82 protein-coding genes, 1 tRNA gene and 1 pseudogene are annotated in these 89,138 nt (G+C 71.7%); 48 read left to right on the top strand and 36 right to left on the bottom strand.

All coding sequences use genetic code 11. The features are described from left to right. From Ade02nite_RS31740 to Ade02nite_RS50410, 3 genes are all read left to right on the top strand, one after another. On the top strand, positions 1-4,492 hold a 4,492-nt coding region (locus tag Ade02nite_RS31740), incomplete at its 5' end, for a golvesin C-terminal-like domain-containing protein (RefSeq protein ID WP_203771922.1). A gap of 14 nt (positions 4,493-4,506) precedes the next feature. Beyond that, complete coding sequence (locus Ade02nite_RS31735; protein ID WP_203771920.1) at positions 4,507-4,944, top strand: hypothetical protein; 438 nt, start codon at positions 4,507-4,509, stop codon at positions 4,942-4,944. Between the two features lie 700 nt (positions 4,945-5,644). Further along, a complete protein-coding gene (locus Ade02nite_RS50410) occupies positions 5,645-5,776 on the top strand; it encodes a hypothetical protein (RefSeq protein ID WP_275409958.1) in 132 nt (43 codons plus the stop codon). Positions 5,777-6,106: 330 nt separating this feature from the next. Here the strand turns inward: Ade02nite_RS50410 and Ade02nite_RS31730 are convergent, their stop codons facing one another. From Ade02nite_RS31730 to Ade02nite_RS31720, 3 genes are all read right to left on the bottom strand, one after another. Then, positions 6,107-6,673, bottom strand: a complete 567-nt coding sequence (locus tag Ade02nite_RS31730; RefSeq protein ID WP_203771918.1) for a dienelactone hydrolase family protein — start codon at positions 6,671-6,673, stop codon at positions 6,107-6,109. Between the two features lie 189 nt (positions 6,674-6,862). After that, complete coding sequence (locus Ade02nite_RS31725; RefSeq protein WP_203771917.1) at positions 6,863-7,417, bottom strand: DUF6000 family protein; 555 nt, start codon at positions 7,415-7,417, stop codon at positions 6,863-6,865. Positions 7,418-7,446: 29 nt separating this feature from the next. After that, complete coding sequence (locus Ade02nite_RS31720; RefSeq protein ID WP_203771915.1) at positions 7,447-8,016, bottom strand: hypothetical protein; 570 nt, start codon at positions 8,014-8,016, stop codon at positions 7,447-7,449. A 92-nt stretch (positions 8,017-8,108) separates the two neighbouring features. Here Ade02nite_RS31720 and Ade02nite_RS31715 point away from each other — a divergent pair, with 92 nt between their 5' ends. Beyond that, positions 8,109-8,420, top strand: a complete 312-nt coding sequence (locus Ade02nite_RS31715; RefSeq protein WP_203771913.1) for a hypothetical protein — start codon at positions 8,109-8,111, stop codon at positions 8,418-8,420. Here Ade02nite_RS31715 and Ade02nite_RS31710 read toward each other — a convergent pair. Then, positions 8,408-9,196 (bottom strand): isocitrate lyase/PEP mutase family protein, encoded by a 789-nt coding sequence (locus tag Ade02nite_RS31710; RefSeq protein ID WP_203771911.1) that lies wholly within the window; start codon positions 9,194-9,196, stop codon positions 8,408-8,410. The two genes, Ade02nite_RS31715 and Ade02nite_RS31710, sit on opposite strands and share 13 nt — an antisense overlap. Positions 9,197-9,267: 71 nt before the next feature. On the opposite strand from Ade02nite_RS31710, the gene Ade02nite_RS31705 reads away from it, so the two are divergent. Next, positions 9,268-10,221 (top strand): ArsR/SmtB family transcription factor, encoded by a 954-nt coding sequence (locus Ade02nite_RS31705; protein ID WP_203771909.1) that lies wholly within the window; start codon positions 9,268-9,270, stop codon positions 10,219-10,221. 91 nt (positions 10,222-10,312) lie between these two features. On the opposite strand, the gene Ade02nite_RS31700 is transcribed toward Ade02nite_RS31705, so the two are convergent. After that, positions 10,313-12,571, bottom strand: a complete 2,259-nt coding sequence (locus tag Ade02nite_RS31700; protein WP_239169207.1) for a serine/threonine-protein kinase — start codon at positions 12,569-12,571, stop codon at positions 10,313-10,315. A gap of 118 nt (positions 12,572-12,689) precedes the next feature. On the opposite strand from Ade02nite_RS31700, the gene Ade02nite_RS31695 reads away from it, so the two are divergent. After that, complete coding sequence (locus tag Ade02nite_RS31695) at positions 12,690-14,414, top strand: CocE/NonD family hydrolase (RefSeq protein ID WP_203771905.1); 1,725 nt, start codon at positions 12,690-12,692, stop codon at positions 14,412-14,414. On the opposite strand, the gene Ade02nite_RS31690 is transcribed toward Ade02nite_RS31695, so the two are convergent. After that, positions 14,380-14,739, bottom strand: a complete 360-nt coding sequence (locus Ade02nite_RS31690; protein ID WP_203771903.1) for a nuclear transport factor 2 family protein — start codon at positions 14,737-14,739, stop codon at positions 14,380-14,382. The two genes, Ade02nite_RS31695 and Ade02nite_RS31690, sit on opposite strands and share 35 nt — an antisense overlap. A 24-nt stretch (positions 14,740-14,763) precedes the next feature. Further along, positions 14,764-15,912, bottom strand: a complete 1,149-nt coding sequence (locus Ade02nite_RS31685; RefSeq protein WP_203771902.1) for a serine hydrolase domain-containing protein — start codon at positions 15,910-15,912, stop codon at positions 14,764-14,766. A gap of 49 nt (positions 15,913-15,961) precedes the next feature. Here Ade02nite_RS31685 and Ade02nite_RS31680 point away from each other — a divergent pair, with 49 nt between their 5' ends. Beyond that, positions 15,962-16,432: a hypothetical protein gene (locus Ade02nite_RS31680; protein ID WP_203771900.1), complete on the top strand. Its 471-nt coding sequence runs from the start codon at positions 15,962-15,964 to the stop codon at positions 16,430-16,432. Here Ade02nite_RS31680 and Ade02nite_RS31675 read toward each other — a convergent pair. Then, positions 16,422-16,781: a winged helix-turn-helix transcriptional regulator gene (locus tag Ade02nite_RS31675; RefSeq protein WP_239169206.1), complete on the bottom strand. Its 360-nt coding sequence runs from the start codon at positions 16,779-16,781 to the stop codon at positions 16,422-16,424. The genes Ade02nite_RS31680 and Ade02nite_RS31675 overlap by 11 nt on opposite strands. A gap of 22 nt (positions 16,782-16,803) precedes the next feature. Between Ade02nite_RS31675 and Ade02nite_RS31670 the strand changes: the two genes are divergently transcribed. Further along, the gene (locus Ade02nite_RS31670; protein WP_203771898.1) at positions 16,804-17,610 is read left to right on the top strand and encodes an alpha/beta hydrolase; all 807 of its coding nucleotides are present in this window, start codon (positions 16,804-16,806) and stop codon (positions 17,608-17,610) included. Between the two features lie 1,477 nt (positions 17,611-19,087). Here the strand turns inward: Ade02nite_RS31670 and Ade02nite_RS31665 are convergent. The 3 genes from Ade02nite_RS31665 to Ade02nite_RS31655 all read right to left on the bottom strand — a co-directional run bounded on the left by Ade02nite_RS31665 (position 19,088) and on the right by Ade02nite_RS31655 (position 20,699). Beyond that, a tRNA-Arg gene (locus Ade02nite_RS31665) sits at positions 19,088-19,159 on the bottom strand. Positions 19,160-19,233: 74 nt separating this feature from the next. Then, a complete protein-coding gene (locus Ade02nite_RS31660; protein WP_203771896.1) occupies positions 19,234-19,890 on the bottom strand; it encodes a DUF305 domain-containing protein in 657 nt (218 codons plus the stop codon). Next, the gene (locus Ade02nite_RS31655; protein ID WP_203771894.1) at positions 19,890-20,699 is read right to left on the bottom strand and encodes a thioredoxin-like domain-containing protein; all 810 of its coding nucleotides are present in this window, start codon (positions 20,697-20,699) and stop codon (positions 19,890-19,892) included. Before Ade02nite_RS31655 ends, Ade02nite_RS31660 begins: the two co-directional genes overlap by 1 nt. Positions 20,700-20,784: 85 nt before the next feature. On the opposite strand from Ade02nite_RS31655, the gene argS reads away from it, so the two are divergent. From argS to thrC, 5 genes are all read left to right on the top strand, one after another. After that, positions 20,785-22,449 carry an arginine--tRNA ligase gene (argS, locus tag Ade02nite_RS31650; RefSeq protein ID WP_203771892.1) on the top strand — a complete coding sequence of 555 codons (1,665 nt, stop codon included), beginning with the start codon at positions 20,785-20,787 and terminating at the stop codon, positions 22,447-22,449. 2 nt (positions 22,450-22,451) lie between these two features. Then, complete coding sequence (gene lysA, locus Ade02nite_RS31645) at positions 22,452-23,837, top strand: diaminopimelate decarboxylase (protein WP_203771890.1); 1,386 nt, start codon at positions 22,452-22,454, stop codon at positions 23,835-23,837. After that, positions 23,834-25,141 (top strand): homoserine dehydrogenase, encoded by a 1,308-nt coding sequence (locus Ade02nite_RS31640; RefSeq protein WP_203771888.1) that lies wholly within the window; start codon positions 23,834-23,836, stop codon positions 25,139-25,141. The genes lysA and Ade02nite_RS31640 overlap by 4 nt, the downstream gene beginning before the upstream one ends. Before the next feature lie 2 nt (positions 25,142-25,143). Further along, complete coding sequence (locus tag Ade02nite_RS31635; RefSeq protein WP_203771886.1) at positions 25,144-25,512, top strand: VOC family protein; 369 nt, start codon at positions 25,144-25,146, stop codon at positions 25,510-25,512. A 70-nt stretch (positions 25,513-25,582) separates the two neighbouring features. Beyond that, positions 25,583-26,632 (top strand): threonine synthase, encoded by a 1,050-nt coding sequence (gene thrC / locus Ade02nite_RS31630; RefSeq protein WP_203771884.1) that lies wholly within the window; start codon positions 25,583-25,585, stop codon positions 26,630-26,632. Here the strand turns inward: thrC and Ade02nite_RS31625 are convergent. Continuing rightward, complete coding sequence (locus tag Ade02nite_RS31625; protein WP_239169205.1) at positions 26,618-27,076, bottom strand: MarR family winged helix-turn-helix transcriptional regulator; 459 nt, start codon at positions 27,074-27,076, stop codon at positions 26,618-26,620. The two genes, thrC and Ade02nite_RS31625, sit on opposite strands and share 15 nt — an antisense overlap. Before the next feature lie 143 nt (positions 27,077-27,219). Between Ade02nite_RS31625 and Ade02nite_RS31620 the strand changes: the two genes are divergently transcribed. The 5 genes and pseudogenes from Ade02nite_RS31620 to Ade02nite_RS31600 all read left to right on the top strand — a co-directional run bounded on the left by Ade02nite_RS31620 (position 27,220) and on the right by Ade02nite_RS31600 (position 36,598). Further along, entirely contained in the window at positions 27,220-30,399 is a 3,180-nt protein-coding gene (locus Ade02nite_RS31620; RefSeq protein ID WP_203771880.1) for an efflux RND transporter permease subunit, read from the top strand. Between the two features lie 26 nt (positions 30,400-30,425). Continuing rightward, positions 30,426-31,619 (top strand): annotated as a pseudogene (locus tag Ade02nite_RS31615) (MFS transporter); the annotation flags it as partial. A 416-nt stretch (positions 31,620-32,035) separates the two neighbouring features. Next, on the top strand, positions 32,036-32,947 hold the full coding sequence (gene thrB, locus Ade02nite_RS31610) for a homoserine kinase (protein WP_203771876.1): 912 nt from the start codon (positions 32,036-32,038) through the stop codon (positions 32,945-32,947). 328 nt (positions 32,948-33,275) lie between these two features. Then, positions 33,276-35,297: a transcription termination factor Rho gene (gene rho / locus Ade02nite_RS31605; protein ID WP_203771874.1), complete on the top strand. Its 2,022-nt coding sequence runs from the start codon at positions 33,276-33,278 to the stop codon at positions 35,295-35,297. Positions 35,298-35,431: 134 nt separating this feature from the next. Further along, entirely contained in the window at positions 35,432-36,598 is a 1,167-nt protein-coding gene (locus tag Ade02nite_RS31600) for a nitric oxide synthase oxygenase (protein WP_203771872.1), read from the top strand. Positions 36,599-36,608: 10 nt separating this feature from the next. Here Ade02nite_RS31600 and Ade02nite_RS31595 read toward each other — a convergent pair whose 3' ends face one another. Beyond that, the gene (locus Ade02nite_RS31595; protein ID WP_203771870.1) at positions 36,609-37,427 is read right to left on the bottom strand and encodes a helix-turn-helix transcriptional regulator; all 819 of its coding nucleotides are present in this window, start codon (positions 37,425-37,427) and stop codon (positions 36,609-36,611) included. Between the two features lie 100 nt (positions 37,428-37,527). Between Ade02nite_RS31595 and Ade02nite_RS31590 the strand changes: the two genes are divergently transcribed. Continuing rightward, entirely contained in the window at positions 37,528-38,604 is a 1,077-nt protein-coding gene (locus Ade02nite_RS31590; RefSeq protein ID WP_203771868.1) for an NAD(P)/FAD-dependent oxidoreductase, read from the top strand. On the opposite strand, the gene Ade02nite_RS31585 is transcribed toward Ade02nite_RS31590, so the two are convergent. Further along, positions 38,601-39,224: an RNA ligase family protein gene (locus Ade02nite_RS31585; protein WP_203771866.1), complete on the bottom strand. Its 624-nt coding sequence runs from the start codon at positions 39,222-39,224 to the stop codon at positions 38,601-38,603. The two genes, Ade02nite_RS31590 and Ade02nite_RS31585, sit on opposite strands and share 4 nt — an antisense overlap. Further along, positions 39,221-40,117: a phosphatase domain-containing protein gene (locus Ade02nite_RS31580; protein ID WP_203771863.1), complete on the bottom strand. Its 897-nt coding sequence runs from the start codon at positions 40,115-40,117 to the stop codon at positions 39,221-39,223. Before Ade02nite_RS31580 ends, Ade02nite_RS31585 begins: the two co-directional genes overlap by 4 nt. Before the next feature lie 251 nt (positions 40,118-40,368). Between Ade02nite_RS31580 and rpmE the strand changes: the two genes are divergently transcribed. After that, positions 40,369-40,593, top strand: coding sequence for a 50S ribosomal protein L31 (rpmE, locus tag Ade02nite_RS31575; RefSeq protein ID WP_203771861.1), 225 nt, complete (start codon positions 40,369-40,371; stop codon positions 40,591-40,593). 83 nt (positions 40,594-40,676) lie between these two features. Continuing rightward, on the top strand, positions 40,677-41,768 hold the full coding sequence (prfA, locus tag Ade02nite_RS31570; protein ID WP_203771859.1) for a peptide chain release factor 1: 1,092 nt from the start codon (positions 40,677-40,679) through the stop codon (positions 41,766-41,768). Here the strand turns inward: prfA and Ade02nite_RS31565 are convergent. Further along, positions 41,752-43,038 (bottom strand): outer membrane protein assembly factor BamB family protein, encoded by a 1,287-nt coding sequence (locus tag Ade02nite_RS31565; RefSeq protein WP_203771857.1) that lies wholly within the window; start codon positions 43,036-43,038, stop codon positions 41,752-41,754. The two genes, prfA and Ade02nite_RS31565, sit on opposite strands and share 17 nt — an antisense overlap. Before the next feature lie 18 nt (positions 43,039-43,056). Continuing rightward, a complete protein-coding gene (locus Ade02nite_RS31560; RefSeq protein ID WP_203771855.1) occupies positions 43,057-44,562 on the bottom strand; it encodes a GGDEF domain-containing protein in 1,506 nt (501 codons plus the stop codon). Positions 44,563-44,644: 82 nt separating this feature from the next. On the opposite strand from Ade02nite_RS31560, the gene prmC reads away from it, so the two are divergent. Genes prmC through Ade02nite_RS31540 form a run of 4 tightly spaced genes read left to right on the top strand, consistent with a single transcriptional unit; the run spans position 44,645 to position 47,759 of the window. Next, entirely contained in the window at positions 44,645-45,520 is an 876-nt protein-coding gene (prmC, locus tag Ade02nite_RS31555) for a peptide chain release factor N(5)-glutamine methyltransferase (protein ID WP_203771853.1), read from the top strand. A gap of 37 nt (positions 45,521-45,557) precedes the next feature. Beyond that, positions 45,558-46,202 (top strand): L-threonylcarbamoyladenylate synthase, encoded by a 645-nt coding sequence (locus tag Ade02nite_RS31550; protein WP_203771930.1) that lies wholly within the window; start codon positions 45,558-45,560, stop codon positions 46,200-46,202. Between the two features lies 1 nt (position 46,203). Then, entirely contained in the window at positions 46,204-46,797 is a 594-nt protein-coding gene (locus Ade02nite_RS31545; protein WP_203771851.1) for an arsenate reductase/protein-tyrosine-phosphatase family protein, read from the top strand. Then, positions 46,794-47,759 (top strand): L-threonylcarbamoyladenylate synthase, encoded by a 966-nt coding sequence (locus Ade02nite_RS31540; RefSeq protein WP_203771849.1) that lies wholly within the window; start codon positions 46,794-46,796, stop codon positions 47,757-47,759. Before Ade02nite_RS31545 ends, Ade02nite_RS31540 begins: the two co-directional genes overlap by 4 nt. An 18-nt stretch (positions 47,760-47,777) precedes the next feature. On the opposite strand, the gene Ade02nite_RS31535 is transcribed toward Ade02nite_RS31540, so the two are convergent. Continuing rightward, positions 47,778-49,241: an SDR family oxidoreductase gene (locus Ade02nite_RS31535; RefSeq protein WP_203771847.1), complete on the bottom strand. Its 1,464-nt coding sequence runs from the start codon at positions 49,239-49,241 to the stop codon at positions 47,778-47,780. An 80-nt stretch (positions 49,242-49,321) separates the two neighbouring features. Here Ade02nite_RS31535 and glyA point away from each other — a divergent pair, with 80 nt between their 5' ends. The 13 genes from glyA to Ade02nite_RS31470 all read left to right on the top strand — a co-directional run bounded on the left by glyA (position 49,322) and on the right by Ade02nite_RS31470 (position 60,390). Next, positions 49,322-50,611: a serine hydroxymethyltransferase gene (gene glyA, locus Ade02nite_RS31530; protein WP_203771845.1), complete on the top strand. Its 1,290-nt coding sequence runs from the start codon at positions 49,322-49,324 to the stop codon at positions 50,609-50,611. Then, positions 50,608-51,114, top strand: coding sequence for a hypothetical protein (locus Ade02nite_RS31525; RefSeq protein ID WP_239169204.1), 507 nt, complete (start codon positions 50,608-50,610; stop codon positions 51,112-51,114). The genes glyA and Ade02nite_RS31525 overlap by 4 nt, the downstream gene beginning before the upstream one ends. Positions 51,115-51,323: 209 nt before the next feature. Continuing rightward, the gene (locus Ade02nite_RS31520; protein WP_143234411.1) at positions 51,324-51,557 is read left to right on the top strand and encodes an AtpZ/AtpI family protein; all 234 of its coding nucleotides are present in this window, start codon (positions 51,324-51,326) and stop codon (positions 51,555-51,557) included. 15 nt (positions 51,558-51,572) lie between these two features. Next, positions 51,573-52,367, top strand: coding sequence for a F0F1 ATP synthase subunit A (atpB, locus tag Ade02nite_RS31515; protein WP_203771843.1), 795 nt, complete (start codon positions 51,573-51,575; stop codon positions 52,365-52,367). 85 nt (positions 52,368-52,452) lie between these two features. Beyond that, positions 52,453-52,689, top strand: a complete 237-nt coding sequence (locus Ade02nite_RS31510) for an ATP synthase F0 subunit C (RefSeq protein ID WP_203771841.1) — start codon at positions 52,453-52,455, stop codon at positions 52,687-52,689. A gap of 29 nt (positions 52,690-52,718) precedes the next feature. After that, the gene (locus Ade02nite_RS31505) at positions 52,719-53,282 is read left to right on the top strand and encodes a F0F1 ATP synthase subunit B (protein WP_203771839.1); all 564 of its coding nucleotides are present in this window, start codon (positions 52,719-52,721) and stop codon (positions 53,280-53,282) included. Next, entirely contained in the window at positions 53,282-54,103 is an 822-nt protein-coding gene (locus Ade02nite_RS31500) for a F0F1 ATP synthase subunit delta (RefSeq protein WP_203771837.1), read from the top strand. Before Ade02nite_RS31505 ends, Ade02nite_RS31500 begins: the two co-directional genes overlap by 1 nt. A 126-nt stretch (positions 54,104-54,229) precedes the next feature. Beyond that, positions 54,230-55,879 carry a F0F1 ATP synthase subunit alpha gene (gene atpA, locus Ade02nite_RS31495; RefSeq protein ID WP_203771835.1) on the top strand — a complete coding sequence of 550 codons (1,650 nt, stop codon included), beginning with the start codon at positions 54,230-54,232 and terminating at the stop codon, positions 55,877-55,879. A 2-nt stretch (positions 55,880-55,881) separates the two neighbouring features. Further along, a complete protein-coding gene (locus tag Ade02nite_RS31490; RefSeq protein WP_203771833.1) occupies positions 55,882-56,811 on the top strand; it encodes a F0F1 ATP synthase subunit gamma in 930 nt (309 codons plus the stop codon). Further along, positions 56,808-58,268 carry a F0F1 ATP synthase subunit beta gene (atpD, locus tag Ade02nite_RS31485; protein WP_379036812.1) on the top strand — a complete coding sequence of 487 codons (1,461 nt, stop codon included), beginning with the start codon at positions 56,808-56,810 and terminating at the stop codon, positions 58,266-58,268. Before Ade02nite_RS31490 ends, atpD begins: the two co-directional genes overlap by 4 nt. A gap of 173 nt (positions 58,269-58,441) precedes the next feature. Beyond that, on the top strand, positions 58,442-59,560 hold the full coding sequence (locus tag Ade02nite_RS31480; protein ID WP_438871004.1) for an LCP family protein: 1,119 nt from the start codon (positions 58,442-58,444) through the stop codon (positions 59,558-59,560). A gap of 74 nt (positions 59,561-59,634) precedes the next feature. Further along, the gene (locus Ade02nite_RS31475) at positions 59,635-59,916 is read left to right on the top strand and encodes a F0F1 ATP synthase subunit epsilon (RefSeq protein WP_203771829.1); all 282 of its coding nucleotides are present in this window, start codon (positions 59,635-59,637) and stop codon (positions 59,914-59,916) included. Between the two features lie 9 nt (positions 59,917-59,925). Beyond that, positions 59,926-60,390 (top strand): DUF2550 domain-containing protein, encoded by a 465-nt coding sequence (locus Ade02nite_RS31470; protein ID WP_203771827.1) that lies wholly within the window; start codon positions 59,926-59,928, stop codon positions 60,388-60,390. A gap of 6 nt (positions 60,391-60,396) precedes the next feature. Here Ade02nite_RS31470 and Ade02nite_RS31465 read toward each other — a convergent pair whose 3' ends face one another. Next, entirely contained in the window at positions 60,397-61,389 is a 993-nt protein-coding gene (locus tag Ade02nite_RS31465; protein ID WP_203771825.1) for an aldo/keto reductase family protein, read from the bottom strand. 76 nt (positions 61,390-61,465) lie between these two features. On the opposite strand from Ade02nite_RS31465, the gene Ade02nite_RS31460 reads away from it, so the two are divergent. Further along, on the top strand, positions 61,466-62,266 hold the full coding sequence (locus Ade02nite_RS31460) for a PhzF family phenazine biosynthesis protein (protein ID WP_203771823.1): 801 nt from the start codon (positions 61,466-61,468) through the stop codon (positions 62,264-62,266). Here Ade02nite_RS31460 and srmL read toward each other — a convergent pair. The 3 genes from srmL to Ade02nite_RS31445 all read right to left on the bottom strand — a co-directional run bounded on the left by srmL (position 62,168) and on the right by Ade02nite_RS31445 (position 64,491). Then, positions 62,168-63,373 carry a PheS-related mystery ligase SrmL gene (gene srmL / locus Ade02nite_RS31455; protein ID WP_203771821.1) on the bottom strand — a complete coding sequence of 402 codons (1,206 nt, stop codon included), beginning with the start codon at positions 63,371-63,373 and terminating at the stop codon, positions 62,168-62,170. The genes Ade02nite_RS31460 and srmL overlap by 99 nt on opposite strands. A gap of 147 nt (positions 63,374-63,520) precedes the next feature. After that, the gene (locus tag Ade02nite_RS31450; RefSeq protein ID WP_203771819.1) at positions 63,521-63,910 is read right to left on the bottom strand and encodes a VOC family protein; all 390 of its coding nucleotides are present in this window, start codon (positions 63,908-63,910) and stop codon (positions 63,521-63,523) included. A 2-nt stretch (positions 63,911-63,912) separates the two neighbouring features. Then, entirely contained in the window at positions 63,913-64,491 is a 579-nt protein-coding gene (locus tag Ade02nite_RS31445; protein WP_203771817.1) for a cob(I)yrinic acid a,c-diamide adenosyltransferase, read from the bottom strand. 41 nt (positions 64,492-64,532) lie between these two features. Here Ade02nite_RS31445 and murA point away from each other — a divergent pair, with 41 nt between their 5' ends. Beyond that, on the top strand, positions 64,533-65,819 hold the full coding sequence (gene murA, locus Ade02nite_RS31440; protein ID WP_203771815.1) for a UDP-N-acetylglucosamine 1-carboxyvinyltransferase: 1,287 nt from the start codon (positions 64,533-64,535) through the stop codon (positions 65,817-65,819). 7 nt (positions 65,820-65,826) lie between these two features. Here murA and Ade02nite_RS31435 read toward each other — a convergent pair whose 3' ends face one another. Then, a complete protein-coding gene (locus Ade02nite_RS31435; protein WP_203771813.1) occupies positions 65,827-66,177 on the bottom strand; it encodes a hypothetical protein in 351 nt (116 codons plus the stop codon). A 124-nt stretch (positions 66,178-66,301) separates the two neighbouring features. Here Ade02nite_RS31435 and Ade02nite_RS31430 point away from each other — a divergent pair, with 124 nt between their 5' ends. Continuing rightward, positions 66,302-67,150 carry a 3-hydroxyacyl-CoA dehydrogenase family protein gene (locus tag Ade02nite_RS31430; protein ID WP_203771811.1) on the top strand — a complete coding sequence of 283 codons (849 nt, stop codon included), beginning with the start codon at positions 66,302-66,304 and terminating at the stop codon, positions 67,148-67,150. 45 nt (positions 67,151-67,195) lie between these two features. After that, complete coding sequence (locus Ade02nite_RS31425) at positions 67,196-67,549, top strand: hypothetical protein (RefSeq protein WP_239169203.1); 354 nt, start codon at positions 67,196-67,198, stop codon at positions 67,547-67,549. Here Ade02nite_RS31425 and Ade02nite_RS31420 read toward each other — a convergent pair. The 5 genes from Ade02nite_RS31420 to Ade02nite_RS31400 form a co-directional block, all read right to left on the bottom strand. Next, positions 67,497-68,786 (bottom strand): hemolysin family protein, encoded by a 1,290-nt coding sequence (locus tag Ade02nite_RS31420; protein ID WP_203771810.1) that lies wholly within the window; start codon positions 68,784-68,786, stop codon positions 67,497-67,499. The genes Ade02nite_RS31425 and Ade02nite_RS31420 overlap by 53 nt on opposite strands. A gap of 36 nt (positions 68,787-68,822) precedes the next feature. Further along, a complete protein-coding gene (locus Ade02nite_RS31415) occupies positions 68,823-69,560 on the bottom strand; it encodes a hypothetical protein (RefSeq protein ID WP_203771808.1) in 738 nt (245 codons plus the stop codon). Continuing rightward, the gene (locus Ade02nite_RS31410) at positions 69,547-72,147 is read right to left on the bottom strand and encodes an FtsK/SpoIIIE domain-containing protein (protein ID WP_203771806.1); all 2,601 of its coding nucleotides are present in this window, start codon (positions 72,145-72,147) and stop codon (positions 69,547-69,549) included. Before Ade02nite_RS31410 ends, Ade02nite_RS31415 begins: the two co-directional genes overlap by 14 nt. 223 nt (positions 72,148-72,370) lie before the next feature. Then, complete coding sequence (locus Ade02nite_RS31405) at positions 72,371-73,720, bottom strand: hypothetical protein (RefSeq protein ID WP_203771804.1); 1,350 nt, start codon at positions 73,718-73,720, stop codon at positions 72,371-72,373. Positions 73,721-73,729: 9 nt separating this feature from the next. Continuing rightward, a complete protein-coding gene (locus Ade02nite_RS31400; RefSeq protein ID WP_203771802.1) occupies positions 73,730-74,353 on the bottom strand; it encodes a DUF4126 domain-containing protein in 624 nt (207 codons plus the stop codon). A gap of 52 nt (positions 74,354-74,405) precedes the next feature. Between Ade02nite_RS31400 and nucS the strand changes: the two genes are divergently transcribed. Then, complete coding sequence (nucS, locus tag Ade02nite_RS31395; protein ID WP_203771800.1) at positions 74,406-75,065, top strand: endonuclease NucS; 660 nt, start codon at positions 74,406-74,408, stop codon at positions 75,063-75,065. Positions 75,066-75,144: 79 nt separating this feature from the next. Here the strand turns inward: nucS and Ade02nite_RS31390 are convergent, their stop codons facing one another. The 3 genes from Ade02nite_RS31390 to Ade02nite_RS31380 are packed head-to-tail and all read right to left on the bottom strand — an operon-like array spanning position 75,145 to position 78,773. Continuing rightward, positions 75,145-76,632 carry a DUF6297 family protein gene (locus Ade02nite_RS31390; RefSeq protein WP_203771798.1) on the bottom strand — a complete coding sequence of 496 codons (1,488 nt, stop codon included), beginning with the start codon at positions 76,630-76,632 and terminating at the stop codon, positions 75,145-75,147. Then, positions 76,629-77,267 (bottom strand): ABC transporter ATP-binding protein, encoded by a 639-nt coding sequence (locus Ade02nite_RS31385; RefSeq protein WP_203771796.1) that lies wholly within the window; start codon positions 77,265-77,267, stop codon positions 76,629-76,631. The genes Ade02nite_RS31390 and Ade02nite_RS31385 overlap by 4 nt, the downstream gene beginning before the upstream one ends. Before the next feature lie 15 nt (positions 77,268-77,282). Beyond that, entirely contained in the window at positions 77,283-78,773 is a 1,491-nt protein-coding gene (locus Ade02nite_RS31380) for an aldehyde dehydrogenase family protein (RefSeq protein WP_203771794.1), read from the bottom strand. Between the two features lie 60 nt (positions 78,774-78,833). On the opposite strand from Ade02nite_RS31380, the gene Ade02nite_RS31375 reads away from it, so the two are divergent. After that, positions 78,834-79,172, top strand: coding sequence for an Rv1322 family protein (locus tag Ade02nite_RS31375; RefSeq protein ID WP_498370405.1), 339 nt, complete (start codon positions 78,834-78,836; stop codon positions 79,170-79,172). Between the two features lie 14 nt (positions 79,173-79,186). After that, the gene (locus Ade02nite_RS31370; RefSeq protein ID WP_203771792.1) at positions 79,187-79,981 is read left to right on the top strand and encodes an alpha/beta hydrolase; all 795 of its coding nucleotides are present in this window, start codon (positions 79,187-79,189) and stop codon (positions 79,979-79,981) included. Here the strand turns inward: Ade02nite_RS31370 and Ade02nite_RS31365 are convergent. The 5 genes from Ade02nite_RS31365 to mce form a co-directional block, all read right to left on the bottom strand. Next, positions 79,978-81,183 (bottom strand): helix-turn-helix domain-containing protein, encoded by a 1,206-nt coding sequence (locus Ade02nite_RS31365; protein WP_203771790.1) that lies wholly within the window; start codon positions 81,181-81,183, stop codon positions 79,978-79,980. The two genes, Ade02nite_RS31370 and Ade02nite_RS31365, sit on opposite strands and share 4 nt — an antisense overlap. A gap of 56 nt (positions 81,184-81,239) precedes the next feature. Further along, positions 81,240-82,358 (bottom strand): AI-2E family transporter, encoded by a 1,119-nt coding sequence (locus Ade02nite_RS31360; protein ID WP_379036820.1) that lies wholly within the window; start codon positions 82,356-82,358, stop codon positions 81,240-81,242. A 149-nt stretch (positions 82,359-82,507) separates the two neighbouring features. Continuing rightward, positions 82,508-83,926: a coiled-coil domain-containing protein gene (locus Ade02nite_RS31355; RefSeq protein WP_203771786.1), complete on the bottom strand. Its 1,419-nt coding sequence runs from the start codon at positions 83,924-83,926 to the stop codon at positions 82,508-82,510. 251 nt (positions 83,927-84,177) lie between these two features. Next, positions 84,178-85,503, bottom strand: a complete 1,326-nt coding sequence (locus tag Ade02nite_RS31350) for a DivIVA domain-containing protein (protein WP_203771784.1) — start codon at positions 85,501-85,503, stop codon at positions 84,178-84,180. 168 nt (positions 85,504-85,671) lie between these two features. Next, positions 85,672-86,151 (bottom strand): methylmalonyl-CoA epimerase, encoded by a 480-nt coding sequence (mce, locus tag Ade02nite_RS31345; protein ID WP_203771782.1) that lies wholly within the window; start codon positions 86,149-86,151, stop codon positions 85,672-85,674. A 71-nt stretch (positions 86,152-86,222) separates the two neighbouring features. Between mce and Ade02nite_RS31340 the strand changes: the two genes are divergently transcribed. The 3 genes from Ade02nite_RS31340 to Ade02nite_RS31330 all read left to right on the top strand — a co-directional run bounded on the left by Ade02nite_RS31340 (position 86,223) and on the right by Ade02nite_RS31330 (position 89,050). After that, entirely contained in the window at positions 86,223-87,407 is a 1,185-nt protein-coding gene (locus Ade02nite_RS31340; protein WP_203771780.1) for an acetyl-CoA C-acetyltransferase, read from the top strand. Beyond that, positions 87,404-88,357, top strand: a complete 954-nt coding sequence (meaB, locus tag Ade02nite_RS31335; RefSeq protein ID WP_203771778.1) for a methylmalonyl Co-A mutase-associated GTPase MeaB — start codon at positions 87,404-87,406, stop codon at positions 88,355-88,357. The genes Ade02nite_RS31340 and meaB overlap by 4 nt, the downstream gene beginning before the upstream one ends. 264 nt (positions 88,358-88,621) lie before the next feature. Next, a complete protein-coding gene (locus tag Ade02nite_RS31330) occupies positions 88,622-89,050 on the top strand; it encodes a hypothetical protein (RefSeq protein ID WP_203771776.1) in 429 nt (142 codons plus the stop codon). Positions 89,051-89,138: the final 88 nt, after the last annotated feature.

Raw genomic sequence — 89,138 nt, 5'->3', positions numbered from 1 at the left:
CGTCTACAACTACCCGTCGACCGGCGACGACCCGCAGTGGCACTGGCGCACGAAGTCGTACACCGACCGCCTCGGCGGTCAGACCCAGTTCGCCTACACCGACCCCGACGGCGCCCAGGGCACCACCGTCGACACCGTCGTCACGGACGCGGAGAACCACGCCACCACGTACAAACACGACGGTTACGGGCGGCCCTACCAGACCACCAACGCCAAGAACGAGACGACCAAGCTGACCTGGGACGACCAGCACAACGTGGTACGCCTCGACGAGGCGAACGGCGCCGCGGCGACCTGGTCGTACGACGTCCGGACCGGATACCCCACCGAGGTGCGGGACGCGCTCGCCGTCAAGAACAACTACCCGGGCACGGTGCTGACGTACCAGACGCAGCTGGGCGGCTACGTCGCCGACATCGCCACCAAGACCAGCCCCGAGGGCCGCAAGTGGTCCTTCTCGTACACCACCGCGGGTGACCTGGCGACGGTGACCGACCCGACCGGGGCGGTCTCGACCAACACCTACGACACCTGGGGCCGGCTGCGGACGTCGAAGGACGCCAACGGCAACGAGACGAAGTACGACGGGCACCACGCCAGCGGCTACCCCACGATCATCACCGACGCCCTGCAGAACGCCACCAAATACGCCTACGACGACCGGGGCAACGTCACGACCGTCACCGACCCGCTGCTGAAGAACACCACCCAGACGTACGACACCTTCAAACGCCCGCTCGTCAGCAAGGTGCCCAAGGACCAGAACGCCGGGCTGTTCATCACCACCCCGGCCCCGGTCTACGACGCCAACGACAACGTCACCAAGACGACGGCGCCGAACGGCGCGGTGTCGACGGCCGTCTACGACAAGGCCGACCAGCTGGTCTCCGCCACGTCGCCCGCCGACACCGCCGGCGATCCGCAGCGGACCACCAGCTACACCTACGACCGGGTCGGCAACCTGCTGACCACCACCGAGCCCCAGGGCAACCTGACCACCTCGGACGCCACCGACTACGTCACCACCAACACGTACGACGCGATCTACCAGCTCACGGCGGCGACCAACGCCAAGGGCCAGAAGATCCAGTACGAGTACGACAACGTCGGCAACCTGGTCACGGTGATCGATCCGCGCAAGAGCGCCACGGCCGACACCGCCGACTACACCAGCAAGATGGTCTACGACCTGGCGCACCGGGTGATCAAGACGATAAACGCCGCGGGCGGGTCGACCAGCGGCACCTACGACAAGGACGGCCTGGTCACCTCCGCCACCGACGAGCTCGGCAGCACGACGCTGCTCAGCTACGACGCCCGCGGATCGGTCATCGAGCAGAAGGTGCCCCGCTCCGGCAGCGGCACGTCGGTGACCTACGCGGTCACCCGCTTCGAATACGACAAGGTGGGCAACCAGACCAAGGCGATCAGCCCGCGCGGCGTCGCCACCACCGACGACCCGGACGACTTCGCGACGGTCACCGTCTACGACCAGCTCAACCGGGTCAAGGAGGAGTACACCGCCTACGACAAGGACGACAGCCGCTACACGACGCCGGACAAGACGATCTACACGTACGACAAGGTGGGCCGCCCGGAGACCCTGTCGGCGCCGCCGTCCGCCGGTCAGTCGGTGCGCAACGAGACCAAGTACACGTACTTCGACAACGGCTGGACGAAGACGTCCTCGGACCCGTGGGACATCCTCTCCACGTACGACTACAACCAGATGGGCGCGCAGACCGCCCGGACCCTGACCTCCGCGGGTGGCTCGTCCAACCGGACCATGACCTGGTCGTACTACCCGGACGGCAAGCTCAGGTCGCGGTCCGACGACGGCGTGCCCGTCGGCAAGCAGGTGGTGCTGGTCGACAACTCCGACTTCAACAACACCACCGCCACCGGCACGTGGCCGGCCGCGAACACCGCGACCGGCAAGTACGGCACCGACTACGCCACCCACGCGGCCGGCACCGGAACCAGCGCCTTCACCTGGCAGCTGAACGTGCCGCAGGCCGGCAGCTACGAGGTGTTCGCCCGGTTCCCGCAGGTCACCGGGGCGGCCACGGACGCCCGCTACACCATCGCCTACAACGGCGGCACCGTGACCAAGACCGTCAACCAGAGCACCGGCGCGGGCAGCTGGGTCAGCCTCGGCTCGTACGCCTTCGCCGAGGGCAACACCCACAAGGTCACCCTGACCGACCAGGCCGGCGGCACGGTCGTCGCCGACGCGGTCAAGCTGGTCCGGGACAACACCGCCGACGTCGACAACGAGAAGAAGGACTACACCTACAGGTATGACGCCAACGGCAACCTGAGCACCATCACGGACACCTCACCGGGCGCCCGCGTGGACAGCTACGTCGTGTCCTACACGGAGCTCAACCAGGTGGCCAAGGTCGTCGAGTCGAAGTCCGGCACGACGGTCAACACCACGTCGTTCACCTACAACGAGAACGGCGCGCCGCTGACCACCAGCCACGACAAGCAATACGCCAAGTACGAGTACGACGTGCGCGACCTCGTCGCGAAGGTGACCAACGGCAAGTCGGCCACCGACACCGACGCGAAGGCGACCACGTACACCTACACCGGCCGCGGCGAGAAGCTGCGCGAGGTGAAGGGCAACGGCAACACCGTCGACTACACGTACTACCTCGACGGCATGCTGAAGTCGCAGACGGAGAAGAAGCCGAACGGCACGCTCGTCGCCGAGTCGGCGCTCGACTACGACCTCAACGGCAACCGTACCCACGAGGTCAGCAAGAAGATGAACGCCGACAACCACGCGGCGTACCTCACCACCACCAGCGATCTCACGTACGACCCGCGGGACCGGCTGGCGAAGCTGACCAAGACGGGTGACGGGGCCGGCACCGAGACCTACATCCACGACGCCAACAACAACGTCGTCGACCAGACGGTGAAGAACGTCCGCACGACGTACAACTACGACCGCAACCGGCTCCTCACGGCAGCGACCGGCGGGGTCACGTCGACGTACAACTACGACCCGTTCGGGCGCCTCGACACGGTCACCGCGGCCGGGGTGGTGGTCGAGCGCAACGTCTACGACGGCTTCGACCACGTCGTGGAGAACCGCAAGAACAACGGCACCGGCACGGCGGTCACGAAGTACTCCTTCGACGCGCTCGACCGGACGACCACCAAGACGACCGACGCAGGCACGAGCAAGGCGAAGACCACCTCGTTCAACTACCTCGGGCTCTCCACCGAGGTGCTCGACGAGGAGGTCGCCGGCAAGCTGACGAAGTCCTACCAGTACTCGCCGTGGGGCCAGCGGCTGTCCCAGGTGACCCACAAGGACGATGGCAGCGAGGAGGACGCCTACTACGGGCACAACCCGCACACTGACGTCGAGCAGGTCACCGACGAGAGTGGCGACACCAAGGCGACGTACGGCTACACCGCGTACGGCAGCAACGACGAGTCGCAGTTCACCGGCATCGACAAGCCGGACACGGCGGACCCGACGAAGGAGGCGTACAACGTCTACCGGTTCAACGCCAAGCGGTGGGACCAGAGCTCCCAGTCGTACGACATGGGCTTCCGCGACTACAGCCCCGGCCTGAACCGGTTCCTCACCCGGGACAGCTACAACGGCGCCATGGCCGACATGAACCTCGGCCTGGACCCCTGGACGGGCAACCGGTACGCGTTCGGCGCCGGCAACCCGATCACCGCGGTGGAGAACGACGGCCACACCCCGTGCGTGGAACCGGGCGACTGCCCCGGCGGCGTCAAGCCAGCGCCGGCCACGTGGGAATGCTCCGGCCCCGCCGACTGCGAACGCGACGCCGGCAGCGGCGGCCTGATCCCGCCGTGGGACCCGCCGGCGCTGGGCGGCGGCGACTTCGAGCAGCACATCCCGTACATCCTGGAAATGGCCGCGAAGACCGGCGTCGACCCGCAGCTGCTGCTGGCGAACTACATGATGGAGGCGCACCGCTGCACCGAGATCGCGGGCAACAGCGCGTGCCGGACGATGCAGAACTTCCAGAAGAACATGACGCATCCCGGCTGGTTCCTGGTCTCACCGCTGATCCCGCTCGCCGGCTGGCTCGGCGGTCAGGGTGACGAGGCCTCCATCGGCACGGCCAACTTCGAGAAGGACATCTTCGAGAGAACAAGAGACAACACGGCAGGCGGCGCCCGCCCGGAACTGGCCGGCCGCTCCTGGGACGAACTGCTCGACGACCCGCAGCTGAACATCGCGGCGATGGCCTATCACTTGAAGGACCTGCAGGACGCCCTGCCGGCCGAGCTCAAGACGTCGTACTCGAAGAGCGAGCTGGTGCGGATGGGCTACCGGGCCGGCGAGGAGAACATGCTGCTGGTCGCGACCGGCACACCCATGGGACAGGAAAGCGTGGACAACAACAAGATCTTCATGAGCCAGTACGCTCGTGCCGGTCGATGGATCAACTACTACTACCAGAGCCAGTGCCAGACGACATGTACAGCATGAGAAACGCACGACGGATGCTCCGCGGCGGCCTCACCGCCGCCGCGGTCCTCCTCCTGACCGCAGGCTGCGTCTCGGGCAACGCCGGGGCCAGCCGGGAACTCGCCGACAGCATCAAGGTCGAGGGCTTCCGCCAGTTGGCCGAGCACCACAAGGCCGACACCACCAGGCTGGTCTTCGTGGGTCCGGCGGAGACAGACCTGTCACAGGCGGTGCAGGCGAAGGACTGGTCGCCCCAACCACCACCGTCCGGCCTGCCGGACACCACTCCCTTCGAATGGGTCCTGCAGAGCGCGGCCCGCAGCGAGGGCCACGACTGCACGGTCATGGTGCGTCGCCTACGGCCGGGCAACGAGGCGCTGGCCACCGAGCTGAACGCCGAAGAAAAACGGGAGCTGTCCGAGGGCAAGCTGAGCTACTTGGAAATCTCCAGCGTTTGCATGGATGCCGCTTAGTGCAGGCGGAGGTGACCGGACCCGTCCGGTCACCTCGCCGCTCGGGGGTCGAGTTCCGGACCTCACAACGGAGGCAACCGCCGGTGATCGACGCGACTCGCGAGCTGAGCCGGTACAGCGGGCGGGGGCTGACCTTGCTGGCCGCGATGCGTGGCAGGCGTGGTTCTCGTCATCCGCTCTATGACGTCGCGGGATCCATCCTCTTCCTCGCGCACGAATCCGGTGTCCGCACGAGGCGACTGGCTTGATGCGGCGTCGCCCTCCGGAAGCGAAAGCGCAGGTTCGAATCCTGCCAGGGCACGAGTCTGGAGTCCTCTACCCGCTGAGGTGCGCGGGTTGGGACTCGTGCTTTTTGCCCTGCGGGTCCGAGCCTGAGACTTCACGCCATGGGGAGGTCCCCGCGGTCGGCGCACCGCTTCCGCGGCGGCTTTCGTTCGGGCCAGGATGGGGCCTTTCCGGAGCGCGACGTCTGAGGTTTCGCCCGTGGGGCGGCCAGGGCTGACGCCTATTCGAACCGGCTGCGGTCCTTCGGCTCGGCCGGAACGGAGAGCGGTATGGGCGGTCCCAGGCCTTTCGGCCCGGGACCAGCGTCGAATGTCAACGGCGCATCGGCTCGTCAGAGATGAAGGTTTTGCAGGAGGTCCAGGAACCTCGCCATCGCCTCGGGGTGCTCGACCGCCACATAAGCGCGGATTGTTTCTTGGACGAGAAGGCTGGTGACGCCGGCGACAGCGCCGTACACCAGCGGGTGGGGGCGGTGCGCCGGCAGGCCCTTCAGGAGCTGCCGCTCGCGGCGGCGCCTACGCAACAGGTCTCGAACCTGCTGACGTAAACGGTCTGCCGCGGGTGGAATGCGTGACAGGAACACAGTGTCCTCCGGCCACTGACATCCGCCGACCCGGAAGGCGGAATCAGTAGCGAAGGTCTCGAATGGGAAGCAGCCGGGTACGGCTACTTGGCCTCCATTGCGAGAGGCGCGCTGATCGCGCGACGACCACTCCAGGCCGGCAGTGCCGGTAGGAGGGCGGACAGGAAGGCGACCCCTGTCTGGACCGTCGTGGTGAGGATCCGGAGGATGGTCAACCAACGGCGGTGGCTCTCAGCGCTGAGTTCCATGTGTCCATCGTGCCTGATGTAGTCAAATGAGTCGGCTGCTGGACGCTCAGGAGAGGCGGAGGAACTCCTCGCAGCGCTGCCACAACCGATCCGCCGCGGGGCGGTCGTAGTCGGACAGGTCCTCGTCGGGCCAGAGGTGGCCCACCCCTGGGTAGCGGTACACCTCGAACGCCGCGCCCGCCCGCGCCATGCTCTCGGTCCAGCGCTGCACGGACTCGGGCGGGACGAACTCCGGATCCGGGTCGGCGACGTGCAGCTGGGCTCGCAATCCCGGGGGCACCCGCGACAAAGATCCGGCGCTGGCGACCAGCAGGACGCCGGCCGCACGTGGACGTTCGGGCAGCAGGGCCTCGACCACGCCGACGCCCATCGAGAAGCCGGCCAGCACCGTCTCGGGTGGCAGGTCGCGCAACGCTGCCCGGGCCCGGTCGGTGATGGCCGCCCAGCCCACCTTGTCGGCCAGCGTGAAGCCCTCCTCGACCGTGTCGGCCGGCGGGAGGCCGTAGAGGTCGGGGGCGACGACGGTGTGGCCGGCAGCGCGCAGGCGTTCCGCTGCCGTCAGCATCGCGGGGCGCAGGCCGTAGACGGAATGGAAGAGTGCGACCGACGCCATGCCCCCAATGGTGCCCGACCGGGGACGTGCTCGGTCGCCCTTGGTGGGCATCCCGGCCCCGCGCGGTTCGGCGGGGCGGTATGTCCCCGAGACTTATGCGGAGCGGTCGGTACGTGTGGAAAGGGGCGGCTGTCGCGGGTCCGAGGGTGGAGCCGTCGATCAGCCACATGCCTTGGCCCCAACCGGTGTTCACCCGGCAGCGCTCGGATGTTCCGGCGGTGACGACCAGATCATCGCGGAGCGGGGTTGCGCCGGGGACGCGAATCCTATGGCGCAGAGGTGCCCCATCGCCTCGGCGTAGGACTCGACGTCGGGATGGCTGGGCACGGCCTCGCGCCAACGGTGCCAGGCGCCGCTGGTCAAGTAGGGCTGGGCGTGGCCGGTGCCCGAACGGCGGTCCAGATGCAGCAGAGCGCCGAGCGCCCATGGCTGGGCGTCGCGCACTTGCGGCTGTGGCAGGAAACGGTCCAGGTAGGCGGTCAGGATCGACGGGGTGCCGAACGCGGCGGCCGCGAAGCAGTAGCCCGTGCCGGCGTCGCTCGCCCTGCCGGTGAGGAGGAGAGTGCCGATGGCCTCCCGGAACTCGGTGCGGCGGTCGATCGCGATCAAGAAGGCGGCGACGATGCGACTGCGCCAGTCGGCCATGGCGCGGTCGGGTTGGAGCAGGGATCGCAGCTCCGCGTTGGTGATCCGGCGGGCGTCGCGGATCAGGTCGCGCGCGAAAATGCCGCCTTCGTGATGCAAGTCAGCGGAGACGGCTCGCCACCGTGCCGTCAGACACGGGCTGCTGGGGCCGCAGCGGGCCGCCGCGCCCAGATGACGGCGGCGGCCAGCACGGCGGCCGCGGTCAAGACCGTCACGCGCACCGGGGTGGCCATCGCGCTGTCGGGGTCGGGTGGGTGGACGACCATGGCGAGAGCCGCCCCCGACGGTGCGACCAGAGACGCCAGCGAACCCCACCGACCCCGGCGGTGGATGGCCGCGCCGATGATGCCGAGGGGCACGCCGAGCAGTGCGCCGCCCACGACCCAGAACGCGCGGACGTTGCCCCACCAGGAGCCGTCCGCGATCACCGACTCCAAAGTGTCGTAGAGGAGCGCGGCGACAACCAGGGTGACGCTCCCCGCCCACCAGCGGCGGCACAGCCGGCCCGCCACGATGGCCGCCACGGCCCAAGCCCAGCCCGAGTCGAGGATCAGGCTCAGGAACTCCACCGCCTGCATGGGGGCGCTCCGGTCGGCGCGGGCCACGCCCGTCACGTCGAACCAGGACGGGATCGCGTTCGCTGTGGCCGCGAGGACGGCCAGGGTCGCGCCGAGCGCGGTCGATCTCAGCCAGGGCACGCGATGACGGTAGCCGTGACGCACGAGACAGGTTCGGTTATGGGTGGGCGGTGCCGGGTAAGCCGTGCGCCGAGAGGGAAGGGGATAGCGACATGACCAGGGAGAACATCAACACGGAGGCGGCCGAGGGGCAGCGCGACCGCCGGTTCCACGGTGGCAGCCCCGCGCACCTCGACGACGACGAGCTGGCTCGCCGCACCGCGGAGGAGCGGGCCGAGGCCGGTGTCACCGACTATGACGCGGGTGATGTGCCGCCCGCCACCGATGACCCGGTGCCGTACGACCCGCAGGCCGACAGCATCGAGCAGGACATCGAGAGCGTGACCGCGCGCCAGGAGGCGGAGGGCGAGAACGTGCCGCTCAGCGCGGACAACCCGTTCCCGCCCACGCGCTACGCCGAATAACGCATCAGGTCGTTGAGCTCGCCGAAGTCGTACGCCTCGGCGAGCTCTTCCGCGTAGGTGCCCTGGCCGAGCGCCTGCACGGTGACGCGCCGGAACATCTCGTACGCCGCCTCGGCCACCCACGAGCCGAGGCTGACCCGGGCCACGCCGAGCTTCGCCAGCTCGCCGACCGTCGGGGCGCCCGGGCCGGTCAGGATGTTGAGCGGTGCGGGGACGCGCTCGGCCAGCGCGGCCACTGTGGACGGGTCGGTCACGCCGGGCACGAAGATGCCGTCCGCGCCCGCCTCGGCGAACGCCGCCGCCCGGGCCACCGTCTCGTCCAGCTCGCCCCGGCCCCGCAGGTAGGCGTCGAGCCGGGCGTTGATGAAGAGCCCGTCCCCGGCTGCGCCACGGGCGGCCGCGATGCGGGCCGCCTGCTCGTCCACCGTACGGCTGCCGTCCTCGATGTTGATCCCCACCGCCCCGGCGGCGAGCACCAGGCAGACCGTGTCGGCGACGTCGGCGGGAGTGGCGCCGAAGCCCGACTCGATGTCGGCCGTCACGGGCACGTCGACCGCCCGCACGACGCGGCGGATCGCGGCGATCGCCTCGTCCCGGTCGAGCGTGTCGCCGTCCGCGGCGCCGAGGCTCCACGCGACGCCCGCGCTGGTGGTGGCGACGGCCGGCGAGCCCGAGGCGGCGGCGATCCGGGCGGTGGCGGCGTCCCAGGCGTTGACCAGGACGAGCGGGGTGCCGGGGGTGTGCAGGGAGCGGAAGAGAGCAGCTTTGTCGTTCACGGGAACGAGTCTTCGGGACGGGCCGCCGGCGGCGTAAGGTTTGAGCCCCAGCTAAAACCACGGAGTCGGAATTGGTCTCCATCGCCCTGTCCGCGTCCGCGGCGACGCGTGTCCGCTTCGCGGTGTCGTGCCTGTGGGAGGTGCTCGCCGGCGTGCGCGTGCTGCGCGATCCCGGTGTGCCGGCGGTGCACCGGCGATGGGCGTCCGAGGTCTCGCTGCCGCCCGGGAGCCTGCTGGCCTCTCTGGTCGCTCCCACCGGCGGCTACACGCCCGATTTCCTGACGCCGCCGCCGGCGGGTTCGTCGCCCGGCCTCGACCGCGAGCTGACCGGTCTGATGGCGACACCCCCGGAGGTGGTACGAGGTGAGCTCGCCCTCATGCCCCGGCCCGGCTCCCCGGCGGTGCGCGCCCTGCACGACGACCCGGTCACCGGTCTCGCCCGGCTCGCCGACGAGATCGCCGCCTACTGGGCCGCCGCCGTCGAGCCCCGCTGGCCCCGCATGCGCGCCCTGCTCGACGCCGAGGTGCACCGGCAGGCCCGGCGCCTCGCCGCCGAGGGCGCCGACGCCGTCCTCAACGACCTGCACCCCAGCGTGACCTGGTCGGCCGGCGTCCTCCGCGTCGACCAGCCGCACTGCCCGGCGCCCGACGTCCCGGCCGGCAGCGGCCTGGTCCTCGTTCCGTCGGTCTTCGTGTGGCCGTCGATCCTCACGGTCTCCGCCGGCGACGTCCCGCAGATCGCCTATCCCGCCCGTGGGGTGGCCACTCTCTGGGAGCAGGCGGCCGACCCCTCGGACGCCCTGAGCGCCGTCCTCGGCCGCGGGCGCGCCCGCGTGCTGACCGAGTTGTCCACGCCGCTGTCCACCACCGAGCTGGCCCGCCGCACCGGCATCACTGCCGGTGGCATCTCCCAGCACCTGAGCACGCTGCGTGCCGCCGGCCTGGTCACGACACACCGCCAGGGCCGCGCGCTCCTCAACTCCCGCACCACGGTGGCCGACTCGCTGGTCGCCGCCGCGTCGTGAGCGGCCGCGCGTTCCTCAGTCCCGCATCACCGTGGCCGACTCGCTGGTCGCCGCCGAGACGGCGCCGGGACCATGACGATCACGGGCGGCGCTAGAGCGGCAACATCACCGGCGTGGGCTCGCCGGCGACGCAGGTCACGGTGATGCGGTACTTCTTGGCCGGCTTACCGGCCTGCATCTCGGTGTCCGACGTGACAAAGACGATCCGCGCCGTGAACGCCGGCCCCGCCTCGACGTCCTTCGCCACGAAGCCGGGTGCCGCCTCCCATATCGTCAGCCGTGCCTTGCCCTGTTCGCAGACGGCATGCACCGTCCCACCCGGCGAGGTGATCTTCTTGCCCTCGGGCGGCGCCGCGGACGCCGACGGGGGCGCCTCGGCCGAATCACTGACCGTGGGCGCCGCACTGCGCGGCGGCACGACCGGTAACAACGGCGCCGCAACGGACGGCAACACTCCACTGGAGACTGTCATGCCGGGTGCCGGCGACTCCGTGACTCCGGGCGCCTGCCCGCCACGGTCCGCTCGCATCGGCGGCGCCCCGAACCCTCTGCTGGCCGCCGGCGCCGGCGACGTGGGCGCGACCGCCGCCTCCGGCCGCCGCTCACCCTCCCCGCCCCCGGTCAGACCCCAGGCCGCCAGCCCACCGACGATCACCGCCACTGCCGCGGCTCCCGCCAGGAGCTTCTTCCTTTCAAGCTGTACGGGTCGCCGCCCACCCTCAACCGCAGTCTCGCGTCCCGGGCTACCGAGCACTTCGACCCGGGTGGCCGCCGCCCCGTCCGCATAGCCGAACGCCACCCGCGCGGAACCGCCCCGGCGCCCACCGGCAGCCGTTGAGGACGCGCCCGTGTGGCCGCCGGCAGCTGTTGAGGACGCGCCCGTGTGGCCGCCGGCAGCCGTTGAGGACGCGCCCGTGCGGCCGCCGCCGGGCGGGGTTGCGCCGGCGCGGTTGTCGCTTTGGGGTGCGGCGGCAGCACGGCCCCCTGACGTGCGGGCGCCGGCACGGTCGCTTCTCCTGAACGCAGCCGGAGCGTGACCGCCGCCTGCCGGGGTGGGCTCGCCATGGACGGCACCCGCTGGGATGGCGCCCGCACCGACGCGGGCATCGGTCCCACCGTCGGCGCCACGCTGCTCCGCTACGTACCCGGATGCGGGCCTCCGCTGATCCCAGTCGCCGCCGCGGCCCGAACCGCCGGCCGGGCCGGCATCCGAGCGTCGGCGGCCGGCCGGGTCGGCGTCCGGGCGCCGGCGGCCGGCCGGGTCGGCATCGGGGCGTTGGTGGCCGGCCGGGTCGGCATCGGGGCGCCGCTGGTCGGCCGGGCCGGCATCCGAGCGTTGGTGGCCGGCCGGGCCGGCATCCGGGCGCCGCTGGTCGGCCGGGCCGGCATCCGAGCGTCGGCGGTCGGCCGGGCCGGCATCGGGGTGCCGCTGGCCGGCCGGGGGCTCGGTGCCGGTCCTGCGCTCGGGAGCCGGGGACGGCCCATCTGCGCCCGGGTCGCGGTCCGGCGCCCGTACAGAATGGGAAATCGCAGCTGCCTCCGCCGCGTCCGCCAGGGTGACCGACACCTCGCTCGCGGTGGGGCGGTCGGCCGGGTCCTTGCGCAGGCAGCGGGTGATCAGGTCGGCGACGGCGGCGGGCACGCCGGGCAGGTCGGGCAGGGGCGCCGGATCGACGTACACGTGCGCTTGCAGCATCTGGGTGGTGCTCTCGACGCTCCACGGCGACTCGTGCGCGAGCAGGCGGTAGAGCAGCACGCCCAGCGCGTACACGTCGGAGGCCGGCTCGACCGCCGCTCCGGAGAGGCGCTCGGGGGCCAGGTAGGCGGGGGTGCCGACGAGCATCTCCTCGGGTTCGAGACCCACCGCGGCGGCGATGCCGAAGTCGACGACCTTGGCACCCATCGGGGTGACCATGATGTTCGCCATCTTGATGTCGCGGTGGACCAGGCCGTCGGCGTGCGCGGCCGCCAGGGCCGCCGCCACCTCGCCGCAGATGCGGAAGACCTTGCGTGGCGGCAGCGGGCCGGCAGAGACCTTCTGCTGCAGCGTCGGGCCGTTGATCAGTTCCATGACCACGTACGGCAGCGGGGTGCCCGACTCGCCGGCGCTCGCCTCGCCGAAGTCGTAGACCTGGGCGATGTTGGGGTGGGAGAGGGCCGCGGCGGCGCGTGCCTCGTCGCGGATGCGGGCGCGTGACTGCGGGTCGCCCGCGAAACGGGCGGCCAGCACCTTGACCGCGACGCGGCGGCCGAGGACTTCGTCGCGGGCGCGCCACACGACCGCCATGCCGCCGCTGCCGAGCCGGCCGAGCAATTTGTAGCGGCCGCCGAGTGTTTCCCGAACCTCCACCGTGGCAGTGTGCCCGTCTCGCCGGGAAATCGCACATCCGGGTGCCACTCGAATGGCCTTCACATTCGCATTCGGCTTATTGTTCTTGGCGGTTCTCCGAATGATGGAGGAATTGATCATGGCTTCTCGCCTGACCGACGCGGCCCTCGGCCGGCTGCTGCGCGTGGCCCCGGCGGCGAACGACTACACCGTGTCCGCCGTCCGCGTCCCGATGCGCGACGGCGTCACCCTCGCCGCGGACCACTTCGCCCCGCGTACGCGCAAGCCGCGCGGCACGGTGCTCGTGCGCACCCCGTACGGCCGGGGCTTGCCCACCTCGCTCCTGGAGGGCCGCCTCTACGCGGCCCGCGGCTACCACGTGATCATCCAGAGCGTGCGGGGCACGTTCGGCTCGGGCGGCACGTTCCGGCCCATGGCGCAGGAGGCCGAGGACGGCCAGGACACGGTCGCCTGGCTGCGCGGACAGTCCTGGTTCGACGGGCGGCTGGCCACCTTCGGCGCGTCGTACCTCGCCTGGGCGCAGTGGGCGCTGATGCAGGATCCGCCGCCGGAGTTGCGCGCCGCCGTCGTCCTGGTCGGGCCGCACGACTTCCGCGAGGCCGTCTTCGGCACGGGCGCGTTCACGGTCGGCGACTTCCTCGGCTGGAGCGACATGATCGCCCATCAGGAGGACGGCGGCCTCGTCGCGCGCGTCCGCAACGGCGCCTCCGCGCCCCGCCGCCTGCGCCCCGCGCTGGCCGGCCTGCCCATTCCGGACGCCGCCGATCCGGTCCTGCGCGGCCGCGCGCCGTGGTATCGCGAATGGCTTTCACACCCCGACGGCGACGATCCGTGGTGGCAGCCCTATCGCGCCGGGGAGTCGCTTTCCCGGGCCGATGTCCCGGTTCTTCTGATCGGCGGCTGGCAAGATCTTTTTTTGACACAAACCCTTTTCCAGTACGAGGCATTGCGCTCCCGCGGCGTCGACGTGGCACTCACCGTCGGGCCGTGGACCCACCTGCAACTGGGCCTCCAGGGCGCCGCCGTGGTGGCCCGCGAGGGCCTCGCCTGGCTCGATCAGCACATGGCCGGCGGGCGCCCGGCCCGCAGGGCTGCGGTGCGCGTCTACCGCACGGGCGAGGGCCGCTGGCACGAGATGGCCGCGTGGCCGCCGCCCGCGACGCCCGCCGTGTTCCAGCTGCACGCCTCGCGGACGTTGACGCTCGCCGCGTCCCCGGTGGCGACGCCACCCCCGGCCTCGGCCGCGCCCCCGGTGCCCGACGCCGTCCGGATCGGCCCGGAGGAGGGCACGGTGAGCTTCCGCTACGACCCGCGGCGGCCCACCCCGACCGTCGGCGGCCGCACGCTCACCGGCTCGATGGGCGTCAAGGACAACCGCAGGCTGGAGGCCCGGCCCGACGTCGTCACCTTCACCACCGATCCGCTGCCGACCGCCGTCGACGTGATCGGCTCGCCGACCGTGGAGCTCGCGATCGCCGTCGACCCGCCGCACGCCGACGTCTTCGTCCGCCTCTGCGACGTCGACGAGCGCGGCCGCTCCCGCAATTTCTCCGACCACCTGCACCGCCTCGACCCGGCCGTGCCCGCGGGCGAGGTGCAGCACCTGACGCTCACACTCGACGCCTGCTTCCACCGGCTGCGCGCGGGCCACCGCCTGCGGCTCCAGGTGTCGGGCGGCTCGTTCCCGCGCTACGCCCGCAACCTGGGCACGCCGGGAGCGCCGGCCGAGGCCCGCACCCATTGCCCCTGCCTGCACACGATCCACTGCGCCGGCTCCCGGCTCCTGCTGCCGGTGGCCGCCGCCGCTCCTACGGTTTCGGGTGCTTCATCCACCACTCGGTGAACTGGCGTGCCTGCCCCAGCTGGTCGAGGCGGAGCAGCCACAGGTTGCTGTAGACGTCGTTCGGATAGGTGGTCGTCGCCTCGATGACGGCCAGCTCCTCGGTGATCAGGACCGGATGCCAGTCGAACGTGGTCGAGCCCGGCTCGTCCTTGATCTCGAGCCACTTCTCGACGATCGTGTCGCGGCCGATCCACGGCTTGGCGTAGGGCTCGGTGAAGTAGGCCGCGTCCTCCGCGAAGAGGTCGCCGATGTGGCGTGGATCGTTGGACTCCCACGCCTTGCGGTAGTTGCCCATCCACGCCGTCACCGCGTCGAGACTGGTCATCGCGCCTCCCCTTGCCTTTCGGACTTACGGACGGAAGTTGTACGCCAGCTTGCCGAACTCCGGGATGGTGCCGTTCCACAGCAGATCGGAGACCTGGCTCAGCACGATCAGGGTCAGGCCCTCGCGGGGATCGTTGAACCAGGTCGTGCCGCAGCCGCCGGACCACCCGTACCGCCCGGGCCCGGAGACCTCGTCCGCCGCGACCGTGACCGCCAGACCGTAACCCCAGCCACTGCCCTCCAGGAAGAAGGAGCCCGACTCGATCTGGGCCGGCGAGAGGTGGTTGGTGGTCATCGCCTCGACGGACTGCTCCGACAGCAGCCTCGTGCCGCCGTGGACGCCCTTGGCGAGCAGCAGCCGCGCGAAGGCCAGATAGTCGTCGGCGGTGGAGATCAACCCGCCGGAGCCGGACGGGAAGACCGGCTGCCGGCCCCAGTCGCCGGCCGCCCCGATCTCCTGCGTGTCGCCGTTCTCGTACTGGGTGGGCAGCTCAGCGGCCCGCGGCGAGGAGAACCCCGTCGACGTCATGCCCAGCGGCTCGAAGACGCGCTCGCGCAGCAGGTCGCCCAGCGGCTTGCCGGCGGCCCGGGCGAGCAGCACGCCGAGGATGAGCGTGCCCGCGTTGTAGTGCCATCGGCTGCCCGGCTGGGTGATCAGCGGCAGCGACCCGAACCGCTTGATCCACTCGTCCGGGCCGTGCGGCGTGCGCGGCCACATGCCGAGCATCTGGAGGTCGAGCTCCTGCCACGCCCGCACGATCGGCCAGGGCGGGTCGACCCGGTCGCCGTCGATGACCGCGCCGAAGCCCAGCGTGAACGTGAGCAGGTCGGCGACGGTGACGGGCCGCTCGGCGCCGACCGTCTCGCCGAGCGGGCCGTCCGGCCGGGCGAGCACCCGCTGGCCGGCGAGCTCGGGCAGCAGCCTCGCCACCGGCTCCTCGAGGTCGAGCAGGTCGTCCTCGGCGAGCATCAGCGTGGCCACGGCCATTACCGGCTTGGTCATCGAGGCGATGCGGAACGGGGTGTCGCGCCTCATCGGCACGTCGCCTCCGAACGCGGTGACGCCGACGGCCTCGACGCTCACCTGATCGTCGCGGGCGACCACCGCCACGAGACCCGGGAAGTCGCCGCGCTCCACCCGCGCGGTCATGGCTTGCTGCAGCTGAGATGGCATGCGGCCCATTTTTCCTTTTCTGTCGTACGCCGTCGCTATGGTCCTCGTCATGGAACAGAACTGGCGGCATCTCCCGGCCCCCGCCCGCCCCATCGCGGCCGCCGCCTCGGAGGCGATCGCCGCGGCCCAGGCCCACGACGCCGACGCGCTCGACGCCGCGGTCGCCGGCCTCGCCGCCCTCGACCCGGCACAGACCGGCCTCATCCTCGGCACGGCGACCCGCCTGCTGCTGGAGCAGTCCCACCCCGACGGCCTCGACGGCGACGCGGTGCGCGACGTGCTCGAGCGCGCGGTCCGCTCGGCAGCCACGTGGCAGCCCGAGGTCGACCCGCACGTGGTGCTGCTCCTGCTGGCTGGCGCTCTCGGCGTCCTGGAGGACGACGGCACCCCGCCACCCAAGCCGGACGTGCTGGCCCGCCACGCCGCCCTGCTGCTCGCCGAGCTGCTGCCCGGCCGCGACACCCGCGCCGTGCTCACCGCCGCCCTGGCCGAGATCGAGCGAGCCCAGCTCAACGATTGAGCGTCGCCCACTCACAGATCGCGGCGAGCGGCTTCTCCAGCATCCGCCCGAGCTCGGTCAGCTCATATTCGACGTGCTGCGGCGCCGACTCCTTGAGGACGCGCCGCTCCACCAGCCCGTCCGCCTCCATGCCCCGCAGCGTCTCGGTCAACATCTTCTGCGTGATCCCCGGCACCCGCCGCCGCAGCTCCGCCGTCCGCCGCGGCCCGTCCAGCAGCGTGTAGACGAGCAGCACCCGCCATTTGGCGCCCAGCCGTTCCAGCGCCTGCCGGGTCGCGCAGCTCTCCTCGAGCACGTCCGGCACCACAGCCTGATAGGCACCCGAAAGTGCCCTCTGTCCATCGGTCACGCTCGAAGCCTAGTGTCACCGCGTGATCGAAGAAGTGACCTTCAGTAGCGAGGGCCTGGCCCTCTCCGGCCTCCTGCACCGAGCCGACGGCGACCGGGCCATCGTCCTCACCGGACCCTTCACCGGCGTCAAGGAGCAGGTCACCGGCTTGTACGCCAAGCGCCTCGCCGAGGCCGGCTTCACCACGCTCGCCTTCGACCACCGTGGCTTCGGCTCCAGCGAGGGCCGCCCCCAGCACGAGGACAGCCAGGGCAAACTGGCCGACCTCCGCGCCGCCGTGGGCCTGCTCGCGGGCTCACACCGGGTCGCCCTGGTCGGCATCTGCCTGGGCGGCGGCTACGCGATGCGCGCCGCCGCCACCGATCCCCGTGTCACCGCGGTGGCCGGCATCGCCGGTGCCTACAACAGCCCCGCGTGGTTCGCCGCGCGCATGGGCCTCGACGCCTACCGGGCCGCCCTCGCCGGCATGCTGGCCCACTACGACGAGTTCCTGCCCGCCGTGGCCCCCTCCGGCGACGCCGCGATGCCCGGCGACGAGCCGTGGTCGTACTACTCGCAGCACCCACTCAACTGGACAAATCGGGTGACTCGTGGCTCGTTGCACAGCCTGATGACCCTGGACGTGCTGAGCGTCCGCCCCCTGCTCCCACCCAGCCTGATCATCCACGGCCGCGAGGACGCCTATTGCTCCCCGGAGCTGGCAACGGCGATGGCCGCCGACAAGACCGTATGGCTCGACACGGAGCGGCACGTCGACCTGTACGAGGCCGAGCCTTATGTCACGCAGGCGGTGGACGAGACGGCGACATTCCTCCGGGCGCACGGCTAGCCGAGTGCCTGCGCTCTCGCAAGCGGCGCCGCCTGCGCGTCGCCGATTGCACCCTGGTCACTCCAACCCGTACATTCTCCTGCCGGCCCGACCATTATCGACTTGGCCGGCCTGGCTGTGCGAGCCACAGTGAATTCACGCGCGAATAGTTATGGGCCGTGAAGTTGGATTCGCCAATCGGACGCTGCCGCCGTTGGGCAGCCGCAGCAAGCGGATTTGACGAGCGTGACCCGCCGTCGAGCGCCGTGTGCGGTGGCGCACGGTATCGATCCGTCCTCGCGACGGCCACCGGCGCCCTGGATGGCCTCTGCGGCCCTGAGCGGCCAGCGACAAAGCGGCAGGCAGGCCTGCGGCCTGCCCGCACGTAGGCGCACACCGCCGCACCCATCACCGACTCGGAGCGGGCACGAGCCAGTGTCAGGGAAGCCTTGACACTGAAGGCCCGGTCGGGGGAGATGCCACGCGCCGGACCTGGCTATCATCGATCACCGAGCCGGTCGGCTGAACCCAGTGTTGAGCCACTGGGCCGTGGTGCTGATTTTCCTTGGTTTGGCTTGTGTCTCAACCTTTGTCTCAATGTCCACGTCGGCAATGAGTCCAGAGAGCAAGGTGAGCCGGATGGTAGCGACGCTTTGCGCTGTTGCCATGTCTGTCGAAGCAGGTCTTATGACCAACCTGGCAGCGTCAGCACTGGGTTGAGTCGACCGTCCCATATTGGCCCTTTGTTACGTTCGTTGCGGCATACGGTCAAGATCGAAGCTTTGTAAGACGATTCGATGTGCCGAGCCTGCGAGGATGCAGGTGCGGCAGGGAAGTGCAGCAGCCGTGCGGCCTTCTCGGGCCGAGTCAAACCGCCACCCGCCATGTGACCTCGTGAAACATTTGGTCCAACCGATCCGCCCAGAGCTCGCATCGAGGGGTCGGGTGCGGCGCCGGGCCATCCTGGGTCATTGGGGCCGCCATGGGGCCTATTGAGCGTCGCCCCATGACGCCCACTATCGGCCAGTGACGTATGGCTATCTACGACGCCGGTCAACGGGGGCGTCGGTAGCTCTGGCCATGAGGGTGACGGGCGCGTCGGCCTGTACGCCAGATACAGGCGCTGACGTCGGCGAGCGCTCAGCGTCTATGGCAGATCAGCAGTTGCGTCACGAGTCGACACGCGGACGGAGCTCAGTCGCATGGGCAACGCCTCGCTTCCCTGCCAATGAGCGAGTCGGCCCTGCGGTGTCGTCAGCATTGCTACAGCACCGGTACAGCCTCGGTAGGAATCACCGTGGAGGGTCGTTGAGAGTCGAGCACAGCCGGGCAAGGTTATAGGGGCCACCGTTGTGCTGAGGGAGACTCGCTGAGATCCAGTCTGGCACGCGAAGCGAGCGCGACCATCGTTGTGGCCAGCACAAACACTGATTGGGGGATCCGGGGGGCTTGCCCCCACGGCGTGGGGTCTGGGGCTCGGGCCCCAGGAAGACTCAAGTGCCCCCGGCAGGATTCGAACCTGCGCTTTCGCCTCCGGAGGGCGACGCTCTATCCCCTGAGCTACGGGGGCTCAGTGGTTCAGAAGCCTAGCAGGCTCCCGAACGGCGCCGCCAACGGGATAGGGGTTGGCGGCGCCGGGGTGGGTCAGGTGCCCTGGATGCTCTTCAGGAGCTGGTCTATCAGGTTGATCTCGCTCTGCTGGCCGGTGACCATGGTTTGGGCCAGCCAGGTGACGTCCTTGTGGTCGGAGAGCTTCAGGATCTCCTGGGCCATGTGGATGCCGCCCAGGTGGTGCTGGCGCATCAGGGTCAGGTATTGGACGTTCAGGTCCTTGCCTGTGGCCGCGCGCAGCTTGGTCAGCTGGTCGGGGGTGGCCATGCCGGGCATGAGGCCGTTGACCACGGAGCCGGCCGAGTCGGGCATCCAGGCCATGGGCTCCTGGGAGCTGGTGGGGCTCAGGCCCCAGTCGCGCAGCCAGGCCTGCATGTAGCCGATCTGGCCGTGCTGGGTCAGGGCTATGTCACCGGCGAGGGTGACGATGCGGCTGTCGGTGGAGTCGGCGTGGGCGATCATCGACATCTCGACGGCCTGGGCGTGGTGGGTCGACATGTCGCGGAGGAAGCCCGCCTCGGCCGAGTCGTCGCCCGGGGTGGTGAAGCGGGGGATCAGCAGGCCGCCGCCCACGCCGAGGGCCAGGCCGAGCACGAGGGCCGCCACCAGCCACCAGGCGCCGACCCGGCGGTCGCCGCCCGGAGAGGCTGGGGCGGCGACCGTGGAGGACGGGTCGGTGGAGACCGACATCAGCTGCCGGCGCCGGGGGCGGACGCGGTGACCGGGCCGGTGGTGGTGTTGCCGCTGGAGCAGGCCGCGCCGGGCTCCATGGACGCGTTGAGGCGCGCGTTCTTGATGAACTCGTCGATGCGGCTGTCGCTCGCGTCGTCGGTCTTGAGCTGGTAGCCCCACACCTGCACGGACACGTTCTTGTCGAGGCCCGCGTAGGGCGACATGAACATGTAGTCCTGGCCCTCGACCTTCTTCTTCAGCTCGTCGATCTGGCCGGCGGCCAGGCCGGGCTTGTACGTGACCCAGACGGCGCCGTGCTCGAGGCTGTGCACCGCGTGCTCGTTGGCGATGGGCTCGGTGTAGACGTCGCCCATGCAGTTCTGCCAGACGCCGTTGTGCGCGCCGCCGACCGGTGGGCTCGTCACGTACTGGAGCGTGCCGTCCTTGTGGTCGCGCGCGTCGATCGCCGCGTTCTTCTGCGCGCGGTAGTCGACGACGCCGTCGATGGCGTTGAGCCTGTCCTCCCAGCTGCCGCCGCCCTTGACCGCGGCGAAGACGCCGTAGCCGATGATGCCGACGGCGATCAGCACGACGACGCCGGCCACCGCGATCGGGCCCCAGTTGCGGCCACCGGCGACCTTGACCGGGGTGACCGGCTTGCGGCCCTTGCCCTTGCCGCCCTTGCCGGGTGCCGCCTTCTTGGCGCCGGGACGAGAAGCGCCGGAGCGTGATGAAGAACCACCCGCGGGCGGCTTGCCCTGACCGGAGGTCTTGCCGACCTTGACGGTGGACGGGACCCTCTCGGGACCCGGCGTGCTCATGCTCATCGTTCCTCGTCGATTCGTCAGGAGAGGGAAAGCGGTGCGTGGGTGGCCACCGAGCGTCGAAGTCTACCCCCGATAGCATGGTTGAGTGACTCCCGCCAACCTTGCTGCCACCGTTCTCTCAGCTGCTCGTGCCGTGTTCGAGACCCGCGGCCTCGACGTCTCCGCGCTGCCGGAGTCGACCGCGGTGGAGCGACCCCGCAACCCCGAGCACGGCGACTACGCCTCGACGCTGGCCCTGCAACTGGGCAAGAAGGCCGGTGTGGCGCCGCGCGAGCTCGCCGCCGCGCTCGCCGAGGAGCTGAGCAGCCAGCCGGGCATCAAGTCGGTGGAGATCGCCGGTCCGGGCTTCCTCAACATCCGGCTCGACGCCGCCGCCGCGGGCGTGTTGGCCCGCGACATCGTGCTGGCCGGTGCGGAGTACGGGCATTCGGGCACGCTCACCGGTGAGAAGATCAACCTCGAGTTCGTCTCGGCCAACCCGACGGGCCCGGTGCACATCGGCGGCGTCCGGTGGGCCGCTGTGGGCGACGCGCTCTCCCGGCTGCTGCGCGCGGCCGGCGCCGAGGTCGGCACGGAGTACTACTTCAACGACGCCGGCTCCCAGATCGACCGTTTCGCCAAGTCGCTGTACGCGAGCGCGAAGGGCGAGCCGGCCCCCGAGGACGGCTACGGCGGCGCGTACATCGCCGAGATCGCCACCGCCGTGGTGGCCGAGGCCCCCGACGTGCTCCAGCTGGACGAGGCCGAGGCGCTCGAGACGTTCCGGCGTGTCGGCGTCGACCTGATGTTCGCCGAGATCAAGCAGTCGCTCACCGAGTTCGGCGTGCACTTCGACACGTACTTCAACGAGAAGGACCTGCACAACCGGGGCGAGCTCCAGGAGGCCCTCGACCGGCTGCGCGAGCAGGGGCACATCTTCGAGGCCGACGGCGCCACCTGGCTGCGCACCACCGAGTTCGGCGACGACAAGGACCGGGTGCTGCGCAAGTCCGACGGCGACTGGACCTACTTCGCCGCCGACTGCGCCTACTACCTCGACAAGCGCAAGCGCGGCTTCGACCGCGTCGTGATCATGCTGGGCGCCGACCACCACGGCTACATCGGCCGGATGAAGGCGATGGCGGCCTGCTTCGGCGACGATCCGGACACCAATCTCGAGATCCTCATCGGCCAGCTGGTCAACCTGGTGCGTGACGGCGAGCCGGTGCGGATGAGCAAGCGCGCCGGCACGGTCGTGACCCTGGAGGACTTCGTCGACGCGCTCGGGGTGGACGCCACGCGGTACGCGCTGGCCCGCTACTCGTCCGACTCGCCGATCAACCTCGACATCGCGGTGTGGACCCGGGCGAGCAACGACAACCCGGTCTACTACGTGCAATATTGCGGCGCCCGCACGTCGAACGTGGCGAAGCAGGCGGCCGAGGCCGGGGTGACCCGGGGCGAGGTGGCCGACTTCCACCCCGAGCTGCTCAGCCACGAGAAGGAGAACGAGCTCCTCAAGGCGCTGGGCGAATATCCGGACGTGGTCGCGCGGGCGGCCCAGCTCCGCGAGCCGCACCACGTCGCGCGCTACCTGGAGGAGCTGGCCGGGGCGTACCACCGCTTCTACGACAAGTGCCGCGTGAAGCCGCAGGGGGACGAGCCGATCACCGAGACCCACCGCGCGCGGCTGTGGCTCAATGACGCCACCCGTCAGGTGATTGTCAACGGGTTGGGCCTGCTCGGCGTCTCGGCGCCCGAAAGGATGTAGGGATGCGAGCGCATGAGGCCGGGGCGCTGCACGGCGACCTCGGGCACCGGGGGCCGGCGTGGCTGCGTACGCCCGACAACGTCAACGCCCTGGTGCCGGAGCTGTGGCCGCGCACGGTCAGCCGCACGGCGGACGGGCATCTGGAGGTGGGCGGCGTGAGCGTCGCCGACCTGGCGGCCGAGCACGGCACGCCCGCCTACCTGCTCGACGAGGACGACCTGCGGGCGCGCTGCCGTGACTTCGCGGACGCCTTCGCCGGCGCGGACGTCTTCTACGCGGGCAAGTCGTTCCTCTGCAAGGCGGTCGTGCGGATCATCGACGAGGAGGGCCTCTTCCTCGACGTCTGCTCGGGCGGCGAGCTCGCGGTGGCGCTGGCGGCCGGTTTCCCGCCGGAGCGGATGGGCTTCCACGGCAACAACAAGTCGATCTCGGAGCTGCGAAGGGCGCTCGACGCGGGCGTCGGCCGCATCATCGTCGACTCGTTTCAAGAAATAGAGCGCTTGTCCGAATTGTCGAAAACGATGGGTAAGCGGCCGAACGTCCTGATTCGCGTCACGGTGGGTGTCGAGGCTCACACCCACGAGTTCATCGCGACGGCGCACGAGGACCAGAAGTTCGGCTTCTCGCTGGCCGGCGGCGCGGCCTTCCAGGCGGCCATCAAGATCCTCGACGAAGGCGTCCTGGAGCTGAAGGGCCTGCACTCGCACATCGGGTCGCAGATCTTCGACACCAGCGGCTTCGAGGTGGCGGCCCGCCGGGTGATCGAGCTCCAGGCGCAGATCCGCGACGCGCGCGGCGTCGAGCTGCCGGACCTCGACCTCGGCGGCGGCTTCGGCATCGCGTACACCACCCAGGACACGCCCTCGACCCCGGGCGACCTGGCCAAACGCATCAACAAGATCGTCGAGGGCGAGTGCGAGCTGGCCTCGCTGCGCAAGCCCCGGCTCTCCATCGAGCCGGGCCGGGCCATCGTGGGGCCGGCCGTCTTCACGCTGTACGAGGTGGGCACGGTCAAGGACGTCGACGGCATCCGCACCTATGTGAGCGTCGACGGCGGCATGAGCGACAACATCCGCACGGCCCTCTACGACGCCTCCTACTCGGCCACGATCGCCGGCCGGGAGAGCACCGCCGAGCCGTTGCTGGCCCGCGTGGTGGGAAAGCATTGTGAATCCGGGGACATCGTCGTGAAGGATGAATTCCTGCCCGCGGACGTGCAGCCCGGAGATCTTCTCGCGGTGCCCGGCACCGGGGCGTACTGCCGGAGCATGGCCAGCAACTACAACCACGTCCCTCGGCCGCCGGTGGTCGCGGTGCGCGACGGCGCCTCGCGCGTGATCGTGCGCCGGGAGACCGAGGACGACCTGCTCGCATTGGATGTCGGATGAGTGAGAAAGCGGTTCGCCTGGCCCTGCTGGGCTGCGGCACCGTCGGTTCGGAAGTGGTCCGCCTGCTGCACGACCAGGCCGAGGACCTGACGGCCCGGATCGGCGCGCCCCTCCAGATCGTCGGGATCGCGGTGCGCCGGCTCGGCCGCGAGCGCGGTGAGCTCCCGGTCGACCCGGCGCTGTTCACCACCGACGCGCTCGGCCTGGTCAAGCGCGACGACGTCGACGTGGTGATCGAGGTGGTCGGCGGCATCGAGCCGGCCCGCACGTGGCTGGTCGAGGCGCTGCGCGCCGGCAAGAGCGTCGTCACGGCCAACAAGGCCTTGCTCGCCGAGGACGGCGGGGCCCTGCACGACGCGGCGGCCGAGGGCGGCGCCGACCTCTACTACGAGGCCTCGGTGGCCGGCGCGATCCCGCTGCTGCGCCCGCTGCGCGAGTCGCTGCACGGCGACCGTGTCACCCGGGTGACCGGCATCGTGAACGGCACCACCAACTTCATCCTGTCGTCCATGGACTCCTCCGGCGCCGGCTTCAGCGAGGCGCTCGACGAGGCCACCGAGCTGGGCTATGCCGAGGCCGACCCGACCGCCGACGTCGAGGGCTTCGACGCCGCGGCCAAGGCGGCCATCCTCGCGTCGCTCGCCTTCCACACCCGGGTGACCGCCGAGGACGTCTTCCGCGAGGGCATGACCGGCGTGACCGCCGGCGACATGGCCAGCGCCAAGGAGATGGGCTGCACCATCAAGCTGCTCTGCATCGCCGAGCGCGGCCCCGACGAGGCCGGCCACGAGTCGGTCAGCGTCCGCGTGCACCCGGCGATGATCCCGCGCAGCCACCCCCTGGCGAGCGTCGGCGACGCGTTCAACGCGGTCTTCGTCGAGGCCGACGCGGCGGGGCAGCTGATGTTCTACGGCCGGGGCGCGGGCGGGCGGCCGACCGCGAGCGCGGTGCTCGGCGACATCGTCGCGGCGGCCCGCAACCGCCTGGCCGGCACCCGGGCGCCGAGCGAGAGCAACTACGCCCACCTGCCGATCCGCCCGATCGGTGCGGCGGTGACGCGCTATCACATCAACCTCGACGTGGCCGACAAGCCGGGCGTCCTGGCGGCGGTGGCGGGTGTCTTCGCCAAGCACGAGGTCTCCATCGCGACCGTGCGGCAGTCGGGCCGCGAGGAGGACGCGAAGCTGGTCATCGTCACGCACGGCGCGCCGGACGCCAATCTGGCGGCCACGGTCGAGGCGCTGTCGCGGCTCGAGATCGTCCGGTCCATCGCCAGCGTGCTGCGCGTCGAGGGCGGGGCCTAGCCATGCTCGACCACGTGGGGTTCCAGTGTGCCGACCTGGCCGCGAGCGCGGCCTTCTACGACGCGGCGCTGGCGCCGCTGGGCGCGCGGCGGCTGATGGACTTCAGCGTGGCGATGGGCTACGGCACCGACCACGCCGAGTTCTGGATCGGCGAGTTCAACGAGGGCGAGGGCTTCCGCGAGTCGCACATCGCCTTCGCCGCGGCGAGCCGGGCCGAGGTCGACGCGTTCTTCGCGGCGGCGGTCGCGGCCGGCGCCGAGGTGCTGCACGAGCCGGCGGTCCATCCGGAGTACCACGAGCACTACTACGGTGCTTTTGTCCGCGATCCGGACGGCAACAACGTCGAGGCGGTGTGCCACAGTCCCGAATAGTGGACGCGATGTCCCAAGATTCGGCGTTCTGAGGCACGCTGTTGCAGGTCAGCGACAGAGGGAGACGACCATGTACCGGGGACTGATCGAGGCGTACCGGGACCGGCTGCCGGTCACCGGCGCCACCCCCGTGGTCACGCTGCACGAGGGCAACACACCGCTCGTGCCCGCACCCGTGCTGTCCCAGCGCACGGGCGCCGACGTCTACCTCAAGGTGGAGGGCGCCAACCCGACCGGCTCGTTCAAGGACCGCGGCATGACCATGGCCGTGTCCAAGGCGGTCGAGGACGGCGCCAAGGCCATCATCTGCGCCTCCACCGGCAACACCAGCGCCTCCGCCGCGGCGTACGCGGCCCGCGCCGGCCTCACCTGCGCGGTGCTCGTGCCGCAGGGCAAGATCGCGCTGGGCAAGCTGGCGCAGGCGCTCGTGCACGGCGCCAAGCTGCTCCAGGTCAACGGCAACTTCGACGACTGCCTGGCGCTCGCCTCCAAGCTGTCGCAGGACTTCCCGGTCGCCCTGGTCAACTCGGTCAACATCTTCCGGCTGCACGGGCAGAAGACGGCCTCGTTCGAGATCGTCGAGGCGCTCGGCGACGCCCCCGACATTCACTGCCTCCCGGTCGGCAACGCGGGCAACATCTCGGCCTACTGGATGGGCTACCGCGAGGACAAGGACGCGGGCAACAGCAGCAAGCTGCCCAAGATGTACGGGTTCCAGGCGTCCGGCGCGGCGCCCATCGTCACCGGCAAGGTGGTCGAGGAGCCGTCGACGATCGCCACCGCGATCCGCATCGGCAACCCGGCGAGCTGGACCAAGGCGCTCGACGCCCGCGACTCCTCCGGCGGCCTGATCGAGTCGGTCACCGACCGCGAGATCCTGACCGCCTACCGGCTGCTCGCCCGCGAGGTCGGCGTCTTCGTCGAGCTGGCCAGCGCGGCCAGCGTGGCGGGCCTGCTCCAGCAGGCGCAGGCGGGCAAGGTGCCCGCGGGTGCCACCGTGGTCTGCACGGTCACCGGCCACGGCCTCAAGGACCCCGAGTGGGCCATCTCCACGGCCCCGTCGCCTACCACGATCCAGAACGACGTACTGGTCGCCGCCCGCGAGCTAGGCCTCGCCTGAGCGGCCCCACTCCTCGTCGGCGACCTTGACGAGCAGCAGCACGGCCTGAGCCACCCGATCGAGCTCCTCCGCTGAGAGGCGGCTGAGGAGCGTGCGCATCTTCGCCTCCCCGGCGTTGAAGATGCTCCCGATGAGCTCGCTGCCCGACCGTGACAGGCCGATCCGGCGCACCCGCCGGTCGTGCAGGTCCTCCGTGCGCGTCACGAGGTCCTGCACCACGAGCCGGTCGATCATGCCGCTGAGCGCGGCGGCGCCGACCCCGAGCAGGCCGGCGAGCTCGCCGAACGGCACATTGCCGTGCCGGGAGAGCAGCATGAGTATCTTGAGCTGCGACAACGTCAGGTGGGACGAGAACAGCGGATCGGCCTGGTCCTCCGCGATCAGGTCCTGGAGTCGGCGCTGCGCGCCCATAATGTCCGCGATGAGCTGTTCCTTCTCGGCCACCGCCGACCCTTTCCCTGTGACGCCATGATGGCCGCTTTGCGTCCATCTGGTGACGGACGCTACCAGTGCACCCCGGGGAAAAACCATTTGTTCGCGTCAGGCAAACTATTCATGCTGGACGAACTATTACCGGGGGAGAGCACATGTCATTCCTGACCCGGCTCAGCCTCGCCAACAGAGGCCTGGTCGCTCTAGTCGCCATCGTCATCACCGGCTTCGGGATCTTCGCCATCCCGTCGCTCAAGCAGCAGCTGTTCCCGTCGATCGAGTTCCCCGCGGCCTTCGTGACCGCGACGCTCCCGGGCGCCGGCCCGGAGATCATCCAGGACCAGATCACGGAGCCCCTCGAGGACGCCGCCAAGGGCCTCGACGGCATCGACAGCGTCACCTCGACCACCCGTGAGGGCGTCGCGACGGTCACCGTCGCGTTCGTCTACGGCACCGACATCGACTCGGCGGTCAACCAGCTCACCACGGCCGTCAACCGGGTGCAGCCGCAGCTGCCCGACGACGTCGAGCCGACCATCTTCGCGGGCAGCACCGACGACATCCCGGCGATCGTGCTCGCCGCGTCGGGCGGCGGCGACGAGAGCGCGCTGCTCGACAAGCTCAACGAGACGGTCGTGCCGGAGCTGAACGCCATCGAGGGCGTCCGCGACACCACGATCACCGGTGCTCGCGCGGAGCAGGTCGTCATCGCCCCCGACCTGGCCAAGCTGACCGCCGCCGGCGTCAACCCGCAGGCGATCACCACGGTCCTCCAGCAGAACGGCATCTCGGTGCCGGCCGGCGCGGTCAACGAGGGCGACAAGTCGCTGACCGTGCAGGTGGGCACCCCGATCACCTCGATCGACCAGCTCAGGGGCGTCTACCTCACCGGCAGCCGGGGCCCCGTCCAGCTCGGCTCGGTCGCCACGGTCGAGAGCAAGCTGCCGGCCGCGACGTCCTACACCCGCACCGACGGCGCCGCCAGCCTCGGCATCGCGGTCACGGCCCGGCCCGACGGCAACCCGGTCGACATCTCCCACGAGGTGCGCGACAAGCTGGCCGACCTCGAGAAGGACTCCGGCGCGAAGCTGACCGTCGTCACCGACCAGGCGCCGTTCGTCGAGCGCTCGATCGAGAGCCTCACCACCGAGGGCCTGCTCGGCCTCGTGATGGCCGTGATCGTCATCCTGATCTTCCTGCTGTCGGTGCGCTCGACCCTGGTCACGGCGGTGTCGATCCCGCTGTCCGTGCTGATCGCGCTGATCGCGCTCTGGGTCGGCGACTACACGCTCAACCTGCTCACCCTCGGCGCGCTGACGATCGCCGTCGGCCGCGTGGTCGACGACTCGATCGTCGTGCTGGAGAACATCAAGAGACATCTGGAGTACGGCGAGGAGAAGGTCCACGCGATCATCTCGGCCGTGCGCGAGGTCTCCGGCGCGGTGACCGCCTCCACGCTGACCACCGTCGCCGTGTTCGCGCCGATCGCGCTGGTCGGCGGCTTCGTGGGCCAGATCTTCTCGTCCTTCGCGATCACCGTGACCGTGGCGCTGATCGCCTCGCTCTTCGTGGCGCTGACCGTGGTGCCGGTGCTGGCGTACTGGTTCCTCAAGCCGCCGCCGGAGGGCACCGACACCGAGGCCGTCCGCCGGGCCGCCGAGGAGAAGGAGCGGCGCAACCCGCTGCAACGCGGCTACCTGCCGGTGATCCGCTTCGCCACCAAGCGCCGCTGGACCACGCTGACCATCGGCCTGGTCGTGCTGCTCGGCACGGGCGTGCTCGCCGGCCAGCTCAAGACGAACTTCCTCGACCAGTCCGGCCAGGACTCGCTCAGCATCAGCCAGGAGCTGCCGGTCGGCACCAACCTGGCGACGACCGACGCCGCGGCCAAGAAGATCGAGGACGTGCTGGCCAAGACCGACGGCATCAAGGCCTACCAGGTCTCGGTCGGCGGCGGCGACTTCAACCCGTTCCTCGGCGGGGGCGGCGCCAGCACGGCGACCTTCAACGTGGGCCTCGACGAGGACGCCGACGCGGTGAAGATCACCGACGAGTTGCGCGACGAGATCGGCAAGCTGAGCGACGTCGGCGAGGTGACGGTCGGCGCCGACGACTCGGGTCTCGGCGGCGGCAGCGAGCTCGCGGTCCAGGTCAAGTCCTCCGACGCCGAAGCGCTCGCCACCGCCACCGAGCAGGTGCAGAAGGCGATGTCCGAGACGCCGGGCGTGATCGACGCGACCAGCACGCTCGCGGCCAGCGTCCCGCGCCTCGACGTGGCCGTGAAGCGCGACGTCGCGGCCCAGTACGGGCTGACCGAGGCGTCGATCGCCCAGACCGTCTCCGGTGCGTTCCGCTCGGCGCCCGCCGGCCAGATGTCGGTCGACGGCGCCACCGAGGACGTCGTGATCTCGTTCGGCACCCCGCCGGCCGACCCCGCGGCGCTGGCGAAGCTGCCGATCACCACCGCCCGCGGCGTGGTGCCGCTGAGCCAGGTCGCCGACATCAAGCAGGTCAGCGGTCCCGAGGAGGTCACCCGGGTCGACGGCGAGCGCACGGTCTCGGTGACCGGCACGGCCACCGGCTCCGACCTCGGCGCGGCCACCCGTGACCTGCAGAAGAAGCTCGACGCGCTCACCCTGCCGGCCGGCGCCACGGCCACCGTCGGCGGCGTCAGCGCCGACCAGGCCGAGGCGTTCCAGCAGCTCGGGCTCGCCGTGCTGGCCGCCATCGCGATCGTCTTCATCATCATGGTGGCGACGTTCCGCAGCCTGATCCAGCCGATCATCCTGCTGGTCTCGATCCCGTTCGCGGCGACCGGCGCGATCATCCTGCTGCTGGTCACCGGCACGGCGCTGGGCGTGCCCGCGCTGATCGGTGTGCTGATGCTGGTCGGCATCGTGGTGACGAACGCCATCGTGCTGATGGACCTCATCAACCACTACCGGGCGCAGGGCATGGGCGTGCAGGAGGCGGTGATCGAGGGTGGCCGGCACCGGCTGCGGCCGATCCTGATGACCGCGATCGCGACCATCTTCGCGCTGATCCCGATGGCGCTCGGCCTCACCGGCGAGGGCGGCTTCATCTCGCAGCCACTGGCCATTGTGGTCATCGGCGGCCTGGTCAGCTCGACGCTGCTCACCCTGGTGCTGGTGCCGACGCTCTACACGATGGTCGAGAACCGCAAGGAGAAGCGGCGGGCCAAGCGCCTCGCGAAGAAGGGCATCCCGGTGGTGACCGAGGAGGCGCCCGAGCCGCCGAAGGAGCCGGCCGGCGCCCTGCGCGGCTACACCGACCAGTTCGAGGTCCTCAAGATGCCCAAGCGGCAAGAGGGCTGACGAGCTCGACCGGTAAGTTCCGGTACGTGTCAGGAGCGTTCTCAGTCCTTACCCGTAACCGGGACTTCCGGCGGCTCTTCGGAGCCGAGCTGGTGGTCTTCGGCTCCGACTGGTTCGTCATGGTCCCGCTGCTGGTGCTGCTCCCCGAGCTCACCGGCAGCGGGATCTGGGGCGGGCTGGTGCTCGCCGTCGACACGGGCATCAACGCCCTGCTCCTGCAGTTCACCGGCACCCTGGCCGACCGGTTCGATCGACGGAAGATCCTGATTCTGTCGAATCTCGCCGTGTTCGCCGGGGTGCTGCTGCTCTTCACGGTCCGGTCGGCCGCGACCGCGCCGCTCGCCCTGGTGGCGATCGGCCTGATGGCGATCGCCAAGGCCTTCTACTCGCCGGCCGCGTCCGCGGCCCTGCCGAACATCGTCGACCGTGCCGACCTGTCCGCCGCCAACGCGGTCTCCGGCTCGACGTGGGGCACGATGACGATCGTCGGCGCGTCGCTCGGCGGCGTGGTCGGCGCGGCGTTCGGCCCCTATGTCAGCTTCGGCGTCGCCGGCGCCTGCCTGCTCACCGGCGCGGTGCTCACCGCCCTGATCCGCCGCCCGATGCAGGCGCCCCGCGACGGCGCCGAGCCGCAGCGGACGGCGCACGCGATCCGCGAGTCGCTCGGCTACCTGCGCACCCATCCGCGGATCCGGGCGCTGGTCACCGTCAAGAGCGCGGCCGGCCTCGGCAACGGCGTGCTCATCGTCTTTCCGCTCATCGCCGGCATGCACGGCGCGGGGGTGCTCGGCGCGGGCCTGCTCTTCGCCGTGCGCGGCGCCGGCGCGCTGGTCGGCCCGTTCCTGCTGCGGCCGGTGCTGCGCCGCAGGTCGTGGCTCTTCCCGGGGCTCGCGCTGTCGATGGCCCTCTACGGCGCCAGCTACCTCGGCGTCGCGGTGACACCGTGGTTCCCGGCAGTGCTCGCCCTGGTCTTCGTGGCGCACCTGGCGGGCGGCGCGAACTGGACGCTGTCGAACTACGCCCTGCAGGGCGAGGTGCCCGACCGGCTGCGCGGCCGCGTCTTCGCCACCGACCTGATGCTCGCGACGATGGCCATCGCCGTCAGCCAGCTGGGCGCCACCGCTGTCGTCGACGTGGTGGACGAGCGCTTCATCCTGGCCGGCTGCGGCCTGATCACCCTGCTCTACGCGATCGGCTGGCGCGTCGCGACGAGAAGGCTCGGCAAGCCGTCAGCCGTCGGCCCCCTCGGATCGGGATCGGGCGCTGACCAGGGCCGCGATCAGCAGGCCCAGGCCGGCGGCGAAGAAGACCGCGAGCATGAAGCCGACGATCGCGTTGACCACGCCGATGTTGGTGACCGACATGTCGAACGGCCCCTGGACGACGACCTCGGTGAAGACGACGTTCCACACGACCGACACGCCGAGCTGGACCAACAGGACCACGAGGCCGGCCCGCGCCAGCGCGCCGGCGCGGCCGGGCAGCCGGCGGCCCGGCAACGACAGGATCACCAGGCCGGCGACGAGCACGGCCAGGACCGGTAGCTGCACCATGAGGATGCCGATCGCGTACACGAGGCAGACCGTAGTGGGTGGGTGCGACAGGAAGGTAGATGATCAGCGCCTAGTCTGTGGCGATGGGCCTGACGTTCAGCACCGAGCCGGTCTCCGTGAGCACGCCGGCGACCAGCGCCAATCTCGGTCCGGGCTTCGACGCGCTGGGCCTGGCGCTCACCCTCTACGACGACCTCACCGCGCGGGTCACCGGCGGCGGCTGGACGGTCGCCGTCCAGGGTGAGGGCGCGGGCGAGCTGCCCGGCGACGAGACCCACCTCGTGCTGCGCGCGATGCTCGCGGCCTTCGACGAGATGGGCGAGCGCCCCGCCGGCGTGGCCGTCGAGTGCGTCAACCGCATCCCGCAGGCGCGCGGCCTGGGCTCGTCGTCGGCGGCCATCGTCGGCGGCGTCCAGCTGGCGCGGGGCCTGGTGGCCGGCGGCCGTGACCTGCTCGACGACGAGGGCGCGCTGCGCGTCGCCGCCCGGCTCGAGGGTCACCCGGACAACGTCGCGCCGTGCCTGCTCGGCGGCTTCACCATCGCCTGGACCGAGGGGGCCGGCGCGCGCGCCGTGCGGCTGGCGGTGTCGGATCGCGTACACCCGACGGTTTTCGTGCCGAAGGAGCGGGGATACACCGCGTCGGCCCGTGCCGCGCTGCCGTCGGCCGTGCCGCACGCCGACGCCGCGTTCAACGCCGGCCGTGCGGCGTTGCTCACCCATGCGCTGACCAGTGATCCCGCGCTGCTGCACGCGGCCACCGAGGACCGGCTCCACCAGGGCTATCGCGCCGACGCGATGCCCGGCACCGCCTCGCTCGTGGCGGCGCTGCGCTCGGTCGGCGTGGCCGCCGTGGTGAGCGGGGCGGGCCCGTCGGTGCTGGCGTTGACCGAGGTCCCGGGCGATTTTCACCCGGGAACAGAATGGCGCGCCGAGACGTTGGGCGTGGATGCCGCCGGTGCTCTTGTCAAAGGGAGTATGGTGGAACTCGCCTAGCGGGGCCCTGTTGCCGCAGGTCGCACGAGTTGACTACGCTCAAGACCAAGCACAGCCGCGAAGCAAGCGATTCTGCGGTTCGGCGCGCACCCCCGAGACCCATGTGGCCATCTGGCCGTCTCACCTCCTCAAAGGCACACGCCGAGCAGCATCGAAAGGTCGCTGCACTCGCCGAGACCTACTCGTCAACGTCTGACGAGCAGGGACACCGTCGAGCTGCCGTGCTGCACAAACTCCCGCGCCGCTCGTGCGAGGCGGGTACCGGGACACCCGGCCACCAGGCTGCAGAAACCGGGAGTCTCGGGCTTTTTCCGACGGAAGGAATCCATTGAGCGACACCACCGACGTGACGTCGGGTGTTTCTGACGTCGCTGACGCCGGCGCCGGCACCACCGCGACCGCCACGAGACGCCGCCGGGGCGGCACCGGGCTGTCCGCGATGCTGCTGCCCGAGCTGCAGAGCCTCGCCGCTTCTCTCGGCATCTCGGGCACTGCCCGGATGCGTAAGGGCGAGCTGATCACTGCCATCACCGAGAAGCAGAGCGGTGGCGCTCCGGCTGCCGCGGCCGAGTCCGCGCCGCGCCCCCGCAGCGAGGCCAAGGCCACCGCGACCGCGGCGGCGGAGGCTCCCGCGGCCGAGCCGCCGGCGCCCGTCGCCGAGGCGCCGCAGACCGCTGCCGCGCAGCCGGAGGCGGCTCCCGCCGCCGAGGGTGGCAGCCGCCGCGAGCGTGCTCGCCGTGAGCGTGCCCCGCGTGAGACGGCGCCGCGCGAGACCGCCCCGGCCGTCGCGGCCGAGACGGCCGCGGCTCCGGCAGTCACCGCGCCGGCCGAGACGGCCGCGACGGAGACCCCGGAGCGCACCGAGCGGTCCGAGCGCGGCGAGCGCAACCGCGACCGTCAGCGCAACCGCGACGACCGCAACCAGCGGGACGACCGTGGCTCGCGGGACGACCGCGGCCCGCGGGACGACCGCGGCCCGCGCGAGGATCGCGGCCAGCGGGACGACCGCGGTGACCGCAACGACCGTGGCGACCGCAGCCAGCGGGACGACCGCAACCAGCGGGACGACCACGACGACGACAACGACGGCGAGGGCGGCCGTCGCAGCCGTCGCAGCCGCTTCCGGGACCGCCGGCGCGGCCGCGGTGACCGGGACGGCAACGAGGGCGGTCAGCGCGACGGCGGCCGCGAGCCGCACGTGGGCGAGGACGACGTGCTGGTGCCGGTCGCCGGCATCCTCGACGTGCTCGACAACTACGCGTTCGTGCGGACGACCGGCTACCTGTCCGGCCCCAACGACGTCTACGTGTCGATGTCCCAGGTCAAGAAGCACGGCCTGCGCCGCGGCGACGCGGTCACCGGTGCCGTGCGGGCCACCCCGCGCGAGGGCGGCGGTGACCAGCGGCGCGACAAGTACAACCCGCTGGTGCGGCTCGACACCATCAACGGGATGGAGCCCGAGGAGGCCCGGCGCCGTCCGGAGTTCTACAAGCTCACCCCGCTCTACCCGCAGGAGCGCCTGCGTCTCGAGACCGAGCCGCACATCCTGACCACCCGGGTCATCGACCTCGTCATGCCGATCGGCAAGGGCCAGCGGGCGCTCATCGTCTCGCCGCCCAAGGCCGGCAAGACGATGGTCCTGCAGGCGATCGCCAACGCGATCACCCACAACAACCCCGAGTGCCACCTGATGGTCGTGCTGGTCGACGAGCGGCCCGAAGAGGTCACCGACATGCAGCGCTCGGTCAAGGGCGAGGTCATCGCGGCCACGTTCGACCGTCCGCCGCAGGACCACACCACGGTCGCCGAGCTGGCGATCGAGCGGGCCAAGCGCCTGGTCGAGCTGGGCCACGACGTGGTCGTGCTGCTCGACTCGGTGACCCGGCTCGGCCGGTCGTACAACCTGGCGGCGCCGGCCTCCGGCCGCATCATGTCGGGTGGTATCGATTCGACGGCGCTCTACCCGCCGAAGCGGTTCCTCGGCGCGGCGCGCAACATCGAGAACGGCGGCTCGCTGACGATTCTCGCCACCGCGCTGGTCGAGACCGGCTCGATGATGGACACGGTGATCTTCGAGGAGTTCAAGGGCACGGGTAACGCCGAGCTCAAGCTCGACCGCAAGATCGCCGACAAGCGGGTCTTCCCGGCCATCGACATCGACCCGTCCGGCACGCGCAAGGAAGAGATCCTGCTCGGCAAGGAAGAGCTGGCGATCATCCACAAGCTCCGGAAGGTGCTGCACTCGCTCGACTCGGGTGCGGCGCTCGACCTGCTCCTCGACCGCCTCAAGCAGACGCGGACCAACGTCGAGTTCCTGATGCAGATCGCCAAGTCCACCCCTGGCGAGTAATAAGGCAAAAACGGACGCAGCCCCTCTTAACGGAGGGGCTGCTTCGTTTGTGACGCACAGGATGTGTGGTTCTTACCGGTCAGGGTCGTGCCAACCTCCCCTATGCCATCGGCTCTTTGGTGGGAGGCGCTCGAATGAACGTGCCCGGCTATCGGGATGTACCGCCCGAGACGTGGGACCCGGCGGCACCGGCCGACCCCGGTGAGGCCGAGGACTTCCTCCGGCAGTGCTACACGGAGAACCCCCGGCTCGGCCCGGTCGAGCCGCGGCTCGCCATCGTCCGGGCACAGATCGCCGCGACGGGCACCTATGTGCACACCACCGAGGAGCTCGCGTACGGCGCGAAGATGGCCTGGCGCAACGCGAGCCGCTGCATCGGGCGGCTCTACTGGCGCAGCCTGATGGTGCTCGACCGCCGCCGGGCGCGCACCGCCGACGACATCTTCTCGCTGCTCGTGCACCACCTGCGGACCGCCGGCGAGGGCACGATCCGCCCGGTGATCAGCGTCTTCGCCCCCGCACAGCCCGGACGGCCGTACGCCCGGGTCTGGAACGAGCAGCTGATCCGCTACGCCGGCTACCGCGACGCCGAGGGGCGCCCGGTCGGCGACTCGCGGCTCGAGCGGTTCACCGCCGCCATGCGCGGCTTCGGCTGGCGCGGCAAGGGCGAGCAGTTCGACGTGCTGCCGTTGGCGATCGAGACGCCGTCCGAGGGCGTCCGCCTCTATGAACTGCCCGAACGGGCAATCCGCGAGGTCACCCTGACCCATCCCGAGTTCGACTGGTTCGCCGAGCTCGGCCTGCGCTGGCACGCGGTGCCGGCCATCTCGAACATGCGGCTCACCATCGGCGGCGTGCACTATCCGCTGGCGCCGTTCAACGGCTGGTACATGGGCACCGAGATCGGCGCGCGCAACCTGGCCGACGTCGACCGCTACGACATGCTGCCGAGGATCGCGGCGCGGATGGGCCTGGACACGAGCCGGGCGTCGACGCTGTGGAAGGACCGGGCGCTGGTCGAGCTCAACCGGGCGGTGCTGCACTCCTTCGAACAGGCCGGCGTCAAGATGTCCGACCACCACACCGAGTCGGAGCGCTTCCTCAAGCACATCGCGAACGAGGAGCGGGCGGGCCGCAAGGTGCCGGCCGACTGGACCTGGATCGTGCCTCCGCTGTCGAGCGGCGTGACGCCGGTCTTCCACCGCTACTACGACGAGGCGGACCTGCGCCCCAACTTCTACCTCGACGCGGAGGCCGCCACCCTGGCGAAAGAGGGCTCCCGCTGCCCGCACGGGGGCTAGCCAGAGACCGTCACGAGACCAGCCGCAGGGGCGCGATGCGGTGCAGCGCCTCGGCGGTGGCCTCGTCGGCCGGGAGCTGGACCACCAGCCGCACGCCGCTGTCGCCGGGCAGGGCCATCATCTCGTACGACAACCGCAGCGGCCCGGCCTCGGGGTGCACCAGGCGCAGCAGGCCGTGCGCGCGGGGCAGCCCCGGGACCCGCGCGACCCGCTCGGCGAACTCCTCACCGGCGCGCGCGGTCAGCTCGCCGGTGAACTCCGGCCGGGGCGGCCCGTCCTTGAGCGCCGCGACCTGCTCGTCGGCCACGTGCGCCCAGTCCGGGTAGGCGTCGCGGGCGCGCGGATCGGTGAAGACGTACCGGATCAGATTGGGCGGATCGCCGTCGAGCAGCCCGATCGGCGCGGCCAGGCGGCGGAAGCCCTCGGTGGCGGCCAGCACGTCGCCGACCTGGTTGACCAGCATCGCCGCGGCCGGCTCCAGCTGGGCGAGCACCGCCAGCAGGCCCGGCCGCACGGTGCGCACCGGGTCCTTGGCGAGGCCCGCGCAGGCCGGGCCCGACTTGCGGGTCAGCCGGTAGAGGTGGTCGCGCTCGGCCGCGGTGAGCCGCAGCGGCCCGGCCAGCGCCGCCAGCACCTGCGGGGACGGATGGCGGTCGCGGCCCTGCTCGAGGCGGATCAGGTATTCCACGCTGACGCCGGCGAGCATCGCCACCTCGGCGCGGCGCAGGCCGGGCGTGCGCCGCCGGGGGCCCGGGGGCAGCCCGACCTCGGCCGGCGTCACCGCGGCCCGGCGCGCGCGCAGGAAATCGCCCAGCTCGTTGTCGGCCACCGATCGACTGTAACCACGTCGCGGCCGGCGAAGGTGTCCCTGCGGCTACCACTCTGGGCGCGGTCTCCCCGCCCGGCGCCGGCCGCACGAAAGTCGGGGCATGACTGCGAAAGTGATTGTGGTGGGCGGCGGTTACGCCGGTGCTGTGGTGGCCAGGACGCTGGACGACGTCGCGGAGGTGACGCTGGTGGAGCCGAAGGAGGCGTTCTTCCACCACGTCGCCCAGCTGCGCGCGGCGGCCGACCCGGCCTGGGTGGAGAAGATGTTCCTCCCGTACGACGGCCTGCTGTCCCGTGGCCGGCTGGTGCGCGACACCGCGGCGCACGTGCGGCCCGGCGTGGTCGAGCTCGCCTCCGGGGCGCGGCTCGACGCCGATTACCTCGTGCTGGCCACGGGTTCGGCCGGGCCCTTCCCGACCCGGCTCGGCACGACGAGCCCGGTCACGGCGGCGCGGCGCTTGCGCGAGCTGCACGACGCGCTGGACCGGGCGACCGGGGTGCTGCTGCTCGGCGCCGGGGCGATCGGCCTGGAGTTCGCCGGCGAGATCGCGACGGCCTGGCCGGGCAAGCCGGTGACCCTCGTCGACCCGGTGCCCGACCTGCTCGGCGGGCGGTTCCCCGCCGAGTTCCGCGCCGAGCTGACCCGGCAGCTGGACGCGCTGGGGGTGCGGGTGCTGCTGGACACGAAGCTCGACACCCCGCCGGCGACCCCGGCCGGCGCGGTCGGCGCGTTCACGGTGACCACCGGCGACGGCGAGGCGCTCGCGGCCGACCTGTGGTTCGCCTGCTACGGCGGCACGGTGCCGAGCTCCTACCTCGGCCCGGAGCTGGCCGCGGCCCGGCGGCCCGGCGGCCGGCTGGCGGTCACCGAGCACCTGCGCGTCGCCGGGCAGGAGCGGGTCTTCGCGGTCGGCGACCTCAACGACACCCCGGAGCTGAAGGTGGGCCGCGCCGCCGGGCGCCAGGCCGAGGTGGCCGCCGCGAACATCCGCGCGCTGATCGAGGGCGGGCCGCTCACCGCGTACGAGCCGTTCACGGACGGGATCATGCTCTCGCTGGGACCGTCCGGCGGCGTGGGCTACGCCCCGGAGCTGGGCCTCTTCGACGCCGAGGCGACCGCGGCGTTCAAGGGGACCTTCCTGCTCGACCACTTCCGCGAGTTGCTCGGCGCCGCCTAGGCGAACTCGTTCACCGCGAAGTCGTCGCGGTGGCGCCACGAGCCGGGGGTGCGGACGTGGCCGGCGCGCACCCACTTGAGCACCTTGTGGTCGAAGTCGGCGGCCGGGATGCGGCCGGCCGCGCGCACCACGTAGCCCTCGGAGCACGTCTCGTCGCGCTGGGCGGGCCAGGCGGCCCGGGCCTCGGAGAGGCTGCCGCCCCGGTAGAGCACCGGCACCACCGGCAGCTCGAGCCGCCGCGCCCAGTCGACGGTGTCGTCCCAGCCGAGCAGCGTGTCCGTCTCGTCCCAGATGCCGAAGACGATGAAGACGCCGGGCAGGTCGGAGTAGGCGATGCTGCGCCGCGCCCACATCGACTCGCCGCAGACCCGCCAGTCGTCCGGGATCCGGTAGGCCGTCATGGCCCACAGCGCCTTGGCGGGCCGGTCCCACGGCTGGGTGCCGGAGTCGGGGGAGCGGCCGTACATCGCGTCGCGGGTGAAGGTGAGGTTGCCGCCGTCGAGCTTCTCGGTCACCACGAGCTCACCGTCCAGCCAGGACAGATCGTGCTGCACCTTGTCGTCGTGGGTGGCGCCGGGGGAGTCGGGCAGGTGGAAGGTGCGCGGGTACTTGACGCTCAAAAATCCCCCTCCGCCACCTGGAACACGGTCAGGCCGAGCTCCCGCCACATCCGTACCACCTGTTGCCGGTCGTCGAACACGCCGACGATGCGCCAGCGGTCCCGGATCCGCTCCTCGAAGATCTCCTGTTTGACCACCCAGTCCTTGCGGCTGTCGCCCCACGGCCGCATGAATAGTGCTTCGTACGGCACCCCGACGTAAAGGTCCAGCCAGGCCTCGGTCTCGGCGCGGCAGACCTCGTCGCGTCCCGAGCAGAAGACGATCGCGTTGCCGGCCGCGTGCATCGCGCGGACCGCCGTGATGACCGCCTGGTGGGGCAGGTCCGAGCCGACCTCGTCCCAGTCGTACGGGCCGCGCCCGTTCATCAGGGCCACCGTGCCGTCGATGTCGACGAGCAGGGCCGGCGGCAGCTCCGGGTCGGGCGCGTAGACGATGCCCGGCCCGCCGGGCGGCACGAAGGGCACGGGGAGGGGCAGCGACCGGTTCGCGAGATAGCGGTCGAACATCTCGCGGATGGCGCGCTCGCCGACCCGCTCCTCGGGAGCTCGGGAGGCGTCGCGGCGGATGCATTCCCGCAGCGGTACGTCGGTGAAGTCGTGCACCTCGAAGGTGGCGCCGTAGCGGGCGGCCAGCTCGGCCCACTCGCGCACCTTGCCGGCCCGCAGGTTGGTGTCGTCGACGACCACGCTGGTGCGCCGCCGCAGCAGCGCCTCGACGGTGGCCCGCTGGACGTCGGTGACCTGCGCCTCGGCCCACTGGGTGTAGAGCCGGGTGCCGTGCAGCATCCGGCGCAGGTCGTCACGGTTGACCCGCACCACGCCGGGCTGGAGCTTGCGCGCGAAGGTGGTCTTGCCGGACGCCGGCAGACCCCGCGTGATCAGCAGTCTGGTCATTCACCGGGAACAGTACCGGACGAGAAACGGACATTATTCGCGATAGTGGCGTGGAATACCAGTGCGGAGCCCTGCGTTGGGCAGCACGGACCCGCGATTTCTCGGGAATGCCCGAGGCATGGCAGACTGGTCCATCGGCCACGGTTCCGGTTCACGCCCGAGCCCGTCGCCCCCAGAGCCACCGGCCCTGGCGGGGCGGCGCGGTGCTGACAGCGACCCGGCGACCACCATACTGAGAGGGACCGAGAAACATGAAGAGCGGCATCCACCCGGAGTACCACACCACCGAGGTCGTGTGCTCCTGCGGCAGCACCTTCACCACGCGCAGCACCGCCAAGGGCGGCGAGATCCGCGTCGAGACCTGCAGCGCCTGCCACCCGTTCTACACCGGCAAGCAGCGCGTCCTCGACACCGCGGGCCGCGTGGCGAAGTTCCAGGCCAAGTACGCCAAGGTCACCGCCGCGAAGAAGAAGTAACTGCGTCGACGGCGCCCGCACCCGGTAGTCACGGGGCGGGCGCCGTTCGCATGTGATCCGTCCTTCAGCGTGGGGAGAGACCCGTGAGCACCGACCGGCTGACCAGCCTTCTCGAGGAATACGAGCAGCTCGAGCGGCAGATGGAGGACCCCTCCATCCACGCCGACCAGGCCCTCGTGCGCCGCGTCGGCCGCCGGTTCGCCGAGCTCGCGCCGATCTACGCCGCCAACGCCGAGCTCGAGGCCGCCCGCGCCGACCTGGCCGCCGCCAAGGAGCTCGCCGCCGAGGACCCGGCCTTCAACTCCGAGGTCGAGGCGGTCGCGGCCACGCTGCCGCCGCTGGAGGAGAAGCTCGGCGAGATGCTGATCCCGCGCGACCCCAACGACGCCAAGGACGTGATCGTCGAGATCAAGGCGGGCGAGGGCGGTCAGGAGTCCGCGCTCTTCGCCGGCGACCTGCTGCGCATGTACACCCGCTACGCCGAGCGCCGCGGCTGGGTGGTCGAGGTGATCGACTCGCAGGAGTCGGACCTCGGCGGCGTCAAGGACATCTCGGTCGCGGTCAAGACCAAGGGCGTGCCCGAGGGCGGCCACGGCGTCTGGTCCCGCCTCAAGTGGGAGGGCGGCGTGCACCGGGTGCAGCGCGTGCCGGTCACCGAGTCGCAGGGCCGCATCCACACCTCGGCGGCGGGCGTGCTGGTGCTGCCCGAGGCCGAGGAGGTCGAGGTCCAGATCGAGCCGAACGACCTGCGCATCGACGTCTTCCGCTCGTCCGGCCCCGGCGGCCAGTCGGTCAACACCACCGACTCCGCCGTCCGCATCACCCACCTGCCCACGGGCACGGTGGTGAGCTGCCAGAACGAGAAGAGCCAGCTGCAGAACAAGGAGTCGGCGCTGCGCATCCTGCGCTCCCGGCTGCTCGCGATGGCCCAGGAGGAGGCCGACGCGGCCGCCTCCGACTCGCGCAAGGCCCAGGTGCGCACGGTCGACCGCTCCGAGCGCATCCGCACGTACAACTTCCCGCAGAACCGGATCACCGACCACCGGATCGGCTACACCGCCTACAACCTCGACCTGGCCCTCGGCGGCGAGCTCGACGGTGTGCTGGACGCCCTCGCCGAGGCCGACCGGCAGGCGCGCCTGGCCGGTGAGGCCGGCTTCACGGCACCTCGCTGACCTCGAAGAGGTCGCCGCGCGCGCAGGTGAGATACCGGCCGGTCGACTGGCACTGATAGCCGGGCATGCGGCCGATCGTGCCGAGCAGTGCCTGCCGGCCCGTCGCCAGCTCCCAGCGGGTCACCGCCGTGCGCCCCGGCGGCGAGACCGTGGAGCGCAGGAGCAGCACGCTGCCGCCCGGCGCGGGACTCCACACCACGCTGCCCCGGCCCGGCTCGCCGACCGGCTCGCCCGTCGCCGCGTCGACCAGCGCCGGCTCGCCCTCCTCGCTGCCGTCGTCGACCACCAGCCGCTCCGCGCCGACGGCGAGCGCGTTGGTGGCCTCCGGCAGGCGCCACCGGACACGCCCGGTCGCCGGGTCGTACGCGACCAGGCCGCCCGCCCCGCTGAGGCACAGCGACGGGCCGCACGCGAACGCGTACCCCTCGGTGTCGTGGATGTTCCACAACTCCTCCAGGGTGTCCAGGCGATAGACGGTGAGCTCGAAGACGCCGCCCCGGGCCTGGTTGACGACCAGATGCCCGCCGCCGGCGACGAGGTCGTTGAAGTAGCCCTCCTCGGGCCGGGGCTCGACCATCGGGATCCGGCCGGACGCCGTGAGAGCGCCGGTCGCGTACGCGTAGACGCGGATCTCGCCGGACGCGGTGGCCGTGACCACGGCGCCGGGCCGGTCGCCGGACATCGCCACGACCTGGTTGCGCACGCCCGGCGTGTCGCGGCTCCAGACGGTGCTGTTGTCGCCGAGCCGCGCCAGCCGCACGCGCAGCAGGCCGCCGTCCGCCGCGTACTCCGTCATCAGCGCGGTGTCGCCGCCGACCGTGTACGGCTCGCCGGGCGCGCGCCACGCCTCGGCGCCGGTGGCCGCGGAGAGCGCCACCGTCTCGTAGCCGGGCCGGGCCGTCCGGCTCACCTCGGCCGGGATCAGCAGCAGGCCCGCCCGCTCGGCGACCTGCACGTAGCCGGCCGCGCCGGGAAACGACCGCTGCCAGCGCAGCCGGCCGCTGGCGAGGTCGTACGCGCTGACGCGGGTGCTGTTCGCATCGCTGCGGTACACGTATGCCGAGTCGGCGGTCAGCGCCGAGCTCGGGCTGCCCATCCCGGACACGCTCCACAGCGGACGGACACCGCGCGGCGCGGGAACGGCCGAACCGGCGACCGTGAGCGAGCAGAGCACCACGACCGCCGCGGCCGCGAGCCGCCGATCGCGACCGAGCGGGCGAGAGTCCTCCGGGCGCCTGCCGGAGATCTCGCCGAGCTCGATCGTGGCCATTCTCGGTCTACATCGTCGTCATCGGGTGGGTTGCCTGGCCGCGGCAGCCGCGGCCAGCGCCGCACTGAGCGTACGCCCGTTGGTGCCCACCTCGGACCAGCCCGCCGCCAGCCCGACCGGCGTGCCCGGCACCAGGACCTGCCAGTTCTCCGCGTTCGTGGCGGCGGCGAGCCGGCGGGACACCTCGGCGGCCTGTGCCGTGCCGGCGCCGGGGAGCACCACCACGAACTCGTCGCCGGCGAAGCGCGCCACGAAGTCGCCGCGGCGCATGACCCGGTTGAGCACGCCGGCGATGCGCTGGAGGACGAGATCGCCGCAGTGCCGGCCGTGCCGCGCGTTCACGGCCGTGAAGCCGATCAGGTCGCACACGCCTACCGCGGCGCGCTCGCCCCGGGCCAGCAGCGCGGTCACGTACCGCTCGAGCTGGCGGCGGTTGGGCAGGCCGGTCAGCGGGTCGGTCAGGGTCTCGTCGCCGTACCGGCCGGGGTCGCGCTGGGTCTCCTGGGCGTCGAGGCGGGCCGCGACGCCGTCGAGGTAGCCGTCGCGGAGCCGGTCGATGCGCTGGGCGGCGAGCCGGAACGCGTAGCGGTCGGCGGTGTGCGCGGCGGCGTGGTCGCCCGCGGCGGCGTAACAGATGCTGCGCAGGCGGGCCGGCTCGGCGGCGCCGAGCACCTCGGGCGCGACCGGCACGGCGTCCAGCATGGACAGCGCGTGCCCGGGCCGGCCGCCGGCGATGGCGAGGCAGACGTTGCCGAGGTGGCGCAGGTCGCGGGTGCGGATGCTGTCGCCACCGCCGGTCAGCCACTCGGCGGCGTTCGCCTCGGTCTCCTCGCCCAGCGCGGCGCGGCGGGCCAGTGCGTAGCCGTACGCCGCGCGGCTGCCGGGGCGCAGCTGGCCGGCGCCGATCGCGACGTACCGGCTCAGCTCGGCGTCGATGTCGCGCAGCACCCGCAGGCAGCCGTCGGTGTCGCCCTGGTGGTCGAGGGAGACGGCGTTGCGCAGCCGGATGCCCGGGGCCGCGAAGATCTCGGGGGCCAGGCCGGCCGCGGCGCCGACCTGACGGGCCTGCTCGATCGCGGTCAGCGCGTGGCCGTGGAAGCCGAGGTACGAGTACGCCATGGCGAGGTCGTGCCAGCCCCAGGCGGTCTCGGAGTCGTTCTCGCGCACCGCGGCCAGCGCGCGCGACGCCTGCACCAGATGGGTGACGCCGCGGTCGAGGTTGCGCTCGAGATGGGCGCCCAGGGCGGCGAAGGCGTGCATCTGGCCACGCAGGTAGGGGTCGGGGATCTCGCGGACCGCGTTGTCGGCGGCGGTCATCGCGGTCGCCAGCTCGGCCACGCGGCCCAGGTTGATGAGGGCGCCGAAGCGCTGGACCAGCGCATAGGCCCGGGTGGTCGGATCGGTGGCCGTGGCGAGGACACCGTCGAGGATCGGCAGCGCCTCGGCGGACCGGCCGTTCTGTTGCAGGCTGCCGGCGCGCTGGAGCTCGTCGACGTTCTCCGCGAGCTGGTCCAACCAACTCACCAGGCGCCTCCCACCCGTGCCACGCGAGGAGCATCGCCGACCCGGCCGGTCGGCGGCGCACGTGACGTTCGATGATTATGCCGTGGAACCGGACTCCGAAGACAGCTCCCGGCCCTTGGTACGGACCAGGCTGAGCGAGGCGATCGCAGCGGCGGTCGCCGATCTCTCGGCGGCCGGGGTGGCGTCGCCCCGGGTCGACGCCGAGATCCTCGCCGCGCACGTGCTGGAGATCCCGCGCGGACGGCTGCTGCTGGTCGACAGCGTGCGGCCGGACGAGCTGCGCCGGTTGCGCGCGCTGGTCGCCGAGCGCGCCCGGCGCGTGCCGCTGCAACATCTGCTCGGCACCGCGGCGTTCCGTCATCTGGAGCTGGCGGTCGGCGACGGCGTCTTCGTCCCACGTCCTGAGACGGAGCTTCTCGCCGGCTGGGGCATCGAGCACACCGCGCCGGGGGCGACGGTGGTCGACCTCTGCAGCGGCACCGGGGCGATCGCGCTGTCCGTCGCCGACGAGAGCGCCGCCGGCCGGGTCGTCGCCGTGGAGCGCTCGCCGGTGGCGCTGGGCTATCTGCGCCGCAACGCCGCCGGGTTCCCGGCCGTCGAGGTGGTGCAGGGCGACGTGACCGATCCTTCGCTCCTGTCCGGCCTGCGCGGCGCGGTCGACGTGCTGCTGTGCAACCCGCCGTACGTGCCGGAGGGCACGCCCGTGCCGCCGGAGGTGGCCGACCACGACCCGGCCGAGGCGGTCTTCGGCGGCGCCGACGGGCTCACCGTCATCCGCCCGGTCGTCCAGCGCGCCGCCGAGCTGCTCAGACCCGGTGGCGTGGTGGGCATCGAGCACGACGACGTGCACGGCGCGGCGCTGCCCGAGCTGCTGCGCGCCGACGGCCGCTTCACCGAGGTGACCGCGCACCCGGATCTCACCGGTCGTCCCCGCTACGCGACGGCACGGCGCACCTGATCGATGCGCCGCGGCGCATGGCAGACTGCACGGTGTGATGCTCTACGACTGCCGTACCACCGCGGACCGGGATCGCGGCATCGCCGCCGCCGTCGAGGCGGTCAAGAGCGGTGAGCTGGTGGTGATGCCGACCGACACGGTCTACGGCATCGGCGCCGACGCCTTCACGCCGCACGCCATCACCGCCCTGCATCAGGCGCGCAGCGTCACCACCCAGGTCCCGCCGCCCGTGCTGGTCGGCTCCCGGCACACGCTCGACGGCCTGGTCTACTCGCTGCCCAAGGCGGCGCGCGAGCTGGCCGACGCGTTCTGGCCGGGCGCGCTGACCCTCTACGTCGAGCATTCGCCGAGCCTCCAGTGGGACCTCGGCGACACCGGCGGGCAGGTCGCGGTCCGCATGCCGCTGCACCCGGTGGCCCTCGAGGTGCTGCGCGAGGTGGGCCCGATGGCCGTCACCACGGCCAACAAGGTGGGCCGCCTGGCGCCCAACACGGCCGACGAGGCCCGCGACCAGCTGGAGTACGCGGTCCGGGTCTACCTCGAGGCCGGGCCGGCGCTCGACCCGGCGCCCAGCACGATCGTCGACGTGACCGGCGACGTCCCGCGCGTGCTGCGCAACGGCGCCGTCCCGTTCGAGAAGCTGCGCGACGTCGTGCCCGAGATCCTGGCGGCGGAGGGCTGACGTGGAGCCGTTCACCGTCCTGCACATCTGCATGGGAAACATCTGCCGGTCGCCGATGGCCGAGCGCCTGCTTGCCCGCGCCGTCAAGGACAGGGCCGGCGAGCAGGGCGAAAAGCTGGTCCGCAGCCTCAGCGCCGGCACCGGCGGCTGGCACGAGGGCGAGGAGATGAACCCGCCCGCCGCCCGCCAGGTGCGCGCCCGGGGCGGCGCCGCCGACGGCTTCGCGGCCCGCAAGCTGCGCGGCGACTTCATCGACGAGGCCGACCTGATCCTGACCGCCACCGCCGACCAGCTCGACTACGTGGTGGCGCTGCGGCCCGACGCGGCCTCGCGCACCTTCGTGACGGGCGAGTTCGGCCGGCTGCTGGCCGGCGTCGACGAGAGCCGGCTGCCGGCGGCCGAGCCCCAGCCCGAGGCGGTGCACGCCCGCGGCGTGGCGATCGTCGAGGAGGTGGCCCGGCTGCGCGGCGACGACCCGCCGCGCGAGGGCGACGACCTCGACGACCCGTGGGGCCGCGGCGACCAGACCTTCCAGCGCATCGGCAACGAGATCGAGGACACCACGGTCCCGTTCGCCACCCTGCTCCTGCCGTGACTCTCCCTTCGGAAAAGATCGTCCGGCCCGACGCGGACGGGCTGCGCCGTGCCGTGGAGGTGCTGCGGGCCGAGTCCGTCGTCGCCTTCCCCACCGAGACCGTGTACGGGCTGGGCGCCGACGCGTTCTCCGCCCGGGCGATCGGCGAGGTCTACCGGCTGAAGAACCGCCCGTCGTGGAACCCGCTGATCGTGCACGTCGCGAACGTCGAGGCGGCCCGCGCGCTGACCGAGTCGTGGCCGTCGCTCGCGAACGAGCTGGCCGCCCGGTTCTGGCCGGGTCCGCTCACCCTCGTGCTGCCACGGGCCCGGCACCTGGCCGGCGTGGGTGCCGAGAACGACACCATCGCGATCCGGATCCCCGCCCACGAGGTGGCGCTCCGGCTGCTCGAGGCGAGCGGGCTGCCGCTCGCCGCGCCCAGCGCCAACCGCTCCGAGTCGATCTCGCCGACCACCGCCGAGCACGTGGTGCGCAGCCTGCCCGACGTGCCGCTCGTGCTCGACGGCGGGGCGAGCTCGTGGGGCATCGAGTCGACGGTGCTGAGCCTGGTGGACGAGACACCCACGCTGCTGCGGCCGGGTGCGCTCCCGCTTCGGGCGATCCGGGAGGTCACCGGGTCGATCGGCCTGCCCGACACGGTGGCGGACGGCGCGGCCCGCCCGTCGCCGGGCATGAGCCGGCGCCACTACGCGCCGCGGGCCACGCTGATCCTCGCCAAGGACGTGCGCGACGTCGACCGTGCCGAGCTGGCCGAGCCGATCGGCGTGCTGACGTACGAGACCGCTGACGTCCCGGGCGCCGAGATCCTTCCCGCCGACCCGGGGGAGTACGCGGCCGACCTCTACGCCGCGCTGCACCGCCTGGACGACGCCGGCGTGGCCACGATCCTGGTGCAGGAGCCACCGCAGACCGAGGACTGGCTCGCGATCCGCGACCGCCTCACGAGGGCCGCGGCGAAATAGACGGGGTCTTAATCGCTTTCAGGGCGGCGGTGGGGTGGTCGGACGGGCGCCCTTGGCGATGTTGCGAGCCATGCCGCTGAAGATGACGCCGTGGAAGGGCAGGACCGAGGCCCAGTAGGCGTGACCGGCCAGGCCGCGGGGCAGGAAGACGGCGCGCTGGCGGTAGACGCTGCGGCCGTCGCCGTCCTCGGTGGCGCACATCTCGAGCCAGGCCCGCCCGGGCACCCGCATCTCGGCGCGCAGGCGCAGCAGCTTGCCGGGCACGATCTCCTCGACCCGCCACCAGTCCAGCGCCTCGCCGACGCGCAGGTGCTGGCGGTCGCGGCGGCCCCGGCGCAGGCCCACCCCGCCGGCCAGCCGGTCCAGCCAGCCGCGCACCGACCAGGCCAGGGGGAACGAGTACCAGCCGTTCTCGCCGCCCACGCCCTCGATGACCCGCCACAGCGCGTCGACCGGGGCGTCGACCGGCCGCGAGCGCTCGTCGACGTAGACGCTGCCGCCGGACCACGCCGGGTCGGAGGGCAGGGGCTCGGCCGCCGCGTCCCGCCCGGCGGCGTCCGCCCAGCGGGTCTCCACGTTCGCGTCCCGGATCTTGCAGAGGGCGTGCCGGACCGCCTCGTCGAAGCCGAGCGGCTTGTCGGCGGAGAATTCGGCGATGTCGTTCTCGTGGGCCACGGCCTCGTGCACCAGGCTGGCCACCAGGGGCCGGGCGATCGCGTTGGGCACCGGGGTGACCAGGCCGACCCAGTGGGCCGACAGCCACGGGCTCAGCGGCCTCAGCGGCACGATGACGCGGCGGCGCAGGCCGGCGACCTTCGCGTAGCGCTGCATCATCTCGGCGTACGTCAGCACGTCCGGGCCGCCGATGTCGAAGGCGCGGTTGACCGACGACGGCATGCTCGCGGACACGATGAGGTACCGCAGAACGTCACGCACCGCGATCGGCTGGATCCGGTTGCGCACCCAGCGTGGCGTCACCATGACCGGCAGGCGCTCGGTCAGGTAGCGCAGCATCTCGAACGACGCCGAGCCGGAACCGATGATCACCGGCGCCCGCAGCACTGTCGTCGGCACCCCACTGGCGAGCAGGATCCGGGCCACCTCCGTGCGCGAGCGCAGGTGGGCGCTCGCCCTCTCGCCCTCCGGCGGCTCGGGACCGCCCAGATAGACGATGCGGGACACGTGCGCGGCGCGGGCCGCCGCCGCGAAGTTCTCCGCCGCCCGCCGGTCGCGTTTCTCGAAGTCGCGCCGGCCCAGCGAGTGCATCAGGAAGTAGGCGACGTCGACGCCCTCGAACGCGGCGCGCAGCGACTCCGCGTCCTCCAGGTCGCCCCGCACGATCTCGGCCCGGCCGGCCCACGGCACGTCCCGCAGCCGTCCCGGCCCGCGGGTCAGACATCGCACCTCGTGGCCGGCGTCGAGCAGGCGCGGGGCCAGCCGCCCGCCGATGTATCCGGTCGCACCCGTCACCAAGCAGCGCATAACTGCAGACTGTGCCCGCCGGAGGGCCGCCGTAAGCCATATGCTCTTTTCTGGCAGCGTTGCCTACTCGGGGAGGGCGCGTGGACACCTTCTGGGGGCCGGACTTCGCCGCGCTCGAGCGTGCCGATCCGGAGATCGCCCATGTCCTCCTCGCCGAGGTCGACCGGCAGCGGGCCGGGCTCCAGCTGATCGCCAGCGAAAACTACACCTGGCCCGAGGTGCTGGCCGCGCTCGGCTCCACGCTCGCCAACAAATACGCGGAGGGTTACCCCGGGCGTCGTTACTACGGCGGCTGCGCCGAGGCCGACCACGCCGAGGAGCTGGCCGTCCAGCGCGCCCGCGACCTGTTCGGCGCCGACCACGCCAACGTGCAGCCACACTCGGGCACGGCGGCCAACCTGGCGGCGTACGCGGCGCTGGCCGAGCCGGGCGACACGGTGCTGGCCATGGAGCTGCCGCACGGCGGCCACCTGACCCACGGCAGCCGGGTCAACTTCTCCGGCAAGTGGTTCCATCCGGTCGGCTATCGCGTCACCCCGAACACCGAGGAGATCGACTACGACGAGGTGCGCGACCTCGCGCTCGCCCACCACCCCAAGCTGATCATCTGCGGCGCGACCGCGTACCCCCGGGCCATCGACTTCGCCACGTTCCGCGCGATCGCCGACGAGGTGGGCGCTTACCTGCTGGTCGACGCCGCCCACTTCATCGGCCTGGTGGCCGGCCGGGCGGTCCCCTCGCCCGTCCCGTACGCCGACGTGGTCACCTGCACCACGCACAAGGTGCTCCGCGGCCCGCGCGGCGGCATGATCCTCTGCCGCGCCGAGCTGGCCGAGCGCGTCGACCGCGCGGTGTTCCCGTTCAGCCAGGGCAGCCCGATGATGCACGCGATCGCCGGCAAGGCGGTGGCGCTGCGGCTCGCCGCGCTTCCGGACTTCCAGGGGTACGCCCGTCAGGTGGTCAGAAACGCGCAGGCGCTGGCCGCGGGGCTGGCCGCCGAGGGCATGCGGCCCGTCTCCGGCGGCACCGACACCCACCTCGCGCTGGTCGACCTGACCGGGCTCGGCGTGACCGGCCGCGACGCCGAGGCGCGCTGTGACCTGGCCCGCATCAGCCTCAACAAGAACGCGATCCCGTACGATCCGCAGCGCCCGGCTGTAGCGTCGGGCATCCGGGTGGGGTCGCCGAGCGTGACCACCCAGGGGATGCGGGAGGGTGAAATGCGGCAGATCGCCGGGCTGATCGGCGTCGCGGTGCGCTGCGATCCGGGCACGGCTCCGGGCGCGGCACGGCTCGCCGGGGTGGCCGACGAGGTCGGCGCGCTGGTCGGCCGGTTCCCCGCCTACGCGGGGCAGGAGGCGATGGCGTGAGGCGCTCTCGCTCCGACGACCTCGAGATCGAGCCGTACGATCCGGCGCTCGACCCGACCCTTCGCGACAAGGACGAGGACGACGACCGGCCGCTGCCCGACCTGCCCCCGTTGCCGGCCGATCCGCGCTGGCGGGTGGCGCACCTGCCGTTCCTGACGGCCGTCGCGTTCGCGCTGCTGCTCTGCGCCGCCTCGGTCGGGTTCCTGGTCAGCGGGCCCACGGCGGGCCTGGGCGCCGCAATTGGCGTGCTTATAGTGACGATCAGCTATACGATGTCGACATTGGTGATCGCTTGGGCCGACACGGTCCGGCCGGCGCTGCTGATGCCGGTCGCGCTGCTGACGTACGTGCTGAAGTACTCGGTCCTCGGTGTCGTCCTCGCGTACGGAGTGGCGAGTGACTGGCGGGGCAAGGACGCGCTCGGCTGGGGAATCGTCGCGGGCGTGGTGGTCTGGACCGGCGTCCAGGCGTGGTGGATTCACCGCGTCAGTCGCCCAAAGTGATCATCTAACGGCTGTTTGCGCTCGTCAGCGTCCCTTTCGTGGTTTGTTGACCTCGAAACGGTGACGTGAACGCTCGGCGGTTGTCCGGTTATGGCGAAGGGGGAGTACCGTGTCCTTCCAGTTGCGCGACCCCTGACGCCTGGACAACTGCGGTTGTGCGGGGGGCCGCGCTTAGCCTTGTCTTTCCTGCTGATATCGTTCGGGCCGTCATGACCGGTCAAGAACCTCCCAGGAATCCCCAGGACGACGACGGTCCGCCTCCGCCCGACACGGGCATGGGAATGACTGCCGTCGCCTACCTCATCGCGGGGATGTTGGTCTGGGGAGGGATCGGTTTGCTGGTCGACCACTGGGTCGGGACCAAGGGCATCTTCGCCGGTATAGGCGCGGTCGTTGGTATCGGCGGCGGTGTCTACCTCATCGTGCGCCGTCTCGGCGCCTGACAGGAAAGGGCTACGGTGACCGGTCAGTCGACAGTCCTCGCGGCGGACGTTCCGTTCCCGCCGAGCGTCGAGGATTTCTACCTGCCCAGCATCGTGCCGTGGGGCGGGCACGACAGCTACTGGTTTACCAAGATCACTGCGCTCCTGTGGATCTCGGTTGCGCTGATCATCATTTTCTTCCTGGTCACGTACCGGAAGCCCAAGCTGGTTCCCACCAAGAAGCAGTGGATCGCCGAGAGCATCTACGGCTTCGTGCGGAACAACATCGCGGTCGACATGCTCGGCAAGCGGGGCATCAACTTCGCGCCGTACCTGACGACGCTGTTCGTCTTCATCCTGCTGATGAACTTCTGGGCCATCGTGCCGTTCGCGCAGATCTCGCCGAACTCGCACATCGCGTTCCCGGCGGTTCTCGCGGTGATCAGCTACGTCATGTTCATCTACATCGGCATGAAGCACCACGGCGGCCTGAAATACTTCAAGCACGCCCTGATCCCGCCGGCGCCGTGGTTCATTCTGCCGCTGCTGATCCCGATCGAGTTCTTCTCGACCTTCATCGTCCGGCCGTTCTCGCTCGCCGTCCGTCTTTTCGCCAACATGTTCGCCGGCCACATGCTGCTGCTGGTGTTCACGCTGGGCGGCTTCGCGATGCTGAACGCCAACGTCTGGTTCGCGCCGTTCTCGGTCGTGTCGTGGGCGATGACCATCGCCTTGACCTTCCTGGAGTTCCTGGTCATCTGCCTCCAGGCCTACGTCTTCACCGTGCTGACCGCGAGCTACGTCCAGGGCGCGCTCGCCGACGAGCACTGAGCACTTCCCGCAAGTCCCGCACCACCTGTAACACCCCGTTGTCGTCCCGCGTGACATCCACGCGAGATACCAGGAGGAATTGACAATGTACGACGTTCTTGCCGCCGTCGGTGGTAGCACCGCCGCCATCGGTTACGGCCTTGCCGCCATCGGCCCCGGCATCGGTGTCGGTCTGGTCTTCTCCGCGTACATCCAGTCCACCGCCCGCCAGCCGGAGTCGTCGCGCCTGACCCTGCCGTACGTCTGGATCGGCTTCGCCGTCATCGAGGCGCTCGCCCTCCTCGGCATCGCCTTCGGCTTCATCTGGGCCGGCGAGTTCTAAGCCCCCCTTCCCGCGTTGCGGAGGTCTGAATGATCACCACCTATTACCAGCTAGCGGCTGAGGCGGCTGAGACCGAGCACAACCCGATCATCCCGCTCTGGCAGGAGGTCGTTCTCGGCATCATCGCCTTCGGCATCCTCTGCTTCGTGCTGATGAAGTTCGTCTTCCCGATGATGGAGAAGACCTTCGCGGCGCGGGTGGACGCCATCGAGGGTGGCATCAAGCGTGCCGAGGCGGCTCAGGCCGAGGCCAACCAGCTGCTCGAGCAGTACCGCGCGCAGCTCGCCGAGGCTCGCACCGAGGCCGCTCGCATCCGCGACGAGGCCCGGGCCGACGCCGAGGGCATCCGTCAGGATGTGCTGGCCAAGGCCCGCGAGGAGTCGGACCGCATCATCGCGGCCGGCAACGAGCAGCTCGCCGCCCAGCGCGAGAGCATCGTGCGCGACCTTCGGTCCGAGGTGGGCACGCTCGCCGTCGACCTGGCCAGCAAGATCGTCGGCGAGGCCCTCGCCGACGAGGCGCGCAGCCGGGGCACCGTCGAGCGGTTCATCGACGAGCTCGGCGCGGCCGGCTCGGCGGGCGGGCGGCGCTGATGGCGTCGACCGCCGGCCAGCAGGCCTACGCCGAGGCCGTTGAGAAGCTGACCTCGGCCACCGCCACGGCCACGGCCGCGCAGGCCGGCACGGTCGCCGACGAGATCCTGTCGGTGGCCGGCATCCTGCGGGCCCAGCCGCGGCTGCGCCGGGCGCTGACCGACCCGTCGCGCTCCGGCGCCGACCGGGGCGAGCTGCTGCGCTCGCTGCTGTCGGGCAAGGCATCCCAGGTCACGGTCGACGTCCTGGCCTCGCTCGTCGCCGGCCGGTTCTCCCGGCCCGCCGAGCTGCTCGACGTGACCGAGCGTCTCGGCGCCGAGGCCGTGCTGGCCGGTGCCGAGAAGTCGGGCAACCTCGCCGAGGTCGAGGACGAGCTGTTCCGCTTCGGGCAGATCGTCTCCGGCAACGCCGAGCTGGCCGTCACGCTCAGTGACCCGGGTGCGCCGACCGAGCGCCGGGTTAAGCTGGTGGAGGACTTGCTGAAGGGCAAGGCCCAGCCGGCCACGGTGCGGCTCATCGAGGTGGCACTCGAGGGCTTCGGGGGCCGTAGCTTCGAGGGATCGCTGACCCGGCTGGTCGAGATGACCGCCGCGAAGCGCGATCGCGAGGTCGCCTACGTGACGGTCGCCAAGCCGCTCACCGACGCCGACGAGCAGGCGCTGGCTGCCAAGTTGTCCGACATCTACGGCCGGCAGGTCTCGCTGAAGGTCGACGTCGATCCCTCGATCATCGGCGGCGTCAGCGTCAAGGTCGGCTCCGACCTCTACGACGGCACGATCCTGCGGCGGCTCAACGCCGCCAAGCAGGCGTTCTCCAAGTAGCTGAGCTTCCAAGGCGGCTTCGCCGCACTGCGACGAAAATTTGAGACTCAGCTCCGCCCCTGGCGGCGGAGCTGAGCAGGCCCCTCGGTGGCGGAGACGTCCCGAGCTAGACAGAGAAGGCAGAGGATGGCCGAGCTGACCATCTCCTCGGACGAGATCCGGGGGGCGCTAGAGCGCTACGTCTCGTCCTACACGCCCGAGGTCTCCCGCGAGGAGGTCGGCATCGTCTCCGATGCGGGCGACGGCATCGCGCACGTCGAGGGCCTGCCCTCGACGATGGCGAACGAACTGCTCGAGTTCGAGGACGGCACGCTGGGTGTCGCCCTCAACCTCGACGTCCGCGAGATCGGCGTCGTGGTCCTGGGTGACTTCGGCGGCATCGAGGAGGGGCAGCAGGTCAAGCGGACCGGCCGCGTCCTCTCCGTGCCGGTCGGCGACGCGTTCCTCGGTCGCGTGGTGGACCCGCTGGGCAACCCGATCGACGACCGTGGCGAGATCGCCAACGAGGGCTTCCGCGAGCTCGAGCTCCAGGCGCCGAACGTCATGGCGCGCCAGCCCGTCAAGCAGCCGCTGCAGACCGGCATCAAGGCGATCGACGCCATGACGCCGATCGGCCGCGGCCAGCGCCAGCTGATCATCGGCGACCGCAAGACCGGCAAGACCACTGTCGCGATCGACACGATCATCAACCAGCGCGCCAACTGGGAGTCCGGCGACCCGGACAAGCAGGTCCGCTGCATCTACGTCGCGATCGGCCAGAAGGCCACCACGATCGCGTCGATCCGGGGCACGCTCGAGGAGCAGGGTGCGCTGGAGTACACGACCATCGTCGCGGCTCCCGCCTCCGACCCGGCCGGCTTCAAGTACATCGCGCCGTACACGGGCTCGGCCATCGGCCAGCACTGGATGTACAACGGCAAGCACGTCCTGATCGTCTTCGACGACCTGACCAAGCAGGCCGAGGCGTACCGCGCCGTGTCGCTGCTGCTGCGCCGCCCGCCGGGCCGCGAGGCCTACCCGGGCGACGTCTTCTACCTGCACTCCCGGCTGCTCGAGCGCTGCGCCAAGCTCTCGAACGAGCTGGGCGGCGGCTCGATGACCGGTCTGCCGATCATCGAGACCAAGGCCAACGACATCTCGGCCTACATCCCGACCAACGTCATCTCGATCACCGACGGTCAGATCTTCCTCGAGACCGACCTGTTCGCCTCGGGTGTCCGCCCGGCGATCAACGTCGGTACGTCGGTGTCCCGGGTGGGTGGCTCGGCGCAGGTCAAGGCGATGCGCTCGGTCTCCGGCCGTCTCCGCCTCGACCTGGCCCAGTTCCGTGAGCTGGAGGCCTTCTCGGCCTTCGCCTCCGACCTGGACCGCGCGTCGCGTGCCCAGCTCGAGAAGGGCGTCCGCCTGGTCGAGCTGCTCAAGCAGCCGCAGTACTCGCCCTACTCGGTCGTCGACGAGGTCATCGTGATCTGGGCCGGCACCACCGGCCAGCTCGACGACATCCCGGTGGGCGACGTGCGCCGCTTCGAGCAGGACTTCCTGCAGTGGATCAAGCGGCACCGCAGCGACACCGTCACCGCGATCGAGTCGACCGGCCTGCTGTCGGACGACGACATCGAGAACCTCAAGAGCGGTGTGACCGAGTTCAAGGAGCTCTTCAAGCGGGGCGAGACCGGTTCCTCGGTCAACGAGAACCCGGCCGAGCCGCTGGAAGAGGGCCGCCAGACGCGCGAGACCGTGACGCGCGAGGTTTCGCGTCCGGCCGAGAGCGAGTAGTCATGGCCGGTCAGGTACAGGCCCTCCGGCGGCGCATCCGCACCGTCCGGTCGACCAAGAAGATCGCGAAGGCGCAGGAGCTGGTCGCGACCAGCCGCATCGCCAAGGCCCAGGAGCGGGTCGCCGCCTCCAAGCCCTATTCGGAGGCGATCACCCAGGTCCTGACCGCCCTGGCGTCCAACGCGACGATCGACAACCCCCTGCTGGTCCCGCGCGAGCGGGTCCGGCGGGCGGGCGTCCTGCTGATCACCAGTGACCGTGGCCTGGCCGGCGCCTACAACGCCAACGCCATCCGCACCGCCGAGCAGCTGATCTCCCGGCTCAAGGCGGACGGCAAGGAAGCGGTGCTCTACGTGGTCGGCCGCAAGGGCGTCGGCTACTACAAGTTCCGCAACCGGCCGATCGAGGCCAGTTGGACGGGCTTCTCCGAGCGGCCGTCGTTCTCCGACGCCAAGGCCATCGGCGACGCCCTGCTGGAGGCCTTCGTCGCGGGTGCGGACGACACCGAAGCCACCTACGGCCCGGACGGCATCCAGGGCGTCGACGAGCTCCACATCGTCAGCACGCAGTTCAAGTCGCTGATGACGCAGAGCGCGGAGGCGCACTTCCTGGCGCCGATGCAGGTCGAGGAGCGCGAGGTCGAGCCCGGGCTGCGCCCGGCGTACGAGTTCGAGCCGGACGCCGACGAGCTGCTCGACGCGCTGCTGCCGAAGTACCTCAACACGCGGATCTACGCGGCGTTGCTGGACTCGGCGGCGAGCGAGTCGGCCTCCCGGCGGCGGGCGATGAAGAGCGCGTCGGACAACGCGGACGACCTGCTCAAGCGGTACACGCGCGAGATGAACTCCGCGCGGCAGGCTGCGATCACCCAGGAAATCAGTGAGATCGTCGGCGGCGCCAACGCGCTGGCCGCGGCGGGAAGTGATGTGTGATGACTGTTACGACCACCTCCGGCGGGGCTGGCCCCCTCAAGGCGGAGACCGGCGTCGGCCGCGTCGTCCGGGTCATCGGCCCGGTCGTCGACGCCGAGTTCCCGCGTGACGCCATGCCCGACATCTACAACGCGCTGCACGTCGAGGTGACCCTCTCCGAGGGCACCAAGAAGCTGACCCTGGAGGTCGCCCAGCACCTGGGTGACAACCTGGTCCGCGCGATCTCGATGCAGCCGACCGACGGCCTGATCCGGGGCGCCGAGGTCACCGACACCGGCGCGCCGATCTCGGTGCCCGTCGGCGACGTGACCAAGGGCCACGTGTTCAACGCCCTCGGCGACGTGCTCAACGCCGACCCGTCGACCCTGGACATCCAGGAGCGCTGGTCGATCCACCGCAAGCCCCCGGCGTTCGCCGACCTCGAGCCCAAGACCGAGATGCTGGAGACCGGCATCAAGGTGCTCGACCTGCTCGCGCCGTACGTGCGCGGTGGCAAGATCGGCCTGTTCGGCGGCGCGGGCGTGGGCAAGACGGTGCTCATCCAGGAGATGATCATCCGGGTCGCCCGTAACTTCGGTGGTACGTCGGTGTTCGCCGGCGTCGGCGAGCGCACCCGTGAGGGCAACGACCTCATCCTGGAGATGGAGGAGGGTGGCGTTCTCGACAAGACCGCCCTCGTCTTCGGCCAGATGGACGAGCCGCCGGGCACCCGCCTGCGGGTCGCCCTGTCCGCGCTGACCATGGCGGAGTACTTCCGGGACGTCCAGAACCAGGAGGTGCTGCTCTTCATCGACAACATCTTCCGGTTCACCCAGGCCGGCTCCGAGGTGTCGACGCTGCTCGGCCGCATGCCGTCGGCCGTGGGTTACCAGCCCACGCTGGCCGACGAGATGGGCGAGCTGCAGGAGCGGATCACCTCCGTCCGGGGCAAGGCCATCACCTCGCTCCAGGCGATCTACGTGCCCGCCGACGACTACACCGACCCGGCGCCGGCCACGACGTTCGCCCACCTGGACGCGACGACCAACCTCGAGCGGTCGATCTCCGACAAGGGCATCTACCCGGCCGTGGACCCGCTGGCCTCGAGCTCGCGGATCCTGGCGCCCGAGTTCGTCGGCGCCGAGCACTACGCGGTCGCCCGCGAGGTGCAGCGGATCCTGCAGAAGTACAAGGACCTCCAGGACATCATCGCCATCCTCGGTATGGACGAGCTGTCCGAGGAAGACAAGGTCACGGTGCAGCGGGCCCGCCGCATCGAGCGGTTCCTGTCGCAGAACACGTACGCGGCGGAGCAGTTCACCGGCGTCCCCGGCTCGACGGTCCCGCTGAAGGAGACCATCGAGGCGTTCAAGAAGATCAGCGAGGGTGAGTACGACAACTACCCCGAGCAGGCCTTCTTCATGTGCGGTGGCCTCGAGGACCTCGAGAAGAACGCGCACGAGCTGATGAAGGGCTGAGTTCGCTCAGCTTCCGACGGAGCCGCGCCGACCGTGATGGTGGGCGCGGCTTCGCCGTACCCAAGCCAGATTTGTCTGGTTTGACCCGTCTGCGAGTCCCGGATCCGGTGGCTCTTTCTGGGTACTCTTGTCGTTCGTTGGGCGGCTGACATCGACAACCGTGGGGAGAGCCTGTGGCCAGGAAACGCCGCGCGCCCTTGTGGGCGCGCCTTTGCGCGATCTTCGGCTGCGTCCTCATGGTGGTCAGCGGCGGCGCGATCATCACCCAGCAGGTGCTGGTGGCGCGCTACGCGGGCGCCGTCGAGACCCAGGACCTGTTCGGCAACGCCGCGGCCGGCGCCACGAAGGAAGCGAAGTCCGACATCAAGGGCCCGCTCAACATCCTTCTGGTCGGCGTCGACCCCCGCCGCGAGACGCAGACGCCGCTCTCCGACTCGATCATCGTCGCGCACATCCCCAAGGACCTGAGCCAGGCCTACCTCTTCTCGGTCCCGCGCGACCTGATCGTCGACATCCCCGCCTTCGAGAAGACGGGCTTCAAGGGCGGCCGGGCCAAGATCAACGCCGCGATGGGGTACGGCAGCGCGGTGGGCAACGGCAAGCACGACGTCGTCCAGGGCTTCGACCTGCTCGCCAAGACGGTCGGCCGGCTCACCGGCATCGCCGAGTTCGACGCCGGCGTGATCCTCAACTTCAACGGCTTCAAGGCGATCGTCGACGCCATGGGCGGCGTCACCATGACGATCGACCAGAACGTGAAGTCCGAGCACCTCCAGCCCAACGGCAAGCCCCGCCCGCGCTACGAGAGGTGCGCCGACAACAGCTGCGCCCACCCCTACTACGGCCCCCAGGCGGAGTACAAGAAGGGCACCTACCACCTCCAGGGCTGGCAGGCCCTCGACTACGTGCGGCAGCGCTACGGCCTTCCGCGCGGCGACTACGACCGCCAGCGCCACCAGCAGCAGTTCATCAAGGCCATGGCCAAGCAGGCGCTGAGCAAGGACGTGGTGACCAACCCCGCCAAGCTCGACAAGGTGCTCAAGGCGGCCGGCAAGGCGCTGATCTTCGACGGCGGCGGCCACAACGTGGTCGACTGGGCCTTCGCGCTCAAGAACCTGCGCTCCGACGACATGACCCTGATCAAGCTGCCCGGCAACTCGGTCATCGTCGACGGCGACTACCGCGGCGAGGCGCTCGAGGACAGCGCCGCCGACTTCTTCAAGGCCGTCCGCGCCGACCAGGTGCAGAGCTTCATCTTCCGCCACCCCGAGTACATCAACACCAACGTCTGACCTGGTGCCACCCTCGAAAAGGGCGCCGTCTAGACTTCACCCATTCCGGTATCAGGGCTCAACAGGAGGACAGCGTGGCCAACCAGCTGCCCGTCAAGGTCGTAGCCGTCGAGGAGAGCGTCTGGTCCGGCGAGGCCGAGATGCTCGTCGCGCGGACCACCGAGGGTGAGATCGGCGTGCTGCCGGGTCACTCGCCGCTGCTGGGCCTGCTCAAGGAGCCGTCGCAGGTGCGGGTCAAGCTCGCCGGGGGCGAGCAGCTGACGTACGACGTCTCCGGCGGTTTCCTCTCGATCGACGCGGACGGCGTGACCGTTCTCGCCGAGAGCGCGACCCCCGCCACCCCCGAGACCCACTGACGACCGGCGATGGAGATTCTGGAAGTCATCGGAATCTGCATCGTCGCTGCGCTCGTCGTCCTCTTCGCGATCTTCTTCCGCCGCCGGCTGCTCATGGTCGGCGGCGGCACGATCCGCCTCCAGATCCACATCAGCACGCTGGTGCCGGGCCGCGGCTGGTCCACGGCCATCGGCCAGTTCGTCGGCGGTGAGCTGCGCATCCACCGCATCTTCAGCTTCGCCTTCCGCCCCAAGCGCGTGCTCGACCGCGGCGCCCTCGTCATCGAGGAGCGCCGCCGTCCCGTCGGCCCCGAGCGCCTCACCATCCCCGGCCACTGGGTCGTCCTGCGCCTCGCCACGGCCACCGACGAGATCGAGATCGCCATGGCCGAGTCCACGGTGACCGGCTTCCTCTCGTGGCTCGAGGCCGCCCCGCCGGGACCACCGGGCAGCATCGCCCGCCCGGTGATCCGCCCCCGCACGATCGAAAACTGACGCGGCTCAGCGGTGCTTGACGCCCTCCTGGGCGAAGGGCGCCAGCCTCGGCCCCCGCACCGGGGCGTCGCCGAGAGCCTCGTCGATCCGCCGTAGCACGTCCTCACTCAGCTCCACGCCGGAAGCGGCCGCGTTGGCGTGCACCTGCTCCGGCCGGGAGGCGCCGGTGATGGCGGAGGCCACCTCACCGCGGCGCAGCACCCAGGCGAGGGCCAGCGTGGCCATGCTGACGCCCAGTTCCCCGGCGATCGGCACGAGGCGCTGCACGGCCTCCAGGGTGGCGTCGTTGAGCACCAGATCCTTGGCCCCGCCCATCTCGTCGCTGGCGAAGCGCGAGCCGGCCGGCAGCGCCTCGCCGGGCTTGTACTTGCCGGTGAGCACCCCCTGGGCGAGCGGCGACCACACGATCTGCGAGATGCCGTTCGCGGCGCTCAGCGGGAAGACCTCGGCCTCGGGCGCCTGCCAGAGCATCGAGTACTGCGGCTGCGACGAGACGAAGAGGTGGGGCCCGGCGATGTCGACGGCGGCCTGGATCTGCTCGGGCGTCCACTCGCTGAAGCCGAGATAGCGGGCCTTGCCCTGGCGTACGACCTCCTGGAAGGCCTCGATCGTCTCCTCGATCGGCACGTCGACGTCGAACCGGTGCGCCTGGTAGAGGTCCACGTAGTCGGTGCGCAGCCGGCTCAGCGAGGCGTCGATCTGCTTGGCGATCTGCCGGGCCGAGAGCCCCCGGTCGGTGTCGGACATCTGGCCCTGCACCTTGGTGGCCAGGATGTACGAGTCGCGCGGATGCTGGGACAGGATCTCGCCCCACGCCTCCTCGGCCGCGCCGCGCCCGTACACGTTGGCGGTGTCGAAGAAATTGATCCCGGCGTCGAAGGCCGCCTCGGTGCAGGCGCGGGTCTGCTCGGCCGCGACCCCACCCGAATAGGTCAGCCATGATCCCAGCGAGATCTCGGAGACTTCGAGGTCGGAGCTGCCGAGCTTGCGGTAACGCATAGTGTTCCTCTTCCCTGATCCAGCTCTTCGCAGGTGGCTCTCGCCGACACTGGCTGTGCCCCCTAGCGTCGTCGTTATGCGGATTCGAATCATCGACGCCTTCACCGACCGGCCGTTCGCCGGCAACCCGGCCGGCGTGGTCGTGCTGGACGGGCCGGAGTTCCCCGGCGAGGAGTGGATGCAGGCGGTCGCGGCCGAGGTGAACCTCTCCGAGACGGCGTTCCTGCACCCGCTCCCGCCCGGCGGCGACGCCGACTACGCGCTGCGCTGGTTCACCCCGGCCGTCGAGGTGGCGCTCTGCGGGCACGCCACGCTGGCCACGGCGCACGCTCTGGAGAGCAAGGGAGTCGTGCGCTTCGCCACCCGCAGCGGCATCCTCACCGCCTCCACGGACGGCGAGGGGTGGATCACGCTCGACTTCCCGACCGCGCCCCTGAGCCCGTTCCAGGCGGACCCTCGGGTGCTCGACGCGCTCGGCGTGACGCCGCTGTCGGTGCACCACACCGGCCCGAACACCGACGACCTGCTGATCGAGGTGCTCGACGAGGAGGCGGTGCGCTCGCTCACGCCCGACCTGACCGCCCTGGCCACCTTCGAGAACCGCGGGGTGGTGGTCACCGCCCGGGCCTCCGGCGAGGGCTACGACTTCGTGTCCCGCTTCTTCGGGGCGGCGGCGGGCGTGGGGGAGGACCCGGTGACGGGCAGCGCCCACACGGCCCTCGCCCCGTTCTGGTCGGCCCGCCTCGGCGGCCGCACCGAGCTGGTCGGCTACCAGGCGTCACCGCGCGGCGGCTACGTCCGTGTCTCGCTGCGCGACGACCGCACCCTCCTGACCGGCAAGGCGGTCACGGTCATCGACGGGACCCTGCACACCTGATCGCCGGACGCTCCGGCTCGGGGTCGCCGTGGGCCGGCGGCTCGTCGCCGTCTTGTTCCGGCGGGCGGGCTCGTGCAGGCCCTCGTAGATGTGGTCGCGCAGGGCGTTGGCCCGCTGTTTGGACAGGGCGGCGCGCAGATCGCGCAGGACGACGCGGACCAGCACGTTGACCTCGCCGTGGCGGATGCCGAGGCGCTCGCGGGAGGCGGGTGGCAGCTCCTCCGGCGGGGTCGCCGACAGGATGCTCACCTCCTCGACCAGCTCGGCGTCCGCGCCCAGCAGGTCACGCACCCGGTCGCCGACCTCCTCGGCGGTCACCCCGGCCGGGAGCGCGACGGAGACGTCCCGCCGGGCCGCGGGCTGGGCCGAGACCGGACGGTAGGGGCCGAGGCCGAGCATCTGGGCCGCCACCCGCGGGTCGGCGGAGCGCAGCAGCCGGATGTCGTCGATCCCCTTGCGCAGCATGACGAGCCGGTCGAGGCCCAGCCCGAGAGCCAGCCCCGACCGCCCCGGCCCGATCACGTGCGCGGCGGCCACCCCGCACTCGCCGATCTCGACCCAGGCGCCGCCCGCCCGGGCCTCGATCTCGAGCCCGCCGGTCGTGTAGGGGTGGTCCGCCGGGTGCACCCGCCAGGCGGCGCCGGGCAGGGCCGCGCCCACCGCGACTTCGATGAGCTCGAGCAGGCCGCCCGGATCCGAGCCGCCGGTCACCCGCCACAGGTCCAGTTGGTGCGGGGTGCCGGTGTGCAGGCGGTCTATCGAGTCGCGGCGGTAGACGATCCCCGGGCACGCGACGAGCGCCTCCCGTGCCGTCAGCCGCCGCAGCGCGCCCGGAATGAGGGCCGAAGTCTGAGAGCGCAGCATGCGGTGGTCATCCACATACCGCGTATATCTCGCGTCCCGGGCCGCCGCCGAGGCGCTGTAGCCCAGCCTGTCGTAGTTGTCGGCCACGTCGACGATCCGCTCGCCGCGATGGACGAGCAGGTGCGCCGAGGGCCATCGTGCCGTGGCGGCGCCGAGCACCGCGGCGACCATCTGCTGGAGGGCGTGCGGACCCTGCGCCGGGTCGCTGAGGTCACGGACGGCGAGGTCGTCGGTGAGGGACATCGGCTTCTCCGTTTCACGAGGGAGCCCCGTGCGAAGCCGGCGGTGAGGATCACCCGCGCGTGGGATCGGCCGGCCGCCAACGGGGCCGGGCAAAATCACCTACGCGCGAGGTCATGCCTCCATCGTGACAGGCCGGGGAAGCGAATTTCAGTCCGGCGGGCCCGGCTGGAGCTCCACCTCGAAGCCCCACGCGTCCTCCAGGTAGGCCGCGTACGACTCCGGCCCTCCCGCGTGCGGATGCTTGTCGGGAAAGAGCAACCCCCACCCGTGCTGCCCCGACTCCTCCACCAGCCGGTCGACCTCGGCGCGCCCGCCCACCGTGAAGGCCAGGTGGTTGAGCCCCGGCGCCAGCCGGTCGTGCACCGTGCCCGACAGCGCCGGCGACTGCTCCATCACGAGGTAGACCTCGCCGTGCCGCCAGGACCTGCCGCCCGGCCAGTCCTGGTACCGCTTCCAGCCCAGCTCGCCCAGCAGCCAGCCCCACGGGCGCAGGGAGCCGGCCAGGTCGGGCACCCACAGCTCGACGTGGTGCAGCATTCCTACTCCGCCGTGCCGCCGCCCGGGACCCACTTGACGTCGCCTCCGGGGTTCGCCGTGCGGGACAGGATGAACAGCAGGTCGGAGAGGCGGTTCAGGTATTTGGCCGGCATCTCGCCGGTGCGCGACGGGTCCGCCTCGACGAGCGCCCACGCCGAGCGTTCCGCGCGCCGCGCCACGGTGCGGGCCACGTGGAGCAGGGCCGCGCCGGGGGTGCCGCCCGGGAGGATGAAGCTGTCGAGCGCCGGGAGGGGCTCCAGGAACTCGTCGCACCACTTCTCGAGGCGGGTCACGTACTCCTCGGTGATCCGCAGCGGCGGATAGGGCGGGTCCTCGGACGCCGGGTTGCAGAGGTCGGCGCCGACGTCGAAGAGATCATTCTGTACGACGCCGAGCACCCGTTTCACGTCCTCGGGCAGGTCACCCATGGCCAGGGCGACGCCCAGCGCGGCGTTGCACTCGTCGGCGTCCGCGTACGCCTGGATGCGCGGATCGGTCTTCGCCGCGACCTCGTTGTTGCCGAGGCGGGTCTGCCCGCCGTCGCCGGCGCGGGTGTAGATGCGAGTGAGATGAACGGCCATGCCCCCACCCTACGGAGGGCGGTTCGTCGGCGGCTCATACCATGGCCCGCGTGGATGTGATCAGGGTGAAGGGCGGTACCGCGCTGACCGGTGAGGTCGGCGTCGGTGGCGCGAAGAACTCCGCGCTCAAGCTGATGGCGGTCGCTCTGCTCGCGCAGGGCCGCAGCGTGGTGGACAACGTGCCGCGCATCACCGACATCGCCATCATGGCCGAGGTGCTGCGGCGGCTGGGCTGCCAGGTCACCCTGGACGGCGGTGAGGCGACCATCGACGTGCCCGCCGAGCCGGGCAGCGAGGCCGACTACGACCTGGTGCGCCGCCTGCGGGCGTCGATCTGCGTGCTCGGGCCGCTGCTGGCCCGCCGCGGCTATGTGCGGGTGGCGCTGCCGGGCGGCGACATGATCGGGTCGCGCGGGCTCGACATGCACGTCAGCGGCCTGGCGCGGATGGGTGCCGAGATCTCGGGCGAGCACGGCTTCGTCATCGCCTCGGCGCCGCACGGCCTGCGCGGCAGCAAGATTTGGCTGGACTTCCCGAGCGTCGGCGCCACCGAGAACCTGCTGATGGCCGCGGTGCTCGCCAAGGGCACCACCGAGATCGACAACGCGGCCCGGGAGCCGGAGATCGTCGACATCTGCGAGATGCTCACCGACATGGGCGCCCACATCGAGGGGGCCGGCTCCTCGACGCTGGTCATCGAGGGGGTCGACGAGCTGCGGCCGGTGCGTCACACCACCGTCGGCGACCGCATCGTGGGTGGCACGTGGGCCTTCGCCGCCGCCATGACCCGCGGCGACGTGACGGTGCAGGGCGTGCGGCCCGAGTTCCTCGACATCGCGCTCGACAAGCTGGTGACGGCCGGCGCGACGGTCGAGCCGGGTGACAATCAGTTCCGGGTGCGGATGGACGACCGGCCCAAGGCCGTCGACATCGTCACCCTGCCCTACCCGGGGTTCGCGACCGACCTGCTGCCGATGGCGCTGGGTCTCGCCTCGGTGGCCGAGGGCTCGTCGCTGATCACCGAGAACATCTTCGACGGGCGCTTCATGTTCGTGAACGAGATGGTCCGGCTGGGCGCCGACATCCGTACCGACGGCCACCACGCCGTGGTGAACGGCCGCGCCCGCCTCTCCGGGGCGCCGGTGCGGGCCACCGACATCCGGGCCGGCGCGGGCCTGGTCATCGCGGGCCTGTGCGCCGACGGGGTGACCGAGGTGGGCGAGGTGCACCACATCGACCGCGGCTACCCCGACTTCGTGGCCGACCTGGCCAATCTGGGCGCCGAGGTGGAGCGGGCCGACGTGCCCGAGCCGACGTTCGACTTCTAGGCGCTTCTCACAGGGCGCCCACCAGGCGGCGGGCCTCCTCGACCTGTTCGGGAAAGACGAGCACGGCGGTGCGCCCGTCGCGGGCGACCGCCTGGGTGGCGCGGATGCCGGCGTCGCCGAGCAGCCGGCGGATCTCGTCGGCGACCTCGGCGTCGCCCGTCACGGCCGCCGCGCAGAGCAGGCCGTAGTCGTCGGGTTCGCCGAAGATGGCGAGCCCGGCCGCGCACGGGTCGCCCGTTTCGGGCTCGCGGGAGAGGGTCCACTGGAGGCCCATGCGCCAGAACACCGCGCCGAGGAAGCCGACCAGACCGACGGCGATCAGCGGCCCGATGAGGTACCAGCCGTTGCCTGTGGCCATGGGCATAGTCTCGCACCGCTACGAGCCGTTTTACGCGGATTCGCCCCGATAGAGGCGGCGTTCCGCACCTGAGTTTCCGTTAAGTAGGGTGAGGCCGAGCACACGGCACTTCTGAGGAGGGCACATGGCGGGTCGACTCGCGGTCATCGGCTCCGGACTGATGGGTTCCGGCATCGCGCAGGTCTCGGCGCAGGCGGGCTGGCAGGTCACCATGCGGGACGTCGACGACGCCTCGCTGGCCCGGGGCATGGCGGCGATCCGGGATTCGCTGGGCCGGTTCGCGGCCAAGGGCAAGATCTCCGAGGAGGACGTGGAGGCGACCGTCGGCCGCATCACGGCCACCACCGACCTCGACGCGGCCGCCGACGCGGACGTGGTGGTCGAGGCGATCTACGAGAAGGTCGAGGCGAAGCACGAGGTCTTCCGCGCGCTCGACAAGATCTGCAAGTCCGGCGCGGTCCTCGGCACCAACACCTCGGCCATCCCGATCACCCAGATCGCCGCGGTGACCGAGCGGCCCGAGTCGGTCGTCGGCATCCACTTCTTCTCGCCGGTGCCGATGATGAAGCTGGTCGAGCTGGTCCGCGGCTACCAGACCTCGGACGACGCGCTGGCCGCCGCCCGGGCGTACGCGGAGGAGGTCGGCAAGACCTGCGTCGAGGTCAAGCGCGACGTGGCCGGCTTCGTCTCCAACCGGCTCTTCTCCGCCCTGCTGGTCGAGGCGATCAAGCTGGTCGAGACCGGCGTGGTGAGCGCGGCCGACCTCGACACCGTGATGAAGCTGGGCTTCGGCCACTCCATGGGCCCGCTGGCCACGGTCGACCTGACCGGCCTCGACGTCATGCTGAACGCGGCGAGCAACATCTACCGCGACACCGCCGACGAGAAGTTCTTCCCGCCGGAGCTGCTCCAGCGCATGGTCAGCGCGGGCGACCTGGGCCGCAAGAGCGGCAAGGGTTTCTACACGTACTGAGCGGTTCGGGGCCGCTCGCCGCGAGCGGCCCCTACGATCTGCGGTATGACGCCTGAGCAGATGGAGTGGGCGCTCGCCGAGGCGGGCAAGGAGGCCCTCGCCGTCGCTCCCGGCTGGTTCCGGGCCTGGCCGACCGCCGACGAGAAGTGGTCAGCGGTCAACATCCGCTCGGCCACCCAGGTGATCGTCAACCGCAGCCGCGAGGACGATCGCCATCCGAACAGCTGGACCGTGCGCGCCCTCTTCGGCAACCACGCCGTCGAGCTGCGCGTCGGCCCGTACGACGTCAAGGACCACGCCGTCCTCGTCGCCCACGCCGTGCTCTCCGTCGCCTACCGCGACGGCCTCAGTCGAACTCCGGGTCCTCCCGCGCCGCCGGGCGCAGCCGAATCCGCGTGATGGCCCGGCCGGTGACCTCGGTGACCTCGGCGCTGTGGCCGTCGACCTCGATCACCTCGCCCGGGGTGGTGGGTATGTGCCCGAGGTGGGCGAGGACCAGCCCGGCCACCGTGGTGTAGTCGCCGCCCTCGTCCTCGCGGTCCAGGTCGACGCCGATGTCGGGCAGGTCGTGGATCGGGAAGGTGCCGGGCAGCAGCATCGCGCCGTCCGGCTCGCGGACCACCGACTGCACATCGCGGTCGGTCTCGTCGTAGATCTCGCCGACGACCTCCTCGACCAGGTCCTCCATGGTGATGATGCCGTCGATGGCGCCGCGCTCGTCGACCACGAAGGCGAACTGCTGGTGCTGCGCGCGCAGCTGGCGCATCGCGTCGGAGACCTTCAGCGTCTCGGGCAGGAAGAGCGCGGTGAACATGTGGTCGCGCACCGGGCCCCCGGCGTCGATCAGGTCGCGCAGGTGCACCACGCCGAGCACGTCGTCGAGGCCCATCGGCCCGGTCACCGGCGCCCGCGAGTGGCCGCTGGCGATGAGCCGGGTGAGCGCCTCCTTCGCCGGCAGGTCGGCCGGCAGGATCAGCACGTCGCGGCGCGGCACCAGCACCTCGCGCAGCATCCGCTCGGCGATCTCGAAGGCGCCGCTGATGATCGTGCGCTGCTCGGGGGTGAACTCCTGCTGCTGGGTGACCATGTCGCGGATCTCCTCGGCGCTCACCTCCTCGCGCGTCGCGTTCGGATCCACGCCGGAGAGCCGTACGACCAGGTCCGTCGCCTTGCCGAGCAGCCAGATCGCCGGCCGCGACAGGGTGGCCAGCATGTCGAGGGGGCGCGCGGCCAGCAGGGCCCAGCCCTCGGCGCGCTGCATCGCGATGCGCTTGGGCGCGAGCTCGCCGACCACCAGCGTGAAGAACGTCAGCACGATCGTGACCAGCACGATGGCGACCGGCTCGGCAGCGGTGCCGAGGAAGCCGAGCGGGCCGGTGAGCGGCTTGGCGAGCGAGGTCGCCGCGGCCGCCGACGCGAGGAAGCCGGCCAGCGTGATGCCGATCTGGATGGTCGCCAGGAACCGGTTGGGGTCACGGGCCAGGCGGGCCAGCGTCCGGCCGCCGCGCGACTGCCGTTCGAGGCGCTGGAGCTGGCTGTCGCGCAGCGAGATCAGCGCCATCTCGCTGCCCGAGAAGGCGGCGTTGACCAGCACCAGCACGATCACCAGAACGATTTGCCACCCATATCCGCCCACGGGGCCGCTTTACCCCCTCGCGGTGCCCGCCAAGCCTCAGTGCGTCGCCGCGAAGGCCAGCGACATCAGCGTCGCGGAGATCATCCCGCCGAGGAGGGTCAGCCCGATGCCGCCGATGTCGAGGCGGGCCTGGAGCCGCTTGTGGGCGAAGAGCGCGGCCACCGGCACGCCGGCCGAGGGCGCGACCAGGAACGCGAGCCAGCCGAGCCCGCGCAGCAGCGTCCCGCCCCACACCCCCGTACCGCCGATGGTCACCAGGCCGGACCCGACGAGGCCCGCGAGGGCCGCGACCAGCGCGCCCACCAGCGGGAGCAGGGGGAGCGCCCAGCGGGGCAGGGCGCGGCGGCCGGCGGGGCGGATGGTGTGGTCGATGCGGTCGGCGACCTGGGCGAGCAGCATGCGCGGCGCCTTGACGTGCGGCGACTCGGGGCTGCGGGGCAGGGCCACCCGGGGCAGGGCGTCCACCGGCACGGGCTCCGGCATCTCGCCGAGCGCCCGCACCCGCAGCCCGCGGGCGCGGCGCAGCTGGTCCCAGAGCCGGGCCGCCTCCCGGTCGACGTCGAGCACCTGGGCCGCGGCCGCGCCCGCCCAGCGGTCGGCGGAGAGCGCGTCCCCCTCGGCCCGCGACAGCTCGCCCGCGGCCTGCGCGGCGCTCTCCTGGTAGGCCTGCTCGGCGTTGCCCATCTCGGCGTCGCGGCGCCGGGTCGCCTCCGCCAGCGCGCTCACCATCAGCTGGTAGTCGCGCCCGATGGGCTGGCGATCACGTGTGGTCACTGTTCACCTCGTACGGGACGATGACTTCCGGGGTGCGGTGCACGGAACGGTCGAAGAAGAGCGCGCGCCGGGTGCGCGGATACCAGGTGGGGCCGCCGGGCTGCGGATAGAGCGGCGCGAGGTCGGCGCCCTGAACGTCGAGCGCCACCCATGCGCCGATCGGGTCCAGCCGGGCCGCGGGACCGCCCAGGCTGTCGCGCAGCCGGGCCACCGAGCGCCACCAGCCCAGCACGTGGGTGCGGTGCTCGGGGCCGTCGACCAGCAGGCGGCGCAGCGCGGCCGGGTCGGTGCCGGCGTCCAGCGCGTAGCCGAGCACGTAGTGCGGCACCGGGCCGAAAGGGTCCTCCGGCAGCTCGTCGCACCAGTCCGCGGTGGGCAGCTCCGCGATCAGCCGGGCCGCCGCCCGGGCCGCGTCGGCGTCGAGGCAGACCACGCTGAAGTGCGCGGGCCCCTGCGCGGCCAGGGAGAGCGCGGCCGCGGCGATCACATCACAGGCCTCTTCCGTGCGGGTGCCGAGCACCGCCAGATTGCGTCCGGGCATGCGGCCGAGCCGCAACCGGGCCGGGCGGGCCGCCACGTCGATCCGCTCGCCGAGCACCGCGCCCGGCGACGAGCCGACCGGCGCCGCCACGTCCGGCACCGGGCCCGCCGGGCGGCAGCTGTCCGGCAGGCGGGGCACCGCGTCGCCGTCGAAGAGCCGGGGCTCCTCGCAGCCCTCCGGACGGTCGCGCCACAGGCGCCGCTGGAGGCTGCGCCAGACCAGCCGGTCGCCCGCGTCGGGCAGCCGGACGACCTGGTTGGCCCCGGACGCGCCGGACTGCGTGTTGACCACCGCGTGGAAGCGCGGGATCACCGCGGCGGCCAGGTTGTCGTCGGCCAGGATGCGGCGGGCCTTGGGCAGGGCGATGCGCAGCGTGAACTGTCCGATCAGGCCGGAGCGGCCCCACAGCGCCTCGATGCCGGAGACGTCCTGGCTGGCCAGCACGAGGTGGATGCCCTGCGAGCGGCCGCGCCGGGCCAGGTCCTCCAGCAGCGTGACCGCCTCGTCGGCGACGGCGTCGCGGCCGGCCAGCAGCACCTGGAACTCGTCGATCACGGCCACGATCCGCGGCCAGTGCCCGCCGGGGTCCTCGGCGCGCAGCTCGGCGAGCTTGGTGGCGTCGACCCGCTTGGCGGCCTGCGCCCGGGTGCGCAGCTCCTCGCTCAGGTGCCGCAGCATGGCCAGGCCGAACTCCCGGTCGCCGTTGACGTTGATGCCGGCGAGGCGCACCTGCGGCAGCCACGCCGGGTCGCGCGGCCCCGGCACGAAGCGGGCGAACGACACGCCCTCCTTGAAGTCGAGCAGGTAGAGCGCGAGCTCCTCGGGCCCGTAGCGGGTGGCGAGGGCGGCCAGCCAGGCGTACAGCAGATTGGTCTTGCCCGATCCGGAGGGGCCGCCGATGAGGGCGTGCGGCGGATCGTCGCCGAGCGGCACCTCGACGAGCGAGCCGTCGGTGGCGTCGCCGACGGGCGCGACGAGGCCGTGCAGGGACGACTCGGTCCACAGCTCGCGCGGCTCCAGGTCGGTGAAGCGGGCGGGCGGCGGACCGGCGCGCAGGCGCTCGGCGGTGGCCCGGCAATACGAGATCACCCGCTCGGCGGGCGGCGGCGGATCGAGCCGGATCTCCAGATCGCCGGTGATGTCGCAGGTCGCGGTCTGATCGCCGACCACGAGGCGCCGGACGGTGGGATGGTCCGGCAGGGACAGGCCCCGGACCATCAGGTGTACGCCGCACGCGACGCCCGTGCGCACGATCCGGTCGAGCTGCGCCCGCTGCCCGTTGGTCAGCTCCTCGGCGGTGGCCGCGTCGGCGAGCAGCACCACGACCCGCCACGGCTCCGGCCGGGGGCCCGCGGTCGCCGCGGTGAGGTCGGACAGCGACTGGTGCTCGCCGGCCAGCACGGTCTCGTTGACCCGGCAGATGTGCTCGACCAGCCCGTCCAGCGTGGACCCGAGCGATCCGGGCCCGACGAACGAGATGCCGAGCGGGGCGAACGGCGCGAGCGTGCCGCCGAGGTGCTCGGGGTCGTAGACGATGAGCTCGACGTCGCCGGGCCGGCTGCTGCCCAGCGCGCGCAGCAGCAGGCCGGTGATCACCCCGTCCGCCACCGCCGGCGCGCCCTCGAAGTGCAGGTGCGCGGCGTCGAGGAAGGGCACCAGCGCGGGCAGGGCGGCGGTGTCGTCGACGTTGAGCGAGCCGATCCGCAGCAGCCCGGGGCGGGCGCCGGGCGACGGCTCGGTGGGCGACCACATCCGCCACGGCAGGCCGGCCGCTCCGGTGGCGTTGATGGCGGCGAGCCGGCGCACGTTGTTCGCCAGCCGGGCCGACTCGTGCTGGAAGCGGCGCTGGATGTCGCGCCGGGCCGCGTCGCGCGCCTCGGCGAGCTGGTTCAGGCAGGTCGCGTACGCCTCCCGGACGAGCCGGCGCCGGTTCTGCGCCTCGCCGCGCGCCGACTCCGCCTCGGCCAGCACCGCACGGGCGGCACCGCGCGCCTCGGCCAGTTCCTGCCGGACGACGGCGACCAGCGCGTTGCGGTGGCTACCCACACGAACCCCCGAAATTCACGCTGGGGGATTTTACGCATTATCGCCCGAAACGTACACTTATGTGCTGCGTGTCGGCGCGGCTCGCCGTCGCCGGCCCGGGTGCCGCTGGTCGGCTGGGGTGCCGCTGGTCGGCCCGAGCGCTGCTGGTCGGCTGGGGTGCCGCTGGTCGGCTTGGGCGCTGCTGGTCGGCTGGGGTGCCGCTGGTCGGCTTGGGCGTCGCTGGTCAGCCTGGGCGTCGCTCGTCGGCTCGGGCCGGGCCGCTGCGCACGCTCCACTTCGGCTTGCCGCCGACCAGGTCGGCGCGGAGGCGGGCGGCGATGACCGCGGCGCCCTCGCCCTGCCAGCGCCGCATCGTCTGCCGGGGCACCTGGCGCCGCATCCAGTCGAGGGCCCGGCGCGCGTCCCGGTCCAGGCCGTCCGTGCGCGGCCTGCGGGCGTACGGATCGAGGCCCAGCACGCAGCAGTAGTGCAGGACGTTGTACGACCGCCAGGCGTCGGTGGTGTCGAACGCCCCCGCCGGCCGCAGCCGGTCGACGCCCTCCTGGAGCACCACCCGCAGCTCCAGCGCCCTGTGCTCCAGAGTCCCGGGCTCGAGCCGCCCCCGGAGCCGCTGGTCGATGACTGGCAGGTCGGTCAGCGGGCTGCGCATCAGCCGGCCCAGGTCGCCGTAGTTGTCGAGCGCCTGATGGGTGAAGCGCCGGAAGTCGTCCTCGCTCACCCCGGGCAGCTGCTGCCGGTGGCGGTGCCGCGGAAGCGCCTCGGCGAGCATCAGCACCGCCGACCGGTCGGCGCGCAGCCGGGCATCGCGCCGGAACGCGATCGCGTCGAGCACCCGGCGCGCCGCGCCCGGCAGCCCCACGAAGGTCATCACGACGGCGAGCAGGCCGAACTGGAGGATCGTCACGGCGTCGGACTCCGCGACGGTCACGGTGAGCACGGCCGGCGCCCCCACCAGCAGGACGGCCGCGACGGCCCCCGCCACCGAGCGGAGCAGATCGGGGCGCAGCCGCTCGCCGGCCGCCATCGCGTCGTGGACGGCGACCAGGAAGGCGAGCATCAGCAGGTCGACGCCGAGCGCCGCGATCACCAGCATCGGCGCGCCCAGGTCGACCGGGAGCAGCAGGACGGCCAGCGTCACCCCGTAGAGCACCGCGGCGACCGTGAGGGCGGCCGGCAGCATCGGCGGCCGCACCTGGTCACGGAAGCGCCAGAGCAGCACCACCCCGCCGGCCAGCGGGGCGAGCACGACCAGCCGGCCGGCCTGCGGCAGGGCGATCACCGTGCCGAGGAACGCGGCGGCCAGCACCAGCCAGCCCAGGTCGATGTGCCGCCGCTCGGGCAGGGTCGCCGGCAGCAGCGCCACGGTGCTGCCGGCCCAGAGCAGGACCGGAGCGCAGAACAGGACCTGCGCGAGCGTCGAGTCGGGCGCGACCGTCCACACCGCGACGCCGACCGCATACGCCATGAGCGCCGCGGCCGCCCGGCCCGTCGGCTGCCGGACCGGGTCGCGGCCGAGCAGGTAGCAGGCGGCCCACCACGCGAAGGCGAAGGCGGGCACGGCGATCGCGAACACGCCAGAGAGTCAACCAAACGGGTGTGGGGTGCCGGAACCCGACAGTTGTGTGCGCTTCGCCCTCTTGCGGCGGCGGCGCACCACCCAGACACCGCCGAACACGAGGAACAACAGTCCTACCAGGACCAACACGGGCAGCACGATGGCCAGCACGGACATCAGCACGCTGCCGACATCTTCGGCGGTGCTCGCGACGGGAGCGCCGAACCCGGCCGTGGTGGTGTTCACAACAGGGCGGGAGGCGGCCTTCACCCCGTGGACGCAGAGCGCGATGACCACGCCGGCCGCGATCGGCACCCACTGGTGCGAGCCGAAGAACGAGCCCGGGTCGCTCACCGTCACGGTCTCGGACGCGGAGCCGGCCCCGAAGGCCAGGCCGCCCGCGGTCGGGCGTACGACGGTCTGCACGACGTCGTTCACGTGGTCGACGACGGGCACCTTGTCGGCGACCACCTCGATGGCCAGCAGCAGGGCGAGAATCAGCAGCGTCCAGCCGTTGGCCAGCCAGGACCAGCCGGTGGGAAGGTCGATCAGGTCGGTGTACCGGGCCAGCAGGCCCATCACGACCAGGGGGATGTAGGCATTCAGCCCGGCGGATGCGGCGAGGCCGGTGCCGGTGAGGGCTTCGAGCACGCCTCAAGGATGGCATTCCGCCGCCAACGGCGCCTTCCGCTAGGGTCGTCGGGTGCGTCTGGTCATCGCGAAGTGCTCCGTCGACTACGTCGGACGGTTGTCCGCCCACCTGCCTCCGGCCGTCCGGCTGCTGATGGTCAAGGCCGACGGCTCGGTCTCGATCCACGCGGACGACCGCGCCTACAAGCCGCTCAACTGGATGAGCCCGCCCTGCAAGCTGCACGAGCAGCCCGGGGTGTGGAAGGTCGTCAACAAGGCCGGCGAGGAGCTGCGGATCACCCTGGAGGAGATCTTCCAGGACACCTCGTACGACCTGGGCGTCGACCCCGGCCTCCAGAAGGACGGCGTGGAGGCCCACCTCCAGGAGCTGCTGGCGGCCCACCCGGAGACCTTCGGCGAGGGCTGGACCCTGGTGCGCCGGGAGTACATGACGGCGATCGGCCCGGTCGACCTCCTCTGCCGAGACGCCGACGGCGGCGCGGTGGCCGTGGAGATCAAGCGCCGAGGCGAGATCGACGGCGTCGAGCAGCTGACCCGCTACCTCGAACTGATGAACCGTGACCCGCTGCTCGCCCCGGTCAAGGGCGTCTTCGCGGCCCAGGAGATCAAGCCCCAGGCCCGGGTCCTGGCCACCGACCGGGGCATCCGCTGCGTCGTGGTCGATTACGACAAGCTGCGCGGCATCGAGCGCAACGAGCTCACCCTCTTCTAGCCGCCGGGCCGCAGGCCCTCACGGCCGCCACCTTCGCGTTCCCACGGGTGGACAGAACGTTCGTTCTGCCTGAGGGCGGCTACCGCGAGAGCTCCGTGCGGTCGGTGTCTGTCGTGCCCGACAGGTAGGCGCGGGCGCCGATGACGCCCACCACGGCCTGGACCAGCACCGTGGTCCAGGAGAGCGGATTGCCCTGCGCGATCTCCACCAGCGCCGGCAGCCCGAGCAGCAGCATGTCCGGCCCGATCACCGCGTTGACCAGGGGGCCCGTCGACAGGGTGCCCATCGGGGTGTCCAGGGGCAGCAGGTCGTTGCGGACGAAGCCCGCCCGCGCTCGGTGGACGGCCGCGGCCGCTCCTACCGGGCCGAGGGCCAGGCCGAGCGCCCACCACGGGCCGGCGGGCAGGTCGCCCAGCACGTCCAGGGCGGTCAGGGCCGCCGCCGACCAGAGGGCGGCCAGGACTCCCGGGATCCACAGGCGTTGCAACACCGCCTGGCGGGACGACAGGCCCAGCAAGCGCAGGAGCACCGCGTTGCCGGCGTCGGTGCGGACGTTGCCCGTGGCGGTCATGCCGGCGATCAGCGCGCCCAGCAGCACCGCCGCGCCCAGGATCCATGCGGGCGCGTTGCCCAGCAGCAGCGGGAAGGCGGCGCCGAAGACCAGCCACAGCAGGCGGCGCCGGCGGCGCAGGGTGAGCAGCAGGTCCTGGGCGACCAGCACCGGGAGGCGCGACGGCAGGGTGACCGAGCGCAGGCGGCGGGCGGCCCAGTAGCGGCGCTCGATCATGTCGGTGAGGAAGGACGGCTCGATGCCGAAGGCCGCGTCGAAGAGGGTGCCCGCGGTGCGGGAGGCGTCGAGGATGTGGTCGCTGGGGGTGCGCGCGAGGCCTCGTACGACCAGAGCGAGAACGACCAGGACGACGACCGCGACGCCCGCGACCAGCGGGACCAGGGTCTGGGCCGGGGGCCACGCCGTGACCGCGACGGGCTGGTCGAGCGTGGTGTCGGCGACCAGGCCCGCGAAGCCGGCGGCGAAGAGCAGGCTCATCAGCGCGTCGACCGCGGTGCCCCAGCGGCCGCCGGCCTGGGCCGCCGCCGCGATCAGGAGCAGGACCAGGCCCAGCAGCGCGCCGCCCGCGGTGAGCAGGGGGAGTGCGACCGGGCGCGGGGCGGTGTGGCCGACGATGGCGATGCCGGCCAGGGCGCCGAGGACCGCGGCCACGGCGCCGGCGATGCGCAGGGACGGGATCAGCAGGCTGCGGCGGCTCACGGGGGCGGTCAGCAGCCAGGAGGCGGCGGGGCGGCTCAGCGCGAGCGGGCCGAACCGGCGCAGGGCCAGGTAGAGCAGGCCGTAGCAGAGGGCGGTGAGGGACGCGCCGGCCAGGCCGGAGGCGTCGGGGTGCGGGGGCCAGAAGACCTCGGCCAGCTGGCGGTGCAGCATGCCGCCGACGATCGCGACGGTGAGGGCGCCGATGTAGAGGCTGTTCAGGGTGGCGCCGCGCTCGCGGTGGGCGGACTGGCGGCGCAGGATCCAGCGCCGGACGGGCGCCAGCGGGACGGTGGTCATCCGGCGACCGCGCTCAGCGACTCCATCGTGGTGATCGCCGCGCCGGAGGCGATCGCGAAGTCGTCGTCGTGGCTGGCCATCAGCAGGGAGCCGCCGCCGGCCAGGTAGTCGGCGAGCAGGGCCGCCACGTCGGCGCGGCCCTCGCGGTCGAGGCGCTGCTCGGGCTCGTCGAGGATGAGCAGGGAGCTGGGGCGCAGCAGGGCGATCGCGAGCACGAGCCGCTGCTTCTGGCCGGACGAGAGCGACGGCGGGATCGCGTCGGCGTGCCGGGCCAGGCCGAAGCGCTCCAGCGCCTCGTCGATGCCGGCCTCCGCCGGGTCCTGGCCGTGGGCGCGGCAGACCAGCTCGGCGTGCTCGCGGGCGGTGAGGCCGGGATACCACGTGGGCGGTTCGACGGTGGTGACGACGGCACGCCAGAACTCCGGGGTGGCGCCGGGGTCGCCGCCGAAGACCGTGATGGTGCCGCTCTCCACCTGTTGCAGGCCGCTGACGCAGCGCAGCAGGGTGGACTTGCCGACGCCGTTCTCGCCGACGACGCAGACACCCTGGCCCGTCGGTACGGTGAGGGTGACGTCCTCCAGCACCGGCGCGGCGCCGTAGCCGGCGTACAGGCTCTTGACCTCGACCGCTTCCACGTCGAGGACCCTAGCTCACCTCCGCCCGTACAGGATCTTCAACGCCCTGATGATGGTCGCCACCTGTCCGGGCGTGCGCTCGAAGGTCATCGCGGGCAGGAGCGAGGGCCCACGCCGTACGGTGATCGCCTTGGGCCGGGCGAACTCGCGCAGCCCGTCCTCGCCGTGGATGCGGCCGAAGCCGGAGTCGCCCACGCCGCCGAAGGGCAGGTTTCCCATGCCCGAGAAGGTGAGCGTGCCGTTGACCGCGACCATGCCGGAGCGCAGCCGGCGCGCGATGCGGATCGCGTTGCGCTTGCCGAAGACCGCACCCCCGAGGCCGTACGAGGTGCCGTTCGCCTGCTGCAGCGCCTCCTCCGCGTCGGCGACCTTGGTGATGGTCAGCGTCGGGCCGAACGTCTCCTCGCGGATCCCGCGCGCGTCGGCGGGCACGTCGACCAGCACGGTCGGTGCCACGTACGGCGGCTGCACGGCCTCCGCGCCGCCGAGCACCGCCCTGCCGCCCTTGGCCAGCGCGTCGTCGATGTGCTCGCGGATGATGTCGAGCTGGCGCGGCATGGTGATCGGGCCGATCTGGTCGCCGGTGCGCAGCTTGCCGGCCTTTTCCACCACGGCCGCCACGAACGCGTCGTAGACGGGCGCCACCGCGTACGCCCGCTCGATGCCGATGCACGTCTGGCCGGCGTTGGTCATGGCGCCCCAGACCGCGGCCTCGGCGGCGGCGTCCACGTCCGCGTCGTCGTCCACGATGATCGCGTCCTTGCCGCCCGCCTCGATCACCGTCGGCACGAGGTTGTCCGCGCAGGCGGCCAGCACCTTCTTGGCCGTGGCGGTCGAGCCGGTGAACGCGATCTTGTTGACCCCGGAGCGGCAGAGCGCGGCGCCGACGTCGCCGAGGCCGTGCACCACCTGGAGCACCGGCTGCTCCGGCACCACCTCGGCGAACGTGTCGGCCAGCCACTGGCCGACGATCGGGGTGTATTCGCTCGGCTTGAACACGACAGCGTTGCCGGCCGAGAGCGCGCCGGCGATCGAGCCCATCGGCGTGAGGATCGGGTAGTTCCACGGCCCGATGACGCCGACCACCCCGTACGGCTGGTATTCGAGGTGACCGGTGTGCTCCATGAGCAGCAGGCGGGTCGCCGTGCGCCGCGGGCCGAGGACGCGCTTGGCGTGCCGGGCCATCCAGTCGAGGTGCTCGACCGCGCCGGCCGCCTCGACGACCGCGTCCGCGTGGGGCTTGCCGGCCTCGAGCCCGGTGAGCTCGGCGACCTCCTCGACGCGCCGGGCGAGCAGCGAGCGCCAGCGCATCAACCGCTCCTTGCGCCCGTCGAAGCCGAGGGACTGCCACCAGCGGGCGGCCTCGCGGGCGCGGGCGGTGGCGGCTTCGACGGCGGCGGCGTCCGCGACGGGCACCCGTCCCGCTTCCTTGCCGGTGGCGGGGTGGGTGGAGATGAGCACGCCGTCTTCGACGACCGGGAGTCCGGGAACGCGAGTAGCGGTCATGTTCGGCAGTCTAGGGCCGTAGTTACCGGTGAGTCATCACTTGACCGTACGCTTGATGTTGTGAGTCCCCGCCGCAATCATCCCCGCCGCCGCGGCGGATCCGACGAGCCCCGCGCGCTGACCGACGAGCGCGTCCGCAAGGGCATCGAAGGCGTCCAGCAATGGCAGGACGGCGAGTGGATGGTCCGGTCGATCTTCGGCGGGGCGGCCGTGAAGACGTACCGCTGCCCGGGGTGTGTCCAGGACATCAGGCCGGGCGTGGCGCACGTCGTGGCGTGGCCGATCGACGGCCGCGGCGACGAGAGCGACCGCCGCCACTGGCACACGGGCTGCTGGAAGGCGCGGGACCGGCGCTTGCCCGGAGTGGAGCGCTCCCGCAACGCCCCTAGATACGGTTAGGGATCATCGAGAACATGAGCAACCCCATCCGCGCCAACTCGATCCTGCCCGCGCGCCGCGAGGACATCGAGCTGGAGACCGCCGACGGCCTCACCCTCGTCGGTGAGCTGGCCACGCCCCTGGAGGGCGACCCGGTCGCCACGCTGGTCTGCCTGCACCCGCTGCCCACCCACGGCGGCATGATGGACAGCCACATCTTCCGCAAGGCCGCGTGGCGGCTGCCGGCGCTGGCGGGCCTGGCGGTGCTGCGCTTCAACACCCGCGGCACCAGCAGCGTCCGCGGCACCAGCGAGGGCACCTTCTCGGCCGGCGTCGACGAGAAGTACGACGTGGCCGCCGCCATCGAGTACGCGGAGTTCGCCGACCTGCCCAACATCTGGCTGCTCGGCTGGTCGTTCGGCACCGACCTGACCCTGATGCACGGCCTCGATCCGGCGGTACGGGGCGCCATCCTCCTCTCGCCGCCGCTGCGCTTCTCGCAGCCGGCGCACCTGAGCGCGTGGGCTTCGTCGGACAAGCCGCTCACGGCCCTCATCCCGGAGTTCGACGACTACCTGCGTCCCCCGGAGGCGACCGAGCGGTTCGCCGCGGTGCCGCAGTGCGAGGTCGTGCCCATGGAGGGCGCCAAGCACCTGTGGGTCGGCGACGCCGAAAAGGTGCTCGACGAGATCGTCAAGCGCGTCGCACCCTCCGTCCCGGTGCCGCTGCCGCGCACGTGGGACGGCCCGATGGAGACCGGCGACATGAACGCCTACGCCGACCGGACGACCTCCGCCTTCCGCGACGTCCCGATGCCCAAGGCCGATTAGGGCGTCCACATCCGTTCCGAGAGGCCGCGCAGCTCGGCGCCGCCGGCCTGGCGGTGCAGGCGCGCCAGCAGCGTCCGCGTCGTGGCGTGCAGGTCGGCAGTGGTGTGCACGTGCTGCGGGGCGATGCGCTCGGCGGTGAGCAGATAGCGCACCGCCTCGCGTTCGCGGCCGGTCAGGTGGGCCAGGGCGCGCGCCGTGTCGGCGTAGTAGAAGACCTGCCGGAAGCCGGCCGCGATCGCCATCGGGGACGTGCGCCGGGCCACCGCGGCCGCCCGTTCGGCGTCGCCCTCGTTGACCTCGATGCTGATCCGCCAGATGTCGACGTTGGTGGGGCCGAAGTACAGGCCCATGGTCGTGGTCTCCCCGGTGCGCCGGGCCAGCCGCTTCGCCTCGGCGAGCCACGCCGCGCTGTCCTCCGGGTGGCCGCGTCCCCGCGCGGCCTTGGCCGAGATCAGCTGGAGCGAGCCGAGGATCTCGGCACCGCCCGGCCGGGACAGGTGCCGCCGCAGGTCGCCGGCGGCCCGCTCGGCGATCGTCTGTCCCCTTTGGTGCGAGCCGCTGGCCGTCGCCGCCGTGGCGAGCGCGTAGGCCGCGTACGCCAGCAGCACCGGATCGTCCACGGCCTCGGCCGCGTCGCGGCAGCGCTCGGCGCCCAGCCACGCGTCACCCGGGTGGCCGAGGTTGCGCAGCACCGACGAGGCGATGAAGGTGGCCTCGCACAGCAGCCGCAGCGCCCGCCCCCGTTCCGGCCCGGCCGTCTCGGCGTGCAGGTGGTGCAGCAGGCCGGGCAGCAGCCGCATGGTGCCGGCGTAGTCGCACGCCTGCCGCAGCGTGTCGACCAGCGACAGCACGCGGTCGAGCTCCGCCATCGCCGGCGACCCGGCGACGCCCGGTTCCGTCAGATCGATGTCGATCAGAGCGGTGCGCAGAGCGTGTACGCCGGCACGCGTCGCCGTGGCCGCCCGGTCCGTGCCCGGCACCGGCGCGCCGGCCAGGTCGCCCGACGAGCACTCCAGCGCTTCGGCGATGTCCGCCAGCATGAAGCGGTTGTTCGCCGCCTGGAGCCCCCGCTCGATGCGTCCCCAGGTGGCGTGCGAGATGCCGGCGCGGCTCGCCGCGTACCGGATGCTCCAGCCGCGCAGCAGGCGGCGGGCCCGGATGCGTTCCCCCACGTCGGGGTCGGCGAGCGGTCGTGGGCTCATGACCTCGACCGTAGACGCGCCCCGGCGCGGGGTGGTACAGACCTGTACCGGTTGATCTACCGCGCTTCCTGGCTGGGGACGACGACCTCGCGGACGATCAGCTGGATGCCGGCCACCATGGGGATGGCGACCAGCGCGCCCACCACGCCGAAGAGCGCGACGCCGAGCAGCGCCGCGACGACAGCGGCCACGTCGCTGACCTTCACCGAGCGGCGCATCACGTTCGGGTAGATCAGGTAGTTCTCCACCTGCTGGTAGACGATGAAGAAGACGATGCAGACGATGCCGTCGGTCAGCGACGAGGCGAAGCCGACCAGGCTCACCACGATCGCGCCGAGGGTGGCGCCGATCTGGGGGATCAGGTCGCAGACGGCGACCACCACGGCGAGCGCGAACGGGTAGCCGAGCCCGAGGATCACGGCGAGCAGCCAGCTGCTCGCCCCGGCCAGCACGGCGATCGAGATCGCGCCCACCATGTACGCGCCGACCTTGGTGAGGATCTCGTCGCCGATCAGCCGCACCCGCACCCGCCGCGACGCCGGCACCAGGGAGTACGCCGTCTCGCGCATGCGGTCGAACGACGCCATGAAGTAGATCGTCAGCACCAGCACGGTGAGCACGTTGAACAGCGTGCCCGCGATCATCCGGCCGGCGCCGACCACACCGCCGAGCGCGTTGGTGACGGTGCCCGCGTTGAGGGCGCTGCTCACCCGGTCGACGATGTCGTAGCGCTGGACCAGCTCGTTGATCGTCTCGTTGCGCTGGAGCTGCTGGATGTAGCCGGGCACGTTCTCGACCAGCTGGGTGGTCTGGCTGACGAGCGGCGGGATCAGCGCGACGATGCCACCCGCTATGAGACCCACCACGGCCAGCGCGACGATCGTCACCGCGAGCCCGCGGGGCAGGCCCCACTTGCGCAATTTGGACACCGCGGGGTTGAGGCCGATCGCCAGGAACAGCGCGATGAAGATCAGGATCAGGATGGACGCCGCGTTGCGGACGCCCAGGAAGATCGCGTACGCCAGGATGACGCCGAAGCCGCCGAGCAGGCCCATCATGAACGGGTTGCGCTTGTCCAGCGGCGGCCCGGGCTTGCCGAAACGATGCGGAGGGATCTCCTCCTCGATCGGATCCCGCTCGGGCTGCTCCGCCGCCGGCTCGGTCTCTTGCGCCACCCGGTCCTCCACTGTGGGGTGAGCCGGGTCCTACTCCTTGCCGGCCGCACGTGTCTCGGCCGCGACGTTAGCGCCGCCCCGCAACGACCGCCACCTCCGCGGGCGCCCGCGGGACGCGACGGGCATCACGCGACGCCCGTGCGGGCGCGCTACTCGGCGTCCGCGCCGACCCGGGTGGCCGGCGGGACGGTGACCTTCGCCGACGCGGTGACCTTGCCGGGCGCCGGGACCTCGGCCGTGTGCGCGCCGGTGGGGGCCTCGGCCGCGTGCGCGCCGACCGGGCCGCCGGCGACCGACTTCTCGTCGTCGTCCTGCTCGTCGGCGTCGGAGGAGGAGCCGGCGGCGGCGAGCACCGCGGCGGCCGCGAGCTCGGCGACCCGCTTCGCCTCCTTCTGCACCTGGCGGCGAACGTCGGCGGCGTGCCGCTCGGCGGCCTCACCGGCCTTCTTGGCCTCGGTGACCCGCTCGAGCTCGGCGGCCAGCTCCTTGCGCGCCTCGGCGAGGCTCTGGTGCACCTTGTCGGCCTCCTGCGCGCCGGCGCGGGCGCGCTCCTGCGCCGCGGCCAGCTCGCGCTCGGCCTCGGCGACCTTGGCCTTGGCCGCCTCGTACTCGCGGCCGGCCTCGGCGATCTTCTCCTGCTGGGCCGCGATCTCGTTGCGCACCGCGGTGGCCTGCTCGTCGGAGCGGCGCAGCACGTCCTCGGCGTACTTGTCGGCCTCGCTGCGCAGGTCGGCGCACTGCTTCTCGACACCGGCGCGCATCTGGGTGAGCTCCTGCGCCACGGCCGCCCGCTTCTGGCCGAGCTCGTTGTCGAGGGCCGCGCGCTTCTCGGCGGCCTCCCGCTCGGCGGCGGCGCGCTGGGCGTTGATCTCCTGCTGGGTCTTGTCGCGCAGCGCCTTGATCTCCTGGTCGGCCTGCATGCGCGTGGACTGGGCGTAGCCGTCGGCCTCGGCGCGAACCCGGTGTGCCTGCTGGGCGGTCTGCTCGGTGAGCTGCTGCGCCTCGGCCCGGGCCCGGGTCAGCGTCGTCTCGGCCTCGGCGCGCATCTGCTCGGCGCTCTGGCGGGCGGCGGCGAGCGCCTTCTCGGTGGCGGCGCGCTTGGCGGCGTCGGCGCGCTCCTCCTCGGCGCGGCGGGCGGCGAGGGCGATCTCGAAGTCGCGGATGCCGTTGTGCGCGTGCGCCTCGGCCTCGGCCCTGATGCGCTCGGCCTCGGCGAGCCGGCCCGCGATGTCGTCGGTGGCGGACTGCTTGATCGCCTCGGCCTGCTCCTCGGCGAGCGCGAGGATCTGCTCGACCCGCGGGCCGAGGTGGCGGAACGAGACCTCGGTGCCGATGCCGCCCTGGCGCCGGGCCTGCACCGCCTCCTGCTGGAGGCGCTCGATCTGCGCGGACATGGCCTGGATCTGGGAGTACGCCTGCTCGCGCTCGGCCGCCAGCGCGGCGATCTCGTTCTCGGCGCGGGCGACGTACCGTTCGACCTGCTTCTTCTCGTAACCGCGGAGGGCGGTCTCGAAGCTGGGTTCGGTAGCCGCGTCAGAGCCGAGACCGAAGATTTCGCCGTGCGACATGCTGTCCATCCTCACATACGCATCGTCCGGCCTCGGGGGGATACACACCCTCCTGGCCGGAGTATGCGCCTAGTTGTGATTTGTCTAAGCCGGCCCACAGAGCAGACTACGCGCGAGAACGAGCGAGGCCGTACCGGAGCAACTCCGATACGGCCCGCGTTGATCTCTTGAAGTCACCCACCGGCCGGCTCCCACCGTTGCGCACCCGTGCAAGGCGCGCAACCGCAGGAGCCTGGGAAAGGGCTGTAATCTCAGTTGCTCTTGGCCGGCTCCGGGGTGGCCTCCGGCTCGGCCTCTTCGGGTGTCTCCGCAGCTCGCTGCGCGGGCGCGGCCTCCTTGGCGGCGGCCGGAGCGGCCGGAGCGGCGGGGACGGCTGCGGCCTCGGCCGGCTTGGCGCCACCGACACCCGGCACCAGGCCGGAGAGCCCGGAGAGCATCTGGCCGAGCTGGTTGGTGACCGCGTCCTTCTGCCTGGTCAGGTCCTCCACCTCGCGCTTGGCGGCCTGGGTGGTGAGCTCGGCCTCGGTGCGGGCCTCGCTGAGCAGGCGCTGCGCCTCGGCGCGGGCCTCGTTCACCGTCTTTTCCGCCAGGGCACGGGCCTTTTCGGTGGTCTCGGCGGCGTTGCGCTCGGACTCGACGCGGCGCTGCTCGGCGCGCTGCTCGATCTCCTTGGCGCGGTCCTCCGCGGCGCGGGCCCGCTCCTCGGCCTCGGACACCATCTTTTGCGTGGCGCTGACCTGGGCGGCGTGGCGCTGCGACTCCTCGCGCTCCGCCTTTTCGCGGCGCTCGGCGATCTCGAGCGCGAGAGCCTGGAGATCCTTGTCACGCTTGTCACGCGCGTCGGTCAGCAGCTTGGTCGCCTCGGCACGCTTCTCCTCGGCCTCGCGCGACGCCTTGGCCCGCAGCTGGGTGATCTCGCGCTCGGCGGTGGCCCGCAGCGACGCCACCTCACGCTCGACCGTCGACTTGAGCTCGGCGACCTCGTGCGCGGTGACCGTGCGCAGCTGCTTGGTCTCGCGGTCGGCGTCGGAGCGCAGCGTGTCGGCCTCGCGGCGCGCCTGCACCCGGGCCTCGGCGGCCTCGCGCTCGGCGTGGGTGCGCACCTGGCCGGCCTCGCGCTCGGCGGTCGCCTTCATCGCGGCGGCCTCGGCGCGCGCCTTGTCGGTGATCTCCCGCGCCTCGAGGCGGGCCGCGGAGAGGATGCCCTCGGACTCTCGCTTGGCCTCGCTGCGGTGGTCGTTCGCCTGCTCCTCGGCCAGCCGCAGGATCTGCTCGACCCGGGTGCCCAGCCCGGAGAGCGTCGGCCGATTGTTCTCCTCCAGCAGCTTGTTGCTGTCGGCGAGCTTCTGCTCGAGCGCGACGAGCCGCTGCTCGGCCTGGCGCAGGCGGCGCTGCGCGTCGTTCATGCGCTGCTCGGCCTCACCGGCGGCCTGCGTCGACTGGTTGATGGCGGCGACCAGCCGGCCGAGGTGGGCGTCCACCTGCCCGCGGTCGTAGCCGCGCAGCACCACGGTGAAGTCGTGCTGGGAGTTCGCGGTGTCGAAGAATGCCAAGTTCTGATCCTGCTGCTGGGGCATTGGGCCATCCTGGCGAAGACGCCCCTGCCACGCAAGAGCGAGCGGGCATCGGAAAGGACACGTTAGATCACCTTTGAGCTGCCCGAAACCTGGCGTCGCGCACGCTTGTGCAGGGCTCGGGCGACGGCAGATCGCGTCACTCGATCCTGCCAGCTGGAGCCGTCCGCGTCAGGATGATTCATCCGGAAGGCTGACAGGCTCCACCAACTCCACCAAAACGCCACCGGCGTCCTTGGGGTGCACGAAGTTGATGCGCGACCCGGCGGTGCCCCGGCGCGGCGTGTCGTAGAGCAGCCGCATCCCGCGGGCCCGCAGCGCGTCCGCGGCGGCCTCGACGTCCGCGACCGTGTAGGCGAGCTGCTGGAGCCCGGGCCCGCTGCGGTCGAGGAACTTGGCGATCGCCGAGTCGGGCCGGGCCGGGGCGAGCAGTTGCAGCCGCGGGCCGGTGCCGTCGCCCACGGCGAGCATGGCCTCGCGCACCCCCTGCTCCTCGTTGGTCTCCTGGTGCACGCAGCGCATGCCGAAGGCGTCGGCGTAGAAGGCGATGGCGGCGTCGAGGTCGGCAACGGCGATGCCGACGTGATCGATGCCGAGCAATCCGGGTGTGACATTCTCGGGCCGGGCGACACTAGGTGGAGGAGTCGTCATCCTATTAGTCTTGCCTAAACGCCCGTTAAGGCTCAGGCGGGGTCCCCGCCCGGCAGATCGGAAGACTTGACGTGACCAGCTCGGTGATCGTGAGTGGCGCCCGCACCCCGATGGGACGCCTGCTCGGCAACCTCAAGAGCGTGCCGGCCACGACCCTCGGGGGCCATGCCATCGAGGCCGCCCTCAACCGCGGCGGAGTGCGCCCCGACCAGGTGCAATACGTGATCATGGGACAGGTGCTCCAGGCCGGCGCCGGCCAGATCACCGCCCGGCAGGCCGCCGTGGCCGCGGGCATCCCGATGACCACGCCGGCGGTCACGGTCAACAAGGTGTGCCTCTCCGGCCTCGACGCCATCGCGCTGGCCGACCAGCTGATCCGCGCCGGCGAGTTCGACATCGTCGTGGCGGGCGGCATGGAGTCCATGACCAACGCGCCCCACCTGCTGATGAACCAGCGCCAGGGCACCAAGTTCGGCGACGTGCTGGTGCGCGACCACACCGCGTACGACGGGCTGGTCGATCCCTGGGACGGCATCTCGATGGGCGAGTCGACCGAGCGCAGCGGCGTGCGGCTCGACATCGGCCGCGCCGAGCAGGACGCCTTCGCCGCGCAGAGCCACCAGCGGGCGGCCGCGGCCCAGCGCGAGGGCCGCTTCGCCGAAGAGATCGTGCCGGTCAAGACGGGCAAGCGCGACAACGACCCGGTCGTCGACGTCGACGAGGGCGTGCGGCCGGACGCCACCGCCGAGTCCCTGGCAAAGCTGCGGCCGGCGTTCACCGCGGGCGGCACCATCACGGCAGGCAGCTCGTCGCCGATCTCCGACGGCGCGGCCGCGGTCGTGGTGATGAGCAAGGCCAAGGCCGAGGAGCTCGGCCTGCGCTGGCTCGCCGAGATCAAGGCGCACGGCAACGTGGCCGGTCCCGACAGCTCGCTCCAGTCCCAGCCGGCCAACGCGATCAAGCACGCGCTCGGCAAGGCCGGCCTCAGCGTCGGCGACCTCTCCCTGATCGAGATGAACGAGGCGTTCGCCCAGGTCGTCATCCAGTCGATGCGCGAGCTGAAGGTCACCGACGACATCGTGAACGTCAACGGCGGCGCGATCGCCCTCGGCCACCCGATCGGCATGTCCGGCGCCCGCCTGGTGCTCACCCTCGCCCTCGAGCTGCGCCGGCGCGGCGGCGGCTACGGCGCGGCCGGCCTGTGCGGCGGCGGCGGCCAGGGCGACGCGCTGATCATCGAGGTCCCGCGTCCGTGAGGCGCACGCGTGACGTGCCGGCCCTGGTGTCACGTGCCCGCGAGGGCGACCCGAGGTCGGTGGCCCGGCTGATCAGCCTGGTGGAGAACGGCGATCCGGCGCTGCCCGACGTGGCGGCCGCGCTGGCGCCGTACGCCGGGCACGCCCAGGTGATCGGCCTGACCGGCTCGCCGGGCGTCGGCAAGTCGACCACGACGAACGAGCTGGTGCGCGTGCTGCGCAAGACCGGCCGCCGGGTCGGCGTGCTCGCCGTCGACCCGTCCAGCCCGTTCACCGGCGGCGCGATCCTCGGCGACCGGGTGCGCATGCAGGAGCACACGACCGACCCGGGCGTCTACATCCGCTCGATGTCGAGCCGGGGCCAGCTGGGCGGCCTGTCGGCGGCGACCCCGCAGGCGGTGCGCGTCCTGGAGGGCGCCGGCTGCGACGTGATCCTGGTCGAGACGGTCGGCGTGGGCCAGGCCGAGGTCGAGATCGCGTCCCTGGCGGACACCACGCTGGTGCTGCTGGCACCCGGCATGGGCGACGCCATCCAGGCGGTGAAGGCCGGCGTCCTCGAGATCGCCGACATCTTCGTGATCAACAAGGCGGACCGCCCCGGCGCCGACGCGACCTACCGCGACATCCAGGGCATGCTCGGCCTGGGGGAGCGCGCGCCGGGCGACTGGCGTCCCCAGGTGGTAAAGGCGACGGCGGTCAAGGCCGAGGGCATGGACGACGTGCTGGCGGCCGTCGACAAGCACCACGCATGGCTGCAAAAGACGGGCAACTTGCTGGTACGCCGCGAGCGCCGCGCATCGGTCGAGATCGAGGCGATCGCGCTGGGCACGCTCCGGTCGCGCATCGGCAGCCTCCGCGAGGGGACGGCCCTGCCCACCCTGGCGGCGGCGGTGGCGGGGGGCACCCTTGATCCGTATGCGGCTGCCGATGAGCTGATCAAGGGGCTCTGAGGGGTTCTTCGGCCGCTTCCCGGGGTTGGGTGCTCTTTGCCGGTCGGGTGCTCTTTGCTGGTCCGGGCCTCTTTGCTGGTCCGGCGGGCGCTCTGACCGAATCGGCACTCTCGGACGGTCCGCGCTCTCGCCCGTGCGCCCGATGCCGTCCGGATTTTTCCGGCATACGCTGAATTGGTCAGCGCCGGAAAGGATAGCGGACATGACCAGTGCCATGGGCAGCAACAGGGGTGCAGCATGATTGCGCCGATCACCTTCCCCCGGGTGTCCGGAACCACCGCCACCTACCTGCACCCGCTCCTGCAGAGCAGCGTGCTCCAGCAGTCCGCCCGCACGGCCGACGTGCAGCCGCAGCGCCTCGCCCCGACCCAGGAGATGCCGGCCGTCCCCGCGGTCACCCCGATCGACCGCACCGCCGCCTATTCGGCCGGCCTGGCCCGCGACACGACCGCCGCCACGAACACGGTCAAGGCCACCGCCAAGGTCGTCTCCGCCGCCGACGAGGCCGACCCCGCCACGATGCTGGCCCGCCAGATCGTCATGGAGCGCGCCTCCTCCCAGGTCGGCTTGCTGCTCAACCGCGCCGCCGGCGAGCGCCGGGTCGCCCTGATGAGCGGCGTGCCGGCCGCCCGCTTGGCCGACCTGAACACGACCACGTCCCGGCTGTACCACGCCCTCGACCTGACCGCGTAGGCCCGCCCCCACGATGCCCGGCAGCCGCTGACCGATCGCGGCGCCGGGCATCGGCGTCCTCGTCACACTCACGCTGGCATGCTGGCAC

This window comes from Paractinoplanes deccanensis, from assembly GCF_016862115.1.
Classification (GTDB): domain Bacteria; phylum Actinomycetota; class Actinomycetes; order Mycobacteriales; family Micromonosporaceae; genus Actinoplanes; species Actinoplanes deccanensis.
The sequence above is the reverse complement of the archived record's forward strand: the minus strand, read 5'-3'. Positions and strand labels throughout refer to the sequence as shown.

Bases quoted from the DNA above. Each gene is read 5' to 3' on its own strand.
- Ade02nite_RS31380 (WP_203771794.1), bottom strand. From the start codon at position 78,773: ATGACCGCTACTCGCGTTCCCGGACTCCCGGTCGTCGAAGACGGCGTG.
- Ade02nite_RS31590 (WP_203771868.1), top strand. From the start codon at position 37,528: ATGACTGCGAAAGTGATTGTGGTGGGCGGCGGTTACGCCGGTGCTGTG.
- Ade02nite_RS31435 (WP_203771813.1), bottom strand. From the start codon at position 66,177: ATGGCCACAGGCAACGGCTGGTACCTCATCGGGCCGCTGATCGCCGTC.
- Ade02nite_RS31355 (WP_203771786.1), bottom strand. From the start codon at position 83,926: ATGTCGCACGGCGAAATCTTCGGTCTCGGCTCTGACGCGGCTACCGAA.
- Ade02nite_RS31460 (WP_203771823.1), top strand. From the start codon at position 61,466: ATGCGGATTCGAATCATCGACGCCTTCACCGACCGGCCGTTCGCCGGC.
- srmL (WP_203771821.1), bottom strand. From the start codon at position 63,373: ATGTCCCTCACCGACGACCTCGCCGTCCGTGACCTCAGCGACCCGGCG.
- Ade02nite_RS31450 (WP_203771819.1), bottom strand. From the start codon at position 63,910: ATGCTGCACCACGTCGAGCTGTGGGTGCCCGACCTGGCCGGCTCCCTG.
- Ade02nite_RS31430 (WP_203771811.1), top strand. From the start codon at position 66,302: ATGGCGGGTCGACTCGCGGTCATCGGCTCCGGACTGATGGGTTCCGGC.
- Ade02nite_RS31640 (WP_203771888.1), top strand. From the start codon at position 23,834: ATGAGTGAGAAAGCGGTTCGCCTGGCCCTGCTGGGCTGCGGCACCGTC.
- Ade02nite_RS31715 (WP_203771913.1), top strand. From the start codon at position 8,109: ATGACCAGGGAGAACATCAACACGGAGGCGGCCGAGGGGCAGCGCGAC.
- Ade02nite_RS31500 (WP_203771837.1), top strand. From the start codon at position 53,282: ATGGCGTCGACCGCCGGCCAGCAGGCCTACGCCGAGGCCGTTGAGAAG.
- Ade02nite_RS31695 (WP_203771905.1), top strand. From the start codon at position 12,690: ATGGCTTCTCGCCTGACCGACGCGGCCCTCGGCCGGCTGCTGCGCGTG.
- thrC (WP_203771884.1), top strand. From the start codon at position 25,583: ATGTACCGGGGACTGATCGAGGCGTACCGGGACCGGCTGCCGGTCACC.
- Ade02nite_RS31600 (WP_203771872.1), top strand. From the start codon at position 35,432: ATGAACGTGCCCGGCTATCGGGATGTACCGCCCGAGACGTGGGACCCG.
- Ade02nite_RS31635 (WP_203771886.1), top strand. From the start codon at position 25,144: ATGCTCGACCACGTGGGGTTCCAGTGTGCCGACCTGGCCGCGAGCGCG.
- Ade02nite_RS31550 (WP_203771930.1), top strand. From the start codon at position 45,558: ATGCTCTACGACTGCCGTACCACCGCGGACCGGGATCGCGGCATCGCC.
- Ade02nite_RS31735 (WP_203771920.1), top strand. From the start codon at position 4,507: ATGCTCCGCGGCGGCCTCACCGCCGCCGCGGTCCTCCTCCTGACCGCA.
- rpmE (WP_203771861.1), top strand. From the start codon at position 40,369: ATGAAGAGCGGCATCCACCCGGAGTACCACACCACCGAGGTCGTGTGC.
- Ade02nite_RS31510 (WP_203771841.1), top strand. From the start codon at position 52,453: ATGTACGACGTTCTTGCCGCCGTCGGTGGTAGCACCGCCGCCATCGGT.
- Ade02nite_RS31520 (WP_143234411.1), top strand. From the start codon at position 51,324: ATGACCGGTCAAGAACCTCCCAGGAATCCCCAGGACGACGACGGTCCG.
- Ade02nite_RS31445 (WP_203771817.1), bottom strand. From the start codon at position 64,491: ATGGCCGTTCATCTCACTCGCATCTACACCCGCGCCGGCGACGGCGGG.
- mce (WP_203771782.1), bottom strand. From the start codon at position 86,151: ATGACGACTCCTCCACCTAGTGTCGCCCGGCCCGAGAATGTCACACCC.
- Ade02nite_RS31580 (WP_203771863.1), bottom strand. From the start codon at position 40,117: ATGACCAGACTGCTGATCACGCGGGGTCTGCCGGCGTCCGGCAAGACC.
- Ade02nite_RS31730 (WP_203771918.1), bottom strand. From the start codon at position 6,673: ATGGCGTCGGTCGCACTCTTCCATTCCGTCTACGGCCTGCGCCCCGCG.
- lysA (WP_203771890.1), top strand. From the start codon at position 22,452: ATGCGAGCGCATGAGGCCGGGGCGCTGCACGGCGACCTCGGGCACCGG.
- Ade02nite_RS31465 (WP_203771825.1), bottom strand. From the start codon at position 61,389: ATGCGTTACCGCAAGCTCGGCAGCTCCGACCTCGAAGTCTCCGAGATC.
- murA (WP_203771815.1), top strand. From the start codon at position 64,533: ATGGCCCGCGTGGATGTGATCAGGGTGAAGGGCGGTACCGCGCTGACC.
- Ade02nite_RS31690 (WP_203771903.1), bottom strand. From the start codon at position 14,739: ATGACCAGTCTCGACGCGGTGACGGCGTGGATGGGCAACTACCGCAAG.
- Ade02nite_RS31350 (WP_203771784.1), bottom strand. From the start codon at position 85,503: ATGCCCCAGCAGCAGGATCAGAACTTGGCATTCTTCGACACCGCGAAC.
- Ade02nite_RS31685 (WP_203771902.1), bottom strand. From the start codon at position 15,912: ATGCCATCTCAGCTGCAGCAAGCCATGACCGCGCGGGTGGAGCGCGGC.
- Ade02nite_RS31425 (WP_239169203.1), top strand. From the start codon at position 67,196: ATGACGCCTGAGCAGATGGAGTGGGCGCTCGCCGAGGCGGGCAAGGAG.
- Ade02nite_RS31505 (WP_203771839.1), top strand. From the start codon at position 52,719: ATGATCACCACCTATTACCAGCTAGCGGCTGAGGCGGCTGAGACCGAG.
- Ade02nite_RS31535 (WP_203771847.1), bottom strand. From the start codon at position 49,241: ATGCGCTGCTTGGTGACGGGTGCGACCGGATACATCGGCGGGCGGCTG.
- Ade02nite_RS31660 (WP_203771896.1), bottom strand. From the start codon at position 19,890: ATGTCGGTCTCCACCGACCCGTCCTCCACGGTCGCCGCCCCAGCCTCT.
- Ade02nite_RS31680 (WP_203771900.1), top strand. From the start codon at position 15,962: ATGGAACAGAACTGGCGGCATCTCCCGGCCCCCGCCCGCCCCATCGCG.
- Ade02nite_RS31655 (WP_203771894.1), bottom strand. From the start codon at position 20,699: ATGAGCATGAGCACGCCGGGTCCCGAGAGGGTCCCGTCCACCGTCAAG.
- Ade02nite_RS31490 (WP_203771833.1), top strand. From the start codon at position 55,882: ATGGCCGGTCAGGTACAGGCCCTCCGGCGGCGCATCCGCACCGTCCGG.
- Ade02nite_RS31390 (WP_203771798.1), bottom strand. From the start codon at position 76,632: ATGACCACCGTCCCGCTGGCGCCCGTCCGGCGCTGGATCCTGCGCCGC.
- Ade02nite_RS31470 (WP_203771827.1), top strand. From the start codon at position 59,926: ATGGAGATTCTGGAAGTCATCGGAATCTGCATCGTCGCTGCGCTCGTC.
- atpA (WP_203771835.1), top strand. From the start codon at position 54,230: ATGGCCGAGCTGACCATCTCCTCGGACGAGATCCGGGGGGCGCTAGAG.
- Ade02nite_RS31365 (WP_203771790.1), bottom strand. From the start codon at position 81,183: ATGAGCCCACGACCGCTCGCCGACCCCGACGTGGGGGAACGCATCCGG.
- Ade02nite_RS31370 (WP_203771792.1), top strand. From the start codon at position 79,187: ATGAGCAACCCCATCCGCGCCAACTCGATCCTGCCCGCGCGCCGCGAG.
- Ade02nite_RS31565 (WP_203771857.1), bottom strand. From the start codon at position 43,038: ATGGCCACGATCGAGCTCGGCGAGATCTCCGGCAGGCGCCCGGAGGAC.
- thrB (WP_203771876.1), top strand. From the start codon at position 32,036: ATGGGCCTGACGTTCAGCACCGAGCCGGTCTCCGTGAGCACGCCGGCG.
- Ade02nite_RS31620 (WP_203771880.1), top strand. From the start codon at position 27,220: ATGTCATTCCTGACCCGGCTCAGCCTCGCCAACAGAGGCCTGGTCGCT.